This window comes from uncultured Granulicatella sp. (genome assembly GCF_963528195.1).
GTDB lineage: Bacteria > Bacillota > Bacilli > Lactobacillales > Aerococcaceae > Granulicatella.
The window spans coordinates 1-92293 of the sequence record NZ_CAURVN010000003.1; the positions used below are offsets into that span (position 1 = coordinate 1).

95 protein-coding genes, 7 pseudogenes, 1 riboswitch and 1 other annotated feature are annotated in these 92293 nt (G+C 33.0%); of the genes and pseudogenes, 23 read left to right on the plus strand and 79 right to left on the minus strand.

The window, feature by feature from the left end:
• Positions 1–528: 528 nt before the first annotated feature.
• The 20 genes from RWR88_RS01550 to RWR88_RS01645 all read right to left on the minus strand — a co-directional run bounded on the left by RWR88_RS01550 (position 529) and on the right by RWR88_RS01645 (position 16087).
• The gene (locus RWR88_RS01550; protein ID WP_314450278.1) at positions 529–909 is read right to left on the minus strand and encodes a rhodanese-like domain-containing protein; all 381 of its coding nucleotides are present in this window, start codon (positions 907–909) and stop codon (positions 529–531) included.
• 18 nt (positions 910–927) lie between these two features.
• Positions 928–1896 (minus strand): ROK family glucokinase, encoded by a 969-nt coding sequence (locus RWR88_RS01555; protein WP_314450280.1) that lies wholly within the window; start codon positions 1894–1896, stop codon positions 928–930.
• Between the two features lie 60 nt (positions 1897–1956).
• Positions 1957–2664 (minus strand): rhomboid family intramembrane serine protease, encoded by a 708-nt coding sequence (locus RWR88_RS01560; RefSeq protein ID WP_314257175.1) that lies wholly within the window; start codon positions 2662–2664, stop codon positions 1957–1959.
• The gene (locus RWR88_RS01565; protein WP_314450283.1) at positions 2636–3235 is read right to left on the minus strand and encodes a 5-formyltetrahydrofolate cyclo-ligase; all 600 of its coding nucleotides are present in this window, start codon (positions 3233–3235) and stop codon (positions 2636–2638) included. Before RWR88_RS01565 ends, RWR88_RS01560 begins: the two co-directional genes overlap by 29 nt.
• Complete coding sequence (locus RWR88_RS01570) at positions 3235–4695, minus strand: ATP-binding protein (RefSeq protein ID WP_314349462.1); 1461 nt, start codon at positions 4693–4695, stop codon at positions 3235–3237. The genes RWR88_RS01565 and RWR88_RS01570 overlap by 1 nt, the downstream gene beginning before the upstream one ends.
• 22 nt (positions 4696–4717) lie before the next feature.
• Complete coding sequence (locus tag RWR88_RS01575; protein WP_314349463.1) at positions 4718–5407, minus strand: response regulator transcription factor; 690 nt, start codon at positions 5405–5407, stop codon at positions 4718–4720.
• 222 nt (positions 5408–5629) lie between these two features.
• Entirely contained in the window at positions 5630–6685 is a 1056-nt protein-coding gene (recA, locus tag RWR88_RS01580) for a recombinase RecA (protein WP_314450285.1), read from the minus strand.
• 83 nt (positions 6686–6768) lie between these two features.
• Positions 6769–8010 (minus strand): competence/damage-inducible protein A, encoded by a 1242-nt coding sequence (locus tag RWR88_RS01585; RefSeq protein WP_314450286.1) that lies wholly within the window; start codon positions 8008–8010, stop codon positions 6769–6771.
• Positions 8011–8067: 57 nt separating this feature from the next.
• The gene (pgsA, locus tag RWR88_RS01590) at positions 8068–8655 is read right to left on the minus strand and encodes a CDP-diacylglycerol--glycerol-3-phosphate 3-phosphatidyltransferase (protein WP_314450287.1); all 588 of its coding nucleotides are present in this window, start codon (positions 8653–8655) and stop codon (positions 8068–8070) included.
• Between the two features lie 10 nt (positions 8656–8665).
• A complete protein-coding gene (locus tag RWR88_RS01595) occupies positions 8666–9556 on the minus strand; it encodes a helix-turn-helix domain-containing protein (protein WP_314450288.1) in 891 nt (296 codons plus the stop codon).
• A 65-nt stretch (positions 9557–9621) separates the two neighbouring features.
• The gene (locus RWR88_RS01600) at positions 9622–10011 is read right to left on the minus strand and encodes a hypothetical protein (protein WP_314450289.1); all 390 of its coding nucleotides are present in this window, start codon (positions 10009–10011) and stop codon (positions 9622–9624) included.
• Positions 9971–10558 carry a hypothetical protein gene (locus RWR88_RS01605; protein WP_314450290.1) on the minus strand — a complete coding sequence of 196 codons (588 nt, stop codon included), beginning with the start codon at positions 10556–10558 and terminating at the stop codon, positions 9971–9973. Before RWR88_RS01605 ends, RWR88_RS01600 begins: the two co-directional genes overlap by 41 nt.
• The gene (locus RWR88_RS01610) at positions 10512–10925 is read right to left on the minus strand and encodes a hypothetical protein (RefSeq protein WP_314450291.1); all 414 of its coding nucleotides are present in this window, start codon (positions 10923–10925) and stop codon (positions 10512–10514) included. Before RWR88_RS01610 ends, RWR88_RS01605 begins: the two co-directional genes overlap by 47 nt.
• Positions 10903–11349: a competence type IV pilus minor pilin ComGD gene (gene comGD / locus RWR88_RS01615; RefSeq protein WP_314450292.1), complete on the minus strand. Its 447-nt coding sequence runs from the start codon at positions 11347–11349 to the stop codon at positions 10903–10905. The genes RWR88_RS01610 and comGD overlap by 23 nt, the downstream gene beginning before the upstream one ends.
• Before the next feature lie 22 nt (positions 11350–11371).
• Entirely contained in the window at positions 11372–11677 is a 306-nt protein-coding gene (gene comGC / locus RWR88_RS01620) for a competence type IV pilus major pilin ComGC (protein ID WP_314450293.1), read from the minus strand.
• A gap of 1 nt (position 11678) precedes the next feature.
• The gene (gene comGB, locus RWR88_RS01625) at positions 11679–12749 is read right to left on the minus strand and encodes a competence type IV pilus assembly protein ComGB (protein ID WP_314450294.1); all 1071 of its coding nucleotides are present in this window, start codon (positions 12747–12749) and stop codon (positions 11679–11681) included.
• Entirely contained in the window at positions 12697–13755 is a 1059-nt protein-coding gene (gene comGA / locus RWR88_RS01630; protein WP_314450296.1) for a competence type IV pilus ATPase ComGA, read from the minus strand. Before comGA ends, comGB begins: the two co-directional genes overlap by 53 nt.
• An 87-nt stretch (positions 13756–13842) precedes the next feature.
• The gene (locus RWR88_RS01635; RefSeq protein WP_314349476.1) at positions 13843–14319 is read right to left on the minus strand and encodes a VanZ family protein; all 477 of its coding nucleotides are present in this window, start codon (positions 14317–14319) and stop codon (positions 13843–13845) included.
• Positions 14320–14440: 121 nt separating this feature from the next.
• Positions 14441–15421, minus strand: coding sequence for a rhodanese-related sulfurtransferase (locus tag RWR88_RS01640; RefSeq protein ID WP_314450298.1), 981 nt, complete (start codon positions 15419–15421; stop codon positions 14441–14443).
• A gap of 108 nt (positions 15422–15529) precedes the next feature.
• Positions 15530–16087: a GNAT family N-acetyltransferase gene (locus tag RWR88_RS01645; RefSeq protein WP_314450300.1), complete on the minus strand. Its 558-nt coding sequence runs from the start codon at positions 16085–16087 to the stop codon at positions 15530–15532.
• A 116-nt stretch (positions 16088–16203) separates the two neighbouring features.
• On the opposite strand from RWR88_RS01645, the gene RWR88_RS01650 reads away from it, so the two are divergent.
• Entirely contained in the window at positions 16204–16923 is a 720-nt protein-coding gene (locus RWR88_RS01650; protein ID WP_314349480.1) for a Type 1 glutamine amidotransferase-like domain-containing protein, read from the plus strand.
• Positions 16924–17021: 98 nt separating this feature from the next.
• Here RWR88_RS01650 and rpsO read toward each other — a convergent pair whose 3' ends face one another.
• The 4 genes from rpsO to RWR88_RS01670 form a co-directional block, all read right to left on the minus strand.
• Complete coding sequence (rpsO, locus tag RWR88_RS01655; RefSeq protein WP_006702365.1) at positions 17022–17291, minus strand: 30S ribosomal protein S15; 270 nt, start codon at positions 17289–17291, stop codon at positions 17022–17024.
• 141 nt (positions 17292–17432) lie between these two features.
• Positions 17433–18887: a polysaccharide deacetylase family protein gene (locus RWR88_RS01660; protein ID WP_314450301.1), complete on the minus strand. Its 1455-nt coding sequence runs from the start codon at positions 18885–18887 to the stop codon at positions 17433–17435.
• 18 nt (positions 18888–18905) lie between these two features.
• On the minus strand, positions 18906–19340 hold the full coding sequence (locus RWR88_RS01665) for a Fur family transcriptional regulator (RefSeq protein ID WP_314349482.1): 435 nt from the start codon (positions 19338–19340) through the stop codon (positions 18906–18908).
• 288 nt (positions 19341–19628) lie between these two features.
• Positions 19629–20180, minus strand: coding sequence for a DJ-1 family glyoxalase III (locus RWR88_RS01670; protein WP_314450302.1), 552 nt, complete (start codon positions 20178–20180; stop codon positions 19629–19631).
• Between the two features lie 152 nt (positions 20181–20332).
• On the opposite strand from RWR88_RS01670, the gene RWR88_RS01675 reads away from it, so the two are divergent.
• Complete coding sequence (locus tag RWR88_RS01675; protein ID WP_314450303.1) at positions 20333–21178, plus strand: DegV family protein; 846 nt, start codon at positions 20333–20335, stop codon at positions 21176–21178.
• A gap of 56 nt (positions 21179–21234) precedes the next feature.
• On the opposite strand, the pseudogene RWR88_RS01680 reads toward RWR88_RS01675, so the two are convergent.
• The 14 genes and pseudogenes from RWR88_RS01680 to RWR88_RS01745 form a co-directional block, all read right to left on the minus strand.
• Positions 21235–21648 (minus strand): annotated as a pseudogene (locus RWR88_RS01680) (peptidase M42); the annotation flags it as partial.
• 79 nt (positions 21649–21727) lie between these two features.
• Positions 21728–21832 (minus strand): annotated as a pseudogene (locus RWR88_RS01685) (phosphotransferase family protein); the annotation flags it as partial.
• 120 nt (positions 21833–21952) lie between these two features.
• Positions 21953–22381, minus strand: coding sequence for an aminoglycoside 6'-N-acetyltransferase (gene aac(6') / locus RWR88_RS01690; protein ID WP_006702359.1), 429 nt, complete (start codon positions 22379–22381; stop codon positions 21953–21955).
• Between the two features lie 675 nt (positions 22382–23056).
• Entirely contained in the window at positions 23057–24901 is a 1845-nt protein-coding gene (locus RWR88_RS01695) for a heavy metal translocating P-type ATPase (protein ID WP_314450304.1), read from the minus strand.
• A gap of 15 nt (positions 24902–24916) precedes the next feature.
• Positions 24917–25138, minus strand: a complete 222-nt coding sequence (locus tag RWR88_RS01700) for a cation transporter (protein WP_003145146.1) — start codon at positions 25136–25138, stop codon at positions 24917–24919.
• A 145-nt stretch (positions 25139–25283) separates the two neighbouring features.
• Positions 25284–25652 carry a metalloregulator ArsR/SmtB family transcription factor gene (locus tag RWR88_RS01705; RefSeq protein WP_314450306.1) on the minus strand — a complete coding sequence of 123 codons (369 nt, stop codon included), beginning with the start codon at positions 25650–25652 and terminating at the stop codon, positions 25284–25286.
• 171 nt (positions 25653–25823) lie between these two features.
• Positions 25824–25931: pseudogene (locus tag RWR88_RS01710) on the minus strand (DUF1413 domain-containing protein); the annotation flags it as partial.
• A gap of 153 nt (positions 25932–26084) precedes the next feature.
• Positions 26085–26174, minus strand: a pseudogene (locus RWR88_RS01715) (site-specific recombinase); the annotation flags it as partial.
• A 4-nt stretch (positions 26175–26178) separates the two neighbouring features.
• Positions 26179–26613, minus strand: a complete 435-nt coding sequence (locus tag RWR88_RS01720) for a DNA (cytosine-5-)-methyltransferase (RefSeq protein WP_314349487.1) — start codon at positions 26611–26613, stop codon at positions 26179–26181.
• Entirely contained in the window at positions 26594–27181 is a 588-nt protein-coding gene (locus tag RWR88_RS01725) for a site-specific DNA-methyltransferase (RefSeq protein WP_314450309.1), read from the minus strand. Before RWR88_RS01725 ends, RWR88_RS01720 begins: the two co-directional genes overlap by 20 nt.
• A gap of 274 nt (positions 27182–27455) precedes the next feature.
• Positions 27456–27790: pseudogene (locus RWR88_RS01730) on the minus strand (23S rRNA (uracil-5-)-methyltransferase RumA); the annotation flags it as partial.
• Between the two features lie 215 nt (positions 27791–28005).
• A complete protein-coding gene (locus tag RWR88_RS01735) occupies positions 28006–29385 on the minus strand; it encodes a deoxyguanosinetriphosphate triphosphohydrolase (protein WP_314450315.1) in 1380 nt (459 codons plus the stop codon).
• A 98-nt stretch (positions 29386–29483) separates the two neighbouring features.
• Complete coding sequence (locus RWR88_RS01740) at positions 29484–30863, minus strand: MATE family efflux transporter (RefSeq protein WP_314450317.1); 1380 nt, start codon at positions 30861–30863, stop codon at positions 29484–29486.
• Positions 30864–30956: 93 nt separating this feature from the next.
• Positions 30957–31244, minus strand: coding sequence for a hypothetical protein (locus RWR88_RS01745; RefSeq protein ID WP_314450319.1), 288 nt, complete (start codon positions 31242–31244; stop codon positions 30957–30959).
• Positions 31245–31414: 170 nt separating this feature from the next.
• Here RWR88_RS01745 and RWR88_RS01750 point away from each other — a divergent pair, with 170 nt between their 5' ends.
• Together RWR88_RS01750 and RWR88_RS01755 are read left to right on the plus strand one after the other, a co-directional pair.
• Positions 31415–31699 (plus strand): hypothetical protein, encoded by a 285-nt coding sequence (locus RWR88_RS01750; protein ID WP_314450321.1) that lies wholly within the window; start codon positions 31415–31417, stop codon positions 31697–31699.
• Positions 31692–32249 (plus strand): DUF6036 family nucleotidyltransferase, encoded by a 558-nt coding sequence (locus RWR88_RS01755; protein ID WP_314450323.1) that lies wholly within the window; start codon positions 31692–31694, stop codon positions 32247–32249. The genes RWR88_RS01750 and RWR88_RS01755 overlap by 8 nt, the downstream gene beginning before the upstream one ends.
• Positions 32250–32352: 103 nt before the next feature.
• On the opposite strand, the gene thrS is transcribed toward RWR88_RS01755, so the two are convergent.
• From thrS to RWR88_RS01805, 10 genes and pseudogenes are all read right to left on the minus strand, one after another.
• Positions 32353–34296 (minus strand): threonine--tRNA ligase, encoded by a 1944-nt coding sequence (gene thrS / locus RWR88_RS01760; protein WP_314450325.1) that lies wholly within the window; start codon positions 34294–34296, stop codon positions 32353–32355.
• A 75-nt stretch (positions 34297–34371) separates the two neighbouring features.
• Positions 34372–34582: a binding site (T-box leader), on the minus strand.
• Positions 34583–34652: 70 nt separating this feature from the next.
• On the minus strand, positions 34653–35576 hold the full coding sequence (dnaI, locus tag RWR88_RS01765) for a primosomal protein DnaI (RefSeq protein WP_314450327.1): 924 nt from the start codon (positions 35574–35576) through the stop codon (positions 34653–34655).
• Between the two features lie 2 nt (positions 35577–35578).
• Positions 35579–37066, minus strand: a complete 1488-nt coding sequence (locus RWR88_RS01770) for a DnaD domain protein (RefSeq protein WP_314450328.1) — start codon at positions 37064–37066, stop codon at positions 35579–35581.
• Positions 37067–37078: 12 nt separating this feature from the next.
• Positions 37079–37555: a transcriptional regulator NrdR gene (gene nrdR, locus RWR88_RS01775; protein ID WP_314450330.1), complete on the minus strand. Its 477-nt coding sequence runs from the start codon at positions 37553–37555 to the stop codon at positions 37079–37081.
• Positions 37556–37584: 29 nt separating this feature from the next.
• Positions 37585–38190: a dephospho-CoA kinase gene (coaE, locus tag RWR88_RS01780; RefSeq protein WP_314450332.1), complete on the minus strand. Its 606-nt coding sequence runs from the start codon at positions 38188–38190 to the stop codon at positions 37585–37587.
• A gap of 219 nt (positions 38191–38409) precedes the next feature.
• Positions 38410–38727, minus strand: a pseudogene (locus RWR88_RS01785) (DUF3847 domain-containing protein).
• 114 nt (positions 38728–38841) lie between these two features.
• Positions 38842–39381 (minus strand): DUF6609 family protein, encoded by a 540-nt coding sequence (locus tag RWR88_RS01790; protein ID WP_314450334.1) that lies wholly within the window; start codon positions 39379–39381, stop codon positions 38842–38844.
• A 187-nt stretch (positions 39382–39568) separates the two neighbouring features.
• On the minus strand, positions 39569–40708 hold the full coding sequence (locus tag RWR88_RS01795) for an ABC transporter permease (protein WP_314450336.1): 1140 nt from the start codon (positions 40706–40708) through the stop codon (positions 39569–39571).
• Positions 40695–41759, minus strand: coding sequence for an ABC transporter permease (locus RWR88_RS01800; protein ID WP_314450337.1), 1065 nt, complete (start codon positions 41757–41759; stop codon positions 40695–40697). The genes RWR88_RS01795 and RWR88_RS01800 overlap by 14 nt, the downstream gene beginning before the upstream one ends.
• The gene (locus RWR88_RS01805) at positions 41756–42700 is read right to left on the minus strand and encodes an ABC transporter ATP-binding protein (protein ID WP_314078407.1); all 945 of its coding nucleotides are present in this window, start codon (positions 42698–42700) and stop codon (positions 41756–41758) included. Before RWR88_RS01805 ends, RWR88_RS01800 begins: the two co-directional genes overlap by 4 nt.
• Positions 42701–42860: 160 nt before the next feature.
• On the opposite strand from RWR88_RS01805, the gene RWR88_RS01810 reads away from it, so the two are divergent.
• Both RWR88_RS01810 and RWR88_RS01815 read left to right on the plus strand, forming a co-directional pair.
• Positions 42861–43910 carry a histidine kinase gene (locus tag RWR88_RS01810; protein ID WP_314450339.1) on the plus strand — a complete coding sequence of 350 codons (1050 nt, stop codon included), beginning with the start codon at positions 42861–42863 and terminating at the stop codon, positions 43908–43910.
• Positions 43903–44517 carry a response regulator transcription factor gene (locus RWR88_RS01815; RefSeq protein WP_314450340.1) on the plus strand — a complete coding sequence of 205 codons (615 nt, stop codon included), beginning with the start codon at positions 43903–43905 and terminating at the stop codon, positions 44515–44517. Before RWR88_RS01810 ends, RWR88_RS01815 begins: the two co-directional genes overlap by 8 nt.
• A 331-nt stretch (positions 44518–44848) precedes the next feature.
• Here RWR88_RS01815 and RWR88_RS01820 read toward each other — a convergent pair whose 3' ends face one another.
• The 4 genes from RWR88_RS01820 to RWR88_RS01835 form a co-directional block, all read right to left on the minus strand.
• Positions 44849–46195: a glucose-6-phosphate isomerase gene (locus tag RWR88_RS01820; RefSeq protein ID WP_314450342.1), complete on the minus strand. Its 1347-nt coding sequence runs from the start codon at positions 46193–46195 to the stop codon at positions 44849–44851.
• A 60-nt stretch (positions 46196–46255) separates the two neighbouring features.
• A complete protein-coding gene (locus RWR88_RS01825) occupies positions 46256–46648 on the minus strand; it encodes a CvfD/Ygs/GSP13 family RNA-binding post-transcriptional regulator (protein WP_006702336.1) in 393 nt (130 codons plus the stop codon).
• Between the two features lie 9 nt (positions 46649–46657).
• On the minus strand, positions 46658–47251 hold the full coding sequence (locus RWR88_RS01830) for a peptidylprolyl isomerase (RefSeq protein WP_314349828.1): 594 nt from the start codon (positions 47249–47251) through the stop codon (positions 46658–46660).
• Between the two features lie 94 nt (positions 47252–47345).
• Positions 47346–47993 (minus strand): CpXC domain-containing protein, encoded by a 648-nt coding sequence (locus RWR88_RS01835; protein ID WP_314450343.1) that lies wholly within the window; start codon positions 47991–47993, stop codon positions 47346–47348.
• Between the two features lie 152 nt (positions 47994–48145).
• Here RWR88_RS01835 and RWR88_RS01840 point away from each other — a divergent pair, with 152 nt between their 5' ends.
• The 3 genes from RWR88_RS01840 (at position 48146) to RWR88_RS01850 (ending at position 50231) form a co-directional block, all read left to right on the plus strand.
• Positions 48146–48655 (plus strand): divergent PAP2 family protein, encoded by a 510-nt coding sequence (locus tag RWR88_RS01840; protein ID WP_314078392.1) that lies wholly within the window; start codon positions 48146–48148, stop codon positions 48653–48655.
• 2 nt (positions 48656–48657) lie between these two features.
• Entirely contained in the window at positions 48658–49656 is a 999-nt protein-coding gene (locus RWR88_RS01845) for an NAD(P)/FAD-dependent oxidoreductase (RefSeq protein WP_314450344.1), read from the plus strand.
• 68 nt (positions 49657–49724) lie between these two features.
• Positions 49725–50231: a phosphatidylglycerophosphatase A gene (locus RWR88_RS01850; RefSeq protein WP_314450346.1), complete on the plus strand. Its 507-nt coding sequence runs from the start codon at positions 49725–49727 to the stop codon at positions 50229–50231.
• Positions 50232–50669: 438 nt separating this feature from the next.
• Here the strand turns inward: RWR88_RS01850 and RWR88_RS01855 are convergent, their stop codons facing one another.
• Together RWR88_RS01855 and RWR88_RS01860 are read right to left on the minus strand one after the other, a co-directional pair.
• Positions 50670–51374 carry a CpXC domain-containing protein gene (locus RWR88_RS01855; protein ID WP_314450347.1) on the minus strand — a complete coding sequence of 235 codons (705 nt, stop codon included), beginning with the start codon at positions 51372–51374 and terminating at the stop codon, positions 50670–50672.
• 12 nt (positions 51375–51386) lie between these two features.
• Positions 51387–52643 (minus strand): hypothetical protein, encoded by a 1257-nt coding sequence (locus tag RWR88_RS01860; RefSeq protein WP_314450348.1) that lies wholly within the window; start codon positions 52641–52643, stop codon positions 51387–51389.
• A 135-nt stretch (positions 52644–52778) separates the two neighbouring features.
• Here RWR88_RS01860 and RWR88_RS01865 point away from each other — a divergent pair, with 135 nt between their 5' ends.
• Genes RWR88_RS01865 through RWR88_RS01880 form a run of 4 tightly spaced genes read left to right on the plus strand, consistent with a single transcriptional unit; the run spans position 52779 to position 55583 of the window.
• Positions 52779–53462: an XRE family transcriptional regulator gene (locus tag RWR88_RS01865; protein WP_314450350.1), complete on the plus strand. Its 684-nt coding sequence runs from the start codon at positions 52779–52781 to the stop codon at positions 53460–53462.
• A gap of 9 nt (positions 53463–53471) precedes the next feature.
• On the plus strand, positions 53472–54887 hold the full coding sequence (locus RWR88_RS01870) for a Y-family DNA polymerase (RefSeq protein ID WP_314450353.1): 1416 nt from the start codon (positions 53472–53474) through the stop codon (positions 54885–54887).
• Positions 54884–55264, plus strand: a complete 381-nt coding sequence (locus RWR88_RS01875; RefSeq protein ID WP_314349819.1) for a hypothetical protein — start codon at positions 54884–54886, stop codon at positions 55262–55264. The genes RWR88_RS01870 and RWR88_RS01875 overlap by 4 nt, the downstream gene beginning before the upstream one ends.
• Positions 55239–55583 carry a DUF5960 family protein gene (locus tag RWR88_RS01880; RefSeq protein WP_314450354.1) on the plus strand — a complete coding sequence of 115 codons (345 nt, stop codon included), beginning with the start codon at positions 55239–55241 and terminating at the stop codon, positions 55581–55583. Before RWR88_RS01875 ends, RWR88_RS01880 begins: the two co-directional genes overlap by 26 nt.
• Positions 55584–55870: 287 nt before the next feature.
• Here the strand turns inward: RWR88_RS01880 and ileS are convergent, their stop codons facing one another.
• The 12 genes from ileS to RWR88_RS01940 all read right to left on the minus strand — a co-directional run bounded on the left by ileS (position 55871) and on the right by RWR88_RS01940 (position 71112).
• A complete protein-coding gene (gene ileS, locus RWR88_RS01885; protein ID WP_314450356.1) occupies positions 55871–58657 on the minus strand; it encodes an isoleucine--tRNA ligase in 2787 nt (928 codons plus the stop codon).
• Positions 58658–59066: 409 nt separating this feature from the next.
• A complete protein-coding gene (locus RWR88_RS01890) occupies positions 59067–59816 on the minus strand; it encodes a hypothetical protein (RefSeq protein WP_314450358.1) in 750 nt (249 codons plus the stop codon).
• 1 nt (position 59817) lies between these two features.
• Entirely contained in the window at positions 59818–62565 is a 2748-nt protein-coding gene (locus RWR88_RS01895) for an AAA family ATPase (protein ID WP_314450359.1), read from the minus strand.
• Between the two features lie 360 nt (positions 62566–62925).
• A complete protein-coding gene (locus tag RWR88_RS01900) occupies positions 62926–63399 on the minus strand; it encodes a hypothetical protein (RefSeq protein WP_314349841.1) in 474 nt (157 codons plus the stop codon).
• Positions 63400–63506: 107 nt separating this feature from the next.
• Positions 63507–64721 (minus strand): CCA tRNA nucleotidyltransferase, encoded by a 1215-nt coding sequence (locus RWR88_RS01905; protein WP_314450362.1) that lies wholly within the window; start codon positions 64719–64721, stop codon positions 63507–63509.
• Between the two features lie 23 nt (positions 64722–64744).
• Complete coding sequence (locus RWR88_RS01910; protein WP_314450366.1) at positions 64745–65272, minus strand: YpiB family protein; 528 nt, start codon at positions 65270–65272, stop codon at positions 64745–64747.
• A gap of 12 nt (positions 65273–65284) precedes the next feature.
• Positions 65285–66559 carry a tetratricopeptide repeat protein gene (locus RWR88_RS01915; protein ID WP_314450368.1) on the minus strand — a complete coding sequence of 425 codons (1275 nt, stop codon included), beginning with the start codon at positions 66557–66559 and terminating at the stop codon, positions 65285–65287.
• 103 nt (positions 66560–66662) lie between these two features.
• On the minus strand, positions 66663–66941 hold the full coding sequence (locus RWR88_RS01920; protein WP_006702317.1) for an HU family DNA-binding protein: 279 nt from the start codon (positions 66939–66941) through the stop codon (positions 66663–66665).
• Positions 66942–67079: 138 nt separating this feature from the next.
• Positions 67080–68393 carry a ribosome biogenesis GTPase Der gene (gene der, locus RWR88_RS01925; RefSeq protein WP_314349954.1) on the minus strand — a complete coding sequence of 438 codons (1314 nt, stop codon included), beginning with the start codon at positions 68391–68393 and terminating at the stop codon, positions 67080–67082.
• Between the two features lie 71 nt (positions 68394–68464).
• Positions 68465–69658, minus strand: coding sequence for a 30S ribosomal protein S1 (rpsA, locus tag RWR88_RS01930; RefSeq protein ID WP_314450369.1), 1194 nt, complete (start codon positions 69656–69658; stop codon positions 68465–68467).
• 130 nt (positions 69659–69788) lie between these two features.
• Positions 69789–70448: a (d)CMP kinase gene (gene cmk, locus RWR88_RS01935; protein WP_314450371.1), complete on the minus strand. Its 660-nt coding sequence runs from the start codon at positions 70446–70448 to the stop codon at positions 69789–69791.
• A 79-nt stretch (positions 70449–70527) separates the two neighbouring features.
• Positions 70528–71112, minus strand: a complete 585-nt coding sequence (locus RWR88_RS01940) for an SAG1386/EF1546 family surface-associated protein (protein ID WP_314349957.1) — start codon at positions 71110–71112, stop codon at positions 70528–70530.
• A gap of 227 nt (positions 71113–71339) precedes the next feature.
• Here RWR88_RS01940 and RWR88_RS01945 point away from each other — a divergent pair, with 227 nt between their 5' ends.
• A complete protein-coding gene (locus tag RWR88_RS01945) occupies positions 71340–71582 on the plus strand; it encodes a ferredoxin (RefSeq protein WP_314450373.1) in 243 nt (80 codons plus the stop codon).
• 79 nt (positions 71583–71661) lie between these two features.
• On the opposite strand, the gene RWR88_RS01950 is transcribed toward RWR88_RS01945, so the two are convergent.
• The 11 genes and pseudogenes from RWR88_RS01950 to RWR88_RS02000 all read right to left on the minus strand — a co-directional run bounded on the left by RWR88_RS01950 (position 71662) and on the right by RWR88_RS02000 (position 82248).
• The gene (locus tag RWR88_RS01950; RefSeq protein ID WP_006702311.1) at positions 71662–72399 is read right to left on the minus strand and encodes an amino acid ABC transporter ATP-binding protein; all 738 of its coding nucleotides are present in this window, start codon (positions 72397–72399) and stop codon (positions 71662–71664) included.
• A gap of 5 nt (positions 72400–72404) precedes the next feature.
• Positions 72405–74035, minus strand: a pseudogene (locus RWR88_RS01955) (ABC transporter permease subunit).
• A gap of 169 nt (positions 74036–74204) precedes the next feature.
• A riboswitch (Lysine riboswitch) is annotated at positions 74205–74352 on the minus strand.
• 76 nt (positions 74353–74428) lie between these two features.
• Positions 74429–75760 carry a UDP-N-acetylmuramate--L-alanine ligase gene (gene murC / locus RWR88_RS01960; RefSeq protein ID WP_314450375.1) on the minus strand — a complete coding sequence of 444 codons (1332 nt, stop codon included), beginning with the start codon at positions 75758–75760 and terminating at the stop codon, positions 74429–74431.
• A 21-nt stretch (positions 75761–75781) separates the two neighbouring features.
• On the minus strand, positions 75782–76525 hold the full coding sequence (locus tag RWR88_RS01965; RefSeq protein ID WP_314450377.1) for a hypothetical protein: 744 nt from the start codon (positions 76523–76525) through the stop codon (positions 75782–75784).
• Between the two features lie 23 nt (positions 76526–76548).
• Entirely contained in the window at positions 76549–77163 is a 615-nt protein-coding gene (ytpR, locus tag RWR88_RS01970; protein ID WP_314450379.1) for a YtpR family tRNA-binding protein, read from the minus strand.
• Between the two features lie 26 nt (positions 77164–77189).
• Entirely contained in the window at positions 77190–78275 is a 1086-nt protein-coding gene (pepA, locus tag RWR88_RS01975) for a glutamyl aminopeptidase (RefSeq protein WP_314450382.1), read from the minus strand.
• A gap of 99 nt (positions 78276–78374) precedes the next feature.
• Positions 78375–78707, minus strand: coding sequence for a PepSY domain-containing protein (locus RWR88_RS01980; protein WP_314348714.1), 333 nt, complete (start codon positions 78705–78707; stop codon positions 78375–78377).
• A gap of 13 nt (positions 78708–78720) precedes the next feature.
• Positions 78721–79386 carry a tRNA (guanosine(46)-N7)-methyltransferase TrmB gene (trmB, locus tag RWR88_RS01985; RefSeq protein WP_314348715.1) on the minus strand — a complete coding sequence of 222 codons (666 nt, stop codon included), beginning with the start codon at positions 79384–79386 and terminating at the stop codon, positions 78721–78723.
• A 1-nt stretch (position 79387) separates the two neighbouring features.
• On the minus strand, positions 79388–80188 hold the full coding sequence (locus RWR88_RS01990; RefSeq protein ID WP_314348716.1) for a phosphotransferase family protein: 801 nt from the start codon (positions 80186–80188) through the stop codon (positions 79388–79390).
• A 91-nt stretch (positions 80189–80279) separates the two neighbouring features.
• Positions 80280–81512: an ABC transporter permease gene (locus RWR88_RS01995; protein WP_314450383.1), complete on the minus strand. Its 1233-nt coding sequence runs from the start codon at positions 81510–81512 to the stop codon at positions 80280–80282.
• A complete protein-coding gene (locus tag RWR88_RS02000; RefSeq protein ID WP_314348718.1) occupies positions 81505–82248 on the minus strand; it encodes an ABC transporter ATP-binding protein in 744 nt (247 codons plus the stop codon). The genes RWR88_RS01995 and RWR88_RS02000 overlap by 8 nt, the downstream gene beginning before the upstream one ends.
• Before the next feature lie 154 nt (positions 82249–82402).
• Here RWR88_RS02000 and RWR88_RS02005 point away from each other — a divergent pair, with 154 nt between their 5' ends.
• The 8 genes from RWR88_RS02005 (at position 82403) to RWR88_RS02040 (ending at position 87679) form a co-directional block, all read left to right on the plus strand.
• Complete coding sequence (locus RWR88_RS02005; protein WP_006702299.1) at positions 82403–82825, plus strand: HIT family protein; 423 nt, start codon at positions 82403–82405, stop codon at positions 82823–82825.
• A gap of 2 nt (positions 82826–82827) precedes the next feature.
• Positions 82828–83250: a hypothetical protein gene (locus RWR88_RS02010; protein WP_314348720.1), complete on the plus strand. Its 423-nt coding sequence runs from the start codon at positions 82828–82830 to the stop codon at positions 83248–83250.
• The gene (locus RWR88_RS02015; RefSeq protein WP_314348721.1) at positions 83247–83591 is read left to right on the plus strand and encodes a YtxH domain-containing protein; all 345 of its coding nucleotides are present in this window, start codon (positions 83247–83249) and stop codon (positions 83589–83591) included. The genes RWR88_RS02010 and RWR88_RS02015 overlap by 4 nt, the downstream gene beginning before the upstream one ends.
• Positions 83588–84460 carry a Cof-type HAD-IIB family hydrolase gene (locus RWR88_RS02020; protein ID WP_314450386.1) on the plus strand — a complete coding sequence of 291 codons (873 nt, stop codon included), beginning with the start codon at positions 83588–83590 and terminating at the stop codon, positions 84458–84460. The genes RWR88_RS02015 and RWR88_RS02020 overlap by 4 nt, the downstream gene beginning before the upstream one ends.
• 67 nt (positions 84461–84527) lie before the next feature.
• A complete protein-coding gene (locus RWR88_RS02025) occupies positions 84528–84683 on the plus strand; it encodes a YvrJ family protein (protein ID WP_006702295.1) in 156 nt (51 codons plus the stop codon).
• 117 nt (positions 84684–84800) lie between these two features.
• Entirely contained in the window at positions 84801–86240 is a 1440-nt protein-coding gene (locus RWR88_RS02030; RefSeq protein WP_314450389.1) for an ABC transporter substrate-binding protein/permease, read from the plus strand.
• A gap of 1 nt (position 86241) precedes the next feature.
• Positions 86242–86973, plus strand: a complete 732-nt coding sequence (locus tag RWR88_RS02035) for an amino acid ABC transporter ATP-binding protein (RefSeq protein ID WP_314450391.1) — start codon at positions 86242–86244, stop codon at positions 86971–86973.
• Positions 86974–87037: 64 nt separating this feature from the next.
• Entirely contained in the window at positions 87038–87679 is a 642-nt protein-coding gene (locus RWR88_RS02040; RefSeq protein WP_314450394.1) for an HD domain-containing protein, read from the plus strand.
• A gap of 799 nt (positions 87680–88478) precedes the next feature.
• Here the strand turns inward: RWR88_RS02040 and rho are convergent.
• Positions 88479–89744, minus strand: a complete 1266-nt coding sequence (gene rho / locus RWR88_RS02045) for a transcription termination factor Rho (protein WP_314450396.1) — start codon at positions 89742–89744, stop codon at positions 88479–88481.
• Position 89745: 1 nt separating this feature from the next.
• Positions 89746–91008, minus strand: coding sequence for a UDP-N-acetylglucosamine 1-carboxyvinyltransferase (locus RWR88_RS02050; RefSeq protein WP_314450399.1), 1263 nt, complete (start codon positions 91006–91008; stop codon positions 89746–89748).
• A gap of 161 nt (positions 91009–91169) precedes the next feature.
• Here RWR88_RS02050 and RWR88_RS02055 point away from each other — a divergent pair, with 161 nt between their 5' ends.
• Positions 91170–92165: a biotin--[acetyl-CoA-carboxylase] ligase gene (locus RWR88_RS02055; RefSeq protein WP_314450397.1), complete on the plus strand. Its 996-nt coding sequence runs from the start codon at positions 91170–91172 to the stop codon at positions 92163–92165.
• Positions 92166–92293: the final 128 nt, after the last annotated feature.

Sequence of the window (92293 nt, forward strand, 5' to 3'; positions counted from 1 at the left end):
TTTAAAAAATTTTCCACTTACATTATAGCATAGGTAGTATCTTTTTGTCTTTTTTACGTACTTGGTTTCAAATAAAAATCGAGACCTTAGGCTCGATTTTTAGGTATGAGATTCGCTTCGCGAAGCTGCTGCCGTCCCTTGCTACATCAGACAAAGTCTCATTACTAACGGACTCTCGTTAAATCACGTCAAATTAAAAAGACTTTTCGTCGTAGCAAGGGTAAGAGTAGCCACGTTGGCTACTCTTACTCGGGGAAAATCGAGACCTTAGGCTCGATTTTTAGGCATGAGATTCGCTTCGCGAAGCTGCTGCCGTCCCTTGCTACAACAGACAAAGTCTCCTTGCTAACGAACTCTCGTTAAATCACGTCAAATTAAAAAGACTTTTCGTGGTAGCACGAGTACTAGAAGCTACTCTAGCTTCTAGTACAAGGAAAATTTGAGACCTTAGGCTCAAATTTTAGCCAAGAGACAGCTTCGCTGGCTACTGGCGTCCTATGCTACAACAGACAAAGTCTTAATTTAATACTAGTATCCTTTTTTGACCTTCCCATTCCAAGCGTCATATCCATTTTTCAAAATGAAAATATTAGAATAACCTTTACGTTTCAAACGATACGCTGCTCTTCCAGAAATTGTCATCCCTTGCTCATATAAATAAATCGGTTGATCCTTTCTTAATTCAAACATACGATCTTTAAATTGAGAATAAGGAATATTTCTAGCACCTAAAATATGACCAGCTCTAAACTCATCCTTTTCTCGCAAATCAATTAATTGACCATGACGTAAGTCTTTACTAAATTCCGTTACATCTAAAGTTTCAGCTGCACTACGACGCATCCAAAATAATACTGCAATATACGCAACATATACTGCTAAAATACTCCAAACAATCCAAAATAACATACAATACTACCTCTCTGATTAAGATTTTCCAATTAATACTAATGAAGCGGCTCCAATAACCCCAGCATCATTACCTAATTCAGCTAAAGCTAAAACAGTTGATTCTTTAATTGGTGGGAAAACATTTTTCTCAAATTCTTCACGAACACCTTTTAATAAAAATTCACCAGCAGCACTCACGCCACCACCAATGACAATTCTTGAAGGATTTAAAATATTCGCAATATGAGAACATGCTACACCTAAATATTCTGAGAAATGACGAATCACGATTAACGCTAATTTATCCTCTTCTTTTGCCAAATCAAAAACATCTTTAGCAGTGACTTGTTGCCCGTCATCAATTCTTGCTTTCAATTCAGAATCTCCAGCATATTGTTCTGCATAACGACGAGTTAAGTTAACAATACCTGTTGCACTTGCTACAGTTTCTAAACAACCTTTCTTGCCGCATGTACAAGAGATTGGATCTTCAAAATCAACTGCAATATGACCAAGCTCACCACCAGCACCACTAAACCCATGAATTAATTGGTTACCGGCAATTACTCCACCACCAACACCAGTTCCTAGTGTTACAAAAACAACATCTGGTTCATTATTTCCTGCGCCAACCCATTTTTCACCTAGGGCAGCCACATTCGCATCATTATCAATATAAAATGATAAACCTAATTCTGATTCAATTTGTTGTTTAATTGGTTGTAATGTTTTCCAGTTTAAATTATACGCACCAATAACAGTTCCTTCTTGGCGATTCACAACACCAGGAGATCCCATCCCAATTCCTAAAAAGTCATCTTTTGTTAAGCCTAACAGCGTTAGTTTATGTTTAATTGATTGAATAATATCTGGAACAATATGGCTTCCTTCATCTAAAATATTTGTTGGAATAGACCATTTTTCTTGAATTTCACCATTTTGTGTTAAAATAGCAAATTTAATTGAGGTTCCTCCTAAATCAATCCCGATAATTTTTTTATTCATATTCTTCACCTCATAAAACGTATTCATTTTATTTATAGTATATCAGTTAGTATACAGTTTTCATAGCATTTCTTTTCCTATTTCAATTCCGATTTTAAACAATACAATAGCAATCAAAATGTAAATAATCGCAAATAGTAGTCTTTCATACATTTTAGTCACTCGGTCTCCTCTAAATGAAATAACTGAAGATATGACATAACCTCCTACTAATCCACCAATATGACCCCAAAGATCTATAGTACTTGAAAATAAGCTTGTTATTAAATTCATCACTAATAATGCCATATATTGCATTCCTAATTCTCTAAAGGCATAAATGTAACGATGTCTTGTTGATAAATAGAGCATCAATCCAAATAAACCAAACAATGAAGTACTTGCCCCCGCTGATATATGCTGAGCATTAAAAGCAAAACTGGCAAGATTTCCCATAATACCACTTAATAAGTAAATGACTAAAAATCTTCCATGACCAACGATACTTTCTAATTGATTTCCAAAGAAATAAAGAAATAAACTATTCATCGCAAAATGCTCAAGACCAATATGTAAAAATATCGGTGTGATAAAACGCCAATATTCATGAAGTAAAATAATAAATGCATTAGCTCTTGCACCATAATAAACTAAAATTCCTGGATTCGTTGAACCACCCTTTAATGTCATTATGATAAACATAATAATTTGTATGAGTAAAAATAAATTAGAAAACGTTAAATTTTGTAAAATCGTTCTTTTATATCTCTCTTTTTTCCAATAATTCATTTGAATGAATCACTCCTTCTTTTGTAATAAGAATTTGAACCGTTTGATCAAATACTTCCACATTCCAAACAGCTTCTTCATAAACTTGTTCCTGATAAGCTAAACTAATGGTAGAAAAGTTCTGTTGTTCTATGAAACGATCATAATAACCTCCACCAAATCCTAATCGCTCTCCTTTTTTTGAATAAGCCAGTCCTGGAACAATGACTAAATCAATTTGCTCTTCATCCACCCAAATTGGTTGAATAGGCTCTTCTAGTCCAAAGAAATTTTTTTGAAACTGTGTCTTTTCATCCCAAAATGCAAATTTCATTTGTCGATGCGGTAAAGTTACGGGAACTACAATTTTCTTATTCATATTTCTAGCTAACTTTACAACTTTTTCCAATGAAAACTCAATAGGCATTGCCTTCGTTAATGCAATGATTTTTGCTTCTTTCCATTCAGGAAGATGTCGTAAATAATCTAATATCAATTCTTCTTGAGGGTTTCTTTTTTCTAAAGATAAACGCAATAAATTTTCTTTTGCAATTTTTCTCGCATCTACTTTATCCATTTTTACAATTTCCATTATTTTTTACCTTTATCTTTCTTTGTCAAAGGTAAAGTAATTTTAAAAATAGAGCCATGATTTAATAAAGTTGTGACAGAAATTTCTCCATCATAACTTTCTATCAATTCCTTAGCAATGGATAATCCTAAACCATTACCGCCTCTTTCTCTTGAACGTGCTTTATCTACACGATAAAATCTTGAGAAAACTTTTTTACGATCTTCCTCCGTCATTCCCATTCCAAAATCTTGAACAGCAATTTCTACATGCTCTTCACCTTTTGATAAACTTAAAATAATTTCTTTTCGATCAAGAGAATATTTCACAGCATTATCCATTAAAATAATGACTACTTGTTCTAAATGATTTAAATAAATAGGAATCCATAAATCACGCTTTAAATCATCATCAAATGTAAATGTAAATTCAGGATATAGCACTCTGAAATTATGCACTACTTGCTTGGCAACTTCAGTAACATTCGTTGTAGCATCTTTATATTGTTCTTTCACTTGAGGTGCACGAGATAAATCAAGCATTTCTTGTACTAATGTTTTCATTCTTTGCAACTCAACTAGTGAAGCTTGTAAAGATTCTTCTAAAACTTCTGGATCGTCTTTTCCCCATCGATTTAAGAGCTTTAAATGTCCTTCTACAATCGCTACAGGTGTTCTTAATTCATGAGAAACATCTTCGACGAAATGTTTTTGCTGTTCAATATAAAAACTAATCTTATCTAATAATTCATTAAAATGTTCAGAAACAATTGCAAATTCATCGTTCTTTTCTGAAACTTTGATTCGCTTCGTTGAAATATTTTCTTCACTAATGGATGAAATGATTTCTTGAATTTTTTTAATCGGTTTTGTCATCTGATACGATAACAAATATCCTAAAACAACTGCAATGATACCTGACACAAAAATGGTAATAAGAGCTAGTTGATTTAATTCCTGTTTTAATTGTTGTAAATTAACTAATCGATTCGTAATAGACAAATATCCAATCAATACTCTTGATTTATTAGAAAGTATTGGAGTAGATGTTTGAACAATCGTTTGTCCATTTTTCAATTTTTTCACTATCGTTTTTACATCATTCCCAATAGCTTCTCCATCATTCCATGATTGTGTTTTAAAAATTTCTTTCCGATTTGTTCCATACACCTGTACATTAAATTGTTGATCATTGGTATAAAATTTCTTTTGATAAATTCCATCTTTATCTTTTTGATAACTATTATTTTGATTCAACACTGCTACAATATTAGCGGATGTTACTGGTGATTCATATTCTGATAATTTTTCACTTAATTGTTCTCGATATTTTTCCGTTAAAACTACCTCTTGGCTTTGATAGTGATGAATTTCAAATCCTAAAAATCCAACTGTCACCAATGATAATAGTAAAAAAATAGTGGTCGAAATAATCAACCACCATTTTTTCCCAACGGAAGTTTCTTCATGTTTTACTTTCATGATATCCTCCATTTAGACTTGATTAACGACGCATTACATAACCTGTCCCACGAACTGTTTGAATATAACTTTCACGTCCTGGAATATCAATTTTATTTCTTAAATATCGAATATATACATCAATAACATTTGTTTCAACTTCCATCTTATATCCCCATACTTGGTTTAATAAAACTTCTCGAGAAAGAACAACATTAATATTTTCCATTAACATTAATAGTAATTCATACTCTCTCTTTGTTAAATCAATTAATTCCCCATTACGACGTACTGTACGATTTTCTTTTTCAATGACTAAATCACGATATTCTAAAATCGTTTGTTTTTGAACACGTGCCTCTTCCTCAATACTTAATCTTCTAAATAATGCACGGATTCTCGCTAATATTTCTTCGATTTCAAACGGTTTTACAACATAGTCATCTGCCCCTTGATCTAATCCTGTTACTCGATCCATTACAGAATCTCTAGCAGTCATGATAATAATAGGAGTTTTCTTAACTTGGCGCAAACGACGTACAACTTCTAATCCATTTAGTTCTGGCAACATCAAATCTAATAAAATTACATCCCAATTTTCATCTGTTGCAGCTTGCAATCCGCTACGCCCATCAAAACAAATTTTTGTTTCATATCCTTCATGTTGTAATTCTAATTCTACAAATCGTGCTAAATTTTTTTCGTCTTCAATAATTAAGATTCTTTGATTCATCGACATGGATACACCTCACCCTAATATTTTTTAAGATTCATACTAATAATATCACATTCTCTCATCTCATTATAGCCCTTCCATAAAAAAAACACTATCATAATGAATTTCTTTGACTTTTTACAGAAGTAAATAGTGGAAGTATTTTTAAATCTATAAATATTTTGCAAATTATATTAAAAAAAGAGAATGAGCTATTCCAGTTCATTCTCCCTTCTATGACTATTCTTCATCTAATAAATTTGTTTGACCTAAATCTTCGACTTCTTGAGAAAGGACTTCTCCACCAATATTATAGTGAGTGCGAATTTTTTGTGTTAAAACATCAACAATTTCAGGATGTTCCGTTAAGTATTTCTTCGCATTTTCACGGCCTTGTCCAATCTTTTCATCATTATAGGCATACCAAGCACCGCTCTTCTTCACTAAATCTAAATCAGAAGCCATATCTAAAATTTCTCCAATTTGAGAAATTCCTTCTCCATACATAATATCCACTTCAGCTGTTTTAAATGGTGGCGCAACTTTATTTTTCACTACTTTAATTTTAGTGTGATTTCCTAAAATTTCTGCTCCATTTTTAATTTGATCACTACGACGAACATCTAAACGAATACTTGCATAGAATTTTAATGCACGACCACCAGGTGTTGTTTCTGGATTACCGAACATAATTCCAACTTTTTCGCGTAATTGGTTAATAAAGATTGCAATTGTTTTCGTACGGTTAATTGTTCCTGATAATTTACGAAGCGCTTGAGACATTAAACGAGCTTGGAGCCCCACATGAGATTGTCCCATATCTCCTTCAATTTCTGCACGTGGTACTAATGCAGCTACTGAGTCGACAATTACGATATCAACTGCACCTGAAGCCACTAATGCATCTGCAATTCCTAATCCTTGTTCACCAGTATCTGGTTGAGATAATAATAATTCTTCAATATTAACGCCTAATGCTCTTGCGTATTCTGGATCTAAAGCATGTTCCGCATCGATAAAGGCTGCTACTCCACCACGTTTTTGTACTTCTGCTACCGCATGTAAAGCAACTGTTGTTTTACCACTTGATTCAGGACCGAAAATTTCAATAATTCTTCCTTTAGGGTATCCACCTGCTCCTAATGCAATATCTAATGCTAATGAACCTGAAGAAACAGTCTGAACTTGCGAATCAGCTTTTTCTCCTAATTTCATTACTGCACCTTTACCATAACTTTTTTCGATTTTTTTCAATGCATCATCTAATGCACGTTGACGATTTTCTTGTTCTACCATCTTAAACCTCCATGTCCTCTTAATTCATCCTTATCATACACTATACTCAATAGTGAAAGCAAGAAAAACGAACATTTGTTCTGTTATTTTTTTAATAAATATTTTCTTAGCTCATTAAGTCCATATTGAACCGCAAATTCACGGTTACCATTACGATTTCTTGCTAAATGTAATTCTATTGTTTTTGTTTCTACCCCATCTGCTAATGAAACAAATACAGTTCCTACTTCTTTTCCTTCCATTGGTGATGGGCCCGCTATTCCTGTAAAAGAAATTCCAAGGTCACTCCCAAATATTGTTCGCACATTTTCTGCCATCGCTTCGGCACACTCAGCACTGACCATTCCATATTTTTCTAATATTTCTTGAGAAACTTGTAATTGATTTTTCTTGATAGATTCTTGATAAGCAACACAAGAACCAAGTACATATTGTGAACTTCCTTCAACAGAAATTAATGTTGAAGCAAAGAGTCCTCCTGTTAAACTTTCTGCAGAAGCGATACTTAATCCACTATTTTTTAATAATTCACTTGTAATGGATAATAGTGTTTCATATTCTCCATATCCATAAAAATATTCACGTTCCACAGATACTATTTTTTCTTCTAATTCATCTAATAACTGTTCACACTCTTCTGTTGTATCTCCATTTGCTGTTAATCGAAGAACAACTTCATACATTCCTGCGTATGGAGCAATTGTTGGATTCGTTTGTTCTTCAATTAATTTTTCTAAATCAGTGACTAATCTAGATTCTCCAATTCCAAAGAAACGTAAATATCTAGATACAAAAGTTCCTTCATTGGAAACTTTATCTTTTAAATATGGAATCGCCTCTTTTTCAAGCATCATTTTTAATTCACTTGGAGGGCCTGGTAAAACAATGAAAATAGTTGAATCCGTTTCTACTGCTCCACCAATCGCTAACCCATTATGATTTTTAAAAACTGTTTCACCTTTAAAAACCAATGCTTGAAGTCGGTTATTAGGGCTCATTGGACGATGAGATTGCTTATGGAAACGAATAATTTTATCCATTGCTTCTTCATCTTCTACTAATTCTCTTTGAACAAATTTCGCTAAAACTTGTTTTGTAATATCATCTGTTGTAGGTCCCAATCCACCACTTAAAATAATTAAATCACTACGACTACTAGCTAGTTGAATGCTTTCAAACATTCTTTCTGGATTATCTCCAACAGTTTGTTGGTAATAAGTTGGAATAGACAACTTTGCTAATTCTCTAGCAATAGTTGCACTATTTGTATTAATAACTTGTCCCATTAATAATTCTGTACCGACTGTAATAATTTCTGCTTTCATACTTTCTACTCCTCATTTATAAAAAACAAAAGGCTGGGTAAATCCCAGCCTCCACCATTAAACAGAAAATGAATCTGCAAAAACATGTTTATTTTTTATAAAGTAATCTACTCCTGAATAAACTGTTGCAACTAAACAAACATATAGCAAAAACGTTCCAATTGAAAACGGCAATCCTTTTACTGGAAAATCATCAATCAATAAAAAGATAATCGCTAACATTTGTGTTGCTGTTTTAACTTTTCCAGGCCATGCTGCTGCAAGTACTTCACCATCATTCACTAATAATAAACGAAGTCCTGTTACAGCTAGTTCTCTACATACAATCACTGCTACAATCCACATTGGAATGACACTAGCTCCTACTAATGTAATAAAAGCCGTCATCACTAATAATTTATCTGCTAAAGGATCGGCAAATTTTCCAAAGTTTGTAATTAAGTGATATTTTCTAGCTAAATATCCATCTAAAAAATCTGTAATACTAGCAATCGTAAAAATAATCATTGCCAATACCCAACTAACACTTAAGTTTGAATGAAAAACATTCACCATTCCTAAAGTATCTTTTGGAAAACACATCATTAGTAAGAACAAAGGAATCATAACAATTCGAGCAATAGTTAATCGATTGGCAATATTCATGCTATTCCCTCTATTCCACTGTAATATAAATGGCTGTAGCACTTACTCCATCAGGAATTTGAATTTCTTGTCCTGCTAAAGTAATGGTACCAACTGGTGTATAACCGAAGTTTAAAACAATTGAATTTGTTCCTTCAGGAATTGATCCTACTAATTGTTGTCCTGTTGTAGGAGCACCATCAGCTACTACTTTTTGATTTGCAGTAATTCTTGCCCATAATTGTGTTCTTGCACGGTTTGTTACTACTAAATTTGCAGGAAATTCAGCTAATTTTGCTGTGTAATATAATGAATTTCCATTTGCATATGAATAACGAATCGTTGTTTCTTTTGTTTCTTTTGTTTCTTTTGTAGTTGTTGTTGATTGTGTTGTTTCTGCCACAGTTGTTTCTTCTGCTTTTTCAGCTGTTGTTGTATTTTGAACTGTTACAGTTGTTGCAACTGCTGCTGGCTTCGGAGTTGAACGTTTATTCAGTAATGACTGTGCAATCGCAAATACGATTGCTACAGCTAACATTCCTAATAAAATTGTAGGTAAATAATTTTTAAATTGTCCCCAAGCTTTTGTAACAGAAGTTTGCGCCTCTCTATTATTGGATAAACGACTTGAGATAAATTTTTTATCTGCCAATACAGATTCTTCCTCTGGAATTCCTCCAGGATTTTTTGGAGTTTCTAATTCGAATTCTTCTAACAAACGAACACCATCTACTCCAACTGTTTCTGCTACTTGTTTAATAAATGCACGAGTATAAAAGTCTCCAGGCATTAAATCGAAATCATTTTCTTCGATCGCAATTAAATATTTTTTTTGAATTTTTGTGATTTGTTGCAAGTCATCTAAAGTATATCCTTTTAATTGACGAGCACGTTTTAAGATTTCTCCAATTGTTTGTTCCATTTAACCACCAACTTTTCATATTATCATGAAAAGTATACCATAGATTGCATATGAAACAAACTCATTCACTGTGTTTTTTCGTTAACTTTCTTCTCATTAAATACAAGATAAACTTTTTCAGAACGAGTAGAACCATTTTTTAAATGAGCACTTAATTCAAAAACTTTACTTTTTTCATCCCATTTAATTTCTACATTTCCAGTCGAAAAGTCTATTCTCGTTGGAAAAATCATTTCATTATCTTTTACTTCTAAATGACTATCTAAATTTTGAGTTGTTAATTCTAACATTATTTTCAGTCGATACGTATCACGGAGTAAACGATACTGATTCGCATTTGCGACTCTAATTTGATAGAAAGCAACCGTAACTAAACTTGTAATAAATAGTAAAGCTAAAAAAGGAACTACTAAACTAGCTTTTATCTTTTGATGCTTTGTTAGATTTTTTATCATGAGAGTCCTCCTTTTTATGATCTTCTTTACTCGAAGTGGATTCCTCTTTTTGAATGATTTCTTTTTCAACTGAAATAACACGATTCCCTGGAATAAAATATGTTTCAAATTTTTCGTTATTTCGTAAGATTCCTTTCAGACGCACTCCATCTTTTTCACTATGAAGAAACATCTTTTCATATCCTATTAATAATGGATGGTAGCCTTTTCTCTCATCTTTTTCCTTACTAATCCATAGTCTAGCTTTCTTATCATCCATCTCTGGCTCAGCTCTAATAAAATAAGCTCCTTCCTTTGTTGGACGTCCATCTTCAAATTTGGGTTCAAATACAATCGTAGGCCTAGCATAGCCTTGTAAATGAGTATCCATTTGCTCAACCATTAAATGCCACTCTATATAATTAGGGACTTCCAATTTATTTTGCACTTTTAATAATACTTGATAAACTCCACTAATTAGTAGCATACTAACTGCAAAAATCGCTAATGCCATTAATTGTTCAATGAGGAGAAAGGCTGACTTTTTCTTTTGAACCCATTCTTTCAATTCGAACCACCTCCTCCTGACCACAATGAATGCTCACAGAAGTTACTGGAGTTTTTGAATTGATTTTTTTCAAATGAATGATTTCTTTAGTTTTATGAGTATTTTTATTTGAAGAATTTGTATCCTCTGTTTTTGCTGAAGAAGTCGTTAATGTAGTTTTTTCTTCTGTATAACTTACTGAAGGTCTACTTTCATGTAACTTCATTAATTGATTCGAGTATTCATTTAAAATGCATTTATGTTGCTGTTCTCTTTTTACGGAATCGCCTAATACAAATGAAAGTAATAATACTGTTAAAGTCGCAATCATTAAAGCTAGGAGAGCTTCTACAAAGGCGAAAGCTTTAATTTTTCGAAACTTTAACATAATATCTACCTCCTCCTAATTGAAATGTAAAAGTATATGAATATTTTTTTCCTTTAAATGTAATACTTGGAAATTGGTTAAAGGTTGTAATATTTCCTGTTTCACCATTAAATTCAACATTAAACTCTCCAGAATAATGTATAGTTTTTGGAAATTCTTTAATAACTTTCGTTTTTTCATCTTCTGCAAAAATAAGTGTGTAAGTATCTTGGCTGACTTGATTAATTTTTAACTTTGAATCTCTACCTGTCGCTTGCGCACTTGCCTGTACTAATTTCAAATCATTCTCAAACTGCTTTATAAACACTCTTTCTTGATACGTTTCTCCAAAATCCACTATAGCAGGAGGAACTAACCATAATAATACGAGTAGAATACCAAGAGAAACGAGTAATTCTACTAAAGTAAATGCATGAGCTTTCATAGAAGTTCCTCCACCTCTTTAATTATTGGGAATTAGTTGAAGCTTTATTTGTTGCCTTATTATAGGCTTCTTCTTGTTCTTGAGTAATATATTTCCCCTTCTTTAAATCCTCCATACTCGGATCTTTATCTGATTTATTGTCTAATTTGTATAGTTCTTTCTGATTTTCAACAACCTTCACAATCGCAGTATCCGATTTCTTTTGTGCTTCTTCTCTTTGTTTAGCAATATTTGGAATAATAAGTAACATCATCAGCCCAATAATAAATAGACAAATGAGTAATTCAATTAATGTAAAACCTTTTTTCTTTTTTAATAATTTTTTCATCTTAATTTCCTCCTATCATTGTTAACGTTGGTAACATTAAAATAATGTACATTGACATAATCATTAGCCCAATTCCAATAAATAAAACTGGCTGAACAAGCATTATTTTCTTTTCCAGTGTTCCTTTAAAATCTTCAAATGAATTTTTGGAAAATTGTCGTAATTTAATGTCTAATTGGTGAGTTAGTTCTCCTTGTACAATTAGTAAAATAAGTGGTTGTTGAAATAACTTCAATTGATCAATCGCCGCTGCAAATGAAATTCCTTTTTGCATTTTACTTTCAATAAATTCAGCAATAGCCTTTGTTAATGGACTTGTACCTGCTTGTTTCATCTGTTCAATCATTTGCAGCAATGACTGTCCATTTCCTAAAAAGTAGGCAAATTCTCTAGCGTATAAAAATGTGTAATATTGACGAACTATACTTCCTACAATAGGTAGGCGAATTAATAAGCGTAGACGGTACAAAATTGTTTTATTTTTCCAATATACATACACTATACTTGCTACAGTAACAATAAACAGACTGATTCCTAAAACAATCCAAGGTAAATGAACAAAACCATTCCATATCAAATAAAGCATCATATGCTCTTTGACACTCTCTACTTGAACCATGGATTGCAGTTGCCCTAATAGTAAATAACGAATCGCAGCAACCATACAAACTAGAAACACAATTAAAATACATGGATACATTAATACTTGGCGTAATTTTTTTAGTTGAAGATCTTTTTGTGTTAAATATTGTCCAATTGTCAAACAAGAAAGTGCAAAGGAACCTGTCGACATGGATAAATAAATTTGCGAACAAATGGAATCAGAATAACCTACAAGATGTAAAACTTCATCAAATCTCTCACCTATCAATAATTGTTTCATCATTTTATCAATCACTTGTTCTTGCTTTGGAATGAGTAATTTGGCAAATTCCAAAGTTTCTTGTAATGTAAATCCCTCTTCTAGTAGTTCTCCTACTTGTGTTAAAAATAACGCTTGTGTTTTGTTAGACCATTTCTTAATAGATTTGGTAGGCTTCAAAACTTTCTTTTGAAATATATCCAAGTGCATAAGCTTTCCTCAACTTTCTATTAAACGGATGTTCCAAAGGATTCAACATATCTTCTTCTTGAATTAAATATTGCAATGAAATTCCATACGCAATATCAAATAACGTTGCCTTTTTCTTTGAAAGAGGAATGTGATTACAGTGGAAGCAACAATGGCTTTGACAAAGAGAACAATATCTCGGTACTAAACGTTGTGCGACTACTGCCACTAATGTTTGTCTTAATAAATCTTTTGTAACTCCTAATTCCTCTAACCTTGAAATGACTCCTTTACAATCTTTTGCATGAAGCGTCGCCAACATTAAATGCCCTGTTAATGCACCCCGAATAACCATTTTAGCCGTCATTTCATCACGAATTTCTCCGATTAACATCATATCAGGATGATGCCTTAATGAACTTTTAATCAGTAATTCATACGTAATTCCTGCTTTTTCATTAATTTCTGTTTGTAAAAACAACGGTTCACTCATTTCAACTGGTTCTTCCATTGTGATAACTTGTAAATTTGTATCACTGACACGATTTCTTAACAGGTGATACATTGTTGTAGTTTTTCCGGAGCTAACAGGTCCTGAAAATAATATTAGCCCACTTTTGTAATGCAACATTTTTTGAAGAAGCTCAATATCTTTTGGAAAATAAGTAGATAACTCTCCAGATTTATTCTCCTCCATCGATAAATGTAATAAACGAATGACAACTGATGTTTGCATTTTAAAGTTTGTAATCACTGATAAACGTAATTCTATACTTGTTCCATTCCTCAATGCATATTTCATTGCACCACTTTGTGGTCTACGTTTTTCCCCTACATCCATTCCAGACCGATACTTCATAAAGGTAATCCACCGATTAGCAGTATCCGAATCAATTGTCTTTAGTAAGGATAATTGCTCTCCATCTCGTAAATAAAAACGATACTCCTCACCAAAGGGCAATAAATGAATGTCATCAATGCGGAATTGGAGTGCTGCCAATAAAATTTCATTCGTAAGCTCCTCCATTTTTCTCCCTCCTTTACAAAAAATTGACTAGTCACTATATATATATGCAAAAAAGTCGAGAAAAAATTTTTTTCTCGACTTTTTTTATTATTTTTTTATAAATCCTAATAATGCTCCAAAAATCCCACCTAAGCTATCTAAAATTACATCTTGTATTAACGGTGTTCTCCCTGGGGTTAATCCTTGGTGAAACTCATCTGTTATGGCATATAACACAGTAATAAAAATCGCAATCATTAAACTCCAAACTGGATTTTTTAGGTGAATTTTTAGCCCTCTAGACCAATGATAGCCAATGAAATAGTAAACTAAGAAATGAGCTCCCTTCCGAATGAAAAATTCAAGAAATTGAGCATATCCTAAACTTGGAATACTAATCACTTTTCCTGCATAAGTAAAATGAATTTTTGATAGCATTTCAGAAAAAGGTTGAAATGGTAAAGTTGTCTGTATGTTTGAAACAAGCGATTGATCATGATACGGCATTGACGAACTGTAAAAAATAAGTCCCATTAATACAATGGCAATGATAATCGATACCGTTCCTCTAGTGGTTCTTGTCATAGAATCCCTCCTATTTACTAGAATAAACTCATTATTGGCTACTGTATACAAATTGTCAAGCGATTTTAAAAAAACAAAAACTCTTACTATAACATCCGTTACAATAAGATTTTTTATCATATTAAGCTTGTACTGGCAATTCTTCTCCAATTACTGCTAAGCGTTCCATTACTTCTGCAGGAGTTAATCCTTTAGCAGCAACATAACGATTTCTTGGGTGAACACGGCATTCATGACTGCATCCACCGATATATTTTGCTTCATTTTCTTCTGAAGTTAAAATTCGGCGGTTACATTCTGGATTTGCACAGTTTACATAACGTTCACATGGAGTTCCATCAAACCAATCTTTTCCGACTACAACTGGATTTACATGGTTGATATCTACTGCAATACGTTCATCAAAAACATACATTTTTCCATCCCATAATTCGCCTTGTACTTCTGGATCTTTACCATAAGTCGCAATACCACCATGTAATTGACCTACATCTTTATATCCTTCACGAACCATCCATCCTGAGAATTTCTCACAACGAACTCCACCTGTACAATATACTACTACACGCTTGTCCATGAATTTTTCTTTATTATCACGAACCCATTGTGGTAATTCACGGAAGTTACGAATATCTGGACGAATTGCTCCACGGAAATGTCCTAAATCATATTCATAATCATTTCTTGTATCTAAAACAACTGTATTTTCATCTAATAATGCTTCTTTGAATTCTTTAGGAGATAAGTAGGCTCCAGTTGTTTCTAAAGGATTAATATCATTATCAAAATCATTATCTTCTAATCCTAAATGAACGATTTCTTTTTTGTAACGAACAAACATTTTTTTGAAAGCTTGTTCTTCTTCTTCATCCATTTTGAACCATAAGTCTTCCATTCCTGGTAAAGAATGAACATAGTCCATATATTTTTGAGTTGTTTCATAATCTCCTGAAACAGTTCCATTAATTCCCTCATCAGCGACTAAAATACGTCCTTTTAGTCCAATTGATTTACAAAATTCCAAATGATCTGCAGCAAATTGTGCTCCATTTTCGATGGATACATATTTATAGTACAATAGTACTCGAATTTTTTTTGACATAAACTACCTCCAAAGTAATTTCTTAATGAGTACTCAGTATACCACTTGCACAAACTGATATCAAAGAAACTGCTTAACAACAACGGATAGATAGTTTTTTCACAAAGTTTATATGTAATCTAAAAATCTTTTTGGCTCTTCTATTGGACTTTCGTGTTTTCCAATCCATTTTTCCATCCAAACAATATGATACCAACGATCAAATTTATAACCACATCGTTTAAATTCTCCTACTAATCGATAGCCCATATATTCATGATATTGAACACTATTATTTGTTAAATATTCATCTTCCACTTCAGGTGTTGCAATACAAGCATAGACATTTTGATATCCTAATTCTTGTAATGTAGTTTCCATTAATTGATATAATTTTTTTCCATATCCTTTTTTTTGTTGATTTTGTTTTAAATAAATACTAATTTCTGCTGACCAAGAAAAAGCTTTCCGACTCGCAAAAGGGCCTGAATAAGCATATCCTAGCACTTCTCCTTCTTCCTCGACTACATAATATGGATATTTCTCAAGAGTCGTTTGAATTCTTCTTTCGAATTCTTCAACACTTGGAACATCATATTCAAAAGTAATCGCTGTTTTTTCTACATAATATCGATAAATTTCAACTAATGCTGCTGCATCTTCTATTGTTGCTACTCTAATTGCCATTCAAAATTCCTTTCATATTACTATTTTCATTTTTTGTAGTATACCACAGCTTCATTCTTGACAAAAAATTTTTTCTCTCTTAGGCTATGCTTATAGAACTCGAAAGGATGAATCTTATGAAATATTTTTTAACAAGTAGTGCAAGTATTCCTGAATCTTATAAAGTAAACTCCGCTAATGGTTTTATTGAAAACTTAAAAAATGCACTTGGCAAAACAACGATTAAAACCTTATATATTTCATCTGACCCAGATGCATATGAATTAACAGATGACTTTTCTTCTTATACAAAATTAGGCTTTGAAGAAGTTGGACTTCATTTTGATCCATTTATTATTTTTGACCACCGTCAAACAGTAGATGTTCAAGAATATTTAAATGAAGTAGATTTAGTTATTTTATCAGGTGGTCATGTCCCTACACAAAATCAGTTTTTCCAAGAAATTCAACTAGCTCAAAAAATCCAGTCTTTTGAAGGGGTCATTATTGGCATTAGCGCTGGAACAATGAATGCAGCAAAAACTGTTTACGCTCATCCTGAATTAGAAGGGGAAAGTATAAATCCAGATTACCAAAGATTTCTAACAGGTTTAGGACTGACAACGAAGCAAGTAATTCCTCACTATAATTTTTTAAAACACGAATATTTAGATGGAAAACATGTCATTAAAGAAATTGCTACGGAAGATAGCATGAATCAAGAATTTTACATTTTCCCAGATGGGACTTATATTTATGGACATGATGGAATGGAAGAATTATACGGAGAAGCTTATCTCTTAAAAGATAAAATTTTCAAAAAAATTAATACAAATGATCAGATTATTTCACTTTAAACAATCATTAACCTATTAAGACGACTTCGGTCGTCTTTTTTGATAATAAAAAACACCCCATCGAAAAACGATGGAGTGAGACTTGTTGAATCTTTTGATTAACGACGTAAACCTAAACGGTTGATTAACTCACGGTAACGTTGGATATCTTTGTTACGTAAGTAAGCTAATAAGTTACGACGGTGACCAACTTTTTTCAATAAACCACGGTTTGAGTGGTAGTCTTTTTTGTGTACACGAATATGATCGTTTAAGTGATTGATTTCGTAAGTAAGTACAGCAATTTGTACTTCTGGTGAACCAGTATCTCCTTCTTTAATCGCGTACTCTTTGATGATTGCGTTTTTTTGTTCTTTAGAAATAGCCATTTCTAAACACCTCTTTCTTATATTATTCCTTCTACTGAGTAAAACGTTGGTGAATCGTAAAACTCGGTACAAGGTCCGTGTTAAAACACACTAATAGATTAACGTAACTCTATCAAAAAATCAAGTAATTTGATAGTTTTATTATTGAACTTCTTTATGTGTTTTTCTATCGAAGTATACATGATTTGGTAACATTGCTTGTCCACCCATTAATTCTTCAATTGAACCAATTGCATATCCTTCTTTTTGTAAGAAATTCAACAGACTTGGTAAAGCTTCAACTGTTTCTGGATGAATGTCATGCATCAAAATAATCGAACCATTATAAGTTCCTTCTCTTACTTCTTGAAGAATACTATTTACATTACGACTCTTCCAATCTAAAGTATCTACAGACCAATTTAAAATAGCAATTCCTGCTTGTTCTGCAACCATACGGTTAAATCCACCATATGGAGGTCTTAAAGTTGTTGGACGAATTCCGCCAGTAGCATCTCCAATTAATTTTTGAGTATCTGCTACTTGTTGATGAACACCTTCAGGAGTTAATGTTGTTAATAATGGATGGCTGTAAGAATGATTTCCTACCTCATGTCCTTCTTCAATAATTTGCTTAATAATCTCTTCATTTCCTGGAACATGTTTTCCCATAATATAGAATGTTGCATGAACTCCATATCGTTTTAAAATATCTAAAACTTTCGGAGTCAACTCACTACTTGGACCATCATCAAAACTAATTGCCACACGTTTTTCATTTAAACGTTCCTCTAATTGATTTTTCCAATTTTCATATGCTTCTTGTTCTGATTCAGGAATACGATCACTTTTTAAAATTGGAAATAGTTCTTGGAACGCAAATGAAATTTGAGTCAATTTTTCTCCGTTACTAGTTTGAATAGGTTCTTTCAAGTTGAATCTAAATCCATTTTGAATAATAGATGCATCTAAGTTTTTCCAATTTTCATATGCAAATTCTTGTAGTAATTGGTTAGTCTGTTCTTCAGATAAAGATTGTTCCTTAGCTACGTTCATAGCTTTTTTAACAAAATGATTCGTAACTTCTAAGTCATTTACAAATAATTCACCAATAACAGCTGTCCCAGATTTTTCTTTTCCTTCTAATTGATGACCTAATTCATCATAAGCTATCTGTTCCAATCCTTTTTTAGTTTCTTGGTAAACAGATTGGTAATAATAGACATCTTTCACGCCTGTTAAAACAGAAGATTGATATACTTTTAAATATACCCAAGTACGTTTCGATTCATTTTTATATTGTTCTTTTGCTTTTTCTAATAACTCATCTAATTCCTTTTGAATAGGTTCTACGATTGTTTGGTCAACAGTAGGATATGACACCGTAAATACTGTATTCCCAATTGTTTGAGATTGAACTTCTACAGCTTCATTATACTGCTGTGCATCTGTTGCTTCAGCTTTTCTCATAACAGATTCATTTCTTCTAATCAAATGATTTTTTGCTAAACTGCTGACTACGAACCACTCTACTAATACTAAAAATAAAATCAATATTGCAATTGCAACTAATTGAGGTAGTTCTAATCGTTTTATACCTTTCAAGTCTCTCTTCATATTTCCTCTTCCTAATCTTTACATTTTATGATTTTGTTGGCATTTTGGACAAATCCCAAAAACTTCCATACGATGCCCTAGAACTTTATAACCCATCAATTCTTCTGCAACTGATTCTACGTCTTCTAATAAGGGATAAAACAAGTCCTCCACAATACCACATTCTTGACAAACAACATGATAATGCTTCCCTATATTAAAATCATATCGACTAGCATCATCCCCATACGTTAATTCTAGTAAATATCCTTCATCTGTTAATTTATTCAAATTATTATAAACGGTTGCCATACTAATATTTGGATCTTTCGCAACAATAGCTGTATAAATATCTTCTGCGGTTGGATGATGTGCCTCTGCTAAATAATCTAAAATAGCTATTCTTTGAGTCGTCATTCTTACGCCATCTTCTCTTAGTTTTTCTTTTAATTGTTTCAGTTCTTTTTCGTACATAGAATCCCTTCTTTAATATTTAAATTTCGGATAATTTCTTCTATGATAACATCGTTCTGTAACATTGTAACATATTTGTAATATTAATACTAGCGTTAAATTGTCTTACTCTATTAATTATCATAGTTCATTTCATTATACTAATAACTTATCAAACAAGCAAATTGCTTAACCAATTAATTAAAAGTCAATACATAAAAAATGGACATGAATCTAAAATTTTAAATTCACCTGTCCATTTTTATTAAATGACTATTTTTTCAAACGATATTCTGACTTATGAATACTTTATTGTACTAAACGATTATACCCCATCGCTTCTCTAAGTGGTGCTGCATCAATCCCCAAAGCCTCGACAATTGTATAAGAAAATTCAAATGCTGCTGCGGGCCCCGAACCCGTAATCACTCGACCATCTTGATAAACAAAATTCCCTGTATAAGTACCATCAACAATTTGTTTTTCAAATCCAGGATAACAAGTGTAATGACGATTTTTTAACGCTCCAGAATTTTCAATGGCAATCGGTGCAGCACAATTAGCTGCAATGATTTTACCTGCATCATAATGAAGTTTTACAAAATATTGTACCGATTGGTGTTCTTTTAATAATTTTGCCCCTGGCATCCCACCTGGTAAAATTACAATATCATATAACTCATTCATAACCTCTACTAATTCTTTATCTGTTGAAATCGTTAAATTATGTGAACCTGTCGCTACTTTAGCATCTACTCCAACTATATCGACTTCTACTCCTGCACGACGTAAAATATCCATTGGCGCTATTGCCTCAATTTCTTCAAAACCTGTTGTCAATACAATGGCTGCTCGTTTCATTTGAACTCCTCCTTGTTCTTCTTCCTTTCCATTTTACCGATTTTTATTCTTATTTTCAACAGTGGTAGCGTTTCAGTTATCCATTGACAATTCCCTTTTTTCTCAGTATATTGAACTCATTAATTGAAAATATAACCCCTAGGAGGAAACAAATGACTTGGAAAATTATTACAGATTCTGGTTGTGATATTAAACACTTAGAATCTCTACCTGAGCATTGTACTTACATTAATGTTCCTTTAACGATTCATGTAGGTGAGGAAGAATTTATTGATAATGAAGCATTAGAAATTGATCAAATGATGGTAAAAATGTATGCCTATGAAGGAAAAACTTCTTCATCTTGTCCAAGCCCTGAGAGCTATTTACAATCATTTGAAGGTGCCGACAATATTATTGTCGTAACGATTACTGGTACTTTATCAGGAAGCCATAATAGTGCACAATTAGCGAAAAAAATGTACTTAGAAAAACATCCTGAAGCAAACATTGAAATTATCGACAGCTTATCAGCCAGCGGAGAAATGGTATTACTCACACAAGCCATTGCAAACTTCATCAAAGAAGATCCTTCATTTGAAGTAGTTGTTGAGAAAGCTCATAATTACCATTCAAAAACAAAATTATTATTTGCTCTAGCAAGTGTTGATAATCTTGTTAAAAATGGTCGTCTTAGCAAATTAGTTGGGCGTGTTGTTGGATTATTAAATATTCGTATGGTTGGACAAGCTAGTACAGAAGGAACATTAGAGTTACTCCATAAACCACGTGGACAAAAGCGTGCTGTTACTGCCATTTGGGATGAAATGAAGAAAAATAATTATCAAGGTGGACGTGTGGCGATTAGTCATTGCGACAACCCTGAAATTTGCGCCATGATTACAACAGCGATTCATGTTGAATTCCCTAATGCCGATGTTCAAGCGTATCCTACTAGTGGATTATGTAGCTACTATGCTGAACAAGGCGGTATTTTAATGGGATATGAAACTCATTAATAAAACTCTATCATAAAAAATAAACGACTCCTATCAAACGATAAGAGTCGTTTTTATTATACTAATTCACTTTTTAAATAAGTATCTACTAAAGCTTCGGTTGCTTGAATTGATTTTATATGTGTTCTTTCATAGGAATGACTTGATTCAATTCCTGCTCCTAGTAAAGCATGTTTGACATCTGCTCCTGCACGCATGGCAGCTGAAGCATCACTTCCATAAAATGGATAAATATCTAATCGATAGTTGATTTCTTTTTCTTTTGCTAAGTCTACTAAATGTTGACGTAGCGTATAATTATAAGGACCAGAACCATCTTTTACACAAATAGAAACCGTATATTCATCTGTTTGTTGGTCATCCCCCATTGCACCCATATCGACTGCTAAAAATTCCACAGCATTTTCAGGAATACTACTATTCGCCCCTGTTCCTGTTTCTTCAATACAACTAAACATAAAATGTGGTGTTAGCAAACTTCTATATTATAGAACGAAAGTAATAGAATTGTTGTTTAAAATTAAACTTTAGAATTAAAATATTTTATAGTTCAGAAATACACAAGAAATATTTTTGCTGATTTTGATCTGTCACACAATATTTTTTATCATCTGACCAGCTTTTATTTATGGCTACTTTACTAATAATCTTCATCAATCACTCCTCGATTAACTTTACAACATTATTATATTCTTAACTAATGAAAAGTAATTCGTAGTCCGTCCATTCTTTCACACTTCCTAAAGATACATAAATTTTTACCACGTTCTGAAATTATAAATTCTTCTTAAAATGAATAATTCTATTTGCCTCCTGAAATCCAATATTGAGATGAAATATTATAGAATCCGTATTCGTTAAAGTACAGTCACTTGCAAACTCCTTACATCCTTTATTTTTCGCCCATTCCTCACATTTTGTACAGAGATTTTTAGCAATATTCTTTAAACGATATTCCTCGTCGACAATAATCCCTTCTAAGAATCCAACAGGACTATATTTACAACCTTCAACATAATCAAATCTGAGTGAACATAGTGCTAGACCTACAATTGTGTCACCTTCAACTTCAGTAAAGATTGCAGTATTTTTGCCATTCGTATATTTTTTTACTTCATCAATAGCTTCTTTATCAGACAATCGGGGCCATAATTGTTTCATTAGTTTAGCCGTTTTTATATAATCATTTGTTATTCCATCCATATTGATGTTCCTCCTCAAATTACAAGCAAATGTTTCGAATCATGCTGTTACTTTGTTGCTCATTGATTGATACCAATACCATCCCCTTCTACTTTTCGACTGTCTCAGCTTGGAAGAGCAGAGCCACACACTCAGCGGTTCGAACTTACCGTATCATCTCGTCGGTGTTTCTCCTTATTCTACGAGTCCTATCCCATTGGCGGAGCATCTACTTCTACTTCGCTAATGCCTCAGCTCGTACAAGCAGTGATACCACCTCAACATGAAACAAGTGAACACTATGTATGCTAAGTAGTCTTGTCTGTAAGTAGAAACAGGTCTATAAGCTTTTTATCAATGGCATAAGGTTATCGTACATAAGAGTCGTTTTTATTATACTAATTCACTTTTTAAATAAGCATCTACTAAAGCTTCGGTTGCCTAAATTGATTTTATATGTGTTCTTTCATAGGAATGACTTGATTCAATTCTCCTTTGTTCTATTTAAATTTTGTGTGATACATTCACAGCAACATTCATCAATAACTTTCAATTACATAACCTCCATATATTTAAAACCATTTAATTCAAGGTAAATCCCAACCAATTTTCATTTATAGTTTTTAAATTAAAAAATACCCCTTGATTGTATCGTCAATTATCGGTATCATTCAAGGGGTGAATAGGAAAAATAGTTTATAGATTCTTTACATTCAAAGCTCTAAAAGCATTTAATACTGCGATGATAGTTACACCTACATCTGCAAATATAGCTGCCCACATAGTAGTTATTCCAAAAGCACTCAAAATAAGAACAATTATTTTTATTCCAATTGCAAATACTATGTTTTGATGTGCAATTTTTAGTGTCTTTTTAGAAATCTTCATTGTAGTAGCAATTTTCGATGGTTCATCAGTCATAATTACAACATCAGAAGCTTCAATGGCCGCATCAGAACCTAAACCACCCATTGCTATTCCAATGTCTGCACGAGCTAATACAGGTGCATCATTGATTCCGTCACCAACAAAGGCAAGTTTACCTTTTTTAGATTTTTGCGAAAATAATTCTTCTAGTTTTTCAACTTTGTCTGCTGGCAACAGTTCTGCATAAACCTTATCAAGACCAAGCTCTTTAGCAACTTTTGAACCAATACTTTTATTATCACCTGTCAACATAACTGTTTGTTTAATATTAGCTGCCTTAAGTTCCTTGATTGCTTGTGCTGAATCTTCCTTTACCTCATCGGCAATTACAATGTAACCTATATATTTGTTATTAACAGCAACATGTACAATAGTACCGATCAGCTCTCCCTTGAAATAAGGGATATCCATCATTTTCATAAGTTTGATATTTCCTGCCATAACCTTTTTGCCATCTACTGTTGCAATAACACCATGACCTGATATCTCTTCTACATCTGAAATACGTCCATTGTCTATTTCTTTGCTATATGCACGTTTCAGTGAAAGTGAAATCGGATGATTGGAATAGCTTTCCGCATGTGCAGTTAATTCTAGTAGTTCTTCTTTGGAAACTCCTTCTGGATGAATTTCCTGTACATTAAATACACCTTTCGTTAGTGTTCCAGTTTTATCAAAAACAACAATTTCAGTTTCTGCTAATGCCTCTAAATAATTACTACCCTTGACTAAAACACCTTTTTTTGAGGCTCCACCTATTCCACCGAAGAAACTCAAAGGAATTGAAATAACTAAAGCACACGGACAGGATACCACAAGGAATGCTAGTGCTCTATATATCCAATCACTAAAAGTCGCCCCGTCTATAACAAGAGGTGGTATAATAGCTAGAAAAACTGCAATTATAACGACAACCGGTGTATAATATCTCGCAAACTTCGTAATAAATTGTTCTGAATTGGATTTTTTACTACTTGCATTTTCAACTAAATCAAGAATTTTACTTACAGTAGATTCTCCAAATTCCTTGGTAACCTCTGCTGTAATAACCCCATTAATGTTGATGCACCCACTTAGGATATCACTTCCAACTTCTACTTCACGAGGAACAGATTCGCCTGTTAGTGCCGATGTATCAATCATTGAACTTCCCTCAATTACCTTGCCATCAAGAGGAATTTTTTCTCCTGCTTTAATTACAATAATATCTCCAATTTGTACTTCATCTGGGTCAACTTTGACAAGTTCATCACCTTTTTTAACATTTGCATAATCTGGTCGAATATCCATAAGGCTTGCAATTGACTTTCTCGACTTGCCAACTGCATAGCTTTGAAACAGTTCTCCAACTTGATAAAACAGCATAACTGCAACACCTTCAGGATACTCACCAATAAAAAATGCACCAATTGTTGCAATACTCATTAAAAAATTTTCATCGAAAACTTGACCTTTAAAAATATTTTTTACAGCTCTTTTTACAACATCTCCACCTACAATAATGTAACTTATTATAAAGAGAGCAATCTGTAACCATTCGTTATTTAAACTAAGCAATACTGCTGTAGCTAACACGGCTGCACCAATAATTATTCGCCATAGTCGTTTTGTCATACTAAATAGCCTCCTTTAAGCCTTTTTCATAGTTGTATCGGGTTCGATTTTTTTAACTATTTTTTCGGCCTCTGCTATTATTGTTGGCATTTTTTCATCCTCACCATCAATAACGAGTTTTGTGGTCATAAAGTTAACAGTAGCTTCTTTCACTCCATCAAGCTCATTAATAGCCTTTTCCATTTTTGCCGCGCAATTTGCACAATCTAAACCTTCAAGTATAAATTTCTTTTTCATTATTAAATCCTCCTAAATATTATTTGTAATTTTATTTTGAATACTACAAGTCTTTTTCAAATTTTCTTGAAGCATTGCTCATTTGAAATGAAGACTTAAATATATGCCAAAATATCTTCAAAAAATATTCTATTCTACCGCATTACTACTTCTCGTTGATATGAATTAGACCTTGGTCAAATATTTCTCTTACATGATCATCAACTAATGAATAATATACTACTTTGCATTCTTTTCTGTTTTTCACTAAATTAGCTTGTTTTAAGACTCTCAGCTGATGGGAAATTGCTGATTGTGTCATGTTAAGTAATACAGCGATATCACAAACACACATTTCAGTTTCATGTAAAGCCCATAATATCCTGATTCGTGTTGAATCTCCAAATACTTTAAATAATTCTGCTAGATCATAAAGGCTTTCTTCTTGAGGCATTTTATCTCTAACTTGATTTACAATATCCTCATGAATTACATTGCATTCACATCTTTCAATTGAATTAAATTTTTTAGTCATATTATCACCTCTTTTTAAATCATTTCACCTGATTACTTGAACAAGCACTCATACGTTGTATATTTATTATATTATTACTTTTTTCTTGTGTCAATAGTTATATGAGCATTTATTCAAGTGTTTTTTTATTATTTAAAATATCTCAAAAACATCTACTAAGACATTAGTACAGTCCTTTCTCGGTATCCTGTTCCATACATATCCTTTAAACAATTCCTTAAAAATAAAGACTTCTCCTTCGTACAAGTTTTCGGTTTCTTTAATAGCTTCATATAACAGCTTATTACATCACTCATGTGGTCAACTCCTTATCAATAACCTTATAAACAACATTTTTGATAATATCACATGTATAAATCATGTAAAAGTCAATGCAAAAACCGCCAATCAAGAGAACCTAACTCTTAATTGACGGTTTATATTAGTATTAAATCATACTTCCATTTCAATTCCAGATTTAAAGCATATTACAAAGTGGTCATCATAAACACTAACATTCTGGATAATCTTCCTTACTAGGATATCATCATAACGTGTAACCATTACTGGAACATAAGCTATAAATTTCGTCTTTAAAATGTCCGTTATTTGCAGTTAATATGTTGGGTACATTTTCTAGCACAAAATACTTCGGTATAACAACACTAACTACCTCAAAAAAATATTTAAATAAAAAATTACGTGGATCATCCATTATTTTTCTTTTCCCTTTTTGAGAAAATCCTTGACAAGGTGGTCCCCAAACAATTACGTCTATATTTTTATACTCATTAAAAACATCATCAATATCTAATTTTGAAATATCTTCATTAATCATTTTCACTTTAGGATGATTTTTTTTATAAAAATTAGCTATAGAATAGTCAACTTCATTTGCTAAAACAATTTCAAATCCTGAGTCGAAAAATTCTTTAGATAGTCCACCAACTCCAAAAAACAAATCAATAACTTGTCTTTTCATCTTCTACCCTCATATTCGCTAATTTAGCATATTTTTCTTCTAATTCAACACCGATAAAATTTCTATTTAATCTATAGCTTGCAATTGCAGAAGAACCGCTTCCTAGAAATGGATCTACTACTAAATCGCCCTCATTAGAAAGCAATCTTATAAAATGTTCGAATAATATAATTGGCTTTTGTGTTGGATGTTTACCTAATTTCTTTTCCCTAGCAGTCGTGACAGATGTTTCAATATAGTCTAGAACCAATTTACCTTTATTATTGAATGTTCCTGTTTTTGTTTTATAAGTAAAATATATCCAGCACTCATTTGAATTAACAAAATGTAAATTCATATTTCTAGGTATTGGATTTGTTTTGTGCCAAATTCCAGTGGTTTTATAATAAAAACCAAATTCATTTACTATTTCAACAAGAGTTTCAACCCTTAATATTGACATAAAAACTATCATGGAAGCACCATTCTTAAGTATCCTACTTAATTCTTTAAAAACAATATCATATGGTCTTTCCAATAATCCAATTATAAAAATTAAACTGGGATTCATAACAAATCCCAGTTTCATAATTAGCGTATTCTTTTAATATAATTTTGTTTTAATTTCCCCCCTCTGCCCGTTCGTTTCTCTTATCTTTAAATAACTAATATATTTCATCTTAATAATATATTATAACACTTAGAGATATATACCTGCTATTTTACCAATCATTCAACTTACACTTCTAAAAATCTCTTAAACTTGCAATAAAAGAAGCTAACGCCCAAAATAAGCAGAACACCATAATGATATACAACAACGCCGTTCCAATACCAAGTAGGAATGTAATAAATGCAGAAAGTCATATGCTATCATTCTTTTCTATTAAATCATTTTGAAGTGTCTCAAAGCATCCATGATGGCTTCTTCTTTTTAAGGTGTACACTATGGAATAATTTGTTTCTCCTTTTTTGACTTGTTGTAATGTTCTCGTAATTCTATTCCACATTTACTTTTTATCTGTGCAATATATAATGTTGAAACTTTTAATTGAAATTTATTCCAAACATATTCTTTGATTTGAGCATATGTTGCTTTACTCTCCGCACTTGTCAAATCCATCTCATCCAACTCAATTTCAACACTTATGTGCTTATCGACATCAAGTTTGGACAAAAGTGCTACCGTCTCAACGTAGACCGTTACAACACGCCTACTCGTGTTGTCCTTCCCTTCTACCGTTACGATAATATTTCCCTTTGGTGTTCTTTTATAAGGGTATCCTAATTTTTCTAGAGTTTTCATTAAATACTCTTGTACTCCTACTGTATATCCCGTTGGAGAAGGGACTGCTAATAATTCTTATAAAAATCCTATTGTTTGATTCATCCTAAATTCCTTTCAAATAACTTCTAAATTCCTACCATATCTCGGTAAAGTTGATGCGCATAACTATCAGTCATTCCTGAGATAAAATCAGTTGCCAATAATAAGCGTAAATATAATTTTTCCACTTCAGATTTACCTTCTGCAAAATAATGATACGAACGTTTTTGACTTTCAGAAATGATGCCAATTTTCTTCAAATCAACATAATCTAATCGACGGTTTGTATCATAGGCTACTAATGGTGGAACAAAACTATCTAATAAATACGTTAAAGTAGAATAACCTGAAATTTCCAAACGTAAAATACTTTTATGATCATATATTTTATCTTCAGAAATTTTTCTTAAATGCGTATATAATTCATGCGCACTAGAGTCCGTTAATAAATCTTCTTGATACTCTCCATTCATAATCTTCTCATAATGAAGAACAAAAGACTCCGTCGCTGCATCGATTAACATTGTTCTTAAATCGACAAAAAATTGATTAATACTAAAAATTTCCTCATCAATGGTTTCTAATATTTTCACGACTTTTTTTGAATGCGAAGAAGTTTTATCTTCCTTTAATACCGTAAGTAAATACTCTTTTACAACAGCAAATCTTAAAACACCTTTTCCAATAGCATCTTCCATATCTGCAATTAAATATGCAATATCATCTGCAGCTTCTAAAATAAACGTCAATGGATGTCGATTTTCTCCTGTTCCAGTAATCGAAGTAATTTGACGGAAAATATCCTCTTCAGATCTGAAAAATCCTACTTTTTTTGAAGTGATTTTCTCTGTTTTTGGCTGATTAGAAGCTCTTGTATATTTTAAAATCGTATTAATCGTTGCAGGAGTTAAATCTAATCCATCAAAATTCCCCTTAAAATCATGTAATTTCGATATAATTCTTAGTGATTGAGCGTTCCCTTCAAAATGATAAAAATCGTGTACATAGGGGCTTGCTAAAAATTCATCTGCTACATCTGAATGTTCTGCTAAAATTCGTGGTAAATTTTTTTTAAACCATTGACGAATAATATCTTCTCCAAAATGTCCATACGGAGGATTGCCAATATCATGTAATAAACTTGCACATTCCACAATTCGAGCAATATCACTTTGATGCTCAATCATTTCTTGTTTGCTGGAATCTGTTTCGGTCAATGAATCTTGTTGCAACAATCGTACAATTTCACTCACTAATGTTCTTGCAATCATTGCTACTTCTAAAGAATGTGTTAACCTTGTATGAATAAAGTCTAATCTTTCTAATGGAAATACTTGCGTCTTATCTTGTAATCGTCTAAAAGCAGGACTTGTTACAATTCTTTTATAATCATCATCAAACTCGTTACGATGGTTTGAATCTTTATCTGAAAGACGAGTAGTTGCCAATAAAGTTTTCCATTCCATGTCATCACTCCTTTCCTCTATCTTAAACCAATTTACGAAACATTTCCATCTTAGAAAGAAAAAAGAGCAAAGTATTCGACTACTTCACTCTCTAATAATTATTTGGATAAAATCAATTCTTCTTTCATATGAATATCATGTAATTCTCGTTTAAAGAAAAACAGACAAAGAACTAAAGAAATGACATCTGATACAGGAGTAGCAAACATCATCCCCTCTACTCCAAAAATATAAGTCATCAATAACATGACAGGTAATAAAATCAATAATTGTCTTGCTAATGATAAAAATGCTCCCGTTTTTGCTTTTCCAATTGCTGGGAAAAATGTTGTAATTAAAATCGTTATTCCATTAATGAATAAAAACATCATAAAGTAACGCATATAACGAACTCCAAATTCAAAATACAAATCATTTCCATTTCCGAATAATTGAATAATTTGTAAAGGAAAAATTTCAAACACTGCCCAAGTAACAAATGAAAGTCCAAATCCTATTTTTAATGCTAGAAAAATCGTTTGACGTACTCGCTCGTAATATTTTGCCCCATAATTATATCCGACAATCGGCTGAACTCCTTGCGTCATTCCAATAATTAGCGCAATAAAAATAACAAATACTTTAGAAACAATTCCACCAACTGCAATTGGAATTTCACTTCCATAAATAGACATAGCTCCATATGTTTTCAATAAATTATTCGACACAATTTGTACAATTAAGGCTGATATTTGAAAAATAAATGAAGTCAATCCTAGAGCAGCAATTGCTTCTACTTGCTTCATATGCGGGATAAAATCTTCCCATTGAAACTTCACGGAACGAAACTTTGGAATATAAGCAAATAATAATAATGCTGAAACCATTTGACTGATCACCGTTGCCCAAGCTGCTCCAGCAATTCCCATTTGAAATACAAAAATAAAAATTGGATCTAATACCGTATTTAAAACAGCTCCGACAATTATCGCCATCATTGAAAAAGTCGCTCTTCCATCTGAACGAACAAGCGGATTAAATCCTGTTGAAAATAAGAAAAACGGAATTCCATACGCCGTAATTCGAGAATACTCCATGGCATAATCAAAAATTTGATCCGTTGCTCCAAATAATTGCATTAAAGATGCTAAGAATATTTGAACAAGCAGGCAAAATGCAATTCCCATCACGATTAATTGAACAACCGCTGTTCCTGCAATTTTTCTAGCCTTCTCGACTTCTTTACGACCTAATTCTAAATTAAAATTAGATGCAGCCCCTACTCCTGTCATTAATCCTAATGCTAAACAAATCGTTGTAATTGGAAAAGCAATATTCGTCGCAGCATTTCCTAAATACCCGACTCCTTGTCCAATAAAAATTTGATCCACAATATTATATAAGGCATTGACGACATTAGCAATCATTGCGGGAATCGCTAATTGCATCAATAATTTTTTGATGGGCTGCGTTCCCATCGGGTTTTCAATAGTTGTCATGAACGAACTCCTTTTTTATTACTACAAACAAAAATATTGTAAGGCTGTTTAAATAAATATGTCAATGAAATATTTTTTCTATATGAATAATAGTTATCTTTTTCTATTTTTCCAAACTCTTTCTATGATACTTAAACTACTCGATTTGTAAATATGGTTCCTTGAAATAGTCGTATCTCGTAATCTAACAATCTCTGGATGATTTCTCACATCACTTTTTGTCCAAGAACTGTAATTAATCCCTAATTGTTCACACATTTCTTTTGTTGTTAAGTTTTCCTTGCACATTGTCATTTTTTGATATCCCAATTTTTGTAACAATTTATCAAATCGTTCTGGATTTTGTTCAATTACATTAAATACTAAATCTTCTACTTCCATAAATGTTATTCCCTTCTATTTATCAGATACCTTATTATAATACCATTTATTAATAAACAATGAATAGCACATTTGTGAACTATAAAGATCTTCCCCAAACTTTACACTCATAAGTGCTTCAGCTATAATTAACTACAAAGATTGAGTCTATTTCTTATAGGAGGGAAATTATGGAATGGTACGATTATATGATAAACGCATCCAAACAGTCACGTTTTAATGCGAGTCACTGGTTTCGATATTTACGTAAAGTTATTTTTGAAGACCATTCTTATTTAACAGAGGAAGATATCGAGAAATTATTAAACTCCAAAGAACTTACCCATTTTCAAAAAGTGAGTTTAAAATATGCTATACAAAAACATAGCCCTACTCATGAATATGTTATTTCATTAAATAAACCCGCTAAATTAACGAATGTTCAAAAATTAATGGAGAAATACAAACATGGATAAAATGAAACCTGTCTTTGAAGCCTTAAACCAAGAATTAACTCAAAAAAATCTTTCTTTAACAATTATTTGTGTTGGTGGTTATGTGTTAGAATATCATGGCTTGCGAGCTACTCAAGATGTAGATGCTTTTTATGAAGAAAATCATCATATCAATGAAATGATTGCTCGTGTAGGTCAAAAGTTTAATCTGAATACTCAAGAAGAACTATGGCTCAACAATAATGTAGCAAATATGAATCAACAACCTCCATTAGACTTATGCGAAACCTTGTACTCCTTTACTCACCTAACCGTACTAGTTGCACCAATTGAATATGTACTCGGAATGAAAACAATGAGCGCTCGAGAGCAAGATTTAAAAGATATCGGGATGATTATTAAATTTAAAAACTTCCATTCCCCTTTCGAAACCTTTGATACCTTGAAAAAAATGGGCTTTTCTATCATTGATTTTTCAATTCTATTAGAAGGATTTAGCTACGCATACGGCATTGACTGGTTAGAGGAATTTTTCAAAGAAAACCAAGAACAACTTCAAAAATATTATTAATCACCCTAAAGACAATTTCTCATTTAGAAGTTGTCTTTTTTGCATGTAAAAAATCCTGTTGGTAATTTCTCACCAACAGGATTTGTTGAACAGCCTTAATCTATTAGTCTTCTAATGGACGAGAGAAGTTTGCAATTTCACGTTGAACACGTTCTAAGTATGCTTCAACTGTCATTGTGACAGTTTCTTTTGAACCATAGCGACGAACAGTCACTGTTCCTTCTTCAACTTCTTTATCCCCAATTACTAATTGATAAGGGATTTTTTGTGTTTGAGAGGCACGAATCTTGTAACCCATTTTTTCATTACGGTCATCTAATTCAACACGTAATCCTAAGCTCATCATTTTTTCTTTTAATGCACGAGCTGCATCATAATGATGTTCTACACTTACTGGAATAATAGTTGCTTGAACTGGAGCTAACCAAGTTGGGAATGCTCCTTTATATTCTTCGATTAAATAAGCTACAAAACGTTCTGCAGTTGAAACTACCCCACGGTGAATAACTACTGGACGGTGAGTGTTATCTCCATCTTCACCCACATAAGTTAAATCGAAACGTTCTGGTAATAAGAAGTCTAATTGGATTGTAGACATTGTTTCTTCTAAGCCCATTGCTGTTTTGAATTGGATATCTAATTTTGGACCATAGAATGCAGCTTCACCAATAGCTTCAAAGTATTCTAAGCCCATTTCATCCATTGCTTCTTTTAACATTGCTTCTGCTTTGTTCCACATTTCATCATCATCAAAGTATTTATGTTTATCTTCTGGATCACGATAACTTAAACGGAAACGATAATCTTTTACATTGAAATCTTTATATACTTCACGAATTAAATCTAAAATACGTTTGAACTCATCTTTAATTTGATCTGGACGAACAAATGTATGACCATCATTTAATGTCATTTCACGTACACGTTGTAAACCAGATAATGCTCCTGATTTTTCATAACGGTGCATCATACCTAATTCAGCAATACGGATTGGTAATTCACGGTAGCTGTGAATATGATTTTTATAAACCATCATGTGGTGAGGACAGTTCATTGGGCGTAATACTAATAATTCGCCATCTCCCATATCCATTGGAGGGAACATATCTTCTTGATAGTGTGCCCAGTGACCTGAAGTTTTGTATAAACCTACATCAGCCATTACTGGAGTGTACACATGTTGATATCCAAGAGAAATTTCTTTGTCTACAATGTAACGTTCAATTGTACGACGAATTGTAGCACCTTTTGGTAACCAGAATGGTAATCCTGAACCAACTTCTTGGCTAATCATAAATAAGTCTAATTCTTTTCCTAATTTACGATGGTCACGTTCTTTAGCTTCTTCACGCATTTTCAAGAATTCTTTTAAGTCTGCTTTATCAAAGAATGCTGTTCCGTATACACGTTGCATCATCTTGTTATCAGAATTCCCTCTCCAGTATGCTCCTGCAAGAGATAATAATTTGAAGACTTGAATACGTCCTGTTGAAGGTACGTGAATTCCACGACATAAGTCTACGAAATCTTCTTGTTGATAAATAGAAATTGTTTCATCTTCTGGTAAACCATTAATTAATTCTACTTTATATGGATCATTTGCAAAGATTTCTAACGCTTCTGCACGACTTACTTCACGACGTACGATTGGATAGTTTTCTTTTACAATTTTCATCATTTCAGCTTCTACTTCTGGAAGAGCGTCTTCTGTTAATTGGTTTGGCATATCTGTATCATAGTAAAATCCAGATTCAATTGCTGGCCCTACCCCAAAGTGAATTCCTGGGTATAAACGAGTTAACGCATGCGCTAATAAGTGCGCAGTTGAGTGACGTAAAATTCCTAATGCATCTTCATGGTCTGGTGTTACGATTTCAATACTAGCATCTTCAGTTAATGCATGCTCTAAATCGACTAATTCTCCATTTACTTTACCTGCAAGTGCTTTTTTTGCTAAGCTCTTACTAATACTTTCAGCAACTTCTTTCACTGAAATTCCTTGTTCAAATTCTTTTACAGCTCCATCTGGAAATGTAACTTTAATCATTGACATTGTTCTCCTTCTTTCCTTTCAAAAATGCTTTAAAAAACAAAAAAACCATAGTTTGCATACTCATACAAACTATGGGACGTTATTTCTACGTGGTTCCACCCAAATTCATTCGTTTTAAACGAATCTTTTAAACGGACTAACGCTCCGCTACGCCTTGCCTTACTTCATTCAAACAAGGATTCAAAAGTGGTAAAACTATCTCGGATGAAGTGTTCCACCAACCCACTTCTCTCTATTAGATAACCAGATAACAGTTTCTTGTCTTTTTCATCATTTTCAAAATATTTAATTCATTAGCTATTCTACCACTAATTTTATAAAAATCAAGTCATTTGTTTCTTTTTTGAAAATTATGAATAGCGACGATTTTCTCCCGCCAAGAAAATTTCTTTCGATAGGAAACGTACACGTTCAATTAAACGTTTCGCCTTTAATAGTTCTACATCTCCACGATTTGAGACACTTAAATGTTCTTGTAATTCTTCAATCGTTAAATTAGATGAAAAGAATGTTGGTAATTGTTGCATCATACGATATTCTAATACAATCATTAAAATTTCATCTCTAAACCATGCAGAATTTGATTCAGCTCCAATATCATCTAGCATTAAGATTGGTGAAGTTTTTAAAAATTCAACCTTTTCTTCTAAACGATTCGCACCAATCGCACTTTTTAATTCACTCGATAAAGTTGGAACATGCACTAAAGTTGTTTCAAATCCGAGTTGAGCTAATTCATTTGCAATAGCTGCTAAGAAATACGTTTTTCCAACTCCAAATGAACCAACTAAATAAATCGCACGATGAAACTCATTTGGTTTTGCAGACAATTCATTAATAAATTGCAATGAAGCTTGAAAAGTTTCTTGACGCTCTTTTGTAATATCTAAGGAATTTAATGTCACCTGTAATAAATTTTTAGGCATATTAATGGCATGAATTCGATTTGTTAAATCTTGCTCCTGTTGTTTTTGGATAAACTCTTGAGTTGGACGATACACAACTTCGACAAAACCTTGGTTGACCCTTAATAGTGGTTCCATCCCTTTAATGTATGTTTCTACTCCTTGGATACGAGCATCACGTTGTTGAATATATTCCAATAGGGCTGAATAGCTTTTCACTAAATTTTCTTGTGGAATTTCATCTTGATGTTCTTGTAAAAATTGTTGAACTTCTTTATCTTGTAAAACTTCTGCTACAATCTTTTGATATTGTTGTTGAAATGCTGTAGTAGCCGTTTTATTGCCAAATAAATCTTGCATTCCTTCCATCTCTATTCTCCCTTCACTTGTTCAGAATTCCCACTTGTTTTCAATTGAGAAAGCTGAGCTTTTAATAATTGAAGATTTTCATCATCCAATGGACTTTCTTTTGTTTCATTTGGTTTCATCGCCCAGTCAGGAACAGAAGCCACTCTTCCTTTCGGAGCATTTCCATAATATTTTTTACCTGAGTATGATTGTACTTGTCGGTTTTCAATTTTTTCTTTACGACTAGCTTTAAATTCTTTATCTCTTTGACGAACTGCTTCAATCGCTTGTTCAGCTGTTTGAATCCCTTTTTGACTCCAATCATTCGCAATCGTATCGATTAAATTTTTATTAATCGTTGGATTATTTTTAACAACTAATACGTAATGAATTAAAATATTAATCACTTCAGATGGAATCGTTCCTACTTGAACTAAATCTAAAATAATCCGCTGTTCTCCATTTGAAACATAACCATTTCTTTGTTGCTTAATACTTGTCATAAAGTCAAAAGGCGTCATTTCTTTTGCTAATGTAATTAATCGTTGAATCGCCTGAGGTAAATGAGTAGACGTTGGAGTTGTTTCTTGTTGTTCTTCTACAACAACTTCTGAAACTACAGGCATACTTTCTTCTTTCGGAACAACTGAAGTTACAGTAGATTCCTCTTGTTTAGAAGCTGCTAAATGCTGATTAGCATTAATAATAATCGAATACAATTCCTTTTCATCAATCTCACCCGTTGATAAATCTGCAGCATAAATCACATATTGCGCAATTTCTCTTTCCGTTAATCCATAATATAATTGGAAGCTATTTAACATTTGCTTCACTTCATCTGTTAAAGCCTGTTCATGAACAAATTGACTCTTTAACAGGTCCGTTAATAATTCCCAATCAATATTAGAATTCATAACTAATGATTCTTGTTGCTTCACATCTTTAATCATTTGTTTTTCTTGAGCAATATTTCTCTTGTACTGTGACATATTAAAAGGTAATTGGAATCCTTCTTGGAAAGTACTGGTAACATCTTGACCATAAGGAGCCTTTTCCTTTACACTAAAACGTTTTTGTAAGATTTCAAAACGTTGATGACCTACTTGATTCACTAAAAGTGTAGATAATAAAGCATCTTTGAAAAATAAATTCGGACTCGCTGGTGCTTGTAATTCAAATGTATATTGAGCACTAATCGATTCTTCATCTTCATAGCGATAGGTTTTTAATAAGCCAACTGATTCTAAACGGATTCTTGCTTGATAAAAATCTGGAATTCCCATATTCACTAATGCTAATAAATCTGCCAATTGAATGACATCACTTTGATAGGAATTCGGAGAAAGCTCACTAAATAAGACTAAATATAAAGTTGAGGCTTGAACCCCTAAAAATGGTACATATAATTGCGTCACAAATTGTAATTCACGTTGTGTCAGCCAAACTTGCTGAGTCACTTGAATACAATCACGTGGATTCAACTGACTCCACTTTATTGATTTCTCGTCCATTTGATCCTCCTATTATGATTTATTATCTTTACGATCCATTTCAAAAGACATTCTCTCTAATTCTTTTAAGAACATTTTTCTATCAGTAAATTGACGGTATACACTTGCAAAACGAATATAGGCAATATCATCAATTTTAGCAAGATAGTCCATGACCATCTCTCCAATTAACATACTTGAGATTTCATTTTCTCCTTCTTGATTAATCGTATGTTCTACTTCATTCACAATTTGTTCTAATTGACTTAATGGAATCGGACGTTTTTCAGCAGAACGAACTAATCCATTTAATAATTTTTCACGATTAAACGCCTCGCGATTTCCATTTCTTTTAATGACTAAAATCGGCGCTTTTTCTAATCTTTCAAAAGTTGTGAATCGATAACCACATTCATCACATTCTCTTCTTCTTCTAATTGAACGACCATCGTCTGCTGGACGGCTATCAATCACTCGTGAACCATTAAATTTACATCTTGGACATTGCATGACGATGTCCCCTTTCTTCAAGTTTTTTCTTATTGTAGTATATCATTTTTCGTTTCTACTAGCCACTGTTCAACTTGATGATATAACTGCTGAATCGTGCCTTGATTATCTAATAAAACTGTCGCTCTTTTCCGTTTTTCTTCAATGGATAATTGAGAATCGATTCGAGACAGCGCTTCTTGTTTTGTATATTGATTTCTTCTCATTAATCGTTCTAATTGTAGCTCTCTTGGAATATAAACAACGATAATTTCTTCGCATAATTCCTCATAATGTTTTTCAAATAATAGGGGCAAATCTAAAACAATCATTGTCTCCCCTTTTTGACGATACTCTTCGATTTCATCTAAAATCATAATTTTAATGAGAGGCTGTAATAGCTCATCTAGTTTTTGACGATTTTCTGCATTTGAAAAAATTAATGCGCCTAATTTTTGACGATTTAAGCTTCCATCTTCTTCAAATACATCACTACCGAAAGCTTTTCTAATTTCTATAGCGCCTTGACTATTGGGTTCAACTACTTTACGAGCAACTTCATCTGCATCAATGACAGGAATTTTCAATTGTTTTAAATAAGAAGATACCGTAGATTTCCCAGAAGAAATCCCGCCTGTTAATCCAACAATTTTCATAAAATTCCTCCTTATAGCTCTTTTGTTCTATGTTAGATGAAAACAAAGATTGATGCAATAAAAAACTATAATATGAAGAACAAAAAAGGAATTTCCCCGTAGCAGAAATAAGCCTCGCTTTGCGAGTACCGACCCCAAAAAGTTAGATTTTTGATCTAACTTTTTGGGGTCACTACACCTGTTAAGGTGTATATGTGCGCCTTTGTAAACAAGAAACTATTATTCGATGTCCATTTCCGCCTCTTGGTTTTCTGTAATTTCTACTTCTGTTTCTTCTCTTTTTTCTATGATTTTTTATATTTTAATATCGGCTTCCTCTTTACAAATTAGAGATATGATTAGCTGATAAAATTCATCTTTGCTTAAGTTCTTGCTTTCTGTAAAGCTATTTTCAAAGACTGCTCCTTTTTCATATATTCTTTTATCTCTCTTTTTTCTTTCTTCCTGTTTCTGCTGACTGGTGAGTTTTTTTCTTTTATTTTGTAATTGCTTAATTTCTTCATCTACCATTAAGATTTTTTCTTCTATGTTTTTCATTTTGTCTTTTCCTCTCTTTCTTATTTTGAGCAAAGAAAAAAACAGTAAACCTTTTCCTATTTACTGTTTCTCTGTTATTTTTATTAAGTTGCTAGTTCAACAAACAATTGGAATTTATTGCTTTGTTACATTAGAAAAAAATAACAAATAAACTCCAAATATAAATTTAATGATTGCATCAATATAGGCAAAGAGTACCAAAGAGACACCAGAAAAAATATACCCCATGATAATATTAATAGTGCACATAATTCCTAATAAAACCATTGATTTTCCATGTACAAAATAGAATGGGGAAAAATGCAATGCTGTGGCTAATAATGCTCCTAACCATATCAATCTCCAATTCTCCGTAGCAAAAAATGGACCTCCTAAAAAAATCATTAATATAAACAGTAATATTATTGAGTATTTAGAAACCTTATTTTGAAATTTAGTCGATGATCCAGTGGATAGTTTTTTTAGTAAGTTTTTATTCATATTAATTAAAAAAAAGCAAACTACATAACCTATACTAAACACTTGCATATTTATAATTTGTTGTCCACCTATTAAGGTAGCAACAGCGATAACTATGGCAACCGCAATTAACCATAAACCGCCAGATTTTTTATAATTAAATTCTAACTTTTTATTTTTTTCATATCCTAACATTCGCCGAAAAACCTCTCTTAATCTTAATTTATTTATCTATTTCACTTAATATTTTAGAATTTTCAGGAATTTTTCTACTGCCAGATTTCATACTCATTCACTACTATTCCTCCGTAAAGTTTCAAAGTAACTTCTAGTTAAGTATCAAAACTAGAACTTAGATTGAGAATTTACCAGGAATTTCCAATTAAAACTTATTAATACGACGAATGCGCTGTACGCTAAAGGCCATAACGACATATAAAACGGTAAATAAAACAATCATCCCTAAATGGAATGCATAACTAGAAAACTCTGTTGAAGAATTGCTTGCTGCTGAAGTCACATAATAAACTGGGAAGAATTTAGCAATGTTGACTCCATATGAACTTACCAATTTTAAAGGAACAAAAATTCCGGATAAAAATGCCAATCCCGTCCCCAAAATTGTACTTGCAGCTGAATAAGCATATTGATTCTCGCCAATTACTACTGCACAAAGAAATGACAAAGCATAAGCTGAAATTGCCGACGCTGTACTTAATAATAAAATCTTCAATGCTTGAGAACTTGCATAAAATTCAGGAGCTAAAATCCCTACAAAAAGCAGATTAATACCAACAATTAAACCTACAATCGTTAACCCTGCTAAAAATTGTTCCAACATCACTCGACGTTCATCTTTCATTGCAATTGCAACTCTCTTGGCAACTTCTTTTCCTTTCATTTTAGAAAAAATCGTACCAAATAAATAAATGAACACTGAAAAATAAATAAATGGACTATAGGCAAAGTAATTTTTACCAAATTTTTCTTTAGAGTATTGACTGGATACCGCTTTTTCTTTAGAAAGAAGCATTACTGTTACTTCTTGATCCATAATCTTTTCTATTGTTTCTGGATTAAAATTCCCTTCTTTTTTCAAAGCAACTGCATATCGAAGATAAGAATTTACATACTCACGAATTAAATGTCCCGATAATGAATTGGAGATTTCCATCTCAACAACTTCTTGTTCTTTTTCCAATTTTGATTGAGCATCACTTGGAATCCATAATCCTGCATCTACATCTCCTGCATAGATGGCTTCTTTCATACTCGTATCACTTTTTGTCGTTTTTTGTACTTTATGTTTCTTTTGAAGAGTTTGAATCAATTGATTAATGATTTCGTTAGTACCATTCGATTCATCTTTAATCATCATTTTAACGGGAACATCTTCAAAATGCTTCCTTTCATCTATCTTAGAAATTTGAAGTAAAGCCATCCCGATAAAAATAACTAAATAAATAATGCCATATATTTTGTAACGATTCGTAAGTTTTAAAAAATACTTATAAACTGTCATAACGTGTTCTCCTTAATCTCCATAATGCAAAGACCATTAATAGAAGTGTATAAAATCCTAGTAATCCAAAAATACGAGTCATTTGTGTTCCCTCATTTAAACGGTTTAATTGATAAAATCCAGATATAATCAAAGCTACCGGATTATACTGATTCACCCCTGGGAGATGGGTATTCATAAATGCTCGTATACTACTTCCCATTAATCCTGCAATAGCGGATGCAATCATATTGGTCATTAATGCTACTATAATCCGTCCTTGTATACTCAACTGTTGAAGAGTTCCTATTAAAATTCCAAAGGATAATCCAAAAATATTTCCTATAAGCATTAATAAAATACTACCTGTCCAATCCGTAAATAACTGTAATTTTAAAATTTGAGTCATATACACTAATAAAAGTGCATTCGAAAGTAAATTCAACGTTAATCCTGTAGCAAAACTGTAAATCAGAAATTTCCATTTACTAAATGAACTTCCCATAACTCTTCGTCCCACTTCAGATAAATTACCATTCATATATGCTACACAAACAACTCCACTAAAAATAGAATACATTGCAAAACTTGCTAGACTTGAATAGAACAGCATCGTTCCTTCACTAACATCACTCTTTGTTTCTTTTATCCAACTTTTTTTAAAATCAATGGTAGAGGCACTTTTTCCAAGAGATTGAACTTGTTTGATTTGAGTGACCACATTTTTCAAAACACTTTGAGGAACACCTGATTCTTTTGCCACTACAATATCTAAATTATTGTCAACAAATCCATCTGCTTTTTCTTCAAGCGTTAACTGCTTGCCCTCTTCTGCTGAAGTGACATCTATAATTTCAAAATTCTCCCCTGCTTGTTCGAATACAAAATGAAAAGGATGATCCTTAGTTATCGCCACTCGAACGGGATTTAATTCCTGATGAATCACACCAGAAAGTGATAAATAGAAGAAAGTCATTAAAATCACTGGATAACATAATACCCAAAATGAAAATGCAAAATCTTTTACCGTATTTTTAAATAAATACTTAAATAACTTTAGAAATGTCATCATCTATCACGAAGTCCTTTCCCAGTATAGGCTAGAAATACATCATCTAAACTTGGTTGTTCACTATATAAACGCACATAATTTAATTGCAATTCTTCAATCGTGTTGGCAACATGCATTAAATGATTATTTCCCTTTTTAAAATGAAACTTCAACTGTTGTTTTTGTTCTTCCATTACTAAAATTTGAGGAATTTGTCTTAATCGCTCTAATTGTTCACTCGTTGGAATGGTCGTTAATTCTACTTGAATAATTTCTGAAGTAGTAATTGATGCTTTTAATTCTTGAGACGTTCCAGAGATAATGCTCTTTCCTTTATCCATAATCACAATACGATCACTTAATCCATCCACTTCATCTAAATAATGAGTGGTATAAATAATGGTACTACCTTTTTCATTTAATTGACGAATTCCGTCCAAAATAAACGAACGACTTTGAGTATCCACTGCAACAGTCGGTTCATCGAAGAAAATTAAGGAAGGTTTATGGACGATTCCGCAAGCAATATTTAATCGGCGTTTCAATCCTCCACTTAATTTTTTCGGAAGAAATTTACGAAAATCTTGTAATTCTGTAAATTCAATCGCTTCTTTTACATATTGTTTTCGCAATGTTGAATCTGAAATATATAGTCCACAAAAGAAATCAATATTTTCTTCCACTGTTAAATTTTCTAAATAAGCTAACTCTTGCGGTACAATTCCAATTTGTCCTCTAGCTTTAGCAGATAATGGAAATTGATTTTCTCCTAACACGGTAATCTCTCCACTATCAAATGTTAAAAATCCTAGCATACAATTGATTAAAGTTGTTTTTCCACATCCATTTGGACCAAGAAGTGCTAATAACTCCCCTTTTTGAATCTCAATTTCAAAGTGATTTAATGCCATTAAATCTTTATAACGTTTCACTAAACCTTTAACTACAATACTTGTTTCCATATGTTCACCTATCCTTTCATCACAATCTTAGTATATAAAATGTCTTCACTCTTACCTAGTGTCAAATATCATCATCTGCATATGACATTTGTCATATTTTTATAGAATTTTGTGACTTTTGCAGTTATACTACAATAAAAAGCAGATTGGAGGGATAGTCTTGCGTACATTCATTGAAAAATCATTATTTTTTATTCTCATCAGTATTTTTTTAGCACAGGAAAATATTGAACTTTCGACAATTTTTCTAGGATTTTGTATCTATATCCTCTCTCTTTCCCCTTATGTAAGTTCAAAACTCATTTCATCAATAGCATTAGGGATTTCTGGAATACTTTGTATTCTCTTTCCACAGACTGGACTTTATAGTGTTCTATTCATCATGCATGCGGTTCACTTATACGGTTTAGGCGGAATTTTTTCAGGAGTGATTTTATTTTTATATCCTCATTTATTTACCATTATCCTCGGTATCATTGGTAGTTATATTATGTTACAAACTCAAAAGGATGAGGCTTTTCAAAAGAAAAATTATCAAATACAAAATGATTTAGAACTAGAACGTCTAAAATTAGTCCAACGCCAACAATCAAGCTCTGAAGAAGTTTTAAAACAAATGGAAATTGCAACTTTGAAAGAAAGAAATCGGATTTCTCATGCATTACATGATCAACTAGGACATACTTTGAGTGCTTCTATTATGCAATTAGAAGCTCTTCAAATTATTACAACTGAACCCATTGTGGAAGAAAAATTAGAACATTTATCAAGCATTTTACAACAGGAAATGGATAACATTCGATTAACTATTCACCAAATGTATGATGACTCCTTCTCACTTTCACAAAGAATGGATACACTCCTTCAACCTTTAAAGGAAAAAGCACAAGTGAATTTTACAAACACTATATCAGATAGTATTCCGATTACTATAAAATATGATATTTTAACGATTTGTAAGGAATTGACGACAAATTTCATGAAACATTCTAATGGAACGCAACTTCAATTATTCCTTTTAGAACAAAAAACAACCTACACCATTGATTATAGAGATAATGGTGACCGTCCAACTAATACTCCCTCAGGCATGGGACTGACAATGATGAAGGAACTAGTGGAAAAACACAATGGAGATTTTACACTTCAAACAAAAAATGGATACGAAATTTTTATTCGTATTCCAAAACAGGAGGCCTCTCATGATTAAAACGATTCTTATTGATGATGATTATTTAGTATTACAAGCATTAGAAACCATTCTTTCTGCCCAATCTCATATTGAAGTCGTTGGAATGGGAAGTAATGGAGCTGAAGCGATTCAACTATACGAACAACATCAGCCTGATTTAGTTTTAATGGACATTCGAATGGAACCTACTTCTGGAATTGATGCAGCTAGTCATATTTTACAAGACTATCCTGAAGCAAAAATTTTATTTTTAACGACCTTTCAAGATGATGAATATATTACAAAAGCATTAGCGATTGGCTGTAAAGGATATTTATTAAAACAACATATTAAAGGCATCATCCCTGCCATCGAAGCAGTTATGAATCATCAAATTGTATACGATTCAACGATTGATATGCCTGTTAAAAAATTGGTTCAACGAAAAACTAGTAAGCTTCTAAACGAAAGAGAAAATGAATTATTGTATTTAATAGCAGAAGGATACAATAATAAAGAAATCGCAGAAAAAATGTACTTAAGCGAAGGCACCATCCGAAACTACCTCTCCTTACTTTTAGAAAAATTAAACTTAAGAGACAGAACCCAATTAGCCATTTATTACTATAAAGATTTGGTAGAATGAACTATTAATGACGAAAGACACCACAAAGTGGTGTCTTTTTAATATGCCATTATAAAAAAAGGAATTTCCATGTAGCAGCCATGAGACCGCAGATCTGCTGGCGTCCTTTGCTACATCTTGGAAATTCCATTTCTAACTTCAATACGTCTCCCATCTTATGATGGCAAACAAAAAAGGAATTTCCCCGTAGCAGCAGTGATTGAAACGGCATAGCCGTTCCAATCACAGGAAATTTTGAGACCTCAGGCTCAAAATTTAGCAATGAGACTCGCTTGGCGAGGCTGCTTGCGTCCTTGCTACATTTTGGAAATTCCATTAAAATTTTTAACTATTATAAACGATTGTTCAACTCTTCTGCTAGTTCTTCAAATCCTGGTTTACCTAATAAAGCAAACATATTTTTCTTATACGCTTCAACACCAGGTTGATCAAACGGATTCACACCATTTAAGTAACCAGAAATACCTACAGCGATTTCGAAGAAGTAAATTAAATGACCTAAAGTATAAGCTGACATATCAGGAATTGTTACCACAAAGTTTGGTACTTGACCATCCGTATGCGCTAATAAAGTACCTTGGAAAGCTTTTGTATTTACAAAATCCATTGTTTTACCTTGTAAATAACCTAAACCATCTAAATCTTCCTCAGTTTCAGGAATTGTTACAGTTTCATTAGGAGTACCCACTTTAATAACCGTTTCGAAGATATTACGTTGACCTTCTTGGATATATTGACCTAATGAGTGTAAATCAGTTGAGAAGTTCGCACTTGAAGGATAAATACCTTTCAAGTCTTTCCCTTCAGATTCACCGAATAATTGTTTCCACCATTCAGAGAAGTATTGTAAAGTTGGCTCATAATTAATTAATAATTCAGTCACTTTACCTTTACGGTATAACACATTTCTAGCTACCGCATATTGATAAGCTTCATTTTCTTTTAAGTTTGGTGAGCTATAAGCCACACGAGCATCTTCAGCCCCTTGCATTAACGCATCTACATCTGCACCAGTTACAGCAATTGGTAATAAACCTACAGCTGTTAATACAGTGAAACGTCCACCTACATCATCTGGAATGACAAATGTTTGATAACCTTCAACATCTGCTTCTGATTTTAATGCTCCACGAGCACGGTCAGTTGTTGCATAAATACGTTTAACCGCTTCTTCTTTACCATATTTTTTAATTAATAAATCTTTGAACACACGGAACGCAATCGCTGGTTCTGTAGTTGTACCTGATTTAGAAATTACGTTTACTGAGAAATCACGGTCTCCAATTAACTCAATTAAACCATGTAAGTAAGTTGAGCTAATGCTGTTTCCTGCGAATAACACTTGAGGTGCTTTACGTTGTTCTGCTGGTAAATAGTTGTAGAATGCATGATTTAAGAAATCAATTGCTGCACGAGCTCCTAAATATGAACCACCAATACCAATAACAACTAATACTTCAGAATCTTCTTGAATTTTTTTAGCTGCTTCTTTGATACGAGCAAATTCTTCTTTATCATAGTCACGAGGTAAGTTAATCCAACCAGTGAAATCTGCACCTGCTCCTAATCCCTCTCTTAAATCTTTGTCAACTGCTGTTACAGTTGATTGTAATTGATTGATTTCTTCTTGATTAAAGAAACCTAATGCTTTGGAATAATCAAATGAAATATGTCCCATAATGAACCTCCTAAAAATTTCTTCTTCTATTATATCAATTTTTCTATAAAATGAATACTACTAAGCTTTGTTTTCTTTTGGTTTTACAAATTTTTCTTGCGCCTCTTCAATCCAATACGGCAATTGATGCGCTAAAGATGAAAATCCTATTGGAGGAGTAAAGCGTTTCTTATTTCGCTTAATTCTCGTTGGTGTAGAAGGTACATCTAATTTTTCTAATGCACGAATTGATAAACTAATTTTATCGGTAAATTCATCTACATCAATCACTTTTGCAGTTACTTCTTCTCCAATTTTTACAAAATTATGCACATTATCCATATATCCATGCTTACATTCAGAAATATGAATTAATCCTTGTGTTTCTTCATCCAATGCTAGAAAAATTCCGTAAGGCTGAACTCCTGTCACTTTAGCAGTAATCACATCTCCAATGCGATACGTCTGTGTCATTTTCAACCCCTAGCCTTTCACTACTGTCGTTGATTCAATCACAACATCTTCTAATGGACGGTCTTGACCATTGCGTTTAACGGATTCAATTTTTAATACAACGTCCATTCCTTCAACAACACGACCAAAAACAGTATGACGATGATCTAACCATGGTGTTCCACCATCTTTTGCATAAGCTTCAACAATTTTTTCTGGCCATCCCATCTCTTTTAATTGTGTTAACATTTGAGCAGGAACATGTTTTGCTGTTACGATGAAAAATTGTGAACCATTTGTATTTGGCCCAGCATTTGCCATTGAAAGAGCTCCGTAAAGATTAAATAATTCTTTTGAAAATTCATCTTCAAATTTTGGACCCCAAATCGATTCTCCACCCATACCAGTACCAGTTGGGTCTCCACCTTGAATCATAAAGTCTTCAATAACACGATGAAAAATCACTCCGTCGTAATAACCATTTTTCGCATGTGTCACAAAGTTTTTAACCGTCTTTGGTGCACGCTTTTTAAATAATTCTAAAGTAATATCCCCCATATTTGTATGTAAAATTACAACAGGGTTTCCTTTTAATTGTCTTCTTAATTGTGGAAATATAACCATTTTCCCCTTATTCTTCCCTTCTTTTCTAAGTTTTATACTGCTTCAATTAAACCATAAAATGCCTTTTTTATCAATTTATGGACAAAGCTTCAACCTACTCTTCTCCAACAGAAGCAACAATTTGTGCCCAATAACGATCCACTAATAAATCTTTCTCTGGCTTTGCTTTTTCTAATTGCTTTTCTGCAATTTTTAATAGTTCTTCTGAAACTGGAATAAAATGAGAAATTTGCTTTCCATTTACAATATAAATTCCTACTCCAGCTTCTTGTTGATTACTAAAAAGAATACGATCAAATATGATATTTTTTTGCAACATTCGATCTACGCAATAATATTTTACAATTTCAATGATGCGGTCATCATACCCTTCTTCAGCAATGCATAACTTTTCAAAAAATTCATCACAACTTCCTACATATCGAACAGCATATCCGCTATCTAAAAAATCTTGATTGGTTGTTTGATCATCAATTAAGACTTGTTGCAATTCTTTTTGCATCTCTTCTTCTTTTGGGAAGAAATGAATTAAAATTTTCTTATCCATATCCTGATAATTCAAAATATATGGAATAAAATATTTTTGCCCACAATGTGGACAAGTACATTGAAATACTGTTTGATTGATTAATTTTTCTTTTAACTCTGGAGTTTCAGTCACATTCACATTTTGATAAATCGTATAGTCAAAAGACTTTTGACATGTTTCACAGTGAATTGGGACTTGATTTACTTCTGTCATGAATATACCTTCTTTCGAATTCTACTGTGCCTAGTATACCATGCTCGTCAAAAACTTTCCCCTTTTATTTACTGTTTTTACTTTCCTTATTTGGTATAACGTTTGAGAATATGGTATAGTATAAAAGACTAATTAGGAAAGAGTGTATTTTTATGACTATTTTTGAAAATTATCCTTTAATAGCAGCATTATCATCAATATTATTTGCACAATTTGTTAAATTCCCAATTGCCTTTTTCACTCGAAAAAAAGGAGCACATTTATCCCTTATGACAAGTACGGGTGGAATGCCGAGTTCTCACTCTGCTGCCGTTACTTCACTCATTACAGCTCTTGGGTTGGAATATGGATTTGCTTCTCCACTTGTAGCAATTGCCACAACATTTGGTGTGATTGTCATGTTTGATGCGATGGCGGTTAGACGTCAAAGTGGTGAACAAGGAATTTTATTATCACAATTATTTGAAGAACAATTAAGAGATGAATCTACAAAATTATCAGAAATTGAAATTGATGATGATGAACCGATTCAATTATTTAATACAGAAGAAAATAAAAAATTAATTATTAAGAAATATCTTGGACATAAACCAGTAGAAGTATTTGGTGGTGCAATGACAGGAATTGTAATTGCTATCCTATTACGCTTCTTATATTTCTAAGAATGGAGAATGAAATGACAACAGAAATCGTAGATATTGCCATTATTGGTGGCGGACCCGTTGGATTATTTACAGCTTTTTATGCAGGACTTCGTCAAGCAAGCGTAAAAATTATCGAAAGCCTTCCTCAACTAGGAGGGCAACCTGGAATGTTATATCCTGAAAAAATGGTGTACGATATTCCTGCTTATCCTGAAATTTTAGCTGGAGATTTAGTAGAAAACTTAATCAAGCAATTAGATAGATTTGAATCTACACAAATTTGCTTAGAAGAAGAAGCTCTTCAAATTGAAAAACACGAAGACTACTATGAAATTACAACTTCTAAACAAAAACACTTTGCAAGAACGATTATTATTGCATGTGGAAACGGAGCTTTCCGTCCCCGTAAATTAGAATTAGAAGGTGCAGAAAATTACGAAAATCATCAACTGCACTACTTCGTAACGAATTTAGAACAATTTAGAGATAAAAATATTGCCATTTGTGGTGGTGGAGATTCAGCAGTGGACTGGGCATTAGCGTTAGAAAATATCGCCAAAAAAGTTAGCATCATTCACCGTCGTCCACAATTCAGAGCACACGAACATAGTGTTGAATTACTTCAAAATTCTTCCGTTGAAATCTTTACACCATTCATTCCAGAACATTTAAATGGAGATGGAAATACGCTTCAATCTGTTACCTTCAAACAAGCTCGTGGAGAAGAAGAAATTGAATTAGAAGTGGATGACTTCATTGTCAGCTATGGGATTTCCTCTTCTATCGGATCTATTAAAGATTGGGGATTAGAACTTCAAAGAAATGCAATTATCACGAATAGTAAAATGGAAACAAACCTTCCAGGTATATTTGCTGTTGGTGATATTGCCACATACGAAGGAAAAGTTCAAATTATCGCAACAGGATTTGGTGAAGCTCCGATTGCTGTCAACCAAGCAATGGCGTACATTCATCCTGAGAAAAGAATCCAAACCATTCATAGTTCTTCTCTTTTCTAGTCATATATGTTATAATGATATGTTCGTTTCCACTTTTAAAGAATTGGAAACGTGGAAGGAGAGTTTTTATGAAAAATACAAAAGAATTACATGAATATGCACTATCACTTCTTCACGAACGTGGAGTTGAGTTAGAAGAAATTGCAAAATTAGTTCATTTCTTACAAGAACCATATTTTCCTAATTTAACGCTTGAACACTGCTACAATAATGTTGAATTTGTTCTAAAAAAACGTGAAGTACAAAACGCTATTATTACAGGAATTGAGTTAGATAAATTAGCAGAAAAAAATCAACTATCTCAACCATTAAATGATATTCTTACAAAAGATGAAGGTTTATATGGTGTAGACGAAATTCTTGCTTTATCTATCGTAAATGTTTATGGTTCTATCGGATTTACAAACTATGGTTATATCGATAAAGTAAAACCAGGAATTTTAGAATTATTAAATGATAAATCAAGTGGCTACTGCCACACTTTCTTAGATGATATCGTAGGTGCTATTGCTGCAGCAGCAGCAAGTCGTGTAGCCCACGGATATCCAGAATACCAAGAAGCAGAATTAGATTAATTTAATAAACTAACATAAAATAAAATTAACTTTTCTAAGGTAGCAAGGACGCAAGCAGCCTCGCAAAAGCGAGTCTCATTGCTAAACTTCGAGCCACGGTCTCGAAGTTTCCTATAATAAAATTCGCTTAACACGAATTTTATTACTGCTACTATAGAAAAGTTTTTATTTTATTATAAAGCCTCTTATCAGCTAAGTTTTTAACTAACATACAAATTTATAAAACAACTAAAACTCACTGCAACTTAAACAAAGCCTAGTTACATTATATTCGTAATCTCATATTTTTCCCTATACAGAAAACAAACTTTGCGCTGTTGCTCGAGTACTATCAGCCACTCTGGATGATAGTACTGGAAAATTTGAGACCATAGGCTCAAATTTTAGCCAAGAGACCCACACAGGGGCTACTGGCGTCCATAGCAACCCAAGCAAAGCCTAGTTTTCGTCCTCTTCCATTTCTTCGAGACGCTTTTTCATAAGTTTCTTAATTTCATAAGTATCAACTTCATACTGTATACATTCACACTCTTCAGCAAAAGCTTCTAAAATCGCCTCATATTCCTCTTCATCAAATTCTACTGCAAATACAGGACGACCATCTTGTACACCAACAAAAGCTCTGTCTTGATCATCTATAAATACTAAATGATCAAATTCTTTATCAAAATCATACTCAAGCTCCATATATGATTTCAGCAATTCGACTGCTACATCATTTAAACCCGCTTCAAAAATAACCATCTTTTCCACTGCTGAACCATAGTTCGGTTCAAAACGAATACGGTAACCTTCTTCATCTAATGCACGAACTTCAAGAACAAAATCTTTTTCCTGTTCTGATGTAATTCCTAATCCATGTGACACTTGCATGAGTTTAACACCATTATCATATTCATTGTCACTATAATAAATACGATATTTCTTTTCCTGATTATCGATCACAAGTTCCTCTTGATCTTTTAACACAGTATATTCTTCTCGACAATAGGGACATTCAAATTCAAAAATAGACGCATCCAAAAGATAAGGAATCAATTCCCGTTGTCTTGGTAATTCGATTTTTTGATATTCACGTATCCCAAAATGTCGTCTACAATGCAAACATCTAATCTCTCTATCTACAAATAATTTTTCTGTCATCTCTTCACCTATTTACTCTATATTCATCCAAATCGTAGCATCTTCATCGTCCACATAAGTTGTCCACGCTACTCCAAAGGAAGCCTTCTTTGCTGCTGGTGGATAGTAAACAACACCATTCGAATCCACTTCAATCTCATAGTGTTCTGGATCTACCTTTTCAGCCCAGATTCCGACTGCTAACTGATTCCACTGCCACTGTGCTCCTAATAAATCAATTCCCTCATAAGATTTAATATAGCGCATTTCCTCGAAATCCATCGAAGTTTTTAATACAATCATTTTGCCTGCTAACGCCTCTAATTGAGCTGGTCTTAAACGATACGAACCATTGACTAAATTTTCTTTCCATACTCTTAATTTCGTAAATTCGTAATGCATTGGAATGACTTCTCCATCTGCTTCCAGCCAAAATTCCCCTATCGTTGTTTTTAAAATATGCACAGGATTGACTGTTTTATTTTTGCTTCCAAAAATTGTTTTTTCTCTTAATTCATTTTCTCTAGAATTATAAATAATCTGTTCTCTTGGAATGGATAACTGATACTCGCTCACAGCTTCTTGTTGGGAAGAAACAACATTTGTGATATATTTCAATTCTTCTATTGGGAAATTCGCTGCCTCTTCATCTCCATAAAAGACTTTTTCAACGAAAGCTTCCACTTCTTGGAAATATTCTCCAACCGGAACTGTTACATAATCGCCCACTTCTACTTCTAAATTTTTATGGCATAAATACACATATTGTTTTCTACTACCTTCAAAGCTCACACGGCAATATTTATATTCTCCCTCTTGATGAGTCGGCTCAACTTTTTCTTTTGAGGCAACACTGAATTCACGGCAAGATTCTAAGAAGTCTAATAATTTAAAAATTTCTTCTTCAAATAAACTAATCTCATAATATTCTGTTAAATATCTTCCACCTTTGATAAAAGGACGCAATCGAATTCCTAATAAGCAGACATCTGATTCATATTCTTTAGGAGAAAAATATAAAGCAATATCCTCTTCTTCAAATGATAAATGCCAAGGCTCTGTTCCTTCAGTTTCTTTCATTTTTCTTAAAGATTCAATCCATTGATCCACTTCTCTTACACGGAGAAATTCTCCATTAACTTTTAAAGATACAAAAGCATTTTCAATCGAACATTTTCCATGCACCCATTGATTAGGAGTAGCTTCTTTTCCAATCGTACTTCCATCAAACTCAAATGACAAAGTTGTACCTAGAAATAATTTTTCTTTAAAACGAACTTTATTTCTCATATAATTCCTCCCTGTTCTTCTCTTGTATCTTATCATTTTTCAATTTTATTCGCTATTAATATAAGTGGATATTGCCATCCCACATTTCATGTGATAAACTATTGTTAAGTTATAAATTAACAACGGAGGTGTATCATGTTTTCAGCAAATCGTCTAAAAGAAATCCGTACTCAACAAGGGTATTCTCAATCTTTTATCGCCAAGCAACTAGAAATTAGTCGAGTAGCTTATCATCATTGGGAAAATGAAAAAACCATTCCAAATCAAAAAAATTTAATCGCATTAGCAGACATTTTCAATGTAGAAGCCAGTTATTTTGAATCGGAATATACTATTGTGACGAACTTTTTACAACTGCATTCGAACAATCAAAAAAAGGCAGAACACTATGTAGAGCAATTGCTTCATCAGCAACAAAGTCAAAAAACGCTCTATCCGATTACCGTATTAGCAGAAGTAAAACTTTCTGCCGGATTAGGAAAAGGAATTTTTGATGAATATGAAACAGAAATTGTCTACTCTCCAACAGAGCAACGAGGGTATGATATTGCTGCATGGATTCAAGGAGATTCGATGAGTCCCGCTTATCAAAATGGTGAAGTCGCTCTTATTCAAGCTAATGGATTTGACTATGATGGAGCAGTCTATGCGCTAACATGGAACGAGGCCGTTTATATTAAGAAATTATATCGAGGCGAACAAGGCTTTAGAATGGTTTCTTTAAATCCGAATTACCCAGAGCAATTCATTCCTTATGAAGAAAATCCACAAGTAGTTGGACTCGTCGTGAATCACTTTATGCCGGTATCTGCTTCCTAGAGGTTCAAAATGACCGTTATTGATTATGCAAGAGAACCACATAGTGATATTGCCTTTATTGATATGAAATCATTCTATGCTAGTGTGGAGTGTGTAGACCGTGGATTGAATCCATTAACAACTTGCCTTTGTGTCATGAGTCGTGCAGATAATGCTAATGGACTGATTCTTGCTTCTTCCCCTATTTTTAAGAAGATTTTTGGAAAAGCAAATGTCAGTCGCTCTTATGATTTACCTTTTCATATTCAAACAAGAAAATTCAATCTAGCTGCTGCAAAAAGACAAGGTTTACCCATCAATCAAAATGTTATACGTTATGTAGAAAATTGGGCGCAAAAAACATTAATTGTCCCCCCGAGAATGGATCGCTACATTGAAAAAAATATGGAAATCCAAAAGATTTTTCAAAAATTTGCTGCACCGACAGATATTCTTCCTTATTCCATTGATGAAGCTTTTATTGATTTAACTTCTTCCTTGAATTATTTTATCTCGCATCATCAATTCACTAAAAAGGAAAAATTAGATGTTCTTTCTTCCAAAATCCAACAAGAAATATGGAGAAAAACAGGAATTATTTCAACTGTTGGAATGAGCAATGCAAATCCCCTTCTTGCTAAACTAGCTCTCGATAATGAAGCTAAAAAAACAAAAACAATGCGGGCAAATTGGTCCTATGAGGATGTTGAAACAAAGGTATGGGCTATTCCTTCCTTAACTGATTTCTGGGGAATTGGCAGCAGAACAGAAAAAAGATTACATAAACTAGGCATTCATAGTATTCGTGAATTAGCTGAGAGTAATCCGGATGATTTACAAAAAGAATTTGGCATCATAGGAGTTCAACTTTGGTTTCATGCCAATGGCGTAGACGAAAGTAATATCCATCAACCGTATAAAGTACAATCAAAAGGAATTGGTAATTCGCAGATTTTACCACGAGATTATATTCATCAAGAAGATGTAGAAGTTGTCTTATCAGAAATGGCAGAACAAGTAGCAATTCGATTAAGAAGACGACATAAAAAAACAAAACTCATTTCTATTTATATCGGTTTTTCAAAATATGAAATGAAATCCTCGCTTCATTGCCAAGAAGCCATTGAACCAAGTAATCAAACAGCCATCTTAACAAAAGCTGTCTTACAATTATTTCGCAAAAAATATCATAGCGGTGCTGTCCGCCAAATTGGAGTACGCTATAGTGACTTAGTGGATGATAAATATTCCATTATTTCATTATTTGATGACCCGATACTAATGGAAAAAGAAGAAAAATTACAACAGGCAATTGATGGTATTCGAGATGAATTTGGATTTTTATCGATTCAAAAAGGAACTTCCCTATTAGAAAGTTCGAGAAATATTGCTCGTAGCAAACTCATTGGAGGACATTCTGCTGGAGGTTTGGAGGGATTAAAATGATTGATCGTTCTTATTTACCTTTTCGTTCTGCTCGCTTATATCAAGATCGAAAAATGGCAAAGTGGATGGGATTTTTTCTTTCTGAACATACAAGTGCATTAGAAGATGATGCAATCCCTATCCCTACTCATTCACAACTCAGTTTAGAAGAAAAATATTTATTATTAGGGCAATTACAGTTATATTCTTTAAAAGCTCATATTTCTATTCTTGAAAACAAGCAACTGTTGCACTATACAGGCACATTAGAAAATCTCACTGCTACAGAATGTTTATTAAAACTCAGTAATGGCTATCAAAGAATTTTTATTGAAAATATTGTCTCTATTCAACAAGTAGAGGAGGAACAGGATGAATCAGCAAGATTATTATCGTAATGAACTACAAATGAATTATTTTAGTGAAGATTACCGTCGTTTTGAAGAAGATTTTTATCGCTATTCCTCTCTAACGATTCCTCTGACTTTTTTAATCGATGATGTATTATTATCCATGGCAAAATCAAATCGCCCTTATTTTAAACTGAATGGGAAAAATGCATTGGATCATCAGGATCATTATTTTCTCTTTACGATTGAAGAAGAAGCGACTCAACCATCGATTCGACTCTATCGCTACCGTTGCGTTGCTCATTCACTAGAACAATTAAAGATACAATATCTTTCACAACAACAAAAACAGCTCTCTCCTAATTAGGAAAGAGCTGTTTTTATTATGAACATACCATAGTAGCACTAGGCATGAGACCGAAGGGCTGCTGCCGTCCGCACGCTACTATACTAGGAAGTCATTCCATCATTTATCCGTTTCTTCATCATATGACTGATACAAAAAAGACTTCCATAGTAGCTCTAGTGATAGAATCTGACATCACAGATTCTATCACCGGAAAATTTGAGACCTTAGGCTCAAATTTTAGGCATGAAACCATAGGTTTGCTGCCGTCCGCCTGCTACTATAACAGGAAGTCTTTTAAAACAAATTTACTCTTCGCCGTTAAGCGCTTCTGGGTAAAATTCACGGACAATTGTCGCACAACGATGACATAATGTTGGAGCATCTTCTAATGTTCCAACTTCTACTTTCACTGCACGGCAACGTTGACAAGTTTCCCCTTTTGCATGTTCAACAACCACTGAAACACCTTCACCTTGAACCGCATTTTCAGGAGCTGCTGTTCCTACAGGAGCAACTTCTAATTGACTAACAATGAATAATTGAGCAACATCCGTTTGTAAACTGTCTAATAAATCAGCCACTTCTTGAGTTGGATATAGCGTAACTTTTGCTTCAAAGTTTTTACCAATTAATTTTTCATTACGAGCTTCTTCTAATGCTTTAAGAGCTGTATTACGAACTTTAAAGAATTCAGCCCAACGAGCTAAAATAGCTTCTTCGCCTTCATAATGAGTTACTTCAGGGAATTCTGCTAATTGAACATAAGCTTCCTCTTCTTTTAAGTATTTCCATACTTCTTCTGTTGTATGCACTAAAATTGGACTCAATAATTTTGTTAATTTCACTAAGATATCATACAATACTGTTTGCATTGCACGACGTTCAAAGCCATTTTCTTGATCAATATACACAACATCTTTAGCAAAGTCTAAATAGAATTGTGATAAGTCAACTGTACAGAAGTTAATAACCCCTTGGTAAACCGTTGAGAATTGATAGTTATCATATGCTTTACGAATATTATCTACTAATTGATTGAATCGTACTAACATATATTGATCCACTGTACGTAAATCTTCAAATGCTACTGCGTGAGCTTTAGGATCAAAATCAGTTGTATTAGCTAACATAAATCTCATTGTATTACGGATTTTACGATAAACTTCTGATACTTGATTTAAAATTTCATCACTAATACGAACGTCTGACTCATAGTCCACAGAACTTACCCATAAACGAATAATATCTGCCCCTTTAGTCTTCATTTCTTTAGCTGGAGAAATAACGTTTCCTAGTGATTTACTCATTTTCTTTCCTTCTCCATCCATTACGAATCCTTGAGAAAGAACTGCTTTATAAGGTGCTTTTTTATGAACTGCTACACTTGTTGTTAAACTTGAGTTAAACCATCCACGGTATTGGTCACTACCTTCTAAATACATATCCGCTGGGAATGATAATTCTTCACGAGTTCCTAAAACTCCAGCATGAGAACTACCTGAGTCGAACCATACATCCATGATATCTAACTCTTTTGTAAAGATACCATTTGGAGAATCTGGATGAGTAAAGCCTTCTGGTAATAAGTCTTTTGCATCCCATTCAAACCATACATCTGAACCATGTTTTTCGAAAATTTGAGCAACATATTCTGTTGTTTCTGGTGTAATAATTGGTTCACCATTTTCAGCATAAAATACAGGTAACGGAACTCCCCATACACGTTGACGAGAAATTACCCAGTCTCCACGATCACGAACCATGTTGTAAATACGAACTTGACCAGAAGGGTGATACCATTTAACGTCGTTTTCAATCACATCTAAGATTTCTTGACGGAATGCATCAATTGAAGCAAACCATTGAGGTGTCGCACGGAAAATAACTGGTTTTTTCGTACGCCAGTCATGTGGATAGCTGTGTACAAAATAACTTAAGTTTAATAGTGCACCTTTTTCAGTTAATAAATCTGTAATCACTTTATTCGCATCTGCATAGAACATACCTTCAAATCCAGGTGCTTCATCTGTATAACAACCTTGGCTATCTACTGGAGATAATACTGCTAAATTATATTTACGAGAATAATAGAAGTCGTCTTCCCCGTGTCCAGGAGCTGTATGTACTAAACCAGTACCCGCATCTAATGTTACATAATCTCCATTCATTACTAATGATTCACGTTCATAGAATGGATGCCAAGCAGTCATATATTCTAATGCGCTACCTGGAAATTCTTGTAAAATTTCTACATTTTCCCATGATAATGTATCTGTTAATGATTCTACTAAATCTTTAGCTACAACGAATGTACCAGCAGAAGTTTTCACTTGTGCATATACATAATCTGGATGAACGAAAATTCCTAAGTTTGCAGGAAGTGTCCATGGAGTTGTTGTCCAAATAACAAATGAAGTATCTTCACCCAATAAGCCTTTTCCATCTTTTACTTTGAATGCTACATAAATAGAAGCACTTTCTACATCTTTATATTCGATTTCTGCTTCAGCTAATGAAGATTCACTTGATGGAGACCAGTAAATTGGTTTTAATCCTTTATAAATATAGCCGTTTTCAGCCATTTTACCAAATACACGAATTTGTTCTGCTTCGAATTCAGGCTTTAATGTTACATATGGATTATCCCATGTACCAGTTACACCTAAACGTTTGAACACTGTTCTTTGATTGTCGATTTGACGCCAAGCATATTCTGCACATAATTTACGGAATTCTGCTACTGACATTTTTTTACGATCAACACCTTCAGCATTTGCTAAAGCTTGTTCAATTGGTAAACCGTGAGTATCCCAACCAGGAACAAATGGAGCACGGAATCCGCTCATTGATTTACTACGTACGATAAAGTCTTTTGAAATTTTATTTAACGCATGTCCCATATGAACATCCCCATTGGCATATGGAGGGCCATCATGTAATACGAAAGAAGGTTTGCCTTCATTTTTTAACTGACGTTGTGCATAAAGGTTTGCTTCTTCCCATTCTTGTTGATAATCGATTTCTTTTGTAGGTAAATTCCCACGCATTGGAAATTCTGTTTTTCCAATTTGCAATGTTTCTTTCATTTTCATTGCATTTCCTCCTTTGTCTATAAAATAAAAAATCCCCTGCAAAAGCAGGGGCGAAAGTTTCGCGGTACCACCCAAATTCTTGAAAAGTATTCATTACTTTTCAACTTGGTAAATTGTTAACGCTATTTAGGCGATATTTCTTACTATTATTTCGGAAATATATCTCAGAGATGATTCTCTATCTTTGAGGGACATGCTAAACTTTCACCAATCATTAGCTCGCTAATTGTTTCAAAAATAGAACGTTCTCGTCCATGAATATAAGAATAATACGCTATTTTTCTAAAAATTGCAAGTACTATCCATTTTGGAGAAATGAACTTTCACAGTAGCACAAATCATAAAAGCCAAAATAATGGCTTTTATGATAGGAACTGGCGTCCTATGCTACAGTATAAAAAGTCTCTTTCTATCCTCTAACAGCTTCTTCACTCGCTCTTACATATTTACGAACTGTACTCTTATGGAAGAATAACGAGATAAATGAAACTGGAATTGCTACAAAATACTTAATAATTTCTATGATAAACGTAATAATTAAAAATGAAAGCAGATGTGATCCAATATCTTTCTTCATTTTCATCTTATAGCCACCAAATAGTCCACGTTTGACTTTTCCAGTACTATAATCCATGATTTCAGAAGCAGCATATCCAGCACGAATTCCACCATATGGTGTAAAGAACCATCCTAGAATTCCACCTTTGAAACGACGATAGTCAATATACCAACTATAAGTATAGTTCGAAAGCAGGACATAAATGGGCCAGAAGATTTTTCCCCATAATCCTAACTCATTAAAAGACGTAATATAATTGAATAGTGAAATCACTAAATAACCCGTTATATAAAAACTTAAGTCTTGCTTTGGTGTATCAAAATAGCCACCGTATCCTGAATAAGGAATCACTTGAGGATCTAGTTTTGGTTCCTCTTTTGGATATTCTGAAGAAGGTTTAGTTTGAAAGACTGGATTCTTTTTCCATTCATCTGAAGTCGGATCAACATAATCTGAAGAATTTGATTGTCCTTTTTTTGGTGGTGCTACATAATCATCTCTTTTTGGAGGAGCTACGTAATCATCTGTTTTAGGAACTACTACATAGTCCTTATTATCAGAATCTTTTTTCTTTTTTGGTGGTGCTACATAATCTGTCATCTTATGCCTCCCTCATTTTTTCTAAATCTTCACTTGTAATCGTATTAAAATCACTCGACTCATCTTTTGTCACACGGCGAGACATATGTGCCAATAATTTTTGGTTAAAGTTACGAATCCAACGTCCATTACTATGGTCATCAGTTGTAGCATAAGCTTCCTTCACAACTGCTCTATAACTTTCTACATCATATTGATATCCTTGACCTTGTAAAATAAATTCACCAATCTGTACAATTTCGTCTGGACTATAGTCTTCAAAATCAAATGTCGTAGGAACACGACTCTTCAATCCAGAATTAGATTCTAAAAATTCTGCCATTTCTTTATGATATCCAGCAAAAATGACAACCATATCACGTCGATGATCTTCCATAAATTTCAAGATTTCATCAATGGCTTCTTGTCCAAAATTATCACTAGACCCATGTTTTAAAGAATAAGCTTCATCAATAAATAAAACTCCCCCAAGAGCTGCATGTAAATGTTCTCTTGTTTTAATAGCTGTTTGACCTTGATATCCGCCAATTAAATCTCCACGAGATACTTCAATTAGTTTATTCGTAGCAATTAATCCTTTTTGATACAATAATTCCGCAACAATTCTAGCAACCGTTGTTTTACCTGTACCTGGATTTCCTAAGAATAATGAGTGTAAAGTCGCAACAGAAGTTGCAAATCCTTCTTGTTCACGTTTACGATTCATTTCAGCTTGAGCAATAAAGTCTTCTACTTGCTCTTTCACTTTATGAAGACCAATTAATTGATGTAATTCTTCCCATGCATCTTTCTTCGTACCATTATCTTGATACTTACCAATCTCAAGAACAGCATCAATATCCGCATTTGTAATCAGTGAAATCTCTTCACTTTTCTCAGCAATAACACGAGCAATTAATTGTTTAATAATTTTTTCGTTAAAATTACGAATCCAACGTGCATTACTACGATCTAATGAACGATTATATTCCAACGTCACTTTACGTGTGTAGTACTCCACATCTGCAATTTCATAGCTGTTTTTTTGTAGACCTTTAATTCCCATTTGAACAATTTGTTCTGGAGTATAATCTTCAAAATCTAATCGGTTAGGAACACGTGAAGTTAAACCTGGATTAATTTGTAAAAATTGCTCCATTTCTTTCGTATATCCCGCAAAAATAATCATAATCTCATTTTTGTGGTCTTCCATATATTTAAGAATTGTTGTAATGGCTTCTTTACCTGTATCATTAGTACTCTTCTTATCTAATGAATAAGCTTCATCGATAAATAGAACCCCACCACGTGCTTCTTCTAATTTTGCTAATGTTTGAGTTGTTGTCTGGTTCACATACCCAGATAATAAATCTGATTCAGAAACTTCCACAAATTTAAACGTATCTCCAAACAATGCCCCACGTTCAAATAAGATTTTACCCATTAAACGAGCAACGGTTGTTTTACCTGTACCTGGATTTCCCATAAACATAGAGTGTAGTACTAGCTGTTGAGGTGGTTCTCCTCTAGAAACACGTTGTTTATTATAATCAACCATTCCAATTAATGTATCGATTTCTTTCTTAACTGCTTCTAATCCAACTAAACTTTGTAATTCTTCATAACTATCTAATTCTTTAGGAGCATTCTCGTCTCCTTCTGCACTGACACCTTTTGTATGACGAACAGATGCATGTAAAATAGAATCTTCATCTGTATCAATATTTAATTCACTGGAACTACCTTGTGCATACATTAATTCTTGAACATGAATTAAGGAAGATTCCAATCCTTTAATACTCACCTCAAGAGATTTTTCGAATAAAAGTTGTTTCGCAAAAATAGTTGAACAATAGTACAATCTTAATGGAATACTTGACTTACTTTCACACTGGAATGTGATTATTCCATCAGCAAAGCAATAAGTATTTGGACCTAAATCAAAGTTATCCATAATTTTACAATTATTTAAACGAGTAATTGTTGTTCTCAAATCCATTGATTGAACCGTTACATCCGTCAAAGTTACGCCACTTTTCTTTTCAGAATAGATTCCTTGTCCTCTATCTGCTTTACCAATAATCCCTGTTTCTAATTGGAATGAAGAATTCGTTACCCAAATCATTGGATAACCTTTCAGCATATCTCCACCATAAAATTGGCAATTAGTAGCTTCTAATCGTGAATCTTTTTGTAAATAAACAGCATTTCCTGAATAGTTCTCACAAATAGTATTTGTAAGTTTCAATTGCGAACCTTCCGAAGAAATTCTCCATTGGAAAAAGCAATCATTCGCCGTGACAGAACAATTTTTCAGAAAAATAGTTTGATTATTTTCATCACTAACAAAATGTGTTTTACAATTTTCAAATGTAACAAACGAATCCTCTTTTGCAAAAATTAAATAATTTTCATTATGATCTTCTGTACATTCAAAGACACAATTTTTAAAAGTTACAGAACAATTTTCGTTAATAATCATTAATGTAGTATTGTTAACATTCGTAAACCAGATATTTTCAAATACTACAGAAGCTCCACAGTCAAGAGCAATACAGCCTTGAAATTTATTCGTGAAGAATGACTCTCCATTTTCTTCGTCTAATAATCCTAGAAAAGTAAGATTTTTTGTAATTTCATATGGAACATCCGTTGAAAATCTCAAGAAATAATCTTTTTGGATTTCCAATACATCGCCTACTTTAGCGGCTGCTATGGCATCATTAAAATCCCATGTATTATCATCATATCCTACTTGATATGTCGGCATTTACTCACCTTCTTTTTTTGTTTCAATCATAATTATTTTACCTGTTTTTCTTCTTCATTGTCAATTTATTATCAGATGTTTTCAGGCTTTTATTTAGTATTTTAGAAATAAGTACAAACAAAAAAAGACTCCTTACAGTAGTATTGCTGCCGTCCTATACTACTGTAAGGAGTCTTATTCTAATACGTCCCTTCATATCCTTACATAAAAATGGAGAAGGACTTTTCACCGTAGTATTGGTACTAGAAGCCATGTTGGCTTCTAGTACTGGAAAATTCGAGACCTGGGCTCGAATTTTAGGAATGAGACACCGTAGGTGGCTGCTTCCGTCCATTACTACAACAGAAAAGTCCTTCGTAATTAAATCTCTGGGTAAATATCTTCCACTGTTTTTGCTGGGTCAATTACAATATATAAGTGACCATGTTTTCCAATAGCTGAACTTTGGAATTTATTGTCATTTCCATCTTCATCCACTGGGCTATATGGGAAGTATACGCGATCTGTTGAAACAATCACGTCTGATTTTGGATGATCGCTATCTAAATATAAAATATCCATTAATTCGATATCGCTATATTTTTTAACTCGTTCGAACATTCCTAATTCTAATCCACCTAAGTTAATGTCTTCAGACATTACGTGGTCTGCTTCAGGAAACACTTCAATACGTAATGATTCACATGGATGAATTTCTTGGAATTCACTTCCATTAATACGACCAAACGATGTTGTAACTTGTTTGATCCATAAATCTCCAATTAAACGACGGTTAATCGTCCATGTTTCTCCGTTACGGAATACAAAACGTAATCCTGACATTACTTTTTTCATAAAAGTCTCTCCTTTTTTATGTATGTTCTCACCATTTTGAGCAGTGAAAACACTTTTTTATTCTTTACTCTTCGAATTTTACCATTGAACTTAAATATTTTCAATGATTATACACTCTTTCCTCCAAAGTGAGATAAAACATACGTTTCCAACACTTCAGCATCGTTGGAAATACTTTGCTCTAAAATCATTTTTTCAACCGTTTTTAAAACTTGTCCAATAATAGGACCTTTTTTATCTAATTTTAAAATACGAATAATATCATGCCCATTTAAATGAATATCATTCATCGAATGAATCGGTAAAGAATGATACGTTGCTTCTAAGCCTTTCATGGAGGTACTCTTATCTTGAGCTATCAATAATGTCTCCACTTCACAGGCAACTTCATATGGACAAGCATAAGCGAAAAAGAAATTCCACTCTTCTTCTTTTCGTGCACGATAAGTTTTATATCCAACTAATACATCTCGAATTTGTTCATTAGATGATTTCCATGATTTTAATAAATGAGTCACTTCTTTATCACTCAAATTCAATTCATCTATGAATAAAATCCAAGCTTGTAAGACGCTCATTTCTTTTAAAGGAAATTCTGCTAATTTCAAAAGAATTTCATCTTTCCCATCAAATAATGGACAAGCTTGATATAAGCCCGTTTCAACAAATAATTGCAAAGCTTCTTTACGAAAAGAACTTTGAATCATCTTTTCAAATTCAACTTTCATCCGTTCCACGGCTACTTTAGATAAATTCATTTTTAAAAGAGAAATAGCATTCTTCGTTTTCTCTTCAATTTGAAATCCTAACTGACCGACAAAACGCACTGCACGAAACATTCGTAATGCATCTTCATTGAAACGTTCTTTTGCATCTCCAACACATCGAAGACACTGACGTTCTAAATCACCAATACCATCGAAAAAATCCATTAATTGGTCATCAATTCCAATCGCTAATGCATTAATCGTGAAATCACGACGTTTTAAATCTTCTTCTAGCGAGCGAACAAAGGTTACCTTATCTGGATGTCTAAAGTCTTCATAACCTTCTTCTGTTCGGAATGTTGTGACTTCATACCCTTCTTTATGATGAATAACCATAACTGTTCCATGCTCAATTCCCACATCAACTGTATGAGAAAATATCTCTTTAACTTCTTGTGGTGTAGCACTAGTGGCAATATCTACATCTGAAATAGGCTTATGAAGGAGCATATCTCTTACTGAACCACCTACAAAATAGGCTTCATATCCTGCATCAACTAATTGTTGCATTACAGGTAATGCTTCTAAAAATAATGGTTCTTTCTGAATAGACATTCACTCGACTCACTTACAACTTTTTAATCTTCTAAATCTTTTAACTTTTCCGTTAATTTAATAAATAAGCCTTGATTTCCTGATTCTAAAGCCTGATCAATTTGAGATAAAATTTCTTGTTTTAATACACTTGTTTGGATTTCAGCAAGAGCATCTTGAACCTCTTCATCAGATAAGCTTTCTTCTTCATAAAATGGATTCTTTTCTAGTATACCAAATTTTACCATGGTTAAATAGGAATCTTCAAATTCCATTTCAATATAACATTCTTCTTTCCAATTCAATCGAATATCATGGAATGCTTGTTCTGGATTATTAAAACGTGAACCTGCTTTATAAAAATAAAAGGATTCATCCGGTGCTTTATCTGTAGAAAACCACATTCCTTTCGGAGTACAATCTACTCGTTCTACAAAATGAACTTGTTTTAGTAATAATTCATGATTTAATAAATAATTTAAAATCCATAACGCTTCTCTTCTTTTTAGAGCATGATTGGATACAAACCATGAAATAAAGTTTTTCTTATCCTCTAAACTAGGTTGAAACATTTCTTTCACTCCTTAGGCTTCAAAATATTGCTGCAATTCTTGTAAATCTTCATTTAATGGTTCAAGATTTTGACCATGTTCTAACCACTCTTTAGCTTCTGTAGTTCGACCTTCTTCTCGAAGGAATCGTACATAATCAATAATAAACTCTACTGAATCTTCTAATTCGACACTTGCTTTTTGATAAAACTCTAAAGCTTCTTCAAATTCTTCAAGTCCTTCTTTAGCTCTTGCCATTAAATAAAAAATTTGACCATTCTCTAAGCCTTCTTCTATCTCCGATGCTAAAATATCTTGTACTTCTTCAAATTCTTCTTGATATAATAATACTTCTGTATAAGCTTGCATAATTTCAAATGATTCAGAGGATAGTTCATAAGCTTGTTTTAATGCTTCTTGTCCCTTTTCCATTTGTCCAATGGATAAATAACTCACACCTAAACTAAAGAATGGCTCTTTTTCATATGGATAAGTTTCTGTCATTTTGGATAAGCTCATAATGGCTTTTAAATACTCATGTTTAAACATTTGAATATGACTTAATCCTAGTAAGGCTTCATAATTTTCTGCATCTCGAGATAATATTTCTTGATATAATTTTTCTGCATGATCAACATTTCCTTCTTGGACATCATGTTTAGCAATGGTCACTAACAACTCATTAGAAGCTGATTCTAATCCTTCGTCTGATAATAGTTCTTGTAAAGGTTCTGCATTTCCAATTTCTAAAGAAGCTTCCACTAATAATTCTCTTGCACGATTTTCTTCTCCAGTTTCTTCATGGGAATTTTTTAAAAATCTTTCTAAATATTGAACACTTCTCTCCATTGCACCAGACTCAAACAATAAAGTACCTAAATAAAAATCTATGATAGTTTCTTCTGGAGCCAACTCTTTTGCGAGTAATAATTTTCTTTCAGCAACATCATAATATCCTTGAGCCTTATATAACTCTGATAAAATTACTAAAACACTAGGATAATTCTGGTTATCTTCAGGAATATCATATAAAACAGATAATGCTTGGTCATATTCCCCTTGATTGACTAAAATTTCTGCTAGTAAAATGGTCCAAGCAGATTCTTCAGGTTCAAATTGAGTTAATAATAAATATGCCTGTCTTGCTTCATCAAAAAAGCCACTACTTGCACTAAATGCAGCTAACTCGATTAATTCCTCTATTTGCTCTTCTGTCACTTCATTCATAAATTGATGAAAAAGTGTATAAACTTTTTCCAATTCTTGTTCTTCTAAAGCATTTTGAATTTGTTCAACAATTGATTTCATATTCTCTCCATTTCTATAGACAATAAAAAAGATGCTATATTGATTTAACTCTAATATAGCACCTTTATGAAATAGTTTCTATGAAAATGTCATAATAAACTGATTAGTTTTTTACAGCATCTTTCAAAGCTTTACCTGCTTTGAATGCAGGTACTTTGCTAGCTTCGATTTGGATTTCTTCACCTGATTGAGGGTTACGTCCTTTACGAGCAGCACGTTCACGTACTTCAAAGTTACCAAATCCGATAACTTGTACTTTTTCACCTGCTTGTAATGCTTCTTGAATTGTTTCGAATAATGCATCAACTGCTGCTGAAACATCTTTCTTTGTTAATTGCGTTTTTTTAGCTACGCGATCTACTAATTCTGCTTTATTTGCCATGTTAGATTCACCTCCATCACACAAGAAAATAATTCAGTAGTTATTGAGTGGTCCAATAACTCTGGAAACCTTACTGTTGATTTCTAAACAAGTATACCATTTGATGAACGGACTTTCAACGAATTATACACGATTTTATCATTTTCTTTGTCGAACAATCATATGAATCGGTGTTCCTTCAAAACCAAAGGCTGAACGAATTCGATTTTCTAAGAAACGTTCATATGAGAAATGCATTAATTCCACATCATTAACAAAAACAACAAATGTTGGTGGTTGAATTGCCACTTGTGTCATATAATAAATCTTCAATCGATTTCCTTTATCTGTTGGAGTTGGATTCATTGCGATAGCATCCATTAATACATCATTTAAAATCGATGACGAAATACGTTTAGAACGAACTTCATGAATTTCTTTTAATAATGGGGCAATTTTTATCAATCTTTGTTTTGTTTTAGCAGAAACAAATAAAATTGGTGCATAAGATAAGTATAGGAACTCTTTACGAATATTTTCTTCAAATTCTTTAAACGTAGAATTATCTTTTTCTAAAGTATCCCATTTATTCACTAAAATAATAACACCTTTTCCGGCTTCATGAGCATACCCTGCAATTTTCTTATCTTGTTCTTGAATTCCTTCTTCCGCATTCAAGACAACACAAACAATGTCACTACGTTCAATTGCTCTTAATGCACGTAAAACACTATATTTCTCAGTAGATTCGAAAACACGTCCTTTTTTACGAATACCAGCTGTATCAATCATTTTAAAGATAGTACCTTCTTCATCCGTAAAACTTGTATCAATCGCATCACGAGTTGTACCAGCAACATTTGATACAATCACACGTTCTTCTCCTAGCATTGCATTCACTAAACTTGATTTTCCTACATTTGGACGACCAATAAAGCTAAAACGAATTACATCTGTATCATCTTCTTGATCATCGTGTTCAGGAAATGCTTTTACAGCTGCATCTAATAAATCTCCAAGACCTAAACCATGACTTCCTGAAATTGGGAATGGTTCACCAAAACCCAATGCATAAAAATCAAAAATATCTGATCTTAATTCTGGATTATCTACCTTATTTACAGCTAATAATACAGGTTTATTTGTACGGTAAAGCATTTTTGCAATATGCTCATCCGTTGATGTTACACCTTCTTTTACACTTGTTAAGAAAATAATCACATCTGCTTCTTCCATTGCAATTTCAGCTTGCATACGAATATTTGACATGAATGGTTCATCTGTAATATCAATACCACCTGTATCAATAATGTGAAATTGATGTCCTAACCATTCACCTTCAGAATAAATTCTATCTCTCGTTACTCCAGCAATATCTTCGACAATCGAAATTCTTTCACCAACAACTCGGTTGAAAATTGTAGATTTCCCAACGTTTGGACGACCTACAATCGCAATAACTGGTGTTGACATCAAAATTCCTCCTTTCTCAAAAAATGAGGCTGGGAGTTTTTCCCAACCTCACCCTAATTTAATATTTTCTATTAGTCTTCAACAACTAATTCAGATAATTGTTCACCTAAACGATCTGCTAATGAAAATGTCACATCTTCTTCAGGTAATACATATTCTTCTTCAACAACTTCTTCCACTTCAGGTTTTTCAACAACTGGAGCTTCCTCTAAAGCTTTAATACTTAATGAAATGCGTTTTTCAGCTTCATTTACTTCTAATACTTTAACAGATACTTCTTGTCCCACTTGAAGAACTTCTTGAGGAGTTGCAATATGTTTATGAGCAATTTGAGAAATATGAACTAATCCTTCTACTCCAGGGAATAATTCAACAAATGCTCCAAACGCTGCAAAACGTTTAACAGTTCCTACTAATGTAGAATTAACTGCAGCACGTTCAGCAATATTATCCCAAGGTCCTGGAACAGTTTCTTTAATTGATAATGAAACACGACCTTTTTCAGCATCTAAGCCGATTACTTTTGCTTCTACAGTTTGACCAACTGCTAAGAAATCACTTGGTTTTGATACATGTTCATGAGAAATTTCAGAAACATGAACTAATCCATCAATTCCACCTAAATCAATGAACGCACCAAAGTTTGTTAAACGAGCAACTTTACCTGTAACAATTGCTCCTTCATAAACAGCTTCTAGCGCAGAAGCACGTTTAGCTGCTTTTTCATTAGCAATGATTTCTTTACGTGATAAAATTAAACGATTATCTGCTGGTAAAATTTCAACGATATCAAATACTAATGTTTGTCCTTTAAATTGTTTTAAATCTGAAACAAAGTGGTCAGAAATCATTGAAGCTGGCACAAATGCACGAACACCTGCATCTACAACTAATCCACCTTTAACTACGTCTTTTACAGTTCCTTCAACTTGTTCATGATTATCTGCTTTTGCTTGAAGTTCTTCCCAAACTTTACGAGCATCTACACGACGTTTTGAAAGTAAGAAACTACCATTTTCTTTATCTTTAATCGGTTTAATGACTACTAAATCTAATACATCTCCCACTTTTACGACATCTTCTACTTTATCAAATGGAGTTGCTGATAATTCATTAAAAGGAATAACACCTTCAACACCTCCACCAATAATACCAACAATGGCCTGTTTATCTTGTAAAACTAGTACTTCTCCTTGAACTAAGTCTCCAACTTGGATATCTTTTACAATATCAAGCGCATCTTGCATTGTTTGTAATTCTGACATTTAACTTCCTCCTATTACGCAACCATTCATTCGAACGAAAAAATTATTCTAAAAATTAATTTTTTCTCCTTTTTACATCATATCACTATTTCTTTCACAATTCTAGTGATATCCTTTTAAAAAGCTGATATTATTGGTTTTTTTGAATTAAAGCAGTCACTGTTTTTACGACATCGTCAATTGTCATTGTAGTTGTATCAATTTCAATAGCATCTTCTGCTTTTTTTAATGGAGATTCTTTGCGAGTGGAATCAATATGATCACGACGTCGAATATCTTCCACCAATTCTTCATAAGACATTTCGATTCCTTTTTCTTGATTTTCAATGAATCGGCGTTTTGCTCGTTCTTCAACACTAGCTACAAGAAAAATTTTAATTTCTGCTTGTGGAAGCACAACTGTTCCAATATCTCTTCCATCCATAATAATTGAATGATTTTCTGCAATTTCTCTTTGAAGATGAACCAATCTTGTTCTAACTTCCTTTAAAGCTGAGACGGCTGAAACATTTCGAGTCACTTCTACACTTCTAATTTCATCTGTGACATCTTCCCCATTCATAAATACACTTTGTTTTCCATCTTGCATCGAAAAACCAATTTCAATAGTTTGAACTAACTGCTCAATTGCTCTATGGTCGTCCAGTGAAATTTGATTTTTCAATACTGCTAATGTCACAACTCTATACATCGCTCCAGTATCTAAATAAACAAAATGATTTTCTTTGGCAATTAATTTTGAAATGGTACTTTTTCCAGATGAAGCAGGTCCGTCAATAGCAACTTGCATATAGCATATCTCCTTTAAATTTTTATTTTTTGCCTTATAACAACCTAAAAGGCTGGACTTTCTGCCCAGCCTTTAGCTGTTATTGTCTTGGTTGTAATACTTTTAATTGCATTCCAGGTGAAATATTGTTGCTAGTTAATCCGTTAATAGATTTTAATGTACCAACATCCATACCATGGTTTACAGCAATTCTATATAATGTTTCACCTGCTTGAACTGTATACGTTCCATAAGCTCCATTTTGAGTAGATTGAGCTTCAGAAGTAGACTGTTCTCTTTGTTGTCTTGCAGCATCTGATGGTGCTACTGTTGTAGATGTCACACTTGTCTCATTTGCTTTCGTTTCTGTAGATTTTGCCTCAGCTGTAGTTGTTTCTGCTGTAGTTGTTTCCACAACTTTTGTCAACATTACCTCATCTGCCGTACGAGGTTTTACCTCTGCCTTAGAACTTGACCAATAGAACCACATCATAAATAATAATGGAGATACTACTACCACAATAAATACAAATAATAACACACTTAATAATGGTGCTACTGCTTTACCATTGGAATTACGAGCACTACGAGAGTATTGACGTGCTTTTTGTGTATCTTCACCAAATTGGCGATCCCATGGTTGTTCTTCTTTTGGGTTTCTTTCGTTATTTAAATTATCAGTCATTAAAAATCCTCCTACATTCAACCACTGTCGTCATTAGACTTTATTCATTTAAAACTATAGCACATTTTCGTAATAATATGCAATCTTTTCAATCTATAGATAACATTTTAGCACATTTTTTTCTGATGTCATTGCTTTTTTCAATTTTTTTAAATGTTTTGAAAAAATTTTTAAAATATGAGAAACTTACAGTATCTATCATTATCTTTAGAAATGGAGGCTATCCTATGAATTCAAAACAACACCATTCCATTTATGGAAAAGTAGATTGTGAAAGTTGTATTGCCTGTGGCATTTGCCAACTAAAAGCTAGTAAACTATTTGAATATGATAATGATGGGATAGCGTTCATAAAACATGATAATAATACTGGAAACATCCCCATTCCTGAACATGAAGTAGAAGCTTTTAAAGAAGCCTATACTCACTGTCCAACAGGAGCTATCAAACGGAAAAATTCTCCATTTTAATTCATCTATATAAAATAATTCGGCAGCAGATATCTTTCAATATCTGCTGCCGTCCTTTACTACTATTAGAAAAGTCAAATTATGACAATACACGCATTAAGAACTCTTTTGTTCTTTCTTTTTGCGGATTTGTAAAGATTTGCTCAGCAGTTCCCTCTTCAGCAATAACCCCTTTATCCATAAAAATAACGCGATCACTAACGTCTCTAGCAAATTCCATTTCGTGTGTCACAATAATCATTGTTAATCCAGTATGGGCTAAACTCTTCATTGTTTCTAAAACTTCATTTACCATTTCTGGGTCTAATGCAGATGTTGGTTCATCAAATAATAATACATCTGGTTGCATTGATAAAGCTCTAGCAATCGCTACACGTTGTTTTTGTCCACCAGATAATTGACGAGGACGAGCATTTAAGTAAGCACTCATACCAACTTTTTCTAAGAAACTTTTCGCAATTTCTTCTGCTTCTTCTTTTGATTTTTTCAACACTTTAATAGGGCCCACTGTACAGTTTTCTAATACATTTAAGTTATTAAATAAATTAAATTGTTGGAAAACCATTCCTAAATGCGTACGATATTCATAAATATTTGTATCTTCATCTAAAATATTTTTTCCGTTATATAAAATTTCACCAGAAGTTGGTTTTTCTAATAAATTCACACAACGTAATAAAGTAGATTTACCGGAACCTGAAGAACCAATAATTGTTACTACTTCTCCAGATTCTACTGAAAATGAAATATCTTTTAGGACTTCATGAGTCCCGAACACTTTATTTAAATGTTTAATCGTTACTACTTCTTGACTCATGATTTTTATCCTTTCCCTTTCGTTTTTTCGTATACAGATGCCATTGAATTTGAATTTAATGGATCAGAATGAATAATTTCATAGTTATCTGGACCATCCATTTTACGTTCAATATAACGTAAAATTTGTGTTAAAACAGTTGTCATAATGAAGTACAAAATCAATGTGACAAAGAATGTTTCAAAGTAACGGAAGTTTGCTCCAGCAACTGTTTTTGTTGCAAAATATAATTCTGAAACAGAAATTACGTTTAATACTGAAGTATCTTTAATGTTAATAACAAACTCATTTCCTGTAGCAGGTAAAATATTACGAATCACTTGAGGGAAGATTACATTCATCATTGTTTGAGTGTGTGTCATCCCGATTGCTTGAGCAGCTTCAAATTGTCCTTTATCGATAGAAATAATTCCTCCACGAACAATTTCAGACATATAAGCACCTGTATTAATTGATACAATGAAAATCGCAGCAAATGTACGATCCATATCAATTCCAAATGCTAATGCTGATCCATAATAAATAACCATTGCTTGTACAATCATTGGAGTTCCTCTAAAGAACTCAGTGTATGCTGTTAATAAAGCATTTGCTATTTTTAAAGTAATTCTTTTTGAACCTTTTTCTGGCATTGGAATTGTTTTAACTAAACCAATGAGTAATCCGATAACCGTTCCGATAATTGTTCCGATAATTGAAATATATAAAGTTACCCAAGCTCCATTAAGAAACATTGGCCAATTATCTTGTATAATTTTGATAATCCATTCAATATTCATCTTTTGTCCTCTTTCGTTTTTTTAGTTATGTATCTAGAAGGGGAATCCCCCCTCTAGTTTAAAAAAATATGTTAGTTAGCAGCTGGTTGATTTTTGATAGCTTCATCCATAATTTGTTGACGTTCAGCATCAGAAATTTCTGATAAAGCTTTGTTAATAGCATCTTTTAATGGACTATTTTTTTTCAAACCTACAGCAGTATCAGTATCTTCATCACTTGCTTTGAAACCATCAGATAATTTAATCATTACGAAATCTGAATTTGCAGCTTGTGCAGAAACACCTTCTGGTAATTCAGAAACATAAGCATCAATTGTTCCAGCTTGTAGTGCTACACGCATTGCTGGGAAATTATCCATTGCAGGTTGTTTTGCAACACCTGGAATTTGATCAATGACACTGTAGTGGAAAGTGTTTAATTGTCCTGTTACTTTAGCACCTGAGAAATCTGCTAATGTTTTAGCTTGTTCAAATTTGCTTCCTTTTTTCACAACCATTACTAATTGTGATTTGTAATAATTATCTGAAAAATCAATTGCTTCTTTTCTTTCAGCAGTTGGACTCATACCAGCAATGATTGCATCTAGTTTACCAGAAACAACACCTGGTGTTAAGCCATCCCACTCAGTTTTTACAATAACTAATTCTTTATTTAATTTTTTCGCTACACGTTTTGCAATTTCAACGTCATAACCACCCGCATAATCATTAGAACCTTGAATTTTTACTCCGCCATTAGCATCTGTTTGCTGTGTCCAGTTAAATGGAGGATATCCAGCTTCCATACCAACAACTAATTGATTTGTACTAGCTTTACTACCACAAGCCGCTAACCCTAATCCAATGGCTACAGTCATTAATCCTTTTAATAAATTTTTTTTCATATTACCCTCTCCTTTTGATTATAAACTTTAGGCTGCAAAGAAAAAAGAGAGATTACGAACAAAAGGTTCGCAATCTCTCCTGAATAGACTCTTATCTTAAAAAAGTATACAGAAAAAATTAGCATAAACTGCTTTTGCCCGGTAATTGATTGCACTTCACACTGATCTGGGCAGAGAGTGTGACAGTGACTGACCTATTATGACCAGCCCCCAACATAGCTTTGCTACATTTCGGCGAAATCCCCTTTCCGTAATTACGTACTTTTGTCATCCGCGCCTCAAGTTCAATAACCATTTATTTAATTTGTAAAGCCATTGTAACAAAATGAAAATATGATGTCAACCATTTTCATTAAATTTTCATAATTAATTTTGTGTCGGAGAAGTACTACTTAGTAATTGTTCATAAGCGAACTCGAATTTTTGTACATCTCCCGCTCCCATAAAGACAATAACAGCATCTTTATAAACTAATAATGGAGATAAGTTTTCAATTTTTAAGACAGTTGCTCCGCCTTCCACTAATGCAGCTAAATCTTCAATAGAAACATTTCCTGATTTTTCACGAACAGAGGCAAAAATATCACATAAATAAACATCGTCTGCTAAAGATAATGCTTTTGCAAATTCATCTAATAATGCAATCGTTCTTGTAAATGTATGTGGTTGGAATACAGCTACAATTTTCTTTGTTGGATATTTTTGTCTTGTTGCATCTAATGTTGCACGAATTTCAGAAGGATGATGAGCATAATCATCAATAACTGTAATTTCATTCATTTTCTTTTCAGAAAAACGACGCTTAACTCCACTAAATGTTTTTAAATTAGCGGCTAATTCTTCTGGATTTAAATCATTTAAATAATAGAACGTAATAATCGCTAATGCATTTAAAATATTATGAGTTCCATATGTTGGAATATCAAATTTACCATAGAATTTACCATGAATATACACATCAAAATGACTACCAGCTGTATCTTTTTGAATATTTTCTGCTACAACATCATTACCTTTAGCAATTCCATAATAAGTAATTGGAGTAGTAAGGTCTAATTCACGTAATCTTGCATCATCTCCACAAGCGATAATACCTTTTTTCACTTGACGACCAAATGATTCAAATGCACTTTGTACATCATCAATATCCGTATAATAATCAGGATGATCAAAATCAATATTTGTCATAATTGCATAATCTGGTTTATAGGCCATAAAATGACGTTTATATTCGCAGGCTTCTAATACAAAGTATTCAGACCCTTCTACCCCATGTCCAGTACCGTCCCCAATTAAATAACTTGTTGGTTCCATCGCGCTTAAAACATGTGCTAATAAACCTGTTGTACTTGTTTTCCCATGCGAACCAGTAATAGCAACACTTTTATAGCCTTTTAATAATTCTCCTAAAAATTTATGATAGCGAATCACTTCAATTCCTTTTTCACGTGCAGCTACTAATTCTTCATGGCTATCTGGAAATGCATTCCCTGCAATGACAATTTGTCCTTCTTGAATATTTTCTGCATTAAAAGGAAACATTTTAATGCCAGCATCTTCTAAACCTTTTTGTGTAAAGAAATAATTTTCTAAATCTGATCCTTGTACAGAATATCCTTCTCCATGTAATACTAAAGCTAATGCACTCATTCCTGAGCCTTTTATGCCCGTAAAGTGATAAATTTTATTTTTATCCATTTTATATTCCACTTCCTATATTTACTTTTGGCTATATGGTAAGTTATCTTTTCCTTGTTCTTGTTCCATAATCCAAGATAATGAACGATTCATGGCTCTTCTTTGTTTTCCCGGTAATGGTTGTAATTCAGGAGCCAACACTTCCATCGCTTGTGTATCCGGCAAAGTCTTTAATAATGTTTCTTGTACCATTTGAGTAGACGGTAAGGAAGAATTCATTCTTTTTGAAGAAGTGATTCGATTCTCCATTTTTTCTGATTTCTTCTCAATTTCTACTTCTTCTACTGTTACTAATGGTGTTTCTTCACTCGAAAATATGAGTAATTCTTCTGGCTCTCTTTTCAATCTATTTTCTAATTCTTCATAAGCAACTTGCTTTTTTACGGATATAGAAGGAGCCATCCCTTTTAAAATCGAAGGAACCGTCGATGGAGTAAAACGAGTGTGAGTCGGTTTTTCTTGTAAAAAACTACGCCATTTATCTCGATTGTTTCCTCTTTGACTACTTTCTTTAAAAGATTGTAAAATCCCTTCTTTTTTTTCAGGATTCATTTTTTCTTCTAATGCTGAACGTGTTGGATGAGAAAAAGGTAGATAATGTTCTATAATGGTTTCTTCTTTTATCTCTTCTTGTTCAGAATCAAATGCCCCTTCCTCTTTTGGATGTAAATGATTCGGAAAATCTATCCATTTAGTTTTAAAATTTTGCTTATTTGGTAAATGTTGATTACTAATCTCTCTCATCGAACGATGGTTATTTGACACAAATACCACTCCTCTTCGATTTATTAACCTTTAAATGGCTCTCCAATAACAGCATCATCATTTAACACTAAAATTCCTTTTTTAGCAGGCGCATTTTCTAAACCTAATTCACGAGCAGAACATAACATTCCGTGACTTTCTACCCCACGTAATTCTCCAGACCAAATAATACTTCCATTTGGCATTACTGTTCCAGGAGTAGCTACTACAACTTTTTGTCCTGCTTTTACATTTGGAGCTCCACAAACAATTTGTAAAACTGTATCTTGGCTTACACGTGTTTGTGTAACATGTAAATGATCTGAGTCTTCATGAGGAACACAAGTTTCTACATAACCAACTACTAGAGTATCTTTTGTAGATAAATCTAATGATAATCCATCAAATCCTACTTCTTGGATTAATGTTTTAACGATTTCTTGCTCTTCTGAAGATAAAAATTGTTGTCCTGCTTGTTCAAAACGAATATGGTTTGAAATCCCTGCAATATTATAGCCAATCACTGTATTCGTTTTTTCATCTAATACACGTGTTACTCCATTTTTTGTTTCAATCGCTACATCATAACGGCTTGCCGCTCCTGATGTTAATAATAATGTATCTGAAATACCTTCTTGATTATAAAAACTTAACCACATAATAATCTCCTTAAATTTATTTTTAATTAATTTGTTCTTCCATCTAAAATTGTATCAACTGTACTACGGTCTAATGCACGAATCGTTTGGATAACCATTTCACGTGCTGCTTCATAGTCTTTAATCGAGAACATTGTTTGATGCGTATGAATATAACGAGCACATACCCCAATCACCGTACTTGGAACTCCTTGATTCATTAAGTGAGCTTTCCCTGCATCCGTTCCACCTTGAGAAACAAAATATTGGAATGGGATATTATGAGTTAAAGCAGTATCTTCTAAAAATTCCTTCATACGAGGTAATGTAATCAAGCCTGGATCTAATATTCTTAATAAAAATCCTTGATCTAAATGTCCAAATGTATCTTTAGAACCCGTTAAATCATCTGCCGCAGAACAGTCTACAGCAAAGAATAAGTCTGGATTGAATTTTGTAACACTTGGGCCAGTTCCACGTAATCCAACTTCTTCTTGGACATTAGCACCTGCAATTAGTGTATTCGGTAAAGTTTCATTTTTTAATTCACGTAAAGCTTCTAATACGACTGTACAACCATAACGATTATCCCATGATTTTGCAATCATTCGTTTTTTATTCGCTGTCCAAATAGTTTCCACTAAAGGCACAATGGTATCCCCAGGTCGAACTCCGTATTCCTCAGCTTCTTCTTTTGAAGTAAATCCGGCATCAAATAAAATATCTGTTACTTTTACCGTTGCTTGTTGCCCGCCAGCTGCACGTAATAAATGTGGAGGAACTGAACTAGAAATAACAGGATAATCTTCTTTACGAGTTTGTAATGTAAAACGTTGCGCTGAAACAACATATGGATTCCAACCACCTAATGGACTAACTTTTAATAAACCTGTTGCAGTGATATTTGTCACCATAAAGCCAACTTCATCCATATGTGCTGCAATCATAATTTTAGGTGCATTCGCATCTTTATGTTCACGAACCCCAAAAATGCCTCCTAAACCATCTTGCTCAATACGGTCGACTAATGGCTCCAATTCTTTTCTCATAAATTCTCGAACATTTTTTTCATGTCCACTTGTTGATTGTAATTCTGTTAAAGTTTTAATTAAACTTTCTGTTTTCTTTTCCATTGTTCTTGCCTCCATAAGAATAAAAAGCTCTAATGTACCGTTCCCAGTCCTTTCAGAGCTCCTTTTAACGTCACTCTTTTTATGAGTATTCCTTGCCCATTAGGCTGACGCTATTTTATATAAATCTAGAACTGCACCTGTTTTGGCATCAGCAAAAAATTCGTATTGCACCAATTCTTCTTGTTCTTTACGAGTAATACCACCATAGTATACATATCCACTAAAATCTTCTTGTTCAATATACACTGGTTCCATTTCAATCCATGAGCCTTCAATTGTACCAACAACTGTAAATAAACGACGAACATTTCCTACAATAATATCCCCATTTACTAGTTTCTTCTCATAAAATTTAGAAACGAGCCATGCACCAACAAAAGCACCGGCTGCAAGGAATAATCCTGCTTTAAAAGATGATTTATTTTCTGACATTTTACTCACTCCTCTATTTTACTTCATAGGGATGACGTTCTTTTGGAAAAATTGCTTCTACTCGATAAATCGGATGTCCTTTAGCAGAAAACTTTTCTTCATATTCGGTCATCACATTGCCTTCAAACTCTACTTGGTGTAAATCTAACCAAACTTGCTTTAAAATCATTCCAAATTGAGAAAATGAAGATAAACTATATTCAAATAATCCTCGGTTATCCGTTTTAAAATGAATTTCTCCTTCTAAAGGCAATACTTGTTCATATGCTTTTAGAAAATCAGCATGAGTCAAGCGTCTTTTAGCATGACGTTTCTTAGGCCATGGATCAGAAAAATTCAAGTAAATTCGATCCACTTCACCATCTTCAAAATAATCTGTCACTGTTCCACCATCAATATGTAATAATTGTAAATTTGGAACTTCTGCAGCTAACGCTTTTTCTAACGCAACAACAATCACACTTGTTTGAATTTCAATCCCAATATAATTAATATCTGGATTTTTCTTTGCCATTTCACTAACAAATTGACCTTTTCCAGAACCAATTTCAATATGAATTGGATGATCATTTCCAAAACGCTCTTTCCAGCGTCCTTTCCATTCTTCTGGATTTTGAATCACCATTTCTGGATGAGCTAACAAAGTATCTTTAGCCCATGGTTTATTTCTTAAACGCAATTTAATACTCCTCTTCTTTCATCAAACGATGATTATAAATTGATTTTACCACTAAAATCTTTTCGTTCATTTCATAATAACGACCTTCAAAATGACTTTTCTTAATAAAGTTTAAACAATTCATCAAAGCATACCATTCAATTCGTTGATAAATATTCGTTGATAAATTCAACCCATAAGCATCTAACCATTCGCCCCATTGATGAACAGGAATGTATTGAGTTAAAATCATCGTTAAATCCGATACAGGATCAGCTAAACGAACCATTTCCCAATCAATTAAATATAATTTATCATTAGCTAATAAAAAATTACGACGATCTAAATCACCATGACAAACGGTTTTGCCTGCTTCTAATACAAGAGGCAATGTTTCTTTTAAATAATCTAATACTTCTGATAAGAAACGATGACTTTGTAAACCTGATTGTAAATTTACTAAATAATCTTCAATGAAATGCTGAGCAGTATATTCTTCGCCTTGAATTTTTTGAAGCATTAATAGTAAATTAGGAGACTGATGGATTTCTTTTAATAAATCAATCACTTCCATTGAATTCATTTCTTCAGTTGTTAAGGATCGACCATTTAACCATTCTTGAGCTGTTAAAATATCTCCATTTCCTGATCTCTTGGTCCACATTAATTTAGGGGCAATTCCCTCTCCTGACAATGCAGCTAAAAATGGCGAAGAATTTCTTTTTAAAAAGACTCTCTCCTGCGCTCTCACTGCCATATAAGCTTGTCCGGTATCTCCCCCAATTGGATGTAATTCCCATCCTGCATCCATGTTTTGTTCCATATTTCTATCCCTACCGACCATTTCTTGAGTTTATTCGTTATCTTTCATTTTATGCTGTCCCAATGTTTCCGTCAAGCTTCACGGTTAAAATCTATCTTCTTTTCTTTTTACGATTTAAACGTGGTTTTAAATAACCATATAAAAATGCAGCAGATAATACGGGATACCATAAAAGTCCTGCTAATACAAAAGCATTTCTTGAGACTAAAGCTGTTAATAGACTAATCATTACACTTGCTCCAATGACTAACTGTAAAACAACCCCAATAAAATCATCCATCATTTCCTTTGGTTCATATAAGGAATGAATATAAATCGAATGAGCTTTTGGATGTTTGTATAAAGAAGCAAATTGGAAACAAATCACTAACATCATCATCGATTGAATTGCCATTATCCAATACCAAACGGAACTAACAAATGATAATAAAACTGTTACTACAATCATTTGAAGGAATACCGTAACATAATTGGAACTTCTTAATGCTGTTCGAACTAATAAATAACGATACGGATGAATACGATTAGGTGTTAGTTTTCCTACGAAAATATCTAATGATTGATTACGCTTTGCTTGATGTTTCTTTAAAAACGGTACATCTACAAACAAAGCAATCACTCTAAAAATTCTTTGTTGACGTACTTGCTCTTTTTGAATCATTTCATTCCAGTCGAAATTCACCGTTTTAGCAGATGCAAAACGATAAAGCCCAATTGCAAGAACTGCCAATACTTGTGCCATCGATAAAGAGAACACTTTTGGAATAAAAGAAAGAATTCCAAACAAACAAATACTATTCACCAAATAGAGTGCTACATTATAAAAAGAATTCTTCGGTAACTTTCCTTCAAAAATTGATTTTTGAATCATAAAATGGAATCCTTTTAGTGATAATAGCGTTACAAAAATGGCAATAAATGGAATCATTCCGTTCCCATATGCTTGCATAAAAATCGGCAACACAAAAATCGTTGCAATAAAATTCATCACTAATGGAAAAATCCAACTATAACGAATCGCACGTTTAAAATAGGGTTTAAAATCTTCACCAATCACACTTAAAAAGTGTAAATCTGCCTCTTCTACATAAGTAGCAATTTCACCAAATAAAGGAAAAATAGCTAATAACAAACTAATCAATAATATCAGAGGCCATTCTAAAATACGAATCGATTTTAACCATGTTGAATATTGAAATAATAGAAAGCCAAATAAGAAAAAGACAACAATCATAAAATGATCATTCATCATATATTTGGCATATTTCATTACTTTTTTCTGATAAGTCTTGAAACGAGTTCCCCACAATTGTTCACTATTCATGATGATCACCTGTATTCGTTGTTAAGGCAAAATACACGTCTTCTAATGAAGTTTCATCAATTTGAACTTCGCCTTTAAGCGTTTCTAAATCTCCTTGTGCTTGAACCAATCCATCATGTAATACAATGAAACGATCACAATATTTTTCAGCAGTATCTAGCACATGCGTAGACATTAAGATTGCTGCACCAGATTCTTTTTTCTCTCTCAAAACATTTAATAATGTACGAATTCCTAATGGATCTAATCCTAAAAATGGTTCATCGACCACATATAACGGAACGTCTAACATTAATGCACAAACAATAAGTACCTTTTGCTTCATTCCTTTTGAAAAATAAGCTGGAAACCAATCTAATTGCTTCGTTAAACGAAACTGCTCTACTAATTCCATCGCTCTATGCATCGTTTCAGGTGTGTCTTGTTGATAAGCACGAGCTGTTAATTCAATATGTTCTCTAAAGGTTAATTCTTCATATAACACTGGTGTCTCTGGAATAACTGCAATTAATTTACGATAATCTCGAACACTTTCTGCTACCGTATGCCCTTGAATCGAAATTTCTCCCGAAAATGGTTGAATAAAATTTGTAATACATTTAATGGTTGTACTTTTCCCTGCTCCATTTAATCCAATGAGTCCAGAAATTTCCCCTGATTGTACTTCAAAAGAAACTCCTTTAATGACAGGAACTTGAGTATAACCTGCTGTTATATTATCTACTTTTAATGTCATAACTTTCTCCAATCCTACACAATTTAGCATTATTATATCAAAAAAACACTCTAGTTCCTAGAATCTTTCATTTGAAGAAAAACTTCGCGATTTCATTGCATTCCTTCACTACTCGTGGTACGATTTGCCTATACAATTTAAGGAGGTTTTTATCATGTCAGATTGTATTTTTGATAAAATTATTTCTAAAGAAATTCCAGCACATATTGTTTATGAAGATGAGGTAGTCATTGCCTTTTTAGACTTAGGGCAAGTAACCCCTGGTCATACATTAGTCGTGCCAAAAAAACACGTGAAAGATATTTTTGAATATGATGAGGAATTAGCTGCAGCTGTATTTAGCAGAATTCCAAAAATTGCTCGTGCTTTAAAAGCAATGAACCCAGATGTAAAAGGTGTAAATATTTTAAACAATAATGGAGAAGTTGCTTTTCAAAGTGTATTCCACTCTCATATCCATTTAATTCCTCGTTACAAACACGAAGAAGGTTTCGGATTGAAATGGGAAACTCATGACTATTCTCACGAGGAATTAGCAAATATCGCACAAAACATTGCCAAACATGTGGAGGGATAAATATGAAAGTCATTTATGTATTAGATAAAAATAATGGTGTTCTTTTCAATCATCGTCGTCAATCAAGAGATGCTTTTTTAGTTGAAAACATCATAAGTAAAGTAAAACAGGAAACCGGAACTTTATTTGTATCAGATTATTCTAAAGAATTATTTGAAGATACAGATGTTTCTATCCAGTCATTAGCTGAATTCGATCTTTCTGGAGCAAAAGAAAATGACTTTGTGTTTATTGAAAATGAAGATATTCAACTTGAAGATTATAAAGGCGATTTAGATTATTATTTTTATAAATGGTCAAGTATTTATCCAAGTGATAAAACCTTAGAATTACCTTTGAATGATGCTGAAGTCGTTAAAAAAGAACAATTTAACGGAAACTCTCACGATGAAATTTACTTAGAAATTTGGAGAAAAAATAAATGAAAAAATTTGTCAAAGGATTACTCTTCGGAAGTATTGTTGGTGGTACAGTAGCTCTATTAACGACAAAGCAAAATGGTAAAAAAAATCGTGAACAATTATATGAGAATATCGTCAGCTTATCGGAGGATATTTCTACTTTAAGTAATGGAATTCCTGTTCTTCAAAAAGGGACACAACAATTACAATATCGAATTATTCCACAAGTAAAAGAACTATCTGAAGAAATAATGGAAGATGTACAAAATTTTAAACATATGAGCCAACCTCGTATTAAAAGAATTCAAGCACATCTATCATTATTAAATAAACATATTCAAGAAGCAAAAAAGGGGAACGTATGATTCGATTATTTGCAAGCGATATGGATGGTACGATTTTACAAGATCATTCTACAATTCATCCGGACAATATCAAAATGGTACACTATTTACAAGAAAAGAATATTCCATTTGTCATTTGCTCTGGAAGAGATTTTTACCAAGCTTCACTCTGCTTAGAACCTGCAAATATTCAATGCCCTATCATTGGATTAAATGGAGCCGTTATTTATAAAGAAGACGGCACTATTATAAAAGAAGTCACACTTTCTCATGAAGATACACGTGAACTGATTCAAAAAATTGAAAAGCACCATAACAATTGGGATATAATGACTTCAAAAGGATTATTCTCTTTACACTTCGCAGAAAAATTTGCAAAAAGAGTGGCTACTTTTAAAGAAAATCATCCAGAACTAACTCCAGAACAATTTGAAGCTGAACTCGAGAAATTAAGAAAACTTTTTGATGCAACAGATGTTTCTAGTTTAGAGGAAGTTTTAGAAGACCCAACCATTAAAATTTATAAAGTTCTAACTTCCAATTACGAATCTAAAGATTCATTAATGGAAATTACAGCTTATGTTGAACAAGAACTTCCTAATCTAGTTGTTACTTCTTCTTTTAAAACAAATATTGAAGTCACTCACAAAGATGCTCAAAAAGGAATCGCTCTTCAATACTACGCAGACACTTTAGAAATTTCAATGGACGAAGTTTTTGCGATTGGTGATAATTCAAATGATGTTTCTATGTTAAAACTGGCTGGTTATAGTGTAGCGATGGGAAATGCTAATCAAGAAGCTATGCAAACTGCTACCTATCAAACAGATGATAACAAACATGGTGGCGTTGCTAAAGCGATTCAAAAATGTTTAGATCAACAAAATTAACAAATTACCTCCTTGATGGGGGTAATTTTTTCGTAAAATCTCCTTTTTAACAGTAGGAGGTGATTTTATGGAAACGGATATTCTTAAACCGTTCATTGCTTTAATTAGCAATATGGGGTTTCCAATTGCAATGAGTATTTATTTACTTCATCGAATGGAACAACGGTTAGATACAATGATTCATTTGTTAACTGAACTCAATCATCATTTAAAGAAAGAGTGACTCCATCACAGGTTTCATGTCAGAAAATGTAACATGACATGAAACCTGTTTTTTGTTTTTCACATTAAAATCTAGTAAACTAAACTCACATTAATTTTTAACAATATGGAGGTCTTTATGAAAATACATACGAACATTAAGAAAAAGAGCTTCTGGATTAGCTTATTAGGAATTTTATTTTTCCTTCTTTCTACTCCAATTGAAGCTGCAACAAAAAAATATACGATTGCGACAGATACTACTTTTGCTCCATTTGAATTCCAAGATACTTCTGGTAATTATGTTGGGATTGACATGGATTTAATCAAAGCAATCGCAAAAGAAGAAAATTTTGAAATTGAAATCAAAGCTTTAGGATTTAATGCTGCGGTTCAAGCTTTAGAAGCTGGACAAGTTGACGCAGTTATCGCAGGAATGAGTATGACTGATGAAAGAAAACAAAAATTTGACTTTACTGATTCATATTTCGATAGTGGTATTGGAATGGCAGTAAGTACTTCAAGCAATATTAGCACTTACGAAGAACTTCGCAATAAAAACGTAGCGGTAAAAATCGGTACACAAGGAGCAAGTTTTGCTTCTTCTATTCAAGAGAAATATAGTTTTACCATTTCAACATTTGAAGATTCAGCAAATATGTATCAAGACGTAGTCAGTGGAAATAGTGTGGCTGCTTTTGAAGATTATCCAGTTTTAGGATATGCGATTCGTAGTAATCACTTACCAATGACATTAACTTCTTATAAAGAACAAGTCACTCAATACGGTGTTGCCGTATTAAAAAATCAAAACACTGAATTTATCGAAGCTTTCAATCGTGGCTTAGCTACTTTAAAGTCTAATGGTGAATACGATAAAATCATTAATAAATACATTGGAACAGATGATTCAACAACTACTTCTACTGAAGATACAAGTTTATTTGGATTATTAAAAACAAATGCTCCTACATTATTAAATGGTTTATGGAATACCATTTGGATTACATTTGTTTCTCTAGCAATCGCAACAATAATTGGTGTTCTTTTAGGATTAATGAGAACAAGTCGTATCTCTGTATTAGAAACAATCGCAACTATCTACATTGATTTTATGCGTGGTATTCCACTAATTGTTTTAACATTCTTCATTTATTTTGGAATTCCACAAGCATTTAATATTCGTTTAGATGCAACAGTTGCAGCTATTACAACATTAGGATTAAATGCTGCTGCTTATATCGCTGAAATTGTTCGTGGTGGTATTAATGCAATCGATAAAGGACAAAGTGAAGCAGCGATGAGTTTAGGATTGCCATATTACAAATCAATGCAAAAAATTATTTTGCCTCAAGCAATTCGCTTAATGGTTCCATCATTTATTAACCAATTTGTGATTACTTTGAAAGATACTTCAATTTTATCCATCATAGGACTTGTAGAATTAACACAAACTGGTAAAATAATTATTGCAAGAAACTTACAATCAAGTTCAATGTGGTTTATTGTTGGTATGATGTACTTAATCGTTATTACTCTATTAACAAAAATTTCAGCATGTTTAGAAAGGAAGGCATAAGATGGCAATTATCGAAGTAAAAGGCCTTAAGAAAAATTACGGTGAATTAGAAGTCTTAAAATCGATTAATTTAGAAATCGAAGAAGGACAAGTCGTTTGTATTATCGGTCCTTCTGGATCAGGTAAATCAACATTTTTACGTTGCTTAAATCGTCTAGAAAAAACAACCGCAGGAAAAGTTATCGTTGATGGATATGATTTAACTGATAAAAATACAGATTTAAACTTTGTACGTCAAGAAATTGGAATGGTATTCCAACACTTTAATTTATTTCCTCATTTAACAATTAAAGAGAATATTACATTAGCTCCTGTTGAATTAGGACGTGAAACAAAAGAAGATGCAGACAAACATGCCTTAGAATTATTAGGAATGGTTGGACTTGAAGATAAAGCAGATGTATATCCAAAAACATTATCTGGTGGTCAAAAACAACGTGTAGCCATTGCTCGTGCTTTAGCGATGAAACCAAAAATGTTATTATTTGATGAACCAACTTCTGCTCTTGACCCTGAAATGGTTGGAGATGTATTACAAGTTATGCAACAATTAGCAAAAGATGGGATGACAATGGTTGTTGTTACACACGAAATGGGATTTGCTCGTGAAGTAAGTGACCGTGTTATTTTCATGGATGGCGGTTATGTCGTAGAAGACGGTACACCTGAACAAATCTTTAAAAATCCTCAACACGATCGTACAAAAGACTTTTTAAATAAAGTTTTACATTAAAAATAAAATAAGACTTTTGGAAATTCCAAAAGTCTTTTTATTCGATATAAGAAAGGAATACATCATGAATCATAAAGAAATTATTCATTCGATTCAAAATGAAATGAAAAAATTTTTTACTCAAGAACATACTGGGCATGATTGGTATCATATTGAACGAGTATGGAAAAATGCTAAAAAAATTTCTGTACATTACCCTGAAGCTAATCAATTACAAATTGAGTTAGCTGCTCTACTTCATGATCGATATGATCACAAAATTGTTTCTAATGTAGAAGAAGCTAAACTGGAAGTGAGAGATTTATTACTACAACATGGATTACCCGAAGATTTAATAAAAAAAATTCTCTACTCCATTGATGCAGTTGGGTTTCGTAATGGAAAAAATCATCTTCTGCCTATTTCAATTGAGGATAAAATTGTTCAAGATGCGGATCGACTAGATGCGATTGGCGCAATTGCCATTGCTCGTACTTTCGTTTATTCAGGTGCACACCAACGTCCAATTTATACAGGAGAATCTCAAGATGTGTTAGAAAAAGCTCATGATCTTGAAGATACTGCCATTGGACATTTTTATGAAAAATTATTAACTTTATCTGACACTTTACATACTCCCGAAGCTCGTGAAATCGCAAAAGGACGACACGAATTTATGAAAGATTATTTAACCCAATTTTTCGCAGAATGGGAAGGATTAAAGTAAAAGTAAATTTACTCGTGAATAGAAAGAAAAAATCATTTTTACTGTTGCGGGACGCCAGCAGCTTTGCTTTCGCAAATCTCATGGCTAAAATTTGAGCCTTGGTCTCAAATTTTCCCGTAATATAAGCCACTACACTTGTGGCTTATATTACTGCTACGGTAAAAATGTTTTTTCTTTCTATTCACTCTCTTTTATGTGAGAAACGTATTTGTCTTTATTAATACTATAAAATTTGTTTTATAATCATGGAACTAATTCTCATATTTTGAACCTTCTTATCTACAGCACGTCAAAATATAAATTTTTTTCTAATAGGATTAATACGAAAAATGTGAAAAACTTTACAAGTAAATAGAAACAGAAAAATTTTCATAGTAGCAGTAATAAAAGCCACAAGTTCAGTGGCTTTTATTACAAGGAAAAATTGAGACTCTAGGCTCAATTTTTAGCCAAGAGACCCCAAAAAGGGGGCTACTGGCGCCGGCTACCATGAAAATTTTTCTGTTTCTATTAACTTTTCGTCCATCCAATAAAAGAGACTTTCCCCAGTAGCATTGTTGAATAAGACTCGCAAAAGCGAGGCTGCTTGCGTCCTTTGCTACATTTAGAAAAGTCATTTTACGGACTCTCATAAATTCAATTCCAAATGAGAAAGACTTTTCTCCATAGCAGGAGTAATATCAGCCTTTTCGGCTGATATTACTGGAAAAATTGAGACCTTAGGCTCAATTTTTAGCCATGCGACCGACAGGTCTGCTGGCGTCCAATGCTATTTCTAGAAAAGTCTTTCGAATGATATTTACAGTAATTCAATACGCTTTATAAAGTCTTTGTTACTCTTTGTTTCTCTTAATTGCTTCACCATTTGCTCGCTTGTTTCTAGTCCGTCACCCTTCATCGTATTACGAACTTTCCAAACTGCTTCTAAAACATGAGGTTCCAGTAAAATTTCCTCTTTACGAGTACCTGAACGTTTCACATCAATTGCTGGAAACACACGTCTTTCTGCTAATTCACGAGACAAATGCACTTCCGCATTACCAGTTCCTTTAAACTCCTCATAAATTACATCATCCATACGGCTACCTGTTTCAATTAAAGCTGTTGCTAAAATCGTTAAACTTCCACCATCTTCAATATTTCTAGCAGAACCAAAAAATCTCTTAGGACGATAAAAAGCTGCTGGATCAATCCCCCCACTTAATGTACGTCCAGAAGGTGGAATTGTTAAATTATACGCACGTGCTAAACGAGTAATGCTATCTAATAAGACAATGACATCTCGACCATCTTCTACTAAACGCAATGCACGCTCTAACACTAATTCACTCACTTTAATATGATGTTCCGGTGTTTGATCGAAAGTTGAAAATACAACTTCAGCATCCACTGTTCGCTCAATATCCGTTACTTCTTCTGGTCGTTCATCAATTAATAAAATAATTAATTCCGCTTCAGGATAATTGGTTGTAATTCCATTCGCAATTTCTTTTAATAAACTTGTTTTACCAGCTTTTGGTGGCGCCACAATTAATCCACGCTGTCCAAATCCAATTGGGCAAATTAAATCTAGCATTCTAGAAGCAATTCTACCAGTAGTCGTTTCTAATTGCATTTGTTTTTCAGGATAAAGTGGTGTTAATCCTGGAAAATGATCTCTTTCTTTCGCTTCTTCAGGATCTTTTCCATTAACCGCTCCAACTTGCATCAATCCATTAAACTTTTCACCTGTACGTGGAGGACGAGCAGGCCCTGCTACTAAATCTCCATTTCTTAACGCAAATTTACGAATTTGAGAAGAGGAAATATAAATATCTTCCTGACTAGTAGAATAATTAATGGGACGAAGGAAACCAAATCCTTCTGCGTTATTAATATCTAATACTCCTTCTACTTGGAAGAATCCAGTCGCTTCTTCTTGAGCTCTCATAATAGCTAGAGCTAATTCTTTTTTATTCATTTTCCCATAATAAGGAATTTTATAATTCTTCGCCAAAGCAAAAATTTGTTTTAAAGTGTTTTGTTGCAAAACTGGTAAAGTTACTGTTTCAATTGTTTCTGACATCTTAATCCTCTTCAATCATTTGAATATCGGCACCTAATTGTTGTAGATTTTCTACAATATGAGAATATCCTCTTAAAATATGTTCAATATTGCTAATCTTTGTTGTACCTTGAGCCATTAAACCTGCAATCACTAATGCTGCTCCTGCTCTTAAATCGCTCGCTGCAACTTCACAACCTGTTAATGGAGTTGGACCAGTAATTGAAATCACATCATTTTCTACACGTCCTACAGCACCCATACGATTTAATTCAGGAATATGATTCACACGTTTTGGATAAATCGTATCAATAATTTTTGCTTCCCCACTTGCTTTTATTAATAACGGCGTAATCGGTTGTTGTAAATCAGTTGCAAAACCAGGATAAGGCAATGTTTTAATACTCACTGCTTTCAAATCTTTTGATGGGAAAACATAAATATCTTCTTCGCCAATCGTCATTTTAACGCCCATTTCTTCCATTTTTGCTAAAAATCCTTCAATATGTTCGAAGATAACATTTTTTACAGTAACTCCTTCACCTACTGCAGCTGCAATCGATAAATAAGTTCCTGCTTCAATTCTATCTGGAATAATCGTATGACGACATCCGTGTAATGCTTCTACACCTTCAATACGGATTACACTAGTACCCGCACCTTTAATATTAGCACCCATTTTATTTAATAAATTAACGACATCAATAATCTCAGGTTCTCTTGCAGCATTTTCAATAATCGTTTTACCTTTTGCACGAACTGCTGCTAATAATATATTAATCGTCGCTCCTACAGATACAACGTCCATATAAATACGAGTTCCTGTTAATCCTTGTCCATTTGTAGATAAATAAATAGCTCCCATTTCATTACGGACATCTGCTCCTAATGCTTTGAAGCCTTTAATATGTTGGTCAATTGGTCTTGGACCTAAGAAACATCCACCTGGAAGTCCAACAACCCCTTCACCAAATTTTGCAAGAGTTGCTCCCATAAAATAATAAGAAGCTCTCATACTTTGAATTTTACCACTTGGCATTGGAATAGATAACATATTTGTTGGATCAATGGTCAATACTCCTTCTTCAAAAGTAGTATGAACATTAAAATCTTTCAAAATTTCAATTAATGCGGCTACATCTTGAATATCTGGAACACCTTCTAATACAACTGGTTCAGATGCCAAAATAGCAGCAGGAATTAAAGCTACTGTACTATTTTTAGCACCACTAATGGTTACTTCTCCAGTTAGTGGTTTTCCTCCATTAATGACTAATTTTCTCATTGATTCAAATCCTCTCATAACATCTTCTCTTCCATTATACCATGCCTTTACAAAAAGGCATACTTAAAACTTCCTCGAAAATTGTCACCCGTTTATTGATGTTAAGTTGACAATTTTTTCTTATCTCGATACAATTTGAATCAAATAAAGGGGGATTTTTTATGAAAACAAAAGAAGCTGTTTTACTCTATCTTCAAGAACACACTGGTGAACCAATTTCCGGAGAAAAAATGGCACTAGCTTTAAATAAATCTCGAACTTCAATCTGGAAAGCCATTCAATCTCTAAAAAAAGAAGGCTATGCTATCGATTCTTCTACGAATAAAGGATATACATTATCTGAAAATAACGATGTATTATCTGAACAGCAAATCAACCAAGAACTTATTCAACAGCATCATCCCATCGATTGGGTCATTCAAACAATGGAAACTACGACTTCAACAAATGATTTAGCAAAACTTTATGCAAATCAAAACTCTACTACTCCTGCTATCTTTATTAGTGAAGAACAAACAGCTGGTAGAGGACGTTTAGGAAGAAAATTTGTTTCTCCTGCTAAATCAGGATTATATATAAGTCTCTGTTTATTTCCAACAGTAGCATTGGAAGACTTGTCTCTCATTACTTGTGCAACAGCAGTTGCATGTGTAGAAACTATAGAACAATTAACAGGGAAATCTCTAAATATCAAATGGGTAAATGATTTATTTTATCAAGATAAAAAAGTTGGAGGAATTTTGACGGAAGTCATTAGTGATTTTGAGTCTCAACAAGTTCAAGCACTCATTGTTGGGATGGGAATCAATCTTATTGAAAATCCCCACTCCTTTCCAGAAGAATTGCACTCTATTGTAGGTAGCATTTTTTCTTCTAGAAAGGAATATGAAGGACATTCTTTTAATCGTAATCAATTTATTGCGACATTTTTAGAAAAATGGGCATTTTATTATCAAAATCTTTCTCAAAGAGAGTTTATCTCTTCTTACAAGGAATATTCTAATGTCATTGGAAAATCTATCAAAGTTATCGAAGGAAACCAAGTTTATCATGCTTATGCTAAAGACATTGATGAAAATGGACATTTAATTATCGAAAAAGAGGATAACACTTTACACTCATTATCGTATGGTGAGGTTAGTATTCGTACGAAATAATAAATTAATTTATTTATAGGTTTGTCAAAAGTTGTATAGGTCGCAAGCAGCCACCTTCGGTGTCTCATTGCTTAAATTCGAGCCTTGGTCTCGAATTTTATTTGAAACAAAGTACGAAAAAAAGACAA

Coding starts and splice junctions, on each gene's coding strand:
- RWR88_RS01550 (WP_314450278.1), bottom strand. CDS start 909: ATGTTATTTTGGATTGTTTGGAGTATTTTAGCAGTATATGTTGCGTAT.
- RWR88_RS01555 (WP_314450280.1), bottom strand. CDS start 1,896: ATGAATAAAAAAATTATCGGGATTGATTTAGGAGGAACCTCAATTAAA.
- RWR88_RS01560 (WP_314257175.1), bottom strand. CDS start 2,664: ATGAATTATTGGAAAAAAGAGAGATATAAAAGAACGATTTTACAAAAT.
- RWR88_RS01565 (WP_314450283.1), bottom strand. CDS start 3,235: ATGGAAATTGTAAAAATGGATAAAGTAGATGCGAGAAAAATTGCAAAA.
- RWR88_RS01570 (WP_314349462.1), bottom strand. CDS start 4,695: ATGAAAGTAAAACATGAAGAAACTTCCGTTGGGAAAAAATGGTGGTTG.
- RWR88_RS01575 (WP_314349463.1), bottom strand. CDS start 5,407: ATGAATCAAAGAATCTTAATTATTGAAGACGAAAAAAATTTAGCACGA.
- recA (WP_314450285.1), bottom strand. CDS start 6,685: ATGGTAGAACAAGAAAATCGTCAACGTGCATTAGATGATGCATTGAAA.
- RWR88_RS01585 (WP_314450286.1), bottom strand. CDS start 8,010: ATGAAAGCAGAAATTATTACAGTCGGTACAGAATTATTAATGGGACAA.
- pgsA (WP_314450287.1), bottom strand. CDS start 8,655: ATGAATATTGCCAATCGATTAACTATTGCTCGAATTGTTATGATTCCT.
- RWR88_RS01595 (WP_314450288.1), bottom strand. CDS start 9,556: ATGGAACAAACAATTGGAGAAATCTTAAAACGTGCTCGTCAATTAAAA.
- RWR88_RS01600 (WP_314450289.1), bottom strand. CDS start 10,011: ATGATAAAAAATCTAACAAAGCATCAAAAGATAAAAGCTAGTTTAGTA.
- RWR88_RS01610 (WP_314450291.1), bottom strand. CDS start 10,925: ATGTTAAAGTTTCGAAAAATTAAAGCTTTCGCCTTTGTAGAAGCTCTC.
- comGD (WP_314450292.1), bottom strand. CDS start 11,349: ATGAAAGCTCATGCATTTACTTTAGTAGAATTACTCGTTTCTCTTGGT.
- comGC (WP_314450293.1), bottom strand. CDS start 11,677: ATGAAAAAATTATTAAAAAAGAAAAAAGGTTTTACATTAATTGAATTA.
- comGB (WP_314450294.1), bottom strand. CDS start 12,749: ATGCACTTGGATATATTTCAAAAGAAAGTTTTGAAGCCTACCAAATCT.
- comGA (WP_314450296.1), bottom strand. CDS start 13,755: ATGGAGGAGCTTACGAATGAAATTTTATTGGCAGCACTCCAATTCCGC.
- RWR88_RS01635 (WP_314349476.1), bottom strand. CDS start 14,319: ATGACAAGAACCACTAGAGGAACGGTATCGATTATCATTGCCATTGTA.
- RWR88_RS01640 (WP_314450298.1), bottom strand. CDS start 15,421: ATGTCAAAAAAAATTCGAGTACTATTGTACTATAAATATGTATCCATC.
- RWR88_RS01645 (WP_314450300.1), bottom strand. CDS start 16,087: ATGGCAATTAGAGTAGCAACAATAGAAGATGCAGCAGCATTAGTTGAA.
- RWR88_RS01650 (WP_314349480.1), top strand. CDS start 16,204: ATGAAATATTTTTTAACAAGTAGTGCAAGTATTCCTGAATCTTATAAA.
- rpsO (WP_006702365.1), bottom strand. CDS start 17,291: ATGGCTATTTCTAAAGAACAAAAAAACGCAATCATCAAAGAGTACGCG.
- RWR88_RS01660 (WP_314450301.1), bottom strand. CDS start 18,887: ATGAAGAGAGACTTGAAAGGTATAAAACGATTAGAACTACCTCAATTA.
- RWR88_RS01665 (WP_314349482.1), bottom strand. CDS start 19,340: ATGTACGAAAAAGAACTGAAACAATTAAAAGAAAAACTAAGAGAAGAT.
- RWR88_RS01670 (WP_314450302.1), bottom strand. CDS start 20,180: ATGAAACGAGCAGCCATTGTATTGACAACAGGTTTTGAAGAAATTGAG.
- RWR88_RS01675 (WP_314450303.1), top strand. CDS start 20,333: ATGACTTGGAAAATTATTACAGATTCTGGTTGTGATATTAAACACTTA.
- RWR88_RS01695 (WP_314450304.1), bottom strand. CDS start 24,901: ATGACAAAACGACTATGGCGAATAATTATTGGTGCAGCCGTGTTAGCT.
- RWR88_RS01700 (WP_003145146.1), bottom strand. CDS start 25,138: ATGAAAAAGAAATTTATACTTGAAGGTTTAGATTGTGCAAATTGCGCG.
- RWR88_RS01705 (WP_314450306.1), bottom strand. CDS start 25,652: ATGACTAAAAAATTTAATTCAATTGAAAGATGTGAATGCAATGTAATT.
- RWR88_RS01720 (WP_314349487.1), bottom strand. CDS start 26,613: ATGAAAAGACAAGTTATTGATTTGTTTTTTGGAGTTGGTGGACTATCT.
- RWR88_RS01725 (WP_314450309.1), bottom strand. CDS start 27,181: ATGAAACTGGGATTTGTTATGAATCCCAGTTTAATTTTTATAATTGGA.
- RWR88_RS01735 (WP_314450315.1), bottom strand. CDS start 29,385: ATGGAATGGAAAACTTTATTGGCAACTACTCGTCTTTCAGATAAAGAT.
- RWR88_RS01740 (WP_314450317.1), bottom strand. CDS start 30,863: ATGACAACTATTGAAAACCCGATGGGAACGCAGCCCATCAAAAAATTA.
- RWR88_RS01745 (WP_314450319.1), bottom strand. CDS start 31,244: ATGGAAGTAGAAGATTTAGTATTTAATGTAATTGAACAAAATCCAGAA.
- RWR88_RS01750 (WP_314450321.1), top strand. CDS start 31,415: ATGGAATGGTACGATTATATGATAAACGCATCCAAACAGTCACGTTTT.
- RWR88_RS01755 (WP_314450323.1), top strand. CDS start 31,692: ATGGATAAAATGAAACCTGTCTTTGAAGCCTTAAACCAAGAATTAACT.
- thrS (WP_314450325.1), bottom strand. CDS start 34,296: ATGATTAAAGTTACATTTCCAGATGGAGCTGTAAAAGAATTTGAACAA.
- dnaI (WP_314450327.1), bottom strand. CDS start 35,576: ATGGAAGGAATGCAAGATTTATTTGGCAATAAAACGGCTACTACAGCA.
- RWR88_RS01770 (WP_314450328.1), bottom strand. CDS start 37,066: ATGGACGAGAAATCAATAAAGTGGAGTCAGTTGAATCCACGTGATTGT.
- nrdR (WP_314450330.1), bottom strand. CDS start 37,555: ATGCAATGTCCAAGATGTAAATTTAATGGTTCACGAGTGATTGATAGC.
- coaE (WP_314450332.1), bottom strand. CDS start 38,190: ATGAAAATTGTTGGATTAACAGGCGGGATTTCTTCTGGGAAATCTACG.
- RWR88_RS01790 (WP_314450334.1), bottom strand. CDS start 39,381: ATGTTAGGATATGAAAAAAATAAAAAGTTAGAATTTAATTATAAAAAA.
- RWR88_RS01795 (WP_314450336.1), bottom strand. CDS start 40,708: ATGACAGTTTATAAGTATTTTTTAAAACTTACGAATCGTTACAAAATA.
- RWR88_RS01800 (WP_314450337.1), bottom strand. CDS start 41,759: ATGATGACATTTCTAAAGTTATTTAAGTATTTATTTAAAAATACGGTA.
- RWR88_RS01805 (WP_314078407.1), bottom strand. CDS start 42,700: ATGGAAACAAGTATTGTAGTTAAAGGTTTAGTGAAACGTTATAAAGAT.
- RWR88_RS01815 (WP_314450340.1), top strand. CDS start 43,903: ATGATTAAAACGATTCTTATTGATGATGATTATTTAGTATTACAAGCA.
- RWR88_RS01820 (WP_314450342.1), bottom strand. CDS start 46,195: ATGGGACATATTTCATTTGATTATTCCAAAGCATTAGGTTTCTTTAAT.
- RWR88_RS01825 (WP_006702336.1), bottom strand. CDS start 46,648: ATGACACAGACGTATCGCATTGGAGATGTGATTACTGCTAAAGTGACA.
- RWR88_RS01830 (WP_314349828.1), bottom strand. CDS start 47,251: ATGGTTATATTTCCACAATTAAGAAGACAATTAAAAGGAAACCCTGTT.
- RWR88_RS01835 (WP_314450343.1), bottom strand. CDS start 47,993: ATGACAGAAGTAAATCAAGTCCCAATTCACTGTGAAACATGTCAAAAG.
- RWR88_RS01840 (WP_314078392.1), top strand. CDS start 48,146: ATGACTATTTTTGAAAATTATCCTTTAATAGCAGCATTATCATCAATA.
- RWR88_RS01845 (WP_314450344.1), top strand. CDS start 48,658: ATGGAGAATGAAATGACAACAGAAATCGTAGATATTGCCATTATTGGT.
- RWR88_RS01850 (WP_314450346.1), top strand. CDS start 49,725: ATGAAAAATACAAAAGAATTACATGAATATGCACTATCACTTCTTCAC.
- RWR88_RS01855 (WP_314450347.1), bottom strand. CDS start 51,374: ATGACAGAAAAATTATTTGTAGATAGAGAGATTAGATGTTTGCATTGT.
- RWR88_RS01860 (WP_314450348.1), bottom strand. CDS start 52,643: ATGAGAAATAAAGTTCGTTTTAAAGAAAAATTATTTCTAGGTACAACT.
- RWR88_RS01865 (WP_314450350.1), top strand. CDS start 52,779: ATGTTTTCAGCAAATCGTCTAAAAGAAATCCGTACTCAACAAGGGTAT.
- RWR88_RS01870 (WP_314450353.1), top strand. CDS start 53,472: ATGACCGTTATTGATTATGCAAGAGAACCACATAGTGATATTGCCTTT.
- RWR88_RS01875 (WP_314349819.1), top strand. CDS start 54,884: ATGATTGATCGTTCTTATTTACCTTTTCGTTCTGCTCGCTTATATCAA.
- RWR88_RS01880 (WP_314450354.1), top strand. CDS start 55,239: ATGAATCAGCAAGATTATTATCGTAATGAACTACAAATGAATTATTTT.
- ileS (WP_314450356.1), bottom strand. CDS start 58,657: ATGAAAATGAAAGAAACATTGCAAATTGGAAAAACAGAATTTCCAATG.
- RWR88_RS01890 (WP_314450358.1), bottom strand. CDS start 59,816: ATGACAGATTATGTAGCACCACCAAAAAAGAAAAAAGATTCTGATAAT.
- RWR88_RS01895 (WP_314450359.1), bottom strand. CDS start 62,565: ATGCCGACATATCAAGTAGGATATGATGATAATACATGGGATTTTAAT.
- RWR88_RS01900 (WP_314349841.1), bottom strand. CDS start 63,399: ATGAAAAAAGTAATGTCAGGATTACGTTTTGTATTCCGTAACGGAGAA.
- RWR88_RS01905 (WP_314450362.1), bottom strand. CDS start 64,721: ATGTCTATTCAGAAAGAACCATTATTTTTAGAAGCATTACCTGTAATG.
- RWR88_RS01910 (WP_314450366.1), bottom strand. CDS start 65,272: ATGTTTCAACCTAGTTTAGAGGATAAGAAAAACTTTATTTCATGGTTT.
- RWR88_RS01915 (WP_314450368.1), bottom strand. CDS start 66,559: ATGAAATCAATTGTTGAACAAATTCAAAATGCTTTAGAAGAACAAGAA.
- RWR88_RS01920 (WP_006702317.1), bottom strand. CDS start 66,941: ATGGCAAATAAAGCAGAATTAGTAGATCGCGTAGCTAAAAAAACGCAA.
- der (WP_314349954.1), bottom strand. CDS start 68,393: ATGTCAACACCAGTTATTGCGATTGTAGGTCGTCCAAACGTTGGGAAA.
- rpsA (WP_314450369.1), bottom strand. CDS start 69,658: ATGTCAGAATTACAAACAATGCAAGATGCGCTTGATATTGTAAAAGAT.
- cmk (WP_314450371.1), bottom strand. CDS start 70,448: ATGCAAGTTGCTATTGACGGACCTGCTTCATCTGGAAAAAGTACCATT.
- RWR88_RS01940 (WP_314349957.1), bottom strand. CDS start 71,112: ATGACTGATAATTTAAATAACGAAAGAAACCCAAAAGAAGAACAACCA.
- RWR88_RS01945 (WP_314450373.1), top strand. CDS start 71,340: ATGAATTCAAAACAACACCATTCCATTTATGGAAAAGTAGATTGTGAA.
- RWR88_RS01950 (WP_006702311.1), bottom strand. CDS start 72,399: ATGAGTCAAGAAGTAGTAACGATTAAACATTTAAATAAAGTGTTCGGG.
- murC (WP_314450375.1), bottom strand. CDS start 75,760: ATGGATAAAAATAAAATTTATCACTTTACGGGCATAAAAGGCTCAGGA.
- ytpR (WP_314450379.1), bottom strand. CDS start 77,163: ATGTGGTTAAGTTTTTATAATCAAGAAGGTATTTCAGATACATTATTA.
- pepA (WP_314450382.1), bottom strand. CDS start 78,275: ATGGAAAAGAAAACAGAAAGTTTAATTAAAACTTTAACAGAATTACAA.
- RWR88_RS01980 (WP_314348714.1), bottom strand. CDS start 78,707: ATGTCAGAAAATAAATCATCTTTTAAAGCAGGATTATTCCTTGCAGCC.
- RWR88_RS01990 (WP_314348716.1), bottom strand. CDS start 80,188: ATGGAACAAAACATGGATGCAGGATGGGAATTACATCCAATTGGGGGA.
- RWR88_RS01995 (WP_314450383.1), bottom strand. CDS start 81,512: ATGAATAGTGAACAATTGTGGGGAACTCGTTTCAAGACTTATCAGAAA.
- RWR88_RS02000 (WP_314348718.1), bottom strand. CDS start 82,248: ATGACATTAAAAGTAGATAATATAACAGCAGGTTATACTCAAGTTCCT.
- RWR88_RS02005 (WP_006702299.1), top strand. CDS start 82,403: ATGTCAGATTGTATTTTTGATAAAATTATTTCTAAAGAAATTCCAGCA.
- RWR88_RS02010 (WP_314348720.1), top strand. CDS start 82,828: ATGAAAGTCATTTATGTATTAGATAAAAATAATGGTGTTCTTTTCAAT.
- RWR88_RS02015 (WP_314348721.1), top strand. CDS start 83,247: ATGAAAAAATTTGTCAAAGGATTACTCTTCGGAAGTATTGTTGGTGGT.
- RWR88_RS02020 (WP_314450386.1), top strand. CDS start 83,588: ATGATTCGATTATTTGCAAGCGATATGGATGGTACGATTTTACAAGAT.
- RWR88_RS02025 (WP_006702295.1), top strand. CDS start 84,528: ATGGAAACGGATATTCTTAAACCGTTCATTGCTTTAATTAGCAATATG.
- RWR88_RS02030 (WP_314450389.1), top strand. CDS start 84,801: ATGAAAATACATACGAACATTAAGAAAAAGAGCTTCTGGATTAGCTTA.
- RWR88_RS02035 (WP_314450391.1), top strand. CDS start 86,242: ATGGCAATTATCGAAGTAAAAGGCCTTAAGAAAAATTACGGTGAATTA.
- RWR88_RS02040 (WP_314450394.1), top strand. CDS start 87,038: ATGAATCATAAAGAAATTATTCATTCGATTCAAAATGAAATGAAAAAA.
- rho (WP_314450396.1), bottom strand. CDS start 89,744: ATGTCAGAAACAATTGAAACAGTAACTTTACCAGTTTTGCAACAAAAC.
- RWR88_RS02050 (WP_314450399.1), bottom strand. CDS start 91,008: ATGAGAAAATTAGTCATTAATGGAGGAAAACCACTAACTGGAGAAGTA.
- RWR88_RS02055 (WP_314450397.1), top strand. CDS start 91,170: ATGAAAACAAAAGAAGCTGTTTTACTCTATCTTCAAGAACACACTGGT.